Source organism: Paraburkholderia sp. Cpub6, assembly GCF_014201065.1.
GTDB classification, from domain to species: Bacteria; Pseudomonadota; Gammaproteobacteria; order Burkholderiales; family Burkholderiaceae; genus Paraburkholderia; species Paraburkholderia tuberum.
In genome coordinates, this window is the sequence record NZ_JACHDM010000010.1 from 1 (window position 1) to 115,343 (window position 115,343).

General features: G+C 56.9%; 89 protein-coding genes and 14 pseudogenes (1 of these 103 running past the window's edge). 58 read left to right on the forward strand and 45 right to left on the reverse strand.

All coding sequences use genetic code 11. The annotated features are described in order from the left end of the window. A pseudogene (locus tag HDG33_RS37430) lies at window positions 1-86 on the forward strand (IS5/IS1182 family transposase); the annotation flags it as partial. Window positions 87-362: 276 nt separating this feature from the next. Here the strand turns inward: HDG33_RS37430 and HDG33_RS18285 are convergent. From HDG33_RS18285 to HDG33_RS18300, 4 genes and pseudogenes are all read right to left on the reverse strand, one after another. Continuing rightward, window positions 363-1,466 (reverse strand): IS5 family transposase, encoded by a 1,104-nt coding sequence (locus HDG33_RS18285; protein WP_184032153.1) that lies wholly within the window; start codon window positions 1,464-1,466, stop codon window positions 363-365. An 89-nt stretch (window positions 1,467-1,555) separates the two neighbouring features. Continuing rightward, window positions 1,556-2,497: pseudogene (gene hpnI, locus HDG33_RS18290) on the reverse strand (bacteriohopanetetrol glucosamine biosynthesis glycosyltransferase HpnI); the annotation flags it as partial. A 43-nt stretch (window positions 2,498-2,540) separates the two neighbouring features. Beyond that, entirely contained in the window at window positions 2,541-3,962 is a 1,422-nt protein-coding gene (gene hpnJ, locus HDG33_RS18295) for a hopanoid biosynthesis associated radical SAM protein HpnJ (protein ID WP_184031886.1), read from the reverse strand. A 159-nt stretch (window positions 3,963-4,121) separates the two neighbouring features. Next, complete coding sequence (locus HDG33_RS18300) at window positions 4,122-4,427, reverse strand: carboxymuconolactone decarboxylase family protein (protein ID WP_184031888.1); 306 nt, start codon at window positions 4,425-4,427, stop codon at window positions 4,122-4,124. Window positions 4,428-4,946: 519 nt separating this feature from the next. On the opposite strand from HDG33_RS18300, the gene HDG33_RS18305 reads away from it, so the two are divergent. Beyond that, window positions 4,947-6,968, forward strand: coding sequence for an ATP-binding protein (locus HDG33_RS18305; RefSeq protein ID WP_184031890.1), 2,022 nt, complete (start codon window positions 4,947-4,949; stop codon window positions 6,966-6,968). Window positions 6,969-7,449: 481 nt separating this feature from the next. Here the strand turns inward: HDG33_RS18305 and HDG33_RS18310 are convergent, their stop codons facing one another. Then, window positions 7,450-8,145, reverse strand: a complete 696-nt coding sequence (locus HDG33_RS18310; protein ID WP_184031892.1) for a response regulator transcription factor — start codon at window positions 8,143-8,145, stop codon at window positions 7,450-7,452. Window positions 8,146-8,451: 306 nt separating this feature from the next. Here HDG33_RS18310 and HDG33_RS18315 point away from each other — a divergent pair, with 306 nt between their 5' ends. Beyond that, window positions 8,452-9,030, forward strand: coding sequence for a TetR/AcrR family transcriptional regulator (locus tag HDG33_RS18315; protein WP_184031894.1), 579 nt, complete (start codon window positions 8,452-8,454; stop codon window positions 9,028-9,030). Between the two features lie 711 nt (window positions 9,031-9,741). On the opposite strand, the gene HDG33_RS38265 is transcribed toward HDG33_RS18315, so the two are convergent. The 3 genes from HDG33_RS38265 to HDG33_RS18330 all read right to left on the reverse strand — a co-directional run bounded on the left by HDG33_RS38265 (window position 9,742) and on the right by HDG33_RS18330 (window position 12,680). After that, on the reverse strand, window positions 9,742-10,164 hold the full coding sequence (locus tag HDG33_RS38265) for a DUF3331 domain-containing protein (RefSeq protein ID WP_184031896.1): 423 nt from the start codon (window positions 10,162-10,164) through the stop codon (window positions 9,742-9,744). A 788-nt stretch (window positions 10,165-10,952) separates the two neighbouring features. Continuing rightward, window positions 10,953-11,501: a carboxymuconolactone decarboxylase family protein gene (locus HDG33_RS18325; RefSeq protein WP_184031898.1), complete on the reverse strand. Its 549-nt coding sequence runs from the start codon at window positions 11,499-11,501 to the stop codon at window positions 10,953-10,955. A gap of 213 nt (window positions 11,502-11,714) precedes the next feature. Beyond that, window positions 11,715-12,680 (reverse strand): LysR family transcriptional regulator, encoded by a 966-nt coding sequence (locus HDG33_RS18330; protein WP_184031900.1) that lies wholly within the window; start codon window positions 12,678-12,680, stop codon window positions 11,715-11,717. A 307-nt stretch (window positions 12,681-12,987) separates the two neighbouring features. Here HDG33_RS18330 and HDG33_RS38270 point away from each other — a divergent pair. The 4 genes and pseudogenes from HDG33_RS38270 to HDG33_RS18350 form a co-directional block, all read left to right on the forward strand. Further along, a pseudogene (locus tag HDG33_RS38270) lies at window positions 12,988-13,131 on the forward strand (carboxymuconolactone decarboxylase family protein); the annotation flags it as partial. 159 nt (window positions 13,132-13,290) lie between these two features. Then, a pseudogene (locus HDG33_RS18340) lies at window positions 13,291-14,471 on the forward strand (IS3 family transposase). A gap of 301 nt (window positions 14,472-14,772) precedes the next feature. Continuing rightward, window positions 14,773-15,363, forward strand: coding sequence for a TetR/AcrR family transcriptional regulator (locus HDG33_RS18345; protein ID WP_184031904.1), 591 nt, complete (start codon window positions 14,773-14,775; stop codon window positions 15,361-15,363). A gap of 364 nt (window positions 15,364-15,727) precedes the next feature. Further along, window positions 15,728-16,324 carry a carboxymuconolactone decarboxylase family protein gene (locus tag HDG33_RS18350; protein WP_184031906.1) on the forward strand — a complete coding sequence of 199 codons (597 nt, stop codon included), beginning with the start codon at window positions 15,728-15,730 and terminating at the stop codon, window positions 16,322-16,324. Window positions 16,325-16,403: 79 nt separating this feature from the next. Here HDG33_RS18350 and HDG33_RS18355 read toward each other — a convergent pair whose 3' ends face one another. From HDG33_RS18355 to HDG33_RS18365, 3 genes are all read right to left on the reverse strand, one after another. Beyond that, window positions 16,404-16,925 (reverse strand): cytochrome P460 family protein, encoded by a 522-nt coding sequence (locus tag HDG33_RS18355; protein WP_184031908.1) that lies wholly within the window; start codon window positions 16,923-16,925, stop codon window positions 16,404-16,406. A gap of 836 nt (window positions 16,926-17,761) precedes the next feature. Then, window positions 17,762-18,430, reverse strand: coding sequence for a response regulator transcription factor (locus HDG33_RS18360; protein WP_260330480.1), 669 nt, complete (start codon window positions 18,428-18,430; stop codon window positions 17,762-17,764). A gap of 20 nt (window positions 18,431-18,450) precedes the next feature. Further along, window positions 18,451-20,223: a sensor histidine kinase gene (locus HDG33_RS18365; RefSeq protein WP_184031910.1), complete on the reverse strand. Its 1,773-nt coding sequence runs from the start codon at window positions 20,221-20,223 to the stop codon at window positions 18,451-18,453. 1,119 nt (window positions 20,224-21,342) lie between these two features. Between HDG33_RS18365 and HDG33_RS18370 the strand changes: the two genes are divergently transcribed. After that, window positions 21,343-22,353, forward strand: a complete 1,011-nt coding sequence (locus HDG33_RS18370) for a VTT domain-containing protein (protein WP_184031912.1) — start codon at window positions 21,343-21,345, stop codon at window positions 22,351-22,353. 1,075 nt (window positions 22,354-23,428) lie between these two features. On the opposite strand, the gene HDG33_RS18375 is transcribed toward HDG33_RS18370, so the two are convergent. Both HDG33_RS18375 and HDG33_RS18380 read right to left on the reverse strand, forming a co-directional pair. After that, complete coding sequence (locus HDG33_RS18375) at window positions 23,429-23,878, reverse strand: hypothetical protein (RefSeq protein ID WP_184031914.1); 450 nt, start codon at window positions 23,876-23,878, stop codon at window positions 23,429-23,431. 264 nt (window positions 23,879-24,142) lie between these two features. After that, entirely contained in the window at window positions 24,143-24,775 is a 633-nt protein-coding gene (locus tag HDG33_RS18380; RefSeq protein ID WP_311548347.1) for a cytochrome b/b6 domain-containing protein, read from the reverse strand. A gap of 560 nt (window positions 24,776-25,335) precedes the next feature. Here HDG33_RS18380 and HDG33_RS18385 point away from each other — a divergent pair. The 3 genes and pseudogenes from HDG33_RS18385 to ccsB form a co-directional block, all read left to right on the forward strand. Beyond that, window positions 25,336-25,752 (forward strand): DUF3331 domain-containing protein, encoded by a 417-nt coding sequence (locus tag HDG33_RS18385; protein WP_184031918.1) that lies wholly within the window; start codon window positions 25,336-25,338, stop codon window positions 25,750-25,752. 1,604 nt (window positions 25,753-27,356) lie between these two features. Next, window positions 27,357-27,668: a high-potential iron-sulfur protein gene (locus HDG33_RS18390; RefSeq protein ID WP_184031920.1), complete on the forward strand. Its 312-nt coding sequence runs from the start codon at window positions 27,357-27,359 to the stop codon at window positions 27,666-27,668. A gap of 320 nt (window positions 27,669-27,988) precedes the next feature. Continuing rightward, window positions 27,989-29,074 (forward strand): annotated as a pseudogene (gene ccsB / locus HDG33_RS18395) (c-type cytochrome biogenesis protein CcsB); the annotation flags it as partial. Between the two features lie 1,287 nt (window positions 29,075-30,361). Here ccsB and HDG33_RS18400 read toward each other — a convergent pair. Then, on the reverse strand, window positions 30,362-31,264 hold the full coding sequence (locus HDG33_RS18400) for an aspartyl/asparaginyl beta-hydroxylase domain-containing protein (RefSeq protein WP_184032156.1): 903 nt from the start codon (window positions 31,262-31,264) through the stop codon (window positions 30,362-30,364). Window positions 31,265-31,900: 636 nt separating this feature from the next. Here HDG33_RS18400 and HDG33_RS18405 point away from each other — a divergent pair. The 13 genes from HDG33_RS18405 to ccmI all read left to right on the forward strand — a co-directional run bounded on the left by HDG33_RS18405 (window position 31,901) and on the right by ccmI (window position 42,213). Continuing rightward, window positions 31,901-32,479: a cytochrome P460 family protein gene (locus HDG33_RS18405; protein ID WP_184031922.1), complete on the forward strand. Its 579-nt coding sequence runs from the start codon at window positions 31,901-31,903 to the stop codon at window positions 32,477-32,479. A 185-nt stretch (window positions 32,480-32,664) separates the two neighbouring features. Next, window positions 32,665-33,582, forward strand: a complete 918-nt coding sequence (locus HDG33_RS18410) for an NADP-dependent oxidoreductase (RefSeq protein ID WP_184031924.1) — start codon at window positions 32,665-32,667, stop codon at window positions 33,580-33,582. Between the two features lie 63 nt (window positions 33,583-33,645). Further along, complete coding sequence (locus HDG33_RS18415; protein ID WP_184031926.1) at window positions 33,646-34,563, forward strand: NADP-dependent oxidoreductase; 918 nt, start codon at window positions 33,646-33,648, stop codon at window positions 34,561-34,563. Between the two features lie 491 nt (window positions 34,564-35,054). Then, window positions 35,055-35,606, forward strand: coding sequence for a peptide-methionine (S)-S-oxide reductase MsrA (msrA, locus tag HDG33_RS18420; RefSeq protein ID WP_184031928.1), 552 nt, complete (start codon window positions 35,055-35,057; stop codon window positions 35,604-35,606). A gap of 12 nt (window positions 35,607-35,618) precedes the next feature. Continuing rightward, on the forward strand, window positions 35,619-36,296 hold the full coding sequence (gene ccmA, locus HDG33_RS18425; RefSeq protein WP_184031930.1) for a cytochrome c biogenesis heme-transporting ATPase CcmA: 678 nt from the start codon (window positions 35,619-35,621) through the stop codon (window positions 36,294-36,296). Window positions 36,297-36,298: 2 nt separating this feature from the next. After that, window positions 36,299-36,964, forward strand: coding sequence for a heme exporter protein CcmB (ccmB, locus tag HDG33_RS18430; RefSeq protein WP_221311465.1), 666 nt, complete (start codon window positions 36,299-36,301; stop codon window positions 36,962-36,964). Window positions 36,965-37,011: 47 nt separating this feature from the next. Beyond that, window positions 37,012-37,767: a heme ABC transporter permease gene (locus tag HDG33_RS18435; protein WP_184031935.1), complete on the forward strand. Its 756-nt coding sequence runs from the start codon at window positions 37,012-37,014 to the stop codon at window positions 37,765-37,767. Next, entirely contained in the window at window positions 37,764-37,943 is a 180-nt protein-coding gene (gene ccmD, locus HDG33_RS18440) for a heme exporter protein CcmD (RefSeq protein ID WP_221311466.1), read from the forward strand. Before HDG33_RS18435 ends, ccmD begins: the two co-directional genes overlap by 4 nt. After that, a complete protein-coding gene (ccmE, locus tag HDG33_RS18445; RefSeq protein WP_184031937.1) occupies window positions 37,940-38,407 on the forward strand; it encodes a cytochrome c maturation protein CcmE in 468 nt (155 codons plus the stop codon). Before ccmD ends, ccmE begins: the two co-directional genes overlap by 4 nt. After that, window positions 38,404-40,374: a heme lyase CcmF/NrfE family subunit gene (locus tag HDG33_RS18450; protein ID WP_184031938.1), complete on the forward strand. Its 1,971-nt coding sequence runs from the start codon at window positions 38,404-38,406 to the stop codon at window positions 40,372-40,374. The genes ccmE and HDG33_RS18450 overlap by 4 nt, the downstream gene beginning before the upstream one ends. Then, complete coding sequence (locus tag HDG33_RS18455; RefSeq protein WP_184031940.1) at window positions 40,371-40,910, forward strand: DsbE family thiol:disulfide interchange protein; 540 nt, start codon at window positions 40,371-40,373, stop codon at window positions 40,908-40,910. The genes HDG33_RS18450 and HDG33_RS18455 overlap by 4 nt, the downstream gene beginning before the upstream one ends. Then, a complete protein-coding gene (locus HDG33_RS18460) occupies window positions 40,907-41,395 on the forward strand; it encodes a cytochrome c-type biogenesis protein (RefSeq protein WP_184031943.1) in 489 nt (162 codons plus the stop codon). The genes HDG33_RS18455 and HDG33_RS18460 overlap by 4 nt, the downstream gene beginning before the upstream one ends. Next, window positions 41,392-42,213, forward strand: a complete 822-nt coding sequence (gene ccmI / locus HDG33_RS18465; protein ID WP_184031945.1) for a c-type cytochrome biogenesis protein CcmI — start codon at window positions 41,392-41,394, stop codon at window positions 42,211-42,213. Before HDG33_RS18460 ends, ccmI begins: the two co-directional genes overlap by 4 nt. 74 nt (window positions 42,214-42,287) lie before the next feature. On the opposite strand, the gene HDG33_RS18470 is transcribed toward ccmI, so the two are convergent. Further along, window positions 42,288-43,448: an MFS transporter gene (locus tag HDG33_RS18470; protein ID WP_184031947.1), complete on the reverse strand. Its 1,161-nt coding sequence runs from the start codon at window positions 43,446-43,448 to the stop codon at window positions 42,288-42,290. A gap of 452 nt (window positions 43,449-43,900) precedes the next feature. On the opposite strand from HDG33_RS18470, the gene HDG33_RS18475 reads away from it, so the two are divergent. The 3 genes from HDG33_RS18475 to HDG33_RS18485 all read left to right on the forward strand — a co-directional run bounded on the left by HDG33_RS18475 (window position 43,901) and on the right by HDG33_RS18485 (window position 45,805). Beyond that, on the forward strand, window positions 43,901-44,203 hold the full coding sequence (locus tag HDG33_RS18475; protein ID WP_184031951.1) for a hypothetical protein: 303 nt from the start codon (window positions 43,901-43,903) through the stop codon (window positions 44,201-44,203). Between the two features lie 62 nt (window positions 44,204-44,265). Further along, entirely contained in the window at window positions 44,266-44,721 is a 456-nt protein-coding gene (locus tag HDG33_RS18480) for a hypothetical protein (RefSeq protein WP_260330485.1), read from the forward strand. Between the two features lie 133 nt (window positions 44,722-44,854). After that, window positions 44,855-45,805: a cyclopropane-fatty-acyl-phospholipid synthase family protein gene (locus HDG33_RS18485; protein WP_260330486.1), complete on the forward strand. Its 951-nt coding sequence runs from the start codon at window positions 44,855-44,857 to the stop codon at window positions 45,803-45,805. A gap of 458 nt (window positions 45,806-46,263) precedes the next feature. Here HDG33_RS18485 and HDG33_RS18490 read toward each other — a convergent pair whose 3' ends face one another. From HDG33_RS18490 to HDG33_RS18505, 4 genes are all read right to left on the reverse strand, one after another. Next, the gene (locus HDG33_RS18490; protein WP_184031957.1) at window positions 46,264-46,674 is read right to left on the reverse strand and encodes a RidA family protein; all 411 of its coding nucleotides are present in this window, start codon (window positions 46,672-46,674) and stop codon (window positions 46,264-46,266) included. Between the two features lie 1,422 nt (window positions 46,675-48,096). Further along, on the reverse strand, window positions 48,097-48,714 hold the full coding sequence (locus HDG33_RS18495; RefSeq protein ID WP_184031959.1) for an FMN-dependent NADH-azoreductase: 618 nt from the start codon (window positions 48,712-48,714) through the stop codon (window positions 48,097-48,099). Then, window positions 48,711-49,175 carry a GNAT family N-acetyltransferase gene (locus HDG33_RS18500; RefSeq protein WP_184031967.1) on the reverse strand — a complete coding sequence of 155 codons (465 nt, stop codon included), beginning with the start codon at window positions 49,173-49,175 and terminating at the stop codon, window positions 48,711-48,713. Before HDG33_RS18500 ends, HDG33_RS18495 begins: the two co-directional genes overlap by 4 nt. 512 nt (window positions 49,176-49,687) lie before the next feature. Beyond that, window positions 49,688-49,891, reverse strand: coding sequence for a cold-shock protein (locus tag HDG33_RS18505; RefSeq protein WP_184031974.1), 204 nt, complete (start codon window positions 49,889-49,891; stop codon window positions 49,688-49,690). 683 nt (window positions 49,892-50,574) lie between these two features. On the opposite strand from HDG33_RS18505, the gene HDG33_RS38275 reads away from it, so the two are divergent. After that, the gene (locus HDG33_RS38275; protein ID WP_184031976.1) at window positions 50,575-50,868 is read left to right on the forward strand and encodes a DUF2818 family protein; all 294 of its coding nucleotides are present in this window, start codon (window positions 50,575-50,577) and stop codon (window positions 50,866-50,868) included. A 97-nt stretch (window positions 50,869-50,965) separates the two neighbouring features. Here HDG33_RS38275 and HDG33_RS18515 read toward each other — a convergent pair whose 3' ends face one another. After that, the gene (locus HDG33_RS18515; RefSeq protein WP_184032158.1) at window positions 50,966-53,041 is read right to left on the reverse strand and encodes a cytochrome c biogenesis protein ResB; all 2,076 of its coding nucleotides are present in this window, start codon (window positions 53,039-53,041) and stop codon (window positions 50,966-50,968) included. 505 nt (window positions 53,042-53,546) lie between these two features. On the opposite strand from HDG33_RS18515, the gene HDG33_RS18520 reads away from it, so the two are divergent. The 8 genes from HDG33_RS18520 to HDG33_RS18555 all read left to right on the forward strand — a co-directional run bounded on the left by HDG33_RS18520 (window position 53,547) and on the right by HDG33_RS18555 (window position 61,385). Further along, window positions 53,547-54,182, forward strand: a complete 636-nt coding sequence (locus HDG33_RS18520; RefSeq protein ID WP_184031978.1) for a cytochrome P460 family protein — start codon at window positions 53,547-53,549, stop codon at window positions 54,180-54,182. Window positions 54,183-54,687: 505 nt separating this feature from the next. Next, window positions 54,688-54,846 carry a hypothetical protein gene (locus tag HDG33_RS18525; RefSeq protein WP_184031980.1) on the forward strand — a complete coding sequence of 53 codons (159 nt, stop codon included), beginning with the start codon at window positions 54,688-54,690 and terminating at the stop codon, window positions 54,844-54,846. Next, window positions 54,843-55,415: a cytochrome C oxidase subunit II gene (locus tag HDG33_RS18530; RefSeq protein ID WP_184031982.1), complete on the forward strand. Its 573-nt coding sequence runs from the start codon at window positions 54,843-54,845 to the stop codon at window positions 55,413-55,415. The genes HDG33_RS18525 and HDG33_RS18530 overlap by 4 nt, the downstream gene beginning before the upstream one ends. After that, window positions 55,405-57,030 carry a b(o/a)3-type cytochrome-c oxidase subunit 1 gene (locus HDG33_RS18535; protein ID WP_184031984.1) on the forward strand — a complete coding sequence of 542 codons (1,626 nt, stop codon included), beginning with the start codon at window positions 55,405-55,407 and terminating at the stop codon, window positions 57,028-57,030. The genes HDG33_RS18530 and HDG33_RS18535 overlap by 11 nt, the downstream gene beginning before the upstream one ends. A gap of 1 nt (window position 57,031) precedes the next feature. Then, entirely contained in the window at window positions 57,032-57,841 is an 810-nt protein-coding gene (locus HDG33_RS18540; protein WP_184031985.1) for a c-type cytochrome, read from the forward strand. A 139-nt stretch (window positions 57,842-57,980) separates the two neighbouring features. Beyond that, window positions 57,981-58,943, forward strand: coding sequence for an AraC family transcriptional regulator (locus tag HDG33_RS18545; RefSeq protein ID WP_184031986.1), 963 nt, complete (start codon window positions 57,981-57,983; stop codon window positions 58,941-58,943). Between the two features lie 411 nt (window positions 58,944-59,354). After that, on the forward strand, window positions 59,355-60,488 hold the full coding sequence (locus HDG33_RS18550) for a porin (protein ID WP_184031987.1): 1,134 nt from the start codon (window positions 59,355-59,357) through the stop codon (window positions 60,486-60,488). Between the two features lie 480 nt (window positions 60,489-60,968). Then, window positions 60,969-61,385: a cupin domain-containing protein gene (locus tag HDG33_RS18555; RefSeq protein ID WP_184031988.1), complete on the forward strand. Its 417-nt coding sequence runs from the start codon at window positions 60,969-60,971 to the stop codon at window positions 61,383-61,385. 1,073 nt (window positions 61,386-62,458) lie between these two features. On the opposite strand, the gene HDG33_RS18560 is transcribed toward HDG33_RS18555, so the two are convergent. Beyond that, a complete protein-coding gene (locus tag HDG33_RS18560) occupies window positions 62,459-64,063 on the reverse strand; it encodes an EAL domain-containing protein (RefSeq protein ID WP_184031999.1) in 1,605 nt (534 codons plus the stop codon). A 239-nt stretch (window positions 64,064-64,302) separates the two neighbouring features. Between HDG33_RS18560 and HDG33_RS18565 the strand changes: the two genes are divergently transcribed. Next, on the forward strand, window positions 64,303-64,839 hold the full coding sequence (locus HDG33_RS18565; protein ID WP_184032005.1) for a peroxiredoxin-like family protein: 537 nt from the start codon (window positions 64,303-64,305) through the stop codon (window positions 64,837-64,839). Window positions 64,840-65,161: 322 nt separating this feature from the next. Here the strand turns inward: HDG33_RS18565 and HDG33_RS18570 are convergent, their stop codons facing one another. Next, window positions 65,162-65,866 carry a glutathione binding-like protein gene (locus HDG33_RS18570; RefSeq protein ID WP_184032007.1) on the reverse strand — a complete coding sequence of 235 codons (705 nt, stop codon included), beginning with the start codon at window positions 65,864-65,866 and terminating at the stop codon, window positions 65,162-65,164. 191 nt (window positions 65,867-66,057) lie between these two features. Next, entirely contained in the window at window positions 66,058-67,482 is a 1,425-nt protein-coding gene (locus HDG33_RS18575) for a PLP-dependent aminotransferase family protein (RefSeq protein WP_184032009.1), read from the reverse strand. A 100-nt stretch (window positions 67,483-67,582) separates the two neighbouring features. Here HDG33_RS18575 and HDG33_RS18580 point away from each other — a divergent pair, with 100 nt between their 5' ends. From HDG33_RS18580 to HDG33_RS18590, 3 genes are all read left to right on the forward strand, one after another. Then, window positions 67,583-68,047, forward strand: a complete 465-nt coding sequence (locus tag HDG33_RS18580) for a pyridoxamine 5'-phosphate oxidase family protein (protein ID WP_184032011.1) — start codon at window positions 67,583-67,585, stop codon at window positions 68,045-68,047. Between the two features lie 109 nt (window positions 68,048-68,156). After that, a complete protein-coding gene (locus HDG33_RS18585) occupies window positions 68,157-68,504 on the forward strand; it encodes a hypothetical protein (protein WP_260330487.1) in 348 nt (115 codons plus the stop codon). A 286-nt stretch (window positions 68,505-68,790) separates the two neighbouring features. Next, entirely contained in the window at window positions 68,791-69,015 is a 225-nt protein-coding gene (locus tag HDG33_RS18590; protein ID WP_184032013.1) for a DUF2798 domain-containing protein, read from the forward strand. A gap of 961 nt (window positions 69,016-69,976) precedes the next feature. On the opposite strand, the gene HDG33_RS18595 is transcribed toward HDG33_RS18590, so the two are convergent. Further along, a complete protein-coding gene (locus tag HDG33_RS18595; protein WP_184032015.1) occupies window positions 69,977-71,002 on the reverse strand; it encodes a hypothetical protein in 1,026 nt (341 codons plus the stop codon). A gap of 238 nt (window positions 71,003-71,240) precedes the next feature. On the opposite strand from HDG33_RS18595, the pseudogene HDG33_RS38280 reads away from it, so the two are divergent. Beyond that, window positions 71,241-71,408: pseudogene (locus tag HDG33_RS38280) on the forward strand (GntR family transcriptional regulator); the annotation flags it as partial. Between the two features lie 96 nt (window positions 71,409-71,504). Then, window positions 71,505-72,647, forward strand: a complete 1,143-nt coding sequence (locus HDG33_RS18600) for a PLP-dependent aminotransferase family protein (RefSeq protein ID WP_311548341.1) — start codon at window positions 71,505-71,507, stop codon at window positions 72,645-72,647. Window positions 72,648-72,846: 199 nt separating this feature from the next. On the opposite strand, the gene HDG33_RS18605 is transcribed toward HDG33_RS18600, so the two are convergent. Continuing rightward, on the reverse strand, window positions 72,847-73,101 hold the full coding sequence (locus tag HDG33_RS18605) for a hypothetical protein (protein ID WP_184032019.1): 255 nt from the start codon (window positions 73,099-73,101) through the stop codon (window positions 72,847-72,849). 64 nt (window positions 73,102-73,165) lie between these two features. Between HDG33_RS18605 and HDG33_RS18610 the strand changes: the two genes are divergently transcribed. Both HDG33_RS18610 and HDG33_RS18615 read left to right on the forward strand, forming a co-directional pair. Next, window positions 73,166-74,068, forward strand: a complete 903-nt coding sequence (locus HDG33_RS18610; protein WP_184032021.1) for a DUF692 domain-containing protein — start codon at window positions 73,166-73,168, stop codon at window positions 74,066-74,068. Continuing rightward, window positions 74,052-74,819, forward strand: a complete 768-nt coding sequence (locus tag HDG33_RS18615; protein WP_184032029.1) for a DNA-binding domain-containing protein — start codon at window positions 74,052-74,054, stop codon at window positions 74,817-74,819. The genes HDG33_RS18610 and HDG33_RS18615 overlap by 17 nt, the downstream gene beginning before the upstream one ends. Window positions 74,820-75,088: 269 nt before the next feature. Here the strand turns inward: HDG33_RS18615 and HDG33_RS18620 are convergent, their stop codons facing one another. Then, window positions 75,089-75,391 (reverse strand): carboxymuconolactone decarboxylase family protein, encoded by a 303-nt coding sequence (locus tag HDG33_RS18620; RefSeq protein WP_260330488.1) that lies wholly within the window; start codon window positions 75,389-75,391, stop codon window positions 75,089-75,091. Window positions 75,392-76,391: 1,000 nt separating this feature from the next. Here HDG33_RS18620 and HDG33_RS18625 point away from each other — a divergent pair. The 4 genes from HDG33_RS18625 to HDG33_RS18640 all read left to right on the forward strand — a co-directional run bounded on the left by HDG33_RS18625 (window position 76,392) and on the right by HDG33_RS18640 (window position 82,700). Next, entirely contained in the window at window positions 76,392-77,396 is a 1,005-nt protein-coding gene (locus HDG33_RS18625; protein ID WP_184032043.1) for an ornithine cyclodeaminase family protein, read from the forward strand. 58 nt (window positions 77,397-77,454) lie between these two features. After that, window positions 77,455-79,143: a urocanate hydratase gene (hutU, locus tag HDG33_RS18630; protein ID WP_184032045.1), complete on the forward strand. Its 1,689-nt coding sequence runs from the start codon at window positions 77,455-77,457 to the stop codon at window positions 79,141-79,143. A 324-nt stretch (window positions 79,144-79,467) separates the two neighbouring features. Next, the gene (hutH, locus tag HDG33_RS18635) at window positions 79,468-81,111 is read left to right on the forward strand and encodes a histidine ammonia-lyase (protein ID WP_184032047.1); all 1,644 of its coding nucleotides are present in this window, start codon (window positions 79,468-79,470) and stop codon (window positions 81,109-81,111) included. Window positions 81,112-81,431: 320 nt separating this feature from the next. Continuing rightward, window positions 81,432-82,700, forward strand: coding sequence for an MFS transporter (locus HDG33_RS18640; RefSeq protein WP_311548342.1), 1,269 nt, complete (start codon window positions 81,432-81,434; stop codon window positions 82,698-82,700). A gap of 214 nt (window positions 82,701-82,914) precedes the next feature. Here HDG33_RS18640 and hutC read toward each other — a convergent pair whose 3' ends face one another. The 10 genes and pseudogenes from hutC to HDG33_RS18680 all read right to left on the reverse strand — a co-directional run bounded on the left by hutC (window position 82,915) and on the right by HDG33_RS18680 (window position 92,313). Then, window positions 82,915-83,631 carry a histidine utilization repressor gene (gene hutC, locus HDG33_RS18645; RefSeq protein WP_184032049.1) on the reverse strand — a complete coding sequence of 239 codons (717 nt, stop codon included), beginning with the start codon at window positions 83,629-83,631 and terminating at the stop codon, window positions 82,915-82,917. Between the two features lie 1,779 nt (window positions 83,632-85,410). Continuing rightward, window positions 85,411-86,645 (reverse strand): annotated as a pseudogene (locus HDG33_RS18650) (IS3 family transposase). 15 nt (window positions 86,646-86,660) lie between these two features. Next, the gene (locus HDG33_RS38285; RefSeq protein ID WP_409259038.1) at window positions 86,661-86,843 is read right to left on the reverse strand and encodes a DUF6953 family protein; all 183 of its coding nucleotides are present in this window, start codon (window positions 86,841-86,843) and stop codon (window positions 86,661-86,663) included. Continuing rightward, a complete protein-coding gene (locus HDG33_RS38290; protein ID WP_409259035.1) occupies window positions 86,830-86,958 on the reverse strand; it encodes a DUF6953 family protein in 129 nt (42 codons plus the stop codon). Before HDG33_RS38290 ends, HDG33_RS38285 begins: the two co-directional genes overlap by 14 nt. A gap of 280 nt (window positions 86,959-87,238) precedes the next feature. Then, complete coding sequence (locus HDG33_RS18655; protein WP_184032051.1) at window positions 87,239-87,607, reverse strand: hypothetical protein; 369 nt, start codon at window positions 87,605-87,607, stop codon at window positions 87,239-87,241. A 41-nt stretch (window positions 87,608-87,648) separates the two neighbouring features. Then, window positions 87,649-88,281, reverse strand: coding sequence for a LysE family translocator (locus HDG33_RS18660; RefSeq protein WP_184032053.1), 633 nt, complete (start codon window positions 88,279-88,281; stop codon window positions 87,649-87,651). A gap of 369 nt (window positions 88,282-88,650) precedes the next feature. Then, window positions 88,651-89,226: a methylated-DNA--[protein]-cysteine S-methyltransferase gene (locus tag HDG33_RS18665; protein ID WP_184032055.1), complete on the reverse strand. Its 576-nt coding sequence runs from the start codon at window positions 89,224-89,226 to the stop codon at window positions 88,651-88,653. A gap of 150 nt (window positions 89,227-89,376) precedes the next feature. Next, on the reverse strand, window positions 89,377-90,657 hold the full coding sequence (locus tag HDG33_RS18670) for an IS256 family transposase (protein ID WP_409259036.1): 1,281 nt from the start codon (window positions 90,655-90,657) through the stop codon (window positions 89,377-89,379). Between the two features lie 336 nt (window positions 90,658-90,993). Next, window positions 90,994-91,533 (reverse strand): carboxymuconolactone decarboxylase family protein, encoded by a 540-nt coding sequence (locus HDG33_RS18675; RefSeq protein ID WP_184032059.1) that lies wholly within the window; start codon window positions 91,531-91,533, stop codon window positions 90,994-90,996. A gap of 30 nt (window positions 91,534-91,563) precedes the next feature. Beyond that, window positions 91,564-92,313: a sulfite exporter TauE/SafE family protein gene (locus HDG33_RS18680; RefSeq protein WP_184032062.1), complete on the reverse strand. Its 750-nt coding sequence runs from the start codon at window positions 92,311-92,313 to the stop codon at window positions 91,564-91,566. Window positions 92,314-92,406: 93 nt separating this feature from the next. On the opposite strand from HDG33_RS18680, the gene HDG33_RS18685 reads away from it, so the two are divergent. The 3 genes and pseudogenes from HDG33_RS18685 to HDG33_RS37435 all read left to right on the forward strand — a co-directional run. After that, window positions 92,407-93,303, forward strand: coding sequence for a LysR family transcriptional regulator (locus HDG33_RS18685; protein WP_184032063.1), 897 nt, complete (start codon window positions 92,407-92,409; stop codon window positions 93,301-93,303). A gap of 144 nt (window positions 93,304-93,447) precedes the next feature. Beyond that, window positions 93,448-94,552 (forward strand): annotated as a pseudogene (locus HDG33_RS18690) (IS5 family transposase). 75 nt (window positions 94,553-94,627) lie between these two features. Continuing rightward, window positions 94,628-94,833 (forward strand): annotated as a pseudogene (locus HDG33_RS37435) (AraC family transcriptional regulator); the annotation flags it as partial. Window positions 94,834-95,092: 259 nt separating this feature from the next. Here HDG33_RS37435 and HDG33_RS18695 read toward each other — a convergent pair. Both HDG33_RS18695 and HDG33_RS18700 read right to left on the reverse strand, forming a co-directional pair. Further along, window positions 95,093-96,430, reverse strand: a complete 1,338-nt coding sequence (locus HDG33_RS18695; protein WP_184032064.1) for a polyhydroxyalkanoate depolymerase — start codon at window positions 96,428-96,430, stop codon at window positions 95,093-95,095. 189 nt (window positions 96,431-96,619) lie between these two features. After that, window positions 96,620-96,769 carry a hypothetical protein gene (locus HDG33_RS18700; protein ID WP_184032171.1) on the reverse strand — a complete coding sequence of 50 codons (150 nt, stop codon included), beginning with the start codon at window positions 96,767-96,769 and terminating at the stop codon, window positions 96,620-96,622. Between the two features lie 734 nt (window positions 96,770-97,503). Between HDG33_RS18700 and HDG33_RS37440 the strand changes: the two genes are divergently transcribed. After that, window positions 97,504-97,695 (forward strand): hypothetical protein, encoded by a 192-nt coding sequence (locus HDG33_RS37440; RefSeq protein WP_260330489.1) that lies wholly within the window; start codon window positions 97,504-97,506, stop codon window positions 97,693-97,695. A gap of 112 nt (window positions 97,696-97,807) precedes the next feature. Here the strand turns inward: HDG33_RS37440 and HDG33_RS18710 are convergent, their stop codons facing one another. Next, window positions 97,808-98,347, reverse strand: coding sequence for a hypothetical protein (locus HDG33_RS18710; protein ID WP_184032065.1), 540 nt, complete (start codon window positions 98,345-98,347; stop codon window positions 97,808-97,810). An 842-nt stretch (window positions 98,348-99,189) separates the two neighbouring features. Here HDG33_RS18710 and HDG33_RS18715 point away from each other — a divergent pair. Further along, a complete protein-coding gene (locus tag HDG33_RS18715) occupies window positions 99,190-99,864 on the forward strand; it encodes a response regulator transcription factor (protein ID WP_184032066.1) in 675 nt (224 codons plus the stop codon). Window positions 99,865-99,908: 44 nt separating this feature from the next. On the opposite strand, the gene HDG33_RS18720 is transcribed toward HDG33_RS18715, so the two are convergent. Next, window positions 99,909-100,280, reverse strand: coding sequence for a response regulator transcription factor (locus tag HDG33_RS18720; protein WP_184032067.1), 372 nt, complete (start codon window positions 100,278-100,280; stop codon window positions 99,909-99,911). Window positions 100,281-101,391: 1,111 nt separating this feature from the next. On the opposite strand from HDG33_RS18720, the gene HDG33_RS18725 reads away from it, so the two are divergent. Together HDG33_RS18725 and HDG33_RS18730 are read left to right on the forward strand one after the other, a co-directional pair. Beyond that, window positions 101,392-102,054, forward strand: coding sequence for a response regulator transcription factor (locus HDG33_RS18725; protein ID WP_184032068.1), 663 nt, complete (start codon window positions 101,392-101,394; stop codon window positions 102,052-102,054). 380 nt (window positions 102,055-102,434) lie between these two features. Beyond that, window positions 102,435-107,951: an AAA family ATPase gene (locus HDG33_RS18730; protein WP_184032069.1), complete on the forward strand. Its 5,517-nt coding sequence runs from the start codon at window positions 102,435-102,437 to the stop codon at window positions 107,949-107,951. A 103-nt stretch (window positions 107,952-108,054) separates the two neighbouring features. Here HDG33_RS18730 and HDG33_RS18735 read toward each other — a convergent pair. After that, window positions 108,055-108,497: pseudogene (locus tag HDG33_RS18735) on the reverse strand (IS6 family transposase); the annotation flags it as partial. A gap of 62 nt (window positions 108,498-108,559) precedes the next feature. Then, a pseudogene (locus tag HDG33_RS38075) lies at window positions 108,560-109,597 on the reverse strand (reverse transcriptase domain-containing protein); the annotation flags it as partial. 50 nt (window positions 109,598-109,647) lie between these two features. On the opposite strand from HDG33_RS38075, the pseudogene HDG33_RS38295 reads away from it, so the two are divergent. The 3 genes and pseudogenes from HDG33_RS38295 to HDG33_RS18750 form a co-directional block, all read left to right on the forward strand. Continuing rightward, window positions 109,648-109,875, forward strand: a pseudogene (locus HDG33_RS38295) (DUF5372 family protein); the annotation flags it as partial. A 43-nt stretch (window positions 109,876-109,918) separates the two neighbouring features. Next, window positions 109,919-110,083, forward strand: coding sequence for a hypothetical protein (locus tag HDG33_RS37455; protein ID WP_244144848.1), 165 nt, complete (start codon window positions 109,919-109,921; stop codon window positions 110,081-110,083). After that, window positions 110,076-112,295, forward strand: a complete 2,220-nt coding sequence (locus HDG33_RS18750) for a recombinase family protein (protein ID WP_184032070.1) — start codon at window positions 110,076-110,078, stop codon at window positions 112,293-112,295. Before HDG33_RS37455 ends, HDG33_RS18750 begins: the two co-directional genes overlap by 8 nt. Here HDG33_RS18750 and HDG33_RS18755 read toward each other — a convergent pair. The 3 genes and pseudogenes from HDG33_RS18755 to HDG33_RS18765 form a co-directional block, all read right to left on the reverse strand. Further along, window positions 112,271-112,840 (reverse strand): annotated as a pseudogene (locus tag HDG33_RS18755) (reverse transcriptase domain-containing protein); the annotation flags it as partial. The gene HDG33_RS18750 and the pseudogene HDG33_RS18755 overlap by 25 nt on opposite strands. A 664-nt stretch (window positions 112,841-113,504) precedes the next feature. Further along, window positions 113,505-113,786: pseudogene (locus HDG33_RS18760) on the reverse strand (IS6 family transposase); the annotation flags it as partial. Between the two features lie 109 nt (window positions 113,787-113,895). Continuing rightward, window positions 113,896-115,343: the 3' portion of a long-chain-fatty-acid--CoA ligase gene (locus tag HDG33_RS18765; RefSeq protein WP_311548343.1), read on the reverse strand. 220 nt of this gene lie beyond the right edge of the window; the window shows 1,448 of its 1,668 coding nt (coding positions 221-1,668); the start codon falls outside the window, past its right edge; it ends in the stop codon at window positions 113,896-113,898.

Below are 115,343 nucleotides of genomic sequence, written 5' to 3' on the forward strand. Positions count from 1 at the left end.
TGCCCGAAACCCTGGCAGGCCTGCACTTCGTCGTCTTCGCCATGCTTATGCTCGTTCATGCTGCACCGATTATGAAAAGTGCCTAACACGCTCTAAGCCAGAGGCGTGCCAGCAGGGCAATGGCGGCAAGCACCCATGACCAGCTTGCGGCGCCCGATAGTACGGTCGCCAGCGTGGCGAACGCGAACGGATGCATCAACGCGGAGCCTAGCAGGCTGTTGAAAAGCGTCTCGTCATAAAGACCGAAGCAATGTTCCGGAGTGTTTCGCGTGCGATTTTCAGCTGATATCCAGCTGTCAGTTTGTGCAGGCAACGCGCCCGCGCGGCGGTGCCATGCGCCTCAGTCCGTGCACCACGGCGGCTCATTGCACCGCTCCCGCAGACACCGCGTCCATTATTCGCGCCATGCGTGTGAGGTTGCTCGCAACCATCGTGAGCTTGAAGTGCTGGTCGACCCGTTTGATGCCGCGATACACCGTCTGCCGGATACGGCCGACCGTCTTGCCCCGGCCGAAATGCTCCTCGATACGCTTGCGGATGACCTGGCTCATTTGGTATCCCGCGTGCCGCGATGTACGGTCATCGATCGCGCTGCCACCGGGGCGAGCGTCATTGCGTGCGACATGCGGGGTCACGTTTCGCGCCCGGCAATCGTTTACGAAATCATGCGTGTCGTACGCCTTGTCGGCGCCGACTGTCTTTGCGTGAGTGCCCGGCACGCGGTCAAGCAGTCGCAGCGCATTGGCCCGTTCGGCAAAGCCATCTGCATGGCTTACCACGGCACCGACCACCAGCCCCGAGCGGTTCTCCATCAGAATATGCCCCTGATAACAAAGGATCGCCGGACTCTGCTTACTCTTCTTGAACAGGCGCGCATCCGCATCCGTGCTCGACTCATGCGTGTCGTTGCCGCGCCGCTCTCCCTTCCAGTCGGCTTCGGCATTGCGCCCGCCGCCGGCCGGCGGATCGTCCGAACCGTCCTTGCGGCGAAAACTCTTGTGACTCGCCCATGCCTGAATCAGTGTACCGTCGACCGAAAAATGCTCCCGGGACAGCAGGCCCTGCTTATCGGCGAGCCTCATGACTTCCGTGAAGAACGACTCCATGACTTCATGCTCGAGCAGCCGGTCGCGGTTCTTCGAGAAGACGGAGTGATTCCACACCGTGTCCTCGATGGCCAGTCCGACGAACCAGCGAAACAGCAGGTTGTACTGCATCTGCTCCATCAGCATGCGCTCGCTGCGCACCGAGTAGAACACCTGCAACAGCAGCGCACGCACCAGCTTCTCCGGTGCAATCGAGGCCCGACCGCTGTCCGCATAGATGACGTTGAACAGTCCGTTGAGCCGCTTGAGCGCCTGATTGACCAGCACACGGATCGGGCGCAACGGATGGTCGGCTGGAACAAAGTCCTCAAGCTTGACCGTCGTGAAGAGGGTTTCCTGCATCTCATCCATTCCGCGCATCGAATTCACTGCCAAAGATCATGAACACGATATCCATAACGCGTGGCCCCGAAACCCCGTTTACACGGGATCGAAGTTCAACAGCCTGCTAGATGGCCCGTCGGATCGATGGAGCGGATCGAGCGGCTCCAGCGCAATTCGTGCGAGAGCAGGCTTGTGACACTCGTTTCGACACAGGCATGAGAAACGGAAAACGGTGGAATCGCAACGCTCTCGCCGGTCATGCGCACAGCCCGGCCGATCGCGTGGTCCTCGGCGAGATGATGCGCAAACTGTTCGAAACCGCCGATCATGTCCAGCGTCCTGCGGTGCATTGCAATGGTCGGTCCCATACATGGTTTCGCGAGGCCCAGTGCCAGACCGGTTACCACGCCAGGAACAAACTGATAGTTAATCGCATTGACCGCCAGATGTGGCCAAAACCCTGGGGCTGATTTCCCGCTATAGATGCAGGTCACGAGGCCCACACCCGGCTTCTGCAATTCGCCTACCAAGCTACGCAAATAATCCGCGCTCACACTGACATCGCTGTCCGCAAAGATCATCACATCATGGGCCGCCTGCGGTAGCATGTTCACGATATTGCTGATCTTCCTGTTCGGCCCGTACAGGCGGGCGTCCGCTACCACAGTGATGTGTGCTTCAGGGTAAAGTGTGCGCAGCTCGTCGACCGCCTTCAGCGCCGGATCAGCCGCATCATGCACACCGAACAGATACTGCACTTCACCTGGATAATCCTGCTGGCAAAAGCTCGACAGGTTACTGAGCAGGTTCCACTCGTCACCGTGCAGTGGCTTGACGACCGTTACAGGCGGATAGCTGGAGGCATCTGAACTTGGGCGCGAAAAAAAACGCGAGATCAATGCGCTTGCCAGCAACGTATAACTGATGCCGCCTACGGCCGCCGAAACGCTGATACCTAGCAGCGCGATGAGCAGCAGATGGGCTGCACGCATCGGACCTTCGAAAGTGAGCAGCCCAATCACGAGCAGCAAACAGGACGGCAAGATGACCCACTTAAGGCGCTTCATGTCTGCGCCTTACGCGGGTTGCCCGAGGCGGAGCGCGCGGCGATCACGCTTGGTGGGCGCGCAGGAAGCGGAAGAATTCGACGCCTTCTCGCAGACGCCGTCTCATCATGTCCCAGCTCGTCAGCATTTCGCGCAGGATCTCCCAGATCTTCGACGGCCTGAAATAGAAGCGTTTATAGAAGGTCTCGAGCTGATGATAAATCTCCTCGCGCGACAGATGCGGATAGCCGATCGCGGCCAGCTGCACGCCCTCCTTGCTGACGAGGTTGATCACCTTGTTCTCTTCGAGCCAGCCGTTTTCGACCGCCTGGTTGTACAACGTCGTGCCCGGATAAGGCGCGGCGAGCGACGCCTGGATCGTGTGCGGATTGATTTCCTGCGCGTAGCTGATCGTCTTCTGGATGGTTTCCTGCGTTTCGCCGGGCAGACCGAGGATGAAGGTGCCGTGAATCTTGATGCCCAGCTTGCGGCAGTCGTCGCTGAAGCGGCGCGCGATGTCGGTGCGCAGGCCCTTCTTGATATTCAGCAGGATCTGGTCGTCGCCAGACTCGTAGCCGACCAGCAGCAGACGCAGGCCGTTTTCCTTCATGATCTTCAGCGTCGAATACGGCACGTTCGCCTTCGCGTTGCACGACCACGTGACACCGAGCTCGCCAAGACCACGCGCGATTTCCTCGACGCGCGGCTTGAAGTCGGTGAAGGTGTCGTCGTCGAACATGATCTCCTTGACTTCGGGTATGTTGTCGCGAATCCACTTCACTTCGGCCAGCACGTTCTCGACCGAGCGCGTGCGATAACGATGGCCGCCCACCGTCTGCGGCCACAGGCAGAACGTGCACTTCGAACGGCAGCCGCGGCCCGTGTAGATCGACACGTACGGATGCTTCAGATAGCCGATAAGGTATTTGTCGATCTTCAGGTCGCGCTTGTATACCGGCGCGACGAACGGCAGCTCATCCATGTTCTCGAGGATCGGGCGCGCTTCGTTATGCTCGATCGAGCCGTCGGGGGCGCGATAGCTGAGGCCCTTGATCTGCGCGAGCGGTTTGCCTTTGGCGACGTCCTGGCAGGTGAAATCGAATTCTTCACGGCAGACGAAGTCGATCGCGTCACTGGCGGTCAGCGAGTTGTGCGGATCGACGGCGACCTTTGCGCCGACCATGCCGATCAGCAGCGACGGCTTGCGCTTTTTCAGGTCTTGGGCAAACAGCGCGTCGGTCGGAAACGACGGCGTGCTCGTGTGGAGGACGACGAGGTCGTATTGCGCGGCGATCTCGAGGGTGGCTTCGACGCTCAGGCCGTCGGCGGGCGCGTCGAGCACGCGGCTGTCGGGAACCAGTGCGGCGGGTTGCGCGAGCCACGTCGGATACCAGAACGAGCGCACTTCACGCTTGGCCTGGTAGCGCGACCCCGCGCCACCGTCGAAGCCGTCGTATGACGGCGCCTGCAAAAATAGTGTTTTCATAGTAGTTCTGGCGGGCTCTGATGTGATGAACGCTCCTTGCCGTGGACATCACGACCCGTCCACTTTGGCATGAATCTCTCGCCGTTTAGTGGGAGTCGTCCATCACATCAGAGCCCAAAATCCTATGGCGTAAAAAGTGCGTTCGGATGGCAAACGCCTTTACTCCCGCATCAGGTGAGTTGCGTGGGTGATCGCGCCGCCTGCACGGATTGCGGCTGCCACGACCGCGGTCTCAGCCAACTGGGCGCTAGTCGCACCGGCGTCCCGCGCGGCAGTTGTATGAAGCTCAATACAGTACGGACACTGTGTGGTTAATGCGACAGCAATCGCAATCAATTGCTTCGTCTGAACGGACAGGGCGCCTTCCTCAAAGGCGGCTTTATCAAAAGCCCAGAACGCCGCCATTCCTGCGCATGCATGTTCTTCAAGCTTTTGAAGACGGTTCAGATTTGACATTTCCAACATGCTCATCTCCCAACGCAACGAAGCAGCGTCTGTTAAGACTCCTCGCTTTCGACGATTGATCACATATCGAGAAAACGCGATTGAGCACCGAGTCTGCCGGTGCTGTTCTCCTCAACGGAATCATATGACCATGTGCAGCTGCCTACAAACATACATCGGTATATCGAAAACGTATTTAACGTGCGCTTGTTGACATGTAGGCGCTGCCCCGTTGAAGCGGAAAAAGCTCTTCCAACTGAGCCGGTTCGATGACGTCGGAGACGCGATGGCACCTATCGACGATGTGACGGTCGGCGCGGTTCTGAGGGCGTAAGGGGAATGCAAGAAAGCGACGCGGGTTTCGCACCAAATCGTTTGGGTTCAAAAAATGGTGACAGAGAAAAGCTTCTACCATTTTAGAACGCATCGAATAAAATGGCTGTTCGTCTAGAGGAAAGCCCCCGCTTTGGTATGGACTCTGTCAAGCACATTATCTGCATTGTCTCGCCCCGTCACTGAGTGGGACGATCAACCGGTCGGTTGATTGACCTGCAGATCTATATTCCTTGGGTAACATACTATATGAACTACATTCAGACGTTCGAGGCCGGTGGCCTAGAGTCGGACTGGAGTGAAAATCTTATTGATGGCGCTGCGTTCGCGAGCACCGGCGCCTTGGCATTCTGGGTACATCGCCTTCAGAATTGCGTCCTTTTTCGTGATTGGGAGTGCGCGCTGCAAGCTGAACAAAAAGCGAAACGATTGCTCAGCACCAACCTCGCATACGTCGAGGCCGCAGACGTCTCTTATTACGGCGCGCTCTGTCGAGCGGCTGTATTCTCAAGAGCGACGGAAAAACGGGTGCGTGAAGCGCACCTCCGCGCGCTGGAAGAGCACAAAGAATACCTAGAGTTGCTGGCGCAGTCATATCCGGATAATTTCACCGATCGCGCGGCATTGGTGGCAGCGGAGATGGCGAGGGTACAGGGTCGGTTAACTGATGCGCAATCGTTATATGAAAAGGCGATCGAGCTTAGCCGCAAGCTAAAGTTCGTTCACACCGAGGCAGTTGCACTCGAAGCTGCGGCGAATTTTTATTCAGATCAGAAACTTTCGGTAGTCGCCGAGACATTGCTGGGATATGCCCGCTATGCCTACCGCCATTGGGGCGCGGAAGGAAAAGCGCAAGAGATCGAGTCCCGACTGACACGGACTATCCATCTTGAGCGGAAGAAACCCGCGAACGATACGTGGGGCGAGCACCTGGATACCAGAGCGATACTCACAGCATCTCATGCGCTTTCGAGTGAAATCAAACTCTCCAGAATCCTTGAGGTCCTTATCGGAAACGTGCTCGCGCATGCTGGAGCGGAGAGGTGCGCGTTAGCGCTTCACCGGAAAGGGGAATTCCGGATAGAAGCCGAAGCACGAACGTCTTTGGACGGTATCATATATGTCATCGAATCGCGTCAGGTCCAGGACGTTGAGCTCCCGCTAGGAATATTCATGTGCGTCGCAAGGACTCAACGAAGAGTGCTGCTCTGTGACGCGTCCCGTTGTGGTGATTTTGCAGAGGATCCTTACGTTAGCCAACGAGGGCTGCGGTCGGTGCTGTGCTTGCCGTTGCTGAAACAATCTGAGCTCGTCGGAATACTGTATGTCGAGAACAATCTCATCTCGGGCGCATTCAGCGAGGACAAGACGACACTGCTTGAAGTGTTTGCGTCACAAGCAGCAATCTCGCTCGAAAACGCACGACTCTGGGCAGAGACTCAGGAGAGCAACGCGCTGCGCGAAGCGGCAGAAGAGGAGCTCCGGAATTCGAGGGAGGAACTCGCGCGGGTGGCAAGCCTTACGACGATGGGGCAGCTGGTCGCGTCTGTTACACACGAAGTTAGTCAACCGCTAGTATCAATAGCAACGAGTGCCGGCGCGGCTTTGAGATTCATGAGACTCGACGAGCCTGACTTCTCGGAAGTGGAGGAGGCGTTGCAGAGGATTCAATCCGACAGTACTCGCGCGCGCGACGTGGTGCACAGTCTGCGAGCACTGGTGAAACGGTCAGCTCCCTCCTTTTCAGCGTTCGACATGCACGATGCAGTCGTCGAAGTTTTGTTGGTCACAAGGACTCAGCTTGAAAAGCACGCTATTCGAGTCGAGTCGAATACCGTTCCCGGCACGAGTCTCGTGTGGGGCGATAAGATCCAGATACAGCAGGTAGTCCTTAATCTGGTAGTCAATGCGATTGAGGCAATGCAGGAGATCACCGATCGCGAACGTCGCCTACTGCTGGGGAGTTCGACCGTCAAGGGGCTCGTGAGACTCGTAATCGAGGACACTGGAGTGGGCATCGAGGAGGGTTCCGCTGATTACATCTTTACGCCATTTGTCACAACGAAGTCGCATGGCATGGGCATGGGGCTGCCGATATGCCGGTCGATAGTGGAGGCGCATGAAGGGCGCCTTACCGTCGAACCGTCGACGCCTCGCGGAACGCGGTTCGAAGTATGGCTGCCCGCAGCTGGAGGGTGGGCTTCCGCCCAGCTTGCATCTGGTACTTGATTCAATACGTTTTCAAGCGTCCGCGCATCAACCGGCTTCTCAAGATAACAACTTGCACGATTCGAGATCGCGCCTTCCGAGCCGAGCAGCTCCGGAACGCCGTGATGAGTACGCGGGGATTGTGTGAACTTGCTGATTTAGCATCAACGGCATGTTGGTCCCCCAAGGGCGGCGTCTTGAAACCGGATGCGGCACATTCGCTTTGTTCGAGTACTCCAGATGAAGGCAAAACCTGCATTGACGCAAACGTCCCAGTTTTAGCGCTATTGACCCAACCAGAGTCACGATGGCGTTCAACGGATCCGTCATCGCCGGTGGTGGAAATCGGGATTTCGCGCAACGTCAACCTCGATCAACGGAGAACAGCCCAAAATGCCTGCCTGACATGCCAATTAGCGATTCATAAGATACCTTGGCAACTTAAAGCATCGCTGCGATGAAGGAAACGTACCTGTGCATCACAAGTCGCGAACCTTAGCAATCAGTCGCGTTTCCATAGAAACTGACGGTCTGGCTCGATGCCGAGAATCTCCCCTATGCGGACGAAGTCCGCCAGCGTTCGGCTCGCCATTTTTTTCATGGCATGAGCGCGGTGCGTTTTTATTGTGATTTCACTTAGATTCATTTCGGCCGCGATCTGTTTGTTCATGAGGCCAGCGACGACATAGCCCATCACCGCCCGTTCTTTGGCGTTCATTGACTCGTAACGATAGCGCAAGTCTGCCATCGAGCGTTCGTTTGACAGACGTTCGGCGTCGTGGCGCAATGCCGAGGCGACGGCGTCCAGAATATCCTGGTCCCGAAACGGTTTAGCCAAGAAGTCCAATGCGCCAGCCTTCATGGCTTGAACAGTCATCGGAATATCGCCGTGCCCGCTGATAAAAATGATGGAAGTGGATAGTCCCATTTTTACAAGCTGCTGTTGAAGCTCCAGCCCGCTCCCATGGGGGAGTCTCACGTCGAGGATGAGACAACTAGGTGACTCCGGTTTGGAAAATGACAGGAATTCAGCCGCAGACCCGAACGTCTCCGCGCGCAGACCTACGGAACGGAAAAGGGCGCTCAAAGACCGCCTCGTCGGCTCGTCATCGTCGACGACGTATACGATCGACTCGTGTTTGGACTCTGTTCTGCCTGCTGCAAGTGTTCGTTGAAGCGAGTGGGAACGGTCGAACATATTTCTCCCTTTGAATTACAGTTGACCGTACGCGGACCGTTGCCGGCGCCGGGATGGACTCTTCTGCGGTAATGGAGTATTACACGACATCGCATCGCTTGCTACCTTTGGGGCATAGCTAATCCCAATGGGATGAACCGTGGACGAATGGAAGTCTGACAATTGAGCCAGACCGTCGCACCTTTACCCTTGCGGCAGTGCGGTGGATTCGCTAACTCGGTGACCTGCTCACTGCAGCGGCACTTATAATGGGGCAATATCGACACCCGCATTGCCTTCTGCGGCAATCACTAGAGGATAGTTTGAATGGCGCGCCCCAGAGAATTCGATGAGGCAGCCGCGCTCGACGCGGCGGTGGAGTATTTTTGGCTCCATGGTTACCAGTCCACGTCGGTTCGTGAATTGGCATCCGCGATGGGGATTACGGCTGCCAGTCTCTACAACGCGTTCGGCGATAAGCGCGCCCTTTTTAAGATGGCGCTCGCACGGTACATTGAGACAGGTATCGAAGGTCGCGTCATTCGCGAACGTCAGTCTACCGTACACGCGGTAGATGAATTTTTCAAAGATATCGTCAACTATTCCATAAAAGACAAGAACCGAAAAGGCTGTCTACTGGTGAATTCAGCCCTCGAACTCGGCGACGAAGACACAGAAATGAGAGGAGTCGTGTCAGATGTTTTCGTTGAGATAGAGGCGTTTTTCAGGCGAGCGATAGCACGTGGGCAGGAGCTAGGTGAAGTGTCGACTGGAGTCCCCGCGGGTGACCTGGCCCGCCTCTTATTAGGCACTTTACTTGGGATCCGCGTGCTGGCCCGCGTTCGCCCCAACCGTGCTCTTCTAGAAGGGATTGCCCGTTCGGCGCTCCTCGTTTTGAAGCGGTGATGCGTTCTGTGCAGATGCTCTTTCATTAGCGTCCGAGCGTTGGGCGGCAGCAGGGACGCGTGCGCGGCTCCATCCGCCCAGCTGATTTCGCACCTTAACCGGAAAGGGCATCCTGCGCTTCGCCCCTAGTGCGATCTGGATCGCTTTCAGCGCACCGAGAACGGAAGCACTAATACGTGGGAAATCTGTACTCGCAGCTGCAAGTCTAATCAAAAAGGCGACGTATTCGGTCATTGCAAAAATACGAAGACCAGCCTCGCGCTGCCACGTCCGAAGATGAAAGATCGCTGGCTGATCACCCGGAAAAAGCACAGAATCACCGCGATAGGACCATAAACTTTACGCAATTCTCAGCATCAAATCAAAACGGTTATCGATACCCCAGTTGAGTGAGGCAGTGACCAGCTGTGTTTTGTTCGCGTGTTCAGCGATCAGCATGCTCGGCGGCACTACTGTGAATTTTGATGGATAGTGACTGTTTCAAAATCATAGGTCGAAAAGCGGATGAAGACCGGTTCCATAAAGTCCGAATCCATAAGCCATGCATTCGCAATCGTCAGGATCGACGGGATCTCGAAAATAATGGAGGTTTATATTGCCATCTAAAGTTCAGGTCAACCCTGTTGTTACTGCGTAACGCGAGAGTGCCGTTCTTCCGCAGCGATACATCCCTAACGAGACGGGGGCAAGCCTGCTTCCGATGTGCATCTTTCAACAATTTTCAAGAGATTCATGGGTGAGACGACTTTCAACTTCAGTCGCAAGCATCATCGCGGACGCGTTGAGTGGTCGTGGCTTCGAGAAGGGTTTGTATATGCTATCGCCCCTGTTGATTATGATGCCGCTGAGAGAACAAATTCCCGGTCTGGTCGCGCCAAAACGACGCCAGAGCTGGAAACTGTAACTGCATTGTGTCGGGTCATGCCACGATACTATCACGGTGGATTGTGATACCCGCTCAAGGATATTGACGGTCGCGTTGCGCAAATGCATGTCGTCCGACGACGAGGTTCCCGTTGGCGTTGTCAGGTTCGTCGATAGTATCCTTTCCAGCGATTGCGAACCTGATTGAGCGAGCGACCGCACGATGCTCTTCCATGGTGCGACTGTGGTCGTTGTAGCCGGTGCTTCCATGACTAGTCTCCGGGAACTTCAGGGTTTAGCGGCGGATAACGTGAGATGGCGGTGAAGTCCGAGCGCCCATCAGAGTAGTAGCGCCCTCGATCGCACAGGTGGGGTGATATGGATGTCTATCAACCGCAGATGTTTGTGTGACGGATGAGTGCGGCACCGATGGAAAAATGGTACGCGGCGCTAGTGCTCGAAACAAACATGCATCGGTATAGAAGTTCGACGCCAAAGGATGTCAAACGATTCGTCTGGACTGGAGACGGTTAACTGATGCGGGTCGGGTCGCTGATCTTTGTCCACCTGCAACTATAGGCGGCTTGGCTCTAGCGTGGTCTATCTCTGTGCTTGGAAAAGCAAGCTGTGCTGTCGCAAAAATGAACGTTCGATCGAAGACGCCCAAAGGCACCGCGCAATGATGCGTTCGCGGTCGTACGGCAAACGCGACGTTTTGTGAAATTAGTCCACCGTCATCTTCCGATGCGCGAGCGACGTCCGAAACCTTCGAGAAGAGACCAATCCGACGCAACGGAGTTAGGCGAACCGAGTCGACTACGAGCGAAGGAGCAGCTGCGTGGCAGGACTGAGGAGGTGACGACGGTCGCGCGCGACGCGTACACCGGTGTTCGTTCAAAAAGGTTCCGCAAGCTCCGCCCTGAAGCTTCGAAGCTTGCGCGAAAGCCGTGCCGGGTCAGACACGCCGCCCCGATCGGGAGGAGTTTAAGATCCGCCGGAGTGTCTTACATCAACCGACGCTATTGAGCTGATTGCAGACGAAGCATGCAGCCTATGCTCTAGGCTTCGTCGGCGATGGCTTCCAGCGCGGGGAAATCGATCTCGGTCTCGAAGACATTGCTTACGAAATTGGTATAGAGCAATTGCGAGACCCGCGCGATGATCTCAATAACCTCAGCATCCGTCCATCCTGCATCGCGGACCTGTTGCAGATCGCTTCCTTTCACCTTTCCGCGTGTCTCAGTGACCTTCTTCGCGAACTGCACAGCCACCTCGATCTTTGGATCACTGGATTTACCGTTACGGTTCATCTCGAGTTCGGTGACATCAAGCTTGCTGAATTGAGCCCCGATATAGGTGTGAGCACGGACCGTATAGTCACAACCATTCACTTCCGACACGGCGAGTGCGATACGATCGCGCATAGCAGCATCGAGGGTTCTCTCAAGCGGAATCTGCAAACCTTTGAACGCCGCTAAAGCGTGCGGGCTTTGGGCCATCACCGCAAAAATGTTCGGAACGAACCCAAAAAGCTTCTCGAAGCTGTCGAGGGTGGCCTGCGAATCGGCGGGGATTTGCGTGTCGGATGGGCTAATACTATCGGCCATGTATTCTCCATTCAAACGCGTTGTTTCGATTGGAGGGATCCTATCCTGCTCAACAAGCGTAGATAACCCACCAGGTATGATATGTTCTGTCTCGAGAACTGAGAGGGTGATAAGGATCGGTTGCTGTTCTTGATCCTTTCGAGCATAGATTGGCTAACCAGGCACCTTTGGCGGTATTTGCCGGTTTTAGTTAAGGTGTTTTATTGCGGTTCGTTATGCCCCAACGGAGTCCTGATCCTCGCGACGCGAGTTGTCGACCATAAGTCTGTCTTTGTCACCATTCAATGCGTTAGGCAGTCTCGGGACGCAAAATTCAATGAATCTTCGGATCTTGATGGGCTGCATTTTCTGCCCAGCGTGCACGACGCTGACGGGCATCGGTTCCGGCTCGAAATCCCTGAGGACAAGTGTTAGCAAACCAGCTTCGACCGCGTGGGCAATCTGATAGCAACGAACATGCGTTACGCCGACACCAGTGATGGCAGCATCGATTGCAGCTTCAGCGGTGTTTACGGAGAGGCGGGGGCGAATGCCGACTTGGCGATCCGGCCGCTGGCCTTGACTAGAAGCGAAGGTCCACGTTGCCCCCGATGCCAACGCCTCGAAGCTTACGCAGGAATGGTCTGCCAGATCTTCCGGCTTCTTGGGCTTGCCAGCGCCAGCGAAGTAGGCGGGACTTCCGCAGAACACTCGGCATACCGTACCGACGTGTATTGCTACGAGCGAGCTGTCCGGCAAATGACCGATACGCAGTGCAATGTCGATTTTGTCGTCAATCAAGTGCAGACTTCGATCCGATAGGATGAGCTTGATGCGAATCTCCGGGAAGGCAGCGAGGAAATTGTTAACGACCGGCAAGAGATGTAGGCGGCCGAAAACGATCGGCGCTGTGACGACCATGTCGCCGCAAGGGGTTGAATATTCACCCGACGCGCTCCGTTCCGCGTCGCCGACCTGATCGAGGATAGTCCGGCAGGCGTTTAGATATGCTTCGCCAGCCTCCGTTAGCGTCAGCTTCCGTGTGGAGCGAACAAGCAATCGTGCGTTCAGATGCTGTTCAAGTTCTGCGACTTTGCGGCTTACGGTCGGCAAGGGAATGCCGAGTTTGCGGGCCGCGGCAGAGAAGCTGCCCAAGTCCACCGCGGTAATAAAGAACGACATTGCCTCAAAGCGATCCATCTATCCTCTCATTTGATCAGACGAAACATATCACACATACAGGATTAACAACGAACGCGCGCGCTATTAGCATTCCTTTCAATTAGAAATGGGTAGCCAACAGGGGAAACAGATGCCCAGGGTCACGATTCCTGATCGCGATGACGCGCCAACGGAGTCGCAGGAAATGCCGAAAGCCGTCCAGACAGCCGTGCTTCGCGCCTGCGCTCTTCCGGGCTGCGTCCATTAGCGCTGACGCCGTCATAGGTGGACACAGCTCGGCGGGGCAATATCCAGCATTTGACGCGCGAACCGTCGCGCGCATCGCCTTGCGGTGTCGCAGGTTAACGAATGCAAATATTGCCTGTCCCTCCATACGTATCTTGACATGACCTTTGGGAAACTGAGCCCGGACGAAATGTTGCGCAACCGGGGGGTGATTCCACCGTCGCAAAGTCGACGGCGCTGCTGATGTTCATCCGGAAGTTGCTCGAGAGCATATTTTGTCTTCATTAACCTGATCAACAACGTGGTTGGCACGAAAATTGACCTTTCCCGAAGTGAGCTGCCCCTGAAAGTTCGCCTTCCAGCAGGTCGCGTATAAACTCGACCGAAAGGAAGGAAAGAAGAAATGTTCAAGGTACCGCACCAGGTGGACACGGCGGAGTTCAAGGAAGCCGCCGTGCAACGAGTCAAGGCCGGGCAAGGCATAAGCGCCGTGGCCCGCGAGCTAGGCATGTCGATGCAGACTTTGCGCAACTGGCTCAAGGCTTGCGAAGCAGGCAAGCTGAACGGCCCCGGGGCGAAGGTCGTCACGGCAGAACAGGTGGAACTCTCGCGCCTGCGAGCGGAAAACAAGCGCTTGCAGATGGAGCTGGAAATCGCAAAAAAAACGGCGGCGTTCTTCGCGAAGGACCTCCTGTGAAGTTCGCCTGGATTGACACGCAGTGCCGGCACTATCCGCTGGCGGCGCTGTGCGAGGTCCTTGGTGTGAGCGTGAACGGCTATCGTGCCTGGAAGCGCGGCGGCACGCCTGAGCGGCAGCGGCTGACCGATAAGCAACTGCTGACGTTGATTCGAACGATTCATACCAAGTTCAAAGGCGCTTACGGCTCGCCGCGCATGACCGAAGAGGTGCGTTCTCGCGGCTTTCCGGCTAGCAAAGCACGTGTGGAGCGGCTGATGAGCGCCAATGGCATTCGGGCCCGCCGCAAGCGCCGTTATCGCGTGACAACCGATTCTCGGCACAAGCTGCAGGTCGCACCGAATGTGTTGAACCGCAACTTCACGCCGGCCGTGCCCAATCAGGTGTTCACCTCGGACATCACGTACATCCGGACAGACGAGGGCTAGCTGTATCTAGCGGTCACGCTCGACCTGTTCAATCGGGAGGTCGTGGGTTGGTCCGTCAAGCCGCGCATGACGACGGAGCTCGTCACTGACGCGCTGACAATGGCGTGGTTCCGCCGCCGGCCCGCGCCCGGCGCGCTGCATCATTCCGATAGAGGCAGTCAATACGCCAGCCACGACTTCCAGCGCAAGCTGGCCTCGTACGGGATGCGCTGCTCGATGAGTCGCAAAGGCAGTTGCTGGGACAACGCGCCGACGGAAAGCTTCTTCAATAGCCTGAAGAACGAGCGGGTACACGGCACCCGTTATCGCACGCATCGCTATGCCGTTGCGGACTTGTTCGAATACATCGAAGTGGTTTATAACCGCAGTCGTCGTCATTCATCGCTCGGCTTCATGTCGCCAACTCAGTTCATGCAAGACTGGCTTGCGGCTCAGCGGACAAAGGATACGGCTGCATAACTCGGGGCCTCTGGAAGGCGAAAAACCGAGAAACGCGCACAAACGCAATTCGAAGGAGGTCAGCGCCACCCAATAACCGCAGGACGGGGTGTATCAAATTACGTTTGCGTTTGCGTCCGAAGCTGTATCAACTTGAGATTGCGTTTGACAATGAGGTTGCCAATGCTCAGGCAAAGCGGGTTCATGGTGGCACGGTCGGCACTGTTAGACGTGGACGTCGATGGACAATGGCCAGCGCGCGAACAGCCAGCCGGCTAATTACTCGGTACGATAAATCGAAGTTTGCGGTAAGGATTTTTAGATGCCTGGAAAGAGACGATTTAATGAGCAAGCGGTTTTCAACATTGCAATCGAGGTATTGGAGCGCCGAGGGTACAAGAAAGCCACTATGGTCGAGTTGGCTGAGGCGACGGGGGTGCAACGTGGCGCACTCTACCACGCTTACGGAAGCAAAGAAGAGTTCTTCCTTAGGGCATTCAACTACTTGGCCGGCGAGTTTTACGAGCAGGTTAACCATGCTCTTACGAAGCCTGATAGGCGCGCTTGCCTACAGTGCTTCTTTGAATTGATCACCCCTCTTAATAACACTTCGCGGTGTGTTGCTGTCGTCGCGACCCGGTTGACCACTGAATCAGGGGATTCGTCACGCAGACTACGGGATACGTTAGCGAACTTCTTTGCCAAGCTCGAGCATTTGTTATGCGAAGCTCTTAGCGTAGAGGGAGACGGTATGCAATTGTCCATGTCCGCAGACGACGCAGCAAAGCTTGTTATCGCCACTACGCGTGGGATTGCCGTGATGCGCAACATACACATGAGCCGTGTGACAGTTACAGAGGTTACCAGTGCGCTCCTTAATGCGGTGATCTCGTCTGATCCACCAGACTCGTGACGGCCGTCTTTGATGAGCATAAATCTCTCGATACGGGTTTGTCGCGCAGGGCGTAAGCGCGGTCCTGCCACGGGCATGGCATTTCGATCGTTGATGGTGGCGCCTTTCGTACTCTGGCTTCACGCCCTCAGCCACACCTCCATTTTCCCAACTCTCGGTAAATTAACCGCATCAACCGTGCGCGTGGTTAGGTCGTGCGCGCGGGCCGTCTCGAAGGCAGGGTTACCGGTTTGCGCTTCCAACGCACCCAGAAGTTCTCACGTTTTGAAATTGCACTTTTCAAAATTACTGGCTTATCAGAATTTTGAAGCAATATTATGATGGACTCGGTGCCGTACTTGCTCGGCGCAATCGGAGGAACAACATGTCCCGTATCGACATTCCTGGTCATCGAGAAACTGCTGCGTCCAGTTTACAACCCCTGTTTCATTTAGTTAGCAGGCGTTTTGGTTTCGTTCCAGATCTTTATCGAATCTTGTCCATCAGTCCACACTCGCTGATCGGGTTGATGGAGATGCAGGCAGCGCTCTCGCGAACATTGGATGTGCGTACGCGCGAAAACATCGCGATAGCTGTGTCTGAAGTTAACGGCTGTGACTATTGTGTTTGTGCTCATTCGTACATCGGACACTATTTCGCCAAACTCTTCCCGCAAGAGATGGCCTTGAACCGCGTCGGCCGATCGCTGAACCGCGAAGCAGAATCAGCGATAAGGTTCGCGCGGAAGGTTTCAGTATCGTGGGGAAAAGTGACGACGGAGGACTTAAACGACATACGCGCTGCAGGGTACTCTGATGCGCAGATTGTGGAAATCATCGCGCTATGCGCCCAAGTATTTTTGACCAACCTTCTAGCCAATGTATATGACATTCAGCCTGATTTCCCGGAGTTTTCGAGTGTAACAGCTGTTCATGGAGACTTGATCGGATCGGAGCGGTCAGCGTCCTCCTATGATAACTAGCGAGACGTTTACCTCTTCTGCTGGAATGCTAGAGCGCACACCCGGGCTCAGAACTGTCTCCCTCGTCGATTTCGCAGGTCTATATTGACGGTTTGTGTGATGAATCGGCGCGCTCGGCTTGGTTCAGGCGAAAAAACCCCCACCCTGGCTCCTCGCCGAATTGCAGACTGTCCTTGACCGCCACATTGGCACATTCCATGGCGGAGCAGTCAGAACACAGTCTGCAGCTTCGCTCCGCGAGCCCGGACCTCTTAATGGGGCGACTCTCGTCGGTTCTCTTGAAGGCTATGGTGCCTTCAGGAAGCGTGTTGCTGCAAAGGAAATGTTTATAGGCGACGGGATCAACGTACGCGTCCGGATAGCTCACTACTATGCACTGGTCGACAAGGTTACGAGCTGGTTCATCGGTCAACCGGAAATAGACCCACTGATGGAAGTTGGTTGGTAGGATGAGATCGCCGTAGATTGAATATTCCAGCGTCGCCATCGGTCTCGATGTGCGCTCTCTCGACGTAAGTAAAATTTGACGAAGGTAAGCGATCGCCGCTAATGCAACGCAGATAGCAAATATATCCATCATCTCGAACGGATCGTACATCATGCTCCTCACGCTCGCTACGTAACCCAATGCAGAGATTGAACGAAAATCCGGCGGCTTCGTCAATCATCTTCCAGGCTGACAACAGGATACCTCGGTATATCGCCAGACATCGGTAACCCACCGGTGACAAGTGTGCGAGTCAGCCGATAACACCGCGGCGCTCAGGTCAAGATAGTCCACCATGCCAATTTCGTGTCAAAAATAGCGATGGGGAAGTCGCTAGGTGTGTCGAATACGTTGTTTATGAAATTGGCAAATAGGAATTGCATGCTAAGCGCGATGATCTTGACAAGGTTTGCGTTTGTGAACCTAGCTTGTCGCACGATGTCGAGATCAGATTCCGCTACTTTACCGCGCGTTTCCGGTAGTCTTCGCAAAACGGAGCACAGCGTCCCTCTTCGAATCACTGAATGTGCCCATCGGGTTGAGCGAGATTTCCTCTGGGCTGAGATTGGCAGCGTTAGCTGCTCAAATGGTGTACGCAGATAGGCAGTATCGGCAGGAATTTACTTGCGACGCAACCAGTGCTATCCCGTCTCCTGTCTTGGAATCTAATGTCTTCTCGAGTGCTTCGTGGAGGACCGTCCAACCAGTTAGGGCGTCTGAGCTGAGAGACGTGATACAGAACTGGTTCGGAATAAATTCAAATTGCCTGTGGAACGCATCAGGCATCGGGTTGGAGGCGAGGGGCGGTTCGCAGCACCTCGAGATTGCGAAACGGGTCATTTAGTCGCTCCGGTTAAAAACCAGCGAGGACGACAAAATAGGATCGTAGGAAATCTTGAAATTTATACAGACGGGTCGGTGCTAATGCGATTTGTGACTCGAGAGATGACTTAGTGATCCACCTTTTTTGACAGGCGTGTTTCCATTTTGACGAGTTCAACGAGCGTGTTCGCTTTCATCTTACGCATGAGCTGCCCACGATGTACTTTTATCGTTATTTCGCTCAGATTCAGCTTTGCCGCGATCTGCTTGTTCATCAGACCACCTGTGACCATGGACAGGAGCTTTCGCTCATGAGCAGTCAAGGACTCGTATCGTTCACGCAACTCTCGACGGCCGCGTTCGCTTTCGCGGCGTGCGCGGTTATGAATCGTCGCTGAACAGACCGCGTCAAGCATGTCCTGATCACGAAAAGGCTTGCTGAGAAAGTTGTGGGCGCCCGACTTCATCGTTTTTACAGTCATCGCAATATCACCGTGCGCGGTCATAAAGACAATAGGTATGTAAACCTGGAGTTTCGCGAGGCGCTCTTGTGCCTCAAGTCCGCCGATCCCTGGCATCCGAATATCGAGGATGAGGCAGCTCGGCAAGGCGGCAGCCTTGTTCGCGTTCTTCGCCAATACCTCAATCATTTCCGTGGCCGCGGTAAAGAGCCTTACCTCTAGGCCTACGGTCGCCAACAGATCTGCGACAGATTCTCTGACCGAGATATCGTCATCGACAACATAGACCAAAGAAGACGATTCCATATCATGATTTTCAGATTCTGAAAAAGACATATTCGCTTATTGCTGTAGGATTAGTTCAGGACATCATTCACCGATGTAGCGTCTAAATATTGCAACGTAAACCGGAATACGGTTTCCTGTTCGCACCGATCGGCTTGAATTAGTCCTCCGTGGGCCTCTACGATAGAACGGCATACTTTGAGTCCCATGCCCATACCGCTAGGTTTAGTTGTAAAGAGTGCGTCGAAAAGCTCCTCGGCGGAGTGTTCGCCGAATCCACAGCCATTGTCCTGGACGGTCACCATCGCAAACGCGGAATCATGCGAGGTGGCGTTTACGATCAGAGACTTTTGCGTCCCGACGACGGGTAGCAAAGCGTCCATAGAATTACGTATCAGGTTCTCCAGAACCTGTTGGATCTGCGTGCGATCGCCAAGTACCGGTTTGGCTACAGCGATTTGTAGGCGTAGTCGGATATTCGCGCGATCGAGCTCCCCCTGCAGGAGAAACGCGACTTCCCTGATAGCATCACCGAGGTCCACAGGAACCTTAGTAATACCCGAATTGGATGCCGCGGCCCGTAACCCTCTGAACACGTCAGCAGCCCGACGGGCGTCTCGAGCCACTCGTCGAGCGGAATCGCGTGCCCGAGCTGTTTCGACGGGTGATTTCGACAGCCATCTTAGACAAGCCTCCGCGTTCGTAATAATTCCCGTGAGTGGCTGGTAAACCTCGTGGACGATTGATGCTGCCATCTCACCCATCGTGGAGAGGCGATGGGCACGCGCGAGTTCCGCGCGCGCCGCTTGGAGAGCATTCTCAGCGTTACGTCGTTCTGTGACGTCAACAGTTACTCCGAAGTACTGCAGATCTTCTGTGTCGTCAGTCTGTGGGTGACCTTCCACTTGGACGTATTTGATTTCCCCGAAGCCGACCATGATCCTGAATTCGAGTTTAAAGACGCGCCGGGCGGCAATGGCTTTCACGAGTGCTGTTCGCACCAGCGGGCGGTCGTCAGGATGGGTCAGATTTATTAGTTTCCCGCTGTGGATGTGTCGTTCACGCGGAATTTCATATATTCGGCAAAATTCTGAGGACGCTTCTAACATGTCCGTAACCGCGCGCCACCTCCAGGTGCCGGTTTGACTCATCCGTTGCATGTGCGCCAGCTCTTTCTTATTTGCACACAACGCAACTTCGACCTCTTCGATCGTTTTATTCTCGCGAGCGATGCATGCACGGAGCCGCAAATTCTCTCGTTTCATTGCAGCTTGCGCTGAAAGTATGTTTAGCTGATAAATGAGGGTCTGGTCTAACGGTCGGGTATCGCTGTGTGTATCCAGACAAAGCATCTCCTTGCTCTCCTCACCATTGAGCAGGAACATACACAACATGGGGCTATCCACGGCGTCGGTCTGTGAGTTCGCCGAGGCCCGCGCCTGCATGGAGGAGTTAGTCCCCAAGAAAACCGGCATATAGGGCAGCGAAGCCGTATCGAAGACCTTCCTCAACAGTCCCTCTGATTCGACGGATCGGCTACCGTGGCTGACAATAATTTCGTCATTGTTGTAGCGCCGTGCCTCACATTCGACGAGCATCTTCCCTCTGTCGTTCCTGATGAGCCGAACCCGGGATGCCTTTGCCATCGAAATGGCGCTTTTCAGAAAAGTTGCGACGACCTCCTCTTCGGTGGTATCACGTGCAAGTTGCTGAGTAGCCTGGACCATTGCCAGTAGCTGCGTGCGATGTCCATTACCGATCATGCCTGTTTCAACGCTCAGATTCTGTTTCCGTGTGACGAGAGTTGCCTGATTTCTGCCGTTTGCCTGCTTGGAGTGTTGCATGCAGTGCGTTATTTGCGAGCAGAATTCGATTGGTTTGCGCCTCCGTTGCTTCTTTGCCGTAACTGTCGATAGTCGCTATGTGGCGCGGTATGGACGTCTCTCAGAGGGATGGCCAGGCTACGCCGGGATGTGGTTGGTCGTTCTGTCGTATAGGTCTATCTATGACGCAATCTTTTGAATTGAGTCGGAAGAACCGAGCCTTAAGTTCAAGTGCTGCAGATCACTTTTCGACGGTCGCGCACGCGTATAGCAACCCGTTTGAACTGCTCGGTATGGAGATTTGCCATCCATCCACACTCCATACTGGGACCGTCCCTGTTGACAGTTTGGCAGTTTTCGACATGAGCTTTGGCACTTCCTCCCACCGCCTATCAGTTTCACGCCAGGGCAAGGTCACTGCTGATATTAGCAAGTTCCGAGTTCGTTGCGTTCGGCGCACACGTATGCACCGATATACGTTGGTATGTTTTAGTTGGACGTCTTTGCGGAAGGTGCGCATAAAACGTTTGATTCTAGTCCGGATTGCAAGATGTAATAAAAGTCAAGTTAGTCTAATTACATCGTTACGCTGTAACGATGTGGGAATCCCATTCAAGCTATAAGTGGCTCTTCCAGGAAGTTTAGAAGCTGCTGCGATATCTTATGCGACTATCGTCAATTGGGGAGCGCGCGACGTCAGCCGCAGGGGTTCTCCGTGGCCGCGTCGTACAGCCGGTGCTGCTCACGACAGAGCAACTTTGCGCGTCTGCGGCGAATTGCTGTACTGTATCTGCGAGTTCTTTCACGCGGAAGACGTCATGCTGGATGCGGGCTGGACCGCGACGGGCGAGGACCGAAGAGCCGGCTTTTTTTTGCCTCTGCCTTATGATACACACAGCTGGAGCAACCCGCGCGCGCTGGTCGTCCGGTTTTGTTGAGGACGTTGACCCGCTATCGTGACCGTCAGCGAACGACGCAGGCGCGGGAAGTTGAGTTGATTGCATCGCGGATGACCGCATATGGGTGCAATATATGAGGCACTTCTACAGGCAGACGGCCCGTAAGAGTAACGGGCAGCATCAGGCGTTCGAGCCGAAGCGGTGCTGGCGGGTGATGTGTCCTCTTCCGTGAGTCGAATTGATGCTTCGAGAACTGATCGCCGAGAACGGTTTGCCACTGGTTTTTCTGAACGTACTGCTTGAGTCGCTTGGGTTGCCAGTGCCGGCGATGCCGACACTTTTACTAACCGGCGTAATCACCTCGTTGGTAGGCCGCCATGAGAGCGTTTGGTCGATGAGGCTTTCCCTGTTCAATGTGGTTCTCGTTGCAACGAGTTCTGCTCTCGTGGGTGACTTGTTGTGGTATTGGATGGGACGACGTTATGGGAGCCGGGTCCTAGGATTCCTATGCAGCCTATCGATATCGCGGGACAGTTGTGTGAACAAGAGCGGCGAGCTCTTCGCAAAGTTCGGCGTACGGGTGCTTGTCGTAACCAAGTTTATTCCGGGCCTCTCTACGCTCGCGGTTCCTGTGGCCGGTGCAATCGGCGTATCGCTCAGCAGTTTTCTCTTTTACGATGCCGTCGGGGCTGCACTATGGGCAACCGTGGGGGTAGCTCTCGGCTCGCTGTTTGCTGATACCATAGAACCGATTCTTAGCGTCATCGATTGGTTGGGCTTTGGGACCGCGACTATTGCCTTGATCACTCTAATTATTTACGTAGGCATCCGATGGCGACACCGAGCGACCCTGCATCGGCGTTTGCGCATGCCGCGGGTCGACGCTGTGCAGCTTGTTGCGATGCTGGCACAAGAGCCTCCGCCTTTGGTCATAGATGCGCGACGGAGGCTGAGGCGACAGATCGATCCTGTGCGGATCCCAGGCGCGATAGTGGTAGATCACGATGTATCGGTGGCGCAGCTCGACGGATTGGACAGGAGCAGGAAATTTGTCGTCTACTGCGATTGTCCAAACGAAGTGAGTGCGGCATTAGTCGCGGAGCAGATGAAGACGGAAGGGTACAGCCATGTCTTTCCGCTCGCCGGAGGGCTCGAAGCCTGGCGCGCTGCCGGCTTCGCTCTTGAACCGCTCGTGCTTGACGAGGTGACGCGAGAAGCGGTGAACAAGATTCATCCCCGATCCGCATCATGAGAAGCCGGGGCGGTTCATATTCAGCGGCTGGAGTTTGTTATTGCGCCTGAGTCTTCCTTGCCGTCAAATGGGAAGGGCTCATGGCGGGGCACCGGCGTACATCGCAATGGTTCTGAAGAAGCGCGTTGCTCAGACCGGCAGCAGCGCAAGCTGCTGTTGCTCCTCACAATGATTTGAGGCGAACCGCCCTGGCAATCCGGGAAGTTGGGCAAAGCCCAGCCGTTTGCGGTTTGCTGACGTATCGGCCGGCCTACTGCAGGTACGATACAAGCGCGATCTAGTCTTTTTCAAGCACAGGCGGCCGTATTTCCTTCAGAGTTTCCCGCCAGAAGCGCACTATAGAGGTCGCGCTGCACGCGACTCTACCATCCCCAAATGCGTACTGCCGCTGGCTCAGCGGCTTCCTGGTAACGTGTCGGTGGTATGGTCGTACCGGCTCATTTTTAACCGGCGCACATGAATGATTTGGCGCTGCACACCGGCTCGTTCGGCCTTGAGGGTCAGCTCGCTCATGAATTGTCCAGGCGCGCGGACGCTGACGCTGCGTCCGTAGCAAGTTTGCAAGGCTTTCGGAGGAGACGCCATCGTCGCGCCATGTCCGTGCCCCGGTAAGCAGAAAGTTCGCGTCGCGCCCATGCGCCTGCTTGCGCACGTCCGCCTCATAGCGATACATCTCTGCAAGCCGTTGTTCCGCTTGCAACTGCCGAAGCGAGCGCACCCAGTTGCGGCAGTCGATTTCGGCGTGCGGACGCTCGACCTGGAGTGCGAACCGCTGAACTGCGCCGTGTCAGCCGTAACCGATGCGATGTTCTACGGACCGATATCGATGTCGCCGACCGATCCTTGGGGCACGAGGCGGCGCAGTATGCTCGCCTTGATGGGAGTATTCCCGTCCAGAACGAGCTGGACGAACCAGCGCAGCTTCTTGTGGAGTACCTTCACGCCAGCCGGCAGTATTTGGTCTTGAACTACAAGGCGGCTACGAGCCGCTCATCCTTTCGCAGGTCTGGCATCCTGACCCTGATGGATCAGCGGCGTTCAACCAGCAGGAAGCGAGCTTATGCATCCGGGCGCATCATGCCCGTGTTGCTTTTCCTGCAAGAGTGTGCAGCGTACTTCTCGCGCCTTTAAAGCGCGGGCGGCCGCGCTTGCCGAACAGGTACCGCTCGAGTGCCTTGAAGACCCGCGTCGCGATGACCTGAATTTGGTAAGAACCAAATCCGGTCCGCAAAGCCAGCTGCGCTCTCGTGCGCGACCGCGAGCGAGTGAAAGGCGTGTTCGGCGAAGCCGTGTGCTTACCGTACTGCCCCAAAGGCATCGTTACACGCGGAGCCTTTGGCATCCTGCGTGCGGCGACCCACCGCTCATCGGCACGAATTGCCTCAACAACCTGCAGGCCGGATATCAGCATGACATTGCGTATCCGCTTCCCATATACAAAGCGCGAGCGGAGGCCGGCCACTTCGGCTGGCGACGTGCCCGACGGCAACGTAACGATGAAAGTCGGGCGCTCCTTGCGCAGCATCTATTGATTTGGGCCTGGTCCGATAGGCATGCTGCAACGGTTTCACCAGTGCGTATAGCAACCGTTTTATTTCGACGCGGGAGCGGAGTCTGGACTGTCGAGGAGCGACCGGCTGAAGGAGCGGCTGCTATCCTAATATGAACATTACGCATGGCAGGACACCACGGCGCAGCGCTGTGCGACGCGGCGCACACCCGGTGCGCGTTTGCAAACGTTTCGCTAACTTCGCCCTGAAGGTCGGAGCCTGCGCAAATAATTTTCGAATCAAAGCTGGGAGATCAGCGTCGCAATGACCACGGAGCAAAGAAATAGCGAGAATGCTCGACTTGCGCGGATCATCCTTGGCTTGCGAAAACCGGGTGGTAGATACTGTATCCCCGTCGTCATCGGTCGAACCAGATCTTGTCGCTTCACGATCCGGTACAGGGCAATAACTGCTATGTGGATAGTGACACACGTCATCAAGATCGTGAACAGCAATCCGTGCACAGACACCAACATATTTGAGGTATCGCCGGAGAAGATGCCGAAAAGCGGTCCTACCTGGGCCACGTCGTTGTAGGCATATAGTCCCGTCAATACCTGCATCGACATTAGCAGGATGAGCAAAACTACCATCCATCCGCCGGCGGGTGTGTGTCCGACGTGCGTCGTCCCAGCGCAGGAAAAGAAGCGACGCGCATAGACCAACGCGCTCGAGGGGCGTACGAGAAACCTCCTGAACCGCGCGGTTTCGCTACCCCAAAAGCCCAACAGAATCCGGAAAATCAGTAGCGTAAGGGTTAATTGCCCCAGACGAACGTGCCACGTCATCCAGTTGTATCGGGATGTCACATACGCCCCGATGACGAGACCGACAATCGACCAGTGAAAGATTCTCACTGACAGATCCCACACCCGTACGGGAAGGTGTTCTGTTTCAGAGGAAAGTGACTCTGACGGCTTATCCAAAATCTACCCTTTTTGGGGCAATCAATCGAGGGAGTTTACGCTGCGAGTGTACGTCATGCGAGCCACCTTTCATAAGTATGTCATGCAGATATTTGGTATCGATGTCTTATACCGACGTATTGCACCGCATTTGCTGTGCGTAATACGATAACAATTGTATTGAGGAAGAAACGATGCCTGCCGTCACAATGCGGACACAAAGATACGGGAAGTTCACCGGATTTTATAGCGACAAGATATAAGGAGATTAAGACGGAATTGGCCGACAAATATACCGACGGATGCAGTGGCGATACGCAGTGAATATTGTAGCGTAGCTTCTCCATCGTTAACATTGCCTCTTAGTCGCGTCAAGGGCGGTAATCAACCATGGGCCGCCCAATTAGGGTCCCACGCCGGGCGCAAATACCACGGCCAAATTCGCCACTCCGAAGAGCACAGCGCACGCGTAATCGGGATAGAGAAAGTTCACTATTTGTGATATCGGCCAACGAAAAAGGTGTCAAATGACTCTAGAAGCTCGCGAAGACATTATCGAGAGAGCGTTGCTGTGCCTTTTAGCGCCGGCATCGGCTTCGGAAGTCGTGCTTGTAAAAGAAAAGAAAATTCGTCTAACGAAGACCCCGCTCTGTGAGAGGGCGAAGGAAAATGCGACGAGAGAACTGTTGCCGGCAAGGGTTTCTATAGTTGAACGGCTTTCATCCGTCACGCTTAGTGTTTGCTGGAGCGACTCGACTATGGGACATTTCGGCGAACAGATCTGGAGGATAGGTCTAGCACACGGACGATCATTCTGCGCACTGAGTGGTATGCCGATCAAGATCGGGGATTCAGTTTTTCGACCATGGGTGAGCGAGACACGGGTGCCCGCAAACAGTCATCGAATGATTCTTGCGTCGTGCGTGCGCGTACCGAGCTCATGACGATGATGGCGGGGCACTGATCAAACTGACAACGCGTCTTATTTTGGCAGTCGAAGAGAGAACTGCGTTAGTTGTGGCACACGATGGTCGGGTTTCCTTCGCCGCCGTTACACGTGCCAGTTGCGAGGCCGCGGCGCGGCCGTCCCAGGTCTTAGAACACCGGAGCGAACATGTCGGCCACTCGTTCGAGCAGAACAGAAAGACGACTCGAGAACGTAGCTAGTCGAATCAACCCTTTCCGAGGGGAAGAGGTGGGATTCATCGCTAGACTGCTACCCGTAATTGCACGAGCCGCGCAGTGCGCGCTTCCGCTCTCTGTTGCAGTATGGTCGATATTTGAATTGCCAGTCGAGCTCATACTCGCACAATCATCACCGGAGCGTTTCGCTTCCGCGACGGGGAGACTGATATGGGTCGCGTTAGCCATCGGTACTGTAGTCAAGATCCGGTTTGCCAGGGCTATATTCCTTTTCCTCTGTGCGGTCAGTTCGATAGTTATCGCGCAGGCGCTATCGATGGCATATGAATCGTCTTTGCTGGTGTTTAGTGTGCTGGTGGTGGATCTTTTGCTTAAGGTAATGGCACTTGGGATATCGCTGATCCTTCCTCTTGTTGCCCCACATTCACGCTAAGCTGTTCTGTAAGACCGTCGTCGTTTCCCCGAGCTCAGGCTCGAAGTCTTCTGCTGTGCGCTGAGCGAGTCGGACCACTGTTCATTCGTAAGGTTGGGGCATAAATCCATAAGAGGCGCATCACTTCCGTACTCAACCGGTCATGGAAGGCTGCTTGATTTCTAAAAATTCCGTTTGCTGGCGTCCATCTCCGCCAGGCGCTGCCCGTCCACGGCGGAATTTTCATCAACTGTTAGTCTTGGTTGGCGACCAGCTGATCGACCCGAAAGGATTTGCGGTGTGCGCAAGCGCTTTAGTCCGAGCATGAGTGCTGCTTATTTCTCAAGCCTCAGTACGCAGACTTTCCTTAGACGTTCCGCGCTTGTGATTCCGCTTCTATAGCCCGCGTTTCTGACCTTCGTTGAAGGGCATATTGCAGAAAAAAGCGCCTGCGAAGAAGGCTGGCAAATTTCCTTTCTAGTCCGACGACAGGGGTGACGTCAAGGTGAGCGGATCACCGACATAGCCTAACCGGTAATGCTTTGTTACGCGGTAACGGGAGACGTGTGAGTTCGGTTTGATTGCCGTTACTCAATTGAACGAAACAAACGCCGCCTAATAGCTTATGTATTGCAGTACGACCCGGAGGTTTGGCGTGGGGTACGTAGCCGCGCCTCGTATATGGCTTTCGTTAAGCGAATGCGGTTCATAGCCAAAGAAAGAGGGGCACTTCAGCCAGTTTCAGGACACGCGTGAGTAACCCCAGTATCGTATGCGGCAGTATATAAGTCCGATACCCACGGGACGTTGCGGCTTAATGCACATCGCCATACCATCAATTGCCAGTGTGACATGCTGTCCTGTCAGGGAGCCGATACGGTACGTCTCGGGGGGCAGTATCAATGAATAGATTGTCTAGGTTGTTCCAGATTTTCATCCAGGAAAGTCTCTCGAATAGCCAACATCGCCCAAGAAGCCAACGAGGAGGTTGAAATGAAGTCTTGTCGTCGTGAGTTCATCGTACGAAGCGCTGGATGGCTAGTGTCGAGCGCTTTCTTTCCGCTCGTCGCTCACGCAGCGGAAGAATTGTCCGAGACAGATCCGAGCGCAGTCGCACTCGGTTACCGAGCGGACGCGACCAAGGTGGACAAAGCCAAGTTTCCGAAGTACGCCGCCGGCCAGAACTGCGCGAACTGTCAATTCTACCAAGGCAGTGCATCTTCAAAGACTGCTGCCTGCCCGCTATTCACAGGCAAGACCGTCGAAGGGGCCGGCTGGTGTAGTGGGTACGCGCAGCGAGGATAACTCAGTTGGTTTCTGCCTGCGCGAATTGCAAGTTCTGCAACCAATTGTGTGATCGAATTTCCGTTCTCCGGCGGCGTCGAGTCAAGCTGAAGGGGCTCTTAGCCGCCTTGGACGTCGCCTGCCCGAAAGCCTGTCTCCGATATACACCACATCACGGATGAACGGCCTGTGAGGCATATTTTCCAAGATCGAGGTCGAAAATGGACATGACGTCAGGTGCTCCGCATCGCCCATCATTGCGCGACAAGAAGGTGGTGATCGCACCCTCTTCACGCGTTACGGTCTGGCAACCGAGGATTCCCGCGAAGACGTTGCTTCTTGATGTGCTGTTCGCAGTGACCTTGGTCGGCGGGGCAGCGTTCGCGCTGACCAAGTATCACTCGCACATGAGTTTTGACGACATACTGGTGCTGGTATGCGCGATTCCTGCCCTTATCACGCTGGGATGGCGTTGGAAGCCAGCGCGCATGCTACTAGTCGGTATCGCTGGCTTATCCCTGTTTGCGATTAACCTGTACGGCAACGTTCTCGGCCGAGCAGATCATGCCTTTTTCCTGAAGTACCTTCTATCGAGTCAATCCGCTATCCTTTGGATGAGCGCGCTATTTGCCCTGGCAACACTGTTCTACTGGATCGCCATGATAGCCCGCTCGCCGTCGGCGGGTGCGATTGCATCGAAGCTCACATGGAGCGCTGTTCTGATGGGTTTCGTCGGGATGATGGTGCGCTGGTACGAATCCTATCTGATCGGACCCGACATTGGGCATATCCCAATCTCGAACCTGTATGAGGTTTTCGTACTGTTCAACCTCATCACGGCGCTCTTCTATCTCTATTACGAGAGCCACTACAACACACATGCGCTCGGGGCCTTCGTGCTGGTCGTGGTTAGCGCCGCAGTCGTTTTTATGATGTGGTATTCGATATCACGGGATGCACAACAAATTCAGCCGCTTGTCCCGGCGCTCCAGAGCTGGTGGATGAAAATACACGTACCGGCGAACTTCATTGGGTACGGCACCTTTGCTCTATCCGCGATGGTTGCCGTTGCCTACCTGATGAAAGACAAGGGCATCCTGGATGATCGTCTCCCGGCGCTCGAAGTACTAGACGATGTGATGTATAAGTCAATTTCTGTCGGATTCGCTTTTTTTACCATCGCGACGATTCTAGGTGCGCTATGGGCGGCGGAAGCGTGGGGCGGTTATTGGAGTTGGGATCCGAAGGAGACCTGGGCGCTGATAGTATGGCTGAACTATGCGGCATGGTTGCATATGCGTCTGCTCAAGGGCCTTCGAGGCAGGCCTGCAGCATGGTGGGCGTTGACGGGGTTGGTAGTCACGACATTCGCGTTCATCGGCGTGAATATGTTTCTTTCGGGTCTGCATAGCTACGGCAAGCTCTGAAAGTGGTGTGCGCCTTCGTAGGAATTCGCGGTCTACGGGTCGCTGTGTGCGTGAAGAGGGTCATGCGCTGCCGTGCCGCCTTGAGCGGGCGGCACGCGCCGGCTGACTCCAGCATCCATGATGGATTTTTCAAGTTTGCAGCAGTTAATGCTCAATTCGCACGGGCAAAGGCGCTCAGGCCAAGCATTCTTCATTGTCTTCCTGCCCTGAAGGGCGGTTTCCCGATGGTGAATCGTGGCGCAACGCGATGTTCTTGACAGCCGGGCATTGCTAAGACTGGTTCTCGCGTGAGCCGCTATCGCACGTTGACAGGACTTTGAGTTCTATCGCGCTGCTAACCCGCGAAGGTCCGTAGACGGAAGCGCTTGCTGAAAAGGTACCGTTCGAGCGCCTGAAAGCACCGAATGCGTCTGATACCAAAAGGGACGCCAGTTCCCGTTCGGCCCTGTGCAACCGCCAGCTCAGTGCCGTGCCAACCGACACGGCCGCATCGAGTATTTCGGGTCGCAATCCAAGGGGACAGCCTCGCCACCAAGATATTCGGAGCGGTCGATGCGGTCAGATACGCATCGCGATGAGGGCCGTAGTGGGCATGCGTCCGCAGCGGGGGGCATCGCCCGCTGCGGACGAAGTTGACTGAAAGTCCTGCCACGCGGACGGCTATCCGTGTGCTGGTCGGGGTTGACCATCATGCAATCCCTCGATCTCCCTGCAAGGAAAGAAGGGGATTCACGTATGGCCGCCTGACGCGGCGTTCATGCAGCGTACAGAGGTGCGGTGCAGGAGCGATGGCTCTCCACCCGGCGATATCTGCGACGCCGGACTGGGAAAGGCACCACTCGGAAACGGCGGGAACACCATGCCGCTTAGCAGGACGACCGTTACTCCAGCGCTCCAGATCTGTATGTATGGATTTGAGCACGACTAAGTTGGGCATCAGCCTCTACACGCGCGAAACGCCATAGCTTGTGAAGGGGGCCTTGCACAGTAAGTGCGAGCGCCATTGGCGACGCCGCAGGCGCCCGACGCTAAGACCGGTAGCCAGAAAGGCCACTATCGGCGGCGTCCGCCATCTTGATCGGCAATGCGCTGGCTCCGCCATCGTAATATCAATGCAGCTGAGGACATCGCGGCAGGACGTCGCCAGCTCGCGGAGGAAATTCCAGTCCATACCACGCGATGGAAGGCTGCCGCAGTCCGAGGCTAGGGAGGAAATTAACGGTGTTTTCGGCACACCGGAGGAGAGGGATCTTCGGCGGCGGGTCTCGCCTTGTGGTCTACGCGCGATTAAAGGGTGTAAATAATGCCTGCAAAGATCGATCCGAACAGGAACCACTTAACTGCATAGTAGGTGGGTCGATGCCAAGCCTTCATCCACTTTCCCAATCGACGGATTGCGTAAACGTATTTGAATACACGGTTCAGAAAGCCGGTCCGGTCGCCGGTTTCGTTCGGAGAGGTGGCGGCGCGGAGCACCACGTTCGAGAAAGCCCTGTTGAACGCAGCAACCCAGCGGTAACGCATCGGACGTTCGATATCGCAGAAGAGGACGATGCGCGAGATTGTGGTTTCGTTCTTTGCGTAATGGATATAGGTCTCGTCGAACATGACCTCCTCACCGTCGCGCCAACAATATTTTTCCCCATCCACCTCAATAAAGCAACTGGGACTGGAGGCCGTGACGAGCCCGAGATGGTAACGGACGGAGCCGGCGTATGGGTCGCGATGCCTGACGAGGCTCGCGCCAGGCGGTAACTGAGCAAACATCGCTGCTCGTATGGACGGAATCTCCTGTAGCAAACGTGTCGTTACTGGACAAAGCGCCATTGCAGACGGATGAGGTTGGTCGTACCACTTCAGATAGAACCGGCGCCATCCGGTCTTGAAGAATGAGTTAAATCCGATGTCGCCGTAGTTTTCTGCAGCCGCAATTTTCTGTGCTGCGTCGACTGCCATGGCCTCATCCCGGATGGTCTTCCAGTTCGCTTTTAACGGCGCCAGTTCAGGAAAGCTGGACGCGTCGATATACGCGCCTCGTTTCAGCGTCGAGAATATGTAGAAGACGGCATTAATCGGCGCTAAAAACGTTGAATGGTCCGATAATTGGCGCCAGAACTTGAAGCGTACCCTGCCTCGCATTGCCACGTAGGAAGCGCTAGCAACAAACCAGAACAAGACCAATACGCGCACCATCTACTCCTAAATAATTCGCCAAGATTAAACTCGATTTGCAAAAGTTCGCTTCAGGCAACACGTGGTACGTGCGACCGTGTACCGAAGTTCTGACTTAATGCGGCGGTTCATGCCGGTCTGCTGCGCCGTCTTTGCGTCACCCGAAGTGAGAGCGACGGGAAATACCCCGGCGAAAACCAAGGGGCTCGATCTGTCGATGGATTGCACGGCCGCGTCTCGAAAGGCTGCCGTGCATTAACCGGCCGAAAAATATATCCGTTCCTTTTTTCGTTTCTCTCGATGACCAGCGGCCACATGCAAGCGCTTCGACGCAAATCACGAGCTTCCGTCATTTTAAATGACGTCAAAAGGGAAACGCTGCATCCTTCAGTATACGCGGTTGATACGTGAGCATCTTTGACGTGGTCGCGCGGCACTTTCAGAGGATCGTTGCTTTCGGTGATAAGTTTGCTGTGGGTCGCAGTCCGGTCCGTTATAAGCTCCCTTTTCGAAGTCATCGCGTGGTCCTGCGCCACGTGAGCGTGAACCCGGAGGCATACTCACGCATATTGCTTGCATACTCAAGCGCCGTTGCACCTCTAAGTCTTTCAGCAGGAAACTATGTGTGTTCATCAACACACGAGGAGCAGTGCCATGAGAATTGCCGGTGTCTTGTGCGTCGCCCTGGCAGGATTGTCTGTGACGGTCGCTGTTAGCGCCTACGGGCAGACGGAGACGCGCTTACCGTACAAAGGGGCGACCGCCGCTGTTGTCGACGGCAAGGGGAATATGCACGTGCCCGCCGATTACCGGACCACTTATCAGATGCTGGGCAGTTGGGCGGTCGCCGCAGACAGTGGCCCGGGCTCAAAGCAATTGCACGTGGTCTATGCATCACCGGGAACCATCGCGGCGTATCGCAAGGACGGACATTTTCCGGATGGCACTATTCTGGTGAAGGAAGTGTACAAGACGAATACGAAGCCAATGACGACCGGCACAGTAAGCAGTGCGGGCACCCTTTCAGGCTGGTTCGTGATGGTTAAAGATGACGTCGGTCGCTTTCCGGAAAACAAGCTTTGGGGCGACGGATGGGGTTGGTCCTGGTTTGATGCAACCGATCCGAAGAAGACTACATCCACGGACTATAAGAAAGACTGTCAGGGGTGTCACATACCGGCGCAAGCGTCAGACTGGATATATACGACGGGTTATCCGCCTCTCAGTCGCTAAGTCAGTGCACGGCCTCGGTGTTTGTCGAGCCGTTGCACTAGCTTGAGCACTTTGGGAAAGCGAGGATCACGGCGTGGTGCTGATTGTTCTTCGCTTTTTAAGGTTCCCGTGGCGCCTGATATGAGGCGTCGAACGGTTTTCGACCCGCTGCTACGTTTCGGCGAAAAACCTAGGAGATAAATCAGATGAAGGCAATCATTGTGACGGACCAGGCGGCCGGGACGGCCGACATGAAGCTCGCCGAGAGGCCGGAGCCAGAGGCAGGGATAAACGACGTGGTTGTTCAGGTCCATGCGTCGGGATTCACTTGGGATGAGTTGACGTGGCCCTCGACGTGGACCGATCGTCAAGGTCGCGACCGGACACCATCGATTCCCGGACAAGAGTTGGCAGGTGTAGTCACCGCCCTCGGCTACGGCACGAGGGGACTTTCGGTGGGACAGCGCGTGTTCGGCCTTACGGACTCGTATCGCAGCGGTACCTTGGCCGAGTATGTGGCGATCGAGGCGCGCAACCTCGCGCCGCTGCCAGGCGACGTCGACTTCACGGTGGGGGCAAGCGTCGCAATGCCGGGCCTGACCGCGTGGCAGGGACTATTCGACCACGGTCGCCTTCAGGCAGGACAAAGCATCCTTGTGCACGGAGCAGCCGGTGCAGTCGGTTCGATGGTAACCCAACTCGCACGCGAGGCAGGCGCCCATGTCATCGGCACAGGACGCGCTACACACCGTCAGACGGCGCTCGAATTCGGCGCGCAAGAATTTATCGATCTTGAGAACGACGACCTGAAAGATGTCGGTTCAGTAGATCTGGTGTTCGATGTGTTCGGTGGCGAAATCGGGAAGCAGTCGGCTCGTGTAACTCGAGCCGGAGGAACGCTGGTGACAATTGCGGGGCCGGCCGAGGCGCGACCTGTTGACGGCCTGGCGATCGACTTTGTTGTCGTATCTGATCGCACCCAACTTGGCGAAATCGTCCGGCGAGTGCGTGAGGGTCGGTTACGTCCGCATATCGGCAAAGTCTCTAACCTTGAGGGCGCCGTTGTTGCGCTTAACCCGACCGGAAAGGCCAACGGAAAAACGATCATCCGAATTCGTCCGTGAGCGATACGCGGCCGTCACTGCGACGGTTCCAGTAAAGAAGCATGCAACATGGAGAGAATGCACATGAAGGCGATTGTGGCAACGGATCAGACAGCAGGATTGGCAGGATTGAAACTTGTTGAGCGGCCGGAGCCGTCGGCAGGGATAAACGACGTTGTTATTCGGATTCATGCATCCGGGTTCGTCCCCACCGAAATGGCGTGGCCTTCGACGTGGACCGATCGCAGCGACCATGACCGAAAACCGTCGATCCCTGGCCATGAGCTGGCCGGAGTGGTCACCGCTCTCGGCTACGGGACGACGGGTCTGTCTGTGGGCCAGAGGGTGTTCGGCCTCGCCGACTGGTACCGTGACGGAACCTTGGCGGAGTATGTGGCGATTGAGGCGCGTAACCTGGCACCGCTGCCCGGGGATGTCGATTTCGCAGAGGGCGCTAGCCTGCCGATCTCAGGGCTGACCGCCTGGCAAGGGCTGTTTCAACATGGGCGGCTCCAGGCAGGCCAGCGCGTGCTCGCTCACGGTGCCGCCGGGGCGGTCGGCACCATGGTGACGCAACTCGCGCGAGAGGCCGGCGCGTATGTCATTGGCACAGGGCGCGCCGCAGACCGTCAGAAGGCGCTCGACTTTGGTTCGCAAGAGTTTGTCGACCTCGATAACGATACGCTTGAGGATGTCGGCGGAGTTGATCTTGTTTTTGATGTCATCGGTGGCGACATCGGGAAACGATCCGCAGGCCTGGTTCGAGCCGGAGGGACACTGGTGTCCGTTGTCGGGCCGTCCGAGGCGCGTCCTTATAACGGGCGTGCGATCGATTTTGTTGTCGAGTCCGATCGCGCCCAATTGAGCGAGATTGTCCAGCGGGTGCGGGACGGACGACTACGGACCAACATTGGCGAGGTCTCGACCCTCGACGATGCCGTCGCGGCCTTGAACCCGACCAAACGACGCGAAGGGAAGACGATTATCCGCATTCGGCAGTGAGAAGTCAGCAAAGCGCGGTACCCGATACACGTAACTATTTGCTTGCTCGCCTAGCGCGTTGCTGCGGTCAGTCCGGCCAAAATGCAGTACATGAGCGATACATGTAGCTTGACTACCAACGGTAACGCGTTCCGCGATCAGCAAGGGAACGGAGTCTCATGACTGCGGTGTCGAAAGTCGCAGGACGCGTTCGCGTTCGAACGACGGCATACTCGCTTTGTGTCGCCACGAAGACGGGAACGGAGGGCGCGATCTTCGGGAAATAACATTCCGCGCCACACGACGGTGTTGACTTGTAGCTCGGGATTGACAGGACCAAGTCGATCCAATCCATGGCTAAAGTTATGCTCGGGGTGTAGTCCCCGAGTATTCCCGGTAGAGAGCTGCTCTGCCAGTTTAGTGGCGCTCCACCGTTGGTTCGTCAAATAGCGATGGCACGTAGAGCGAGCGTGCGTCACAACGATATATCCATCGGATCAAGGAGGTTTAACATGCATCAGCGCGCTGTACTTGCTGGAGGATGCTTCTGGGGAATGCAAGATCTAATCCGCAAGCTTCCCGGTGTTGTTTCGACTCGCGTCGGGTATACCGGGGGCGACATTTTGAACGCGACCTACCGCAATCATGGCACTCATGCGGAAGGGATCGAGATAGTCTTCGATACAACGCAGACGAGCTACCGGCGCATTCTGGAGTACTTCTTTCAAATTCACGATCCGACGACACTGGACCGTCAAGGTAACGATGTGGGAACAAGCTACCGTTCGGCGATTTTCTATACGACCCACGAGCAGAAAAAGGTGGCGCTGGAGACCATTGCCGACGTGGAAGCATCGGGCCGGTGGCCGGGCATCGTTGTCACTGAGCTTGAGCCTGTCGGAGACTTCTGGGAAGCTGAGCCGGAGCATCAGGACTATCTTGAGAAGCAGCCCGGAGGGTATACCTGTCACTTTCCTCGTCAAAACTGGGTCCTTCCAAAGAGCGAGACAGTAGACGATTCCGCGACAATTCATGCTCTTGCTGGCGCGAATACCCGGTCTTAGGTGCAGTACGTCATGCAAGAACTTTGCGTCTGGCCAGATGGCAGTTTTCGCACTGGGTGCCGGGTGCTCAATGCGGTGCGTCTCGGTTGCGAACGAAACCAGCGTCGGTTGTTCAAAGACGTGAGCTTCGGCATCGCGGCCGGTGACATGTTGCGCATCATAGGTCCCAACGGCAGCGGAAAAAGCAGCCTTCTGCGTCTGTTATGCGGGTTGGCTCAGCCGGCTGAGGGGCATGTCGAGCTGTTCGGTCAAGCCCTTGCCCAGCAGCGCGGAGCCCTCGCTTCTCGGCTGCTATGGATTGGGCATGCCCTCGGTGTGAAGGCACTCTTGACCGTTGAGGAAAACTTGTCATGGCTAGGAGCATTGCACGGGCGCGATGCGATCGCCGCCGTAGGGCGGGCGATTGTCGCGGTTGGCCTGCGCGGCTTTGAGGACACGCATTGCCATGACCTGTCGGCGGGCCAGCAGCGCCGCGTCGCATTGGCGCGCCTGTACCTGCCCGGTGCGCCAATGCTGTGGCTACTGGACGAACCGTTCACCGCGCTGGATAGGGCGGGCACAGCGCAACTTGAAGCGCGCCTGGCAATGCATTGTGAGAGCGGCGGTGCGGTAGTGCTGACTACGCACCACGAACTGACCCAACGGGCGCGAGCTTACGCTGTCCTTGATCTTGGGCAGTACGCGACGTGACCATGGTCGTGATTTCCTTACTTAACCGCGAGTTGCGTCTGATAGGTCGCCAACCAGGGGACGTTGTTAACCCCTTAGCGTTTTTCTCCGTTGTCGTCGCGCTGTTTCCGCTAGCGCTGGGGGCGCAATCACAGTTTCTGCAAAAAGCCGCGCCAGGGTTAGTGTGGGTCGCGGCGCTGCTGGCCATGCTGCTTTCGCTAGACGGGCTGTTTCGTGCTGATTTCGAAGATGGCTCGCTGGAGCAATGGATGCTTTCATCGCACTCGATGCTCGTGCTGGTACTGGTCAAGGTAACCGCGCACTGGATTTGCAGCGGTCTGGCGATGGTGGTGGTGGCCCCTCTCCTTGCCTTGATGCTGGGCCTCCCGGCCCATTGCTTCGGCGCGCTGCTGCTTTCCCTGTTGCTGGGCACGCCTGTGCTTATCCTGCTCGGTGCAGTCGGCGCCGCGCTCACGGTTGGTTTGCGTCGAGGCGGGTTGTTACTGGGGCTGCTAATCCTGCCCCTGTACGTCCCGGTGCTGATCCTAGGTAGCGGTGCTCTGCAAGCCGCGTTGCAGGGCCTGCCTGTTGCGGGATACCTGCTGTGGTTGTCGTGCCTTACCGCGCTGGCGATGACTTTGGCGCCGTTTGCGATTGCCGCGGCGCTTTCCATCAGTGTCGCCGAATGACGCGCCATCCGTGGTGCCGGCCCGACGACCGCTCAAGAGCAACTCGAATGAACTGGACCTGGCTACACAAATGGGGCTCGCCAAAGCTGTTCTACTCCATGAGTGGCAGGTGTCTGCCATGGCTCGCATCTGCGAGCGCGCTTTTGCTCGTGATCGGACTGTCGTGGGGACTAGCATTTGCGCCCGCAGACTACCAGCAGGGCGACAGCGTTCGCATCATGTACATCCACGTGCCGGCCGCTCTGCTTGCTCAATCGATCTACGTCATGTTGGCGACTGCCGGGGTCATCGGGGCGATCTGGAAAATAAAGCTGGCGGACGTCGCGCTGCAGCAGGCTGCCCCCGTCGGTGCCTGGATGACATTCATCGCGCTGAGCACTGGGGCGATCTGGGGCAAGCCCACCTGGGGCACTTACTGGGTATGGGACGCACGCCTGACCTCCATGCTCATCCTGCTGTTCCTGTATCTAGGTGTCATCGCGTTGGGTCAGGCGATCACCAATCGCGATAGTGCCGCGCGCGCCTGCGCGGTGCTATCCGTGGTCGGCGTTGTCAACATTCCCATCATCAAGTATTCGGTCGAATGGTGGAACACCTTGCACCAGCCCGCCAGCTTCTCGCTTACATCTGCGCCGGCTATGCCGGCGCAGATGTGGCTGCCATTGTTATTAACCGTGCTGGGATTCTATTGCTTCTTCGGAGCAGTATTGTTCGCGCGTATGCGCCTGGAAGTGCTGCAGCGCGAGACCGGCAGCCGTTGGGCCGACGCTGAGGTCGCCCGGCTTCTGGAGAGTCGGACATGATCGCATTCGCGTCGTTCGCTGATTTTCTCGCCATGGGTGGACACGGCGCCTACGTCTGGAGCGGCTATGGTTTGTGCGTTGCTCTATTGGCATTGAACGTGATGCTGCCTTTGTTGGCACGCCGTCGGTACCTGAATAAACTCGCGCGCAGCCGACGCCGGGAGATTTCGCAATGACTCCTGCACGCAAAAAGCGACTGTATTGGATGCTGGCGCTGCTCTGTGGAGTAAGCGCGGCCGCGGCGTTGGCAATGGCGGCGTTGCGGCAAAACATCAATCTGTTTTACACCCCAACTCAGATCGCGGCTGGTGAGGCGCCGCGCGGCACTCGCATTCGCGCGGGCGGGCTGGTAGAGACGGGTTCGTTGAAACGCACGCCGGGTTCACTGGCGCTGCGATTTGTCGTGACGGACGGGGAGAGCAGCATCCTCGTGCGTTACGAGGGCATTCTGCCTGACCTTTTCCGCGAGGGCCAAGGCATTGTCGCCATGGGTCACATAGAGCCCGGCGGCGCACTGCACGCTGATGAAGTCCTTGCCAAGCATGATGAGAAATACATGCCACCTGAAGCGATGGGTGCGCTGAAGAAAATCGGTGCGAGACGCCAGCTTCCGCGCGGCAAACAGGAGTCGTATCGATGATCCCGGAACTCGGACTATTGGCCCTGATCCTGGCGCTGTGTCTCGCACTGGTTCAAGCAAGCGTCCCATTAGCTGGTGCCTGGCGGGGCGATCAACGCTGGATGGCGCTGGCGAAGCCGGCCGCGTGGGGACAGCTCACGTTCTTGATGTTCAGCTTCGCCTGCCTGGTGCACGCATTCCTAACGGACGATTTCTCGGTTGCGTATGTCACGGAAAACTCCAACAGTGCGCTGCCCTGGTATTTCAAGGTCAGCGGAGTCTGGGGTGCGCATGAAGGTTCGTTGCTCCTATGGGCTCTGATACTGGCCGGATGGACAACTGCGGTCTCGATCGGCGCGCGCCAACTACCGGACGCGATGCTGGCGCGAGTGCTGGCTGTGATGGGCATGATAAGCACTGGTTTTCTGCTGTTTCTGATCGGCACCTCCAACCCGTTTGCGCGCTTGCTACCCAATGTCCCAGTCGATGGCCGGGACCTGAATCCTGTGTTGCAGGACGTCGGTCTAATCGTCCATCCGCCCATACTGTACATGGGCTATGTTGGCTTCTCGGTCGCCTTCGCCTTCGCCATCGCTGCCTTGCTGGATGGCAAGCTCGACGCCGCGTGGGCACGCTGGTCTCGACCCTGGACAAACGTGGCGTGGGCGTTTCTCGGTGTGGGCATCGCCGTCGGGTCATGGTGGGCTTACTCTGAGCTCGGGTGGGGCGGTTGGTGGTTCTGGGATCCCGTCGAAAACGCGTCATTGATGCCCTGGCTGGTGGGCGCGGCCCTGATCCACTCCCTGGCAGCGACTGAGAAACGGGGCGTATTCAAGAGCTGGACTGTGCTACTGGCGATCGCCGCTTTCTCGCTCAGCTTGCTAGGCACCTTCCTGGTCCGGTCGGGCGTGTTGACCTCCGTGCACGCTTTCGCCACCGACCCGGCACGCGGCGTCTTCGTGCTCGCGTTTCTCCTGGGCGTGGTGGGTGGGTCGCTTGCGCTGTTTGCTCTTCGCGCGCCAGTGGTCAAGAGCCATGCAAGCTTCGGAATCTGGTCACGTGAGACGCTGCTGTTGGTCAACAATCTGCTGCTGTCGGTGGCGGCGGCCGCGATCCTGCTCGGCACGCTCTACCCGATGGTTCTCGACGCGCTCACCGGCACGAAGCTGTCGGTGGGGCCGCCTTACTTCAATGCCATGTTCGTGCCGCTGATGGCGCTGCTGATGGCGACGGCTGCGGTCGGCATGTTCACGCGCTGGAAAGCCACGCCAGTGCGCTGGCTCGCGCGAATGCTTACCCCTGTGCTGGCGGCTAGCCTGATGCTCGCGTTGGTCGCGGCTACCTTGCAGAGCCGGTCGCGTTGGGCGGTGGCTGCGAGCGGCTTCCTGGCTGCGTGGATCGTATTCGCGGGCGTTCGTGACGTGCTGGACAAAACGCGTAATAAAGGATTGCTCACGGGCCTGCCAACGCTCGGCCTTAGCTATTGGGCAATGCAACTGGCCCACCTGGGCTTCGCTGTGTGTGCTTTGGGCGCCGTGCTGACGAGCGTCTGCAGCGTTGACCGGGATTTGCGTATGACGTCAGGCAAAGCCATCGAAGTCGGGGGCTACGATTTCATATTCGAAGGCACCACGCGGATTCAGGGGCCGAATTATGTTGCCGATCGCGGCAGTGTACGGGTCCTTCAAGACGGGCGTGAGGTTGCAATTCTGCATCCAGAAAAACGCGTCTACCAGGTCCAACGGACTCCCATGACTGAGGCCGCTATCGAGGCGGGTTTCACCAGAGACCTGTTCGTAGCCTTGGGCGAACCGCTGGCCGACGGCGCCTGGGCGGTGCGGGTGCAGATCAAACCTTTCGTTCGCTGGATCTGGGTGGGTGCGCTCCTGATGGCGTTGGGCGGCACCCTCGCGGCGACAGACCGGCGCTATCGCGCCAGGTCGACCAGGTTGACTCCGGAGCGACGCATTCGCGGAGCGCGAACATGAAGCGGTTGCCGTTGCTCTTGCCGTTCACAGTGTTTCTGCTCATCGCGGGTCTTCTGTATCGCGGTCTGTTCCTCGATCCGACCAACGTGCCATCCGCGCTAATCGGAAAACATTTTCCCGTTTTCGCCCTGTCGGCTCTCGACCAGCCGTCGCGCACCCTGACACGCAAGGACATTGTAGGAAGACCGGCGTTGGTTAACATCTGGGCCTCATGGTGCTCATCATGCCGACAGGAGCAGCCGGTGTTAATAAGATTGGCCTCTCGAGGCGTAGTCATCTACGGTGTCAATTACAAAGACGACCGGTCTGCGGCGCTACGCTGGCTGGGTAAGTCGGACAATCCGTACTTGCTGGACATTGAGGATAGTGTCGGGTCCTTAGGTGTGGACCTCGGCGTTTACGGCGCCCCCGAGACGTTTGTCATCGACGCTCGAGGTGTCATCCGCGACAAGTATGTTGGAATCATCGACGAGGACGTTTGGCGGAAGAAACTTGCCCCGGTTTATTCCAAGCTGTTGCAGGAGGCCGGACCATGAAGCGTGTCTTCGCTGCGATCGCGCTAGCGCTCGGCATGCTCAGTGCCAGCTACGCCGCCATCGATCCCCGTGACTTTGCTAACGACAGCCAGCGCGAACGGTATCACGAACTGGCCGTCGAGCTGCGTTGCCCGAAGTGTCACAACCAGAGCATCGCGGAATCGGATTCACCGATCGCAAACGATTTGCGTGGTCAGATTCATCGCATGCTGCGCGAAGGCCGAAGCAACGATCAAATCATTGACTTCATGGTCGCGCGCTATGGGGATTTCGTGTTGTACGACCCACCGCTTTCCAGCCGCACGGTGCTGCTTTGGCTTGGCCCTGCAGGATTGTTATTAGCTGGAGGCGCGATCGTCGCGGTTATCGTCGCAAGCCGGCGTCGCTCACGCCACACAATAGCAAGTCCATTGTCGGACGGTGAACAGCGTCGCTTAGCGGGCCTGCTCGGAGCCGCGGACTCATCCATTGGACAAGATATATGATCGTTTTCTGGCTCTACGCAGGACTGTTGTTTGCAGCAGCGCTAGGCTTCGTCCTAGTGCCCCAGTTGGGCCTGTCGCGCAGGCGCGTTGATGCCGATCGCACCCATATGAATGTCGTCCTCTACCGCGAACGTCTGCACGAATTGCAAGAGCAGCACCACGTCGGCGCGCTCGACGCGGCCCAGCTCGATCTCGGGCGCGTCGAGGCTGCACGTGAACTGCTGGACGACACGCAGCGTGCGGAGGATGCGGTTGATTTCCCCCTAGGCCGAATTATTCCGCTTGCAGCAGCGCTATCAACGCCGCTGCTGGCGCTGGCGCTTTACCTGCACTGGGGCTCGCTTGACCAACTCAAGCTCGCACGTCAACGCTCCGTTGCACAAAACGTCGAGAAAATCGCTATGCGCGAGGAAGCAGTATCACTGGCTGCCACGTCGGACTCTGCCGATGGTTGGTCATCGTTGGGCCGCGCCTACATGGCACAAGGACGGATGTCCGAAGCGGCCCGGGCGTACGAGCGTGCAGCGGCGCTAGCAGGGCGGGCGCCGGAACTGCTGGGTCACTGGGCCGAGGCCGAATATTTCGCAGATGATCGTAAATGGACTGCCAAGTTGCAGGCACTCATCGACGAGGCCCTCGCCAGCAACCCGCGAGACGCGGTGAGCCTTAAGTTAGCAGGCATGGCCGCGTTTCAAGCCGGTCGATACAGTGACGCAGTTGGCTACTGGGAACGTCTTGCGGCCACACTGCATGAAGGAGACTTAAGCCGCATCTCGATTGCCAAGGACATTGCCCGCGCCCGCGATCTGGCGAAGTAGCGACGCTTCCAAAACGTCTTGGTCAGGTTCGTACGGACCGACGTCATTTCCTTGTTCCGCGCCGCATGCAAAAGTCAGGTATTGCGCGGCACTGGCGCCTTCATGTTGAAAGCGACCAGGAGCCAGCATAGGATGAAAAACGTGCACGCATAGAACACTGCGCTCGCGCCGAAGTGTTTGAGCAGCCACCCGCCCACCACGCCGCCGATTGCAAGACCGATTGACTGGGTGGTGTTGTAGACGCCCGTGGCTGCCCCTTTGCGGTTGCCCGGTGCGAGCTTCGACACTAGCGATGGCTGTACGGCTTCGAGGATATTGAAACCAAGGAAATACACGAACAATAGGATTGTCACGACCGCTATAGTATGCGTGAGCAAACCGAGCATAAACTGGCCAATGAGGACGAGTCCAATAGCTGAGACGACCACCGACTTCATCATATGTCGCTTTTCGGCGGCAATGATAGCGGGCACCATCAGGACAAACGAAAGGCCCATAGTCGGCAGATAGCTCTGCCAGTGCGACGCGACGGGGAGGCCCGAGTCCACGAGCAGGCGCGGGACGACCAGAAAGAGCGCGGTCTGAGTGGCATGAAGCACGAGCACGCCGAAGTTAAGACGCAGCAACTCTTTATTGCGCAGTACTTCTGCGAACGGCGCCCGCACATGCACAGGCATGGGCGCATCTGGCACGATCCATAGCACGACGGCTATCGCAAGAATCGAGAATGTGCCGACGAGCGCGAAGAGGCCGCCCATGCCTAGCCAGTGGAACACGATGGGCGCGCCGACGATCGCCACGGCAAATGACATGCCGATCGAGCCGCCCACCATGGCCATGGCCTTGGTGCGGTGTGCTTCGGAGGTGAGGTCGGCGATGAATGCTAGCACTGCGGAGGAAACCGCACCCATGCCCTGAATTATTCGACCCGCGATGATCCACGTGATGTCGTGCGCGAAGCTCGCAACGAAGCTGCCGATAGCAAAGATCACGAGGCCTGTGATGATCACGGGCTTTCGTCCCAACTTGTCGGATAGCCAGCCGTAGAAAATGTACAGCAGCGACTGTGTGACGCCGTAGGCGCCGAGAGCGATGCCTACGAGCAGAGCATTGTCGCCGCCAGCGATGCTTTTCGCGTATACCGAAAACACGGGCATGATCATGAACAGGCCCAGCATGCGCAGGGCAAAGATCGAGGCGAGCGAGAGCGTCGCGCGCAATTCCGGTGCGCTCATTTGCGATTGGAAAGTCGAAGATGTGGAGGAGGCGTGCATGTTGATCAATCAAAAAAGGCGCGATGGCGCTGGCTAGGGTGTTGCGCTCGTTGGAAAGCGGTCCATTCTCTCGATGAGCTTAAAGCGGAACGGCATTTGTAACGACGTGCGGGCTCACCGATTTTGGTTCACGGTGCATATCATCTTTCATCGCCCGTTTCTGCATTTTCGCGGACCATCAAGGAAGACGTGGCCGAGGGTGACTGTCGACTACTTACGAGTATGTCGTGCGATTGCCTCATGTGTCTTCTTGTATAGGTTCATACTGACCAAGCCACGCATTTTTTGTGGCTCCATTTGAAAGGTCTATAATTTCTGCTGTACTCTAAGACGTTCCCGAAGGAAATGAAAACATACTTAGGTATTGAAACAATATCCCCGTGATTGCGCTACTTGAACTTCGGGATTGCGCATTGGCAACCACGATTGTTGTGGCAAGCGTGCAAAGCAAACCTTCGTATATGCGGAGAGACGAACCGGTTCTCCAGTCTGCACTTAAGGCAAACGTCGAGCTTCGTGACCTGTTTTCGTGCTGCCTTGAGCCCCGCCTTCGGCTGTCTCATTTTGTGCGAAAAGGACGGGAATTCCTTCCGCAATACGTCGCCGTCCAGGCGCTCGAATGGAACTTGAGCACGGATTTCGCCACCCGTGTTCTGGCGAGCGTCGATGCGTTACGGACGGCTGACGACAGCGAGACGTTGTATATTCCCGCATGAAGCGGTGTAGTATTCGACCGCCACGCATTTTTGAACCATACTCTATTGATGTGATGACCAGAATGACTTCATTTGAAAGAACCGCGCAGGCTGCGCGGGTGCGCCGGAGTAAGGCAGCATTGTTACCTATAGCGCGTGCCGAAGCGGACCGTGTCAGTCTGCAGGTGCACGTCGCACTCGATGCCATGCGACGAAAAAGGGGCAATCTCGATGCCGCGCGTACGCTATGCCAAGTCATGCTTGTGACTGGCCTGCTCATCGAAGCGGGCTATGGCAATGCTACGTTCGAACAAATGAAGGAAGCCGAAAGCATTCTGTTCGCGGCATTCAATCGAGGTCGACATTCCGACTTATGGATGCTTGAGGAAGAAGAATTCCAGCATTTCGCTACCATTGTCACCACATACGATTATCAAATGCGTCGCGCGCCACTCGCGGCAATCATCGAATCCGGTCACCGTTTGGAGCGGTTTCGCGCCGGAGAATCGTTTGATCGGATGGGCTACAGGCGCGCTTGACCTTCTCCCGAGCCTGCAAGAGTAGCTCGGGAGAGATCTGGTTGGCTCATAGCGTCGATTGTTCAGTCGTCGCCGAGACGGGTGCATTTGACAACACTTGGGAATCGACGGTCTGTGGGCTATGATTGGTTTCGTGACTAACCACGTGAAACGTAGCCCAGTGATAGACTCCTCTCGATTAATTTCGCACAATGTTCAGGCGGATTTCGCGACCCAGCGAGTGGTTGAGGCAGTGAAAGCCCGGCTGCGCAGGGACGAAAATGTTCCCGTAGCGACTCTCGAGCATCAACTCGCTCTCGTTGACCAGTTGTCCAGGTTTGAATTTGGCAGGTTTCTGTTGGTCAACCGTGGGCTCGATGCATACTGGACACACAGACTTGTAACTCACGAGACAGACTCCTTGCGGCGTGGCGAGGTTTCCGAGCTCGAATACCTCATTTTTGAAAGGCTTCCGGCGGTACTTGCCACTCGCGAACGCTTCAAGATTTTTTGTCGGGAATTGCAGGCGAGGCTCAAACCGGGACTCGTGCTTGCGTCTATCCCTTGCGGATGGATGGGGGACTTGTTGCTGCTCGATTACAAGAGTTGTTCTGACGTGAGGTTGTTGGGCCTTGACCTCGACCAGAACGCGCTCGATGGAGCACTCAAATTAGCCAATGAACGCAGCCTCGCTCGACAGATAGAGCTACGCCGTGCCGACGCTTGGGAGATGGACCTGAACGCTGAAGTGGATATACTGACAAGCAATGGTCTAAATATATACGAACCCGATAACGAGCGCGTGGTCAGCCTATATCTCAAGTTCTTCGACGCACTTAGGCCCGGTGGTCAGCTTGTTACGAGTTTTTTGACGCCGCCGCCTGATCTGTCGGATGAATCGCCATGGGACATGAATGCGACCACACGCAGTGCGCTTGCGCTGCAACAATTACTATTTGTACAGATATTAGAGGTCAAATGGAGCTCGTTCCGCACTCATTCGGAAACACGAGTGCAACTCGAGCGCGTTGGTTTCAGGGACGTGACTTTTGTGAACGACCGAGCGTGCATGTTCCCTACCGTCATAGCTAGAAAACCATCTTGATATTCCCTGACCTTCGCCTACGGCTATCGCGAGGGAGCATTCCTTTTGCAAGGCGGCGACATTTCACCGTAAAAATGTCCTGCCACTTGGATGTCGCAATGACGGGCTTCATCGCTTGGCGGTGAGGACACTTCAGCGCGGCAGCGGATCCACTTCTGTGCTCAGACCGCGAAGGTCCAGCTTGCCGTGCTTCCGATCACGCTTCGCGAACTTAAGCTAGACTTTGGTTGTCTCCGCCGTGTCGTAGGTCGGTATCTGCTTTTTCGATGTGGATGTCGACGCGATGGCTCGATCCTAATCCAGTCCTTACGGGCCATCAAGGTCATCGCCAAGGGCCGGACAGCTTCGGCTGGCGGAGCCGATGCCCGTTCTCGGACGGAGAGTGTGAACTGCGCGTAAGGAAGATGGATCACGACTACACAATAAGCGGGCATCAGACGTGCTTCACGACTAGATATTCACTGCTTCGTCGAGAACTCCAAATCGTCTTTCGCGGCGATAATTTCGACTGCAACTAACCTGCTCGATGGATCAAGATGGGGCACTACCAAGAGTGTCGAAGCAGGTGTTGCACCTTTAAGGTATTTTTCTCGGATCGCTGAATATAGAGGTATATGTTCTTCGAGCTTTAGATACTGCGTCACTTTAACGATGTCGTGCACTGTCATTCCTGATTTCTCATGCGCGTCGACCGTGCTTCTCCATATACTCTCGCTTTGCTCTTCTATGCTTGTAGAGATCCACTTCGAGGCGAAAAAATTCGCGTCGCCTGACATCATCAGCCATCGGAGCTTGGGTCGGGTGGCGGGGTTGTTACCGCCTGCTTTCGTCTTCGATGGGGTGGGAGACCCAAGTGCAGAATAACGCATAGATTGCTCCATGGTTGAATGAAGTTGAAGGTTTTCGTCGGCTTGAACGTCGATAAGCTCACGGAAACGATATCAGTGCAAGCGCGTCGAGAATTTTCGATCTGTGGGCCACGTAATCGCTCTTTTGCGACGTAAAGCTAGCTATTGTGGCTGGGTCAGCCGCTTCGGATACGGCAAGCTCTCTTCGACGTGCTTGCCGTTCTCCATGTGCACAATAGCGGACGATACCAATATCGTCAGATTGAACAGTCCGATCTGGGTTGCAATGCGCGAAGCGAGCGACGTGACGCAGTCGGGAAGTCTGGTTTTCGCCAACCCACCGCGCGGGCACTTCTAGCTCGAAGGTTCGGCTATCGGTGCAGAGCCGCTTCCGTTTGGACCGGCCAGAAAGATATTTGACACCGGATCGAAGCACTATCGATAGAGCGACTCCCGTTGGTCCTCGCGAGTAGTGGCGGTCAATGCGATATTCCATAAGCGATGCCTTGCAACATATGAAAAGTGAATTCTTATGTCTGACCGAATCACTAGCAGTCCAGTAACAATGGTTCATGAAATGAAGTGTCAAGTTCTCCGCCCCCCCTATTCAATGTTCGTTGGCCATATGTTAAACCTGAACGAAGTATCGAAAGCGATACATCCGTATATGCATTTCGGAAGATCTCGCCGAGAGACGATGCGAGCTGCCGGGAGAGTTTGAGGCGGTAACGGTTGGTCTGCACAACCTGACCAGGACGTTCAGAAGCCGTTGCAACAGGACATATCTATAGGAGATATGTCATGGGAGCTGTTATCTATTGGTGAGACGGCGGTGGAGCCGGGCGTCGTACCCTTACATCGGCAACGGAGTATCACACGGCTTTATCGAAAGATGGCGCTTCATAGGAAGCTCCGGCCTTGAGGCAGAGATAGATCAAAAAGGTTTTGAAGCCGGACTAGCGAAGGTAGCGCGTCCAGTAACAACTGCCTTTCGTTGCGCCCCGATAAGGGCGGTAGAGTCGCCAGGAATGTCGGTCGGTATTGCTCGCCGCCGCTATCTAACAGCGTGAGTGTCGACGAGCGTATGGCGCAACAACCTAAATGAGAGACCGCTGTGTTCTCATCTTGATTGACGCGCCGCAACGAGCGCGCGATCGGCCTCCATCGGAAATCCGTGCGGTTCGGGGTCCGCCCCCTATGCTTTTTCGTCGACGGATGGCACGCAAATGGACGTATTTCTGGGGCCGGACGGGAAGCGCCGTCGTCGATGACTTGAATGATCGCCGCTCGCACGTTCGATGAAGTGACGTACTGGGCGCGGTACGTGAGCGCGTCCAAGGCGCACCGGAGCACGGCCCGGTTCTCTGCTTCCTATCTCAGGCGGCCGCTGAAGGCGGTGGCGGTGCAACCACGCCACCTCATGCGCACGACGCATACGCGGCGCTAGCTGACAATGGTATCGCCGGCGGCGAAGAGTGGGTGTCGTGCGAATTCTTCCCGCGCTCGCCGGAGGGCGTCCGTTACCGCCTCGTCGCCATGCGTGAGTCCTTGCAGCAACACGAAATGAGTGGTCTTCAATCCGATTGACCGGAGCGCGTAACGTAGATACGGGGTGAGGAAATCGCCTTGCCACGCCCGGTCGCCGCTATGAAAGCCACCGGAACCGACGATCACGAAGGAAGGCCGGTCGCGCATCAGACCGACCTTCCCCTCCGGCGTTACGGCGAAGGTGCGATGAACCCGAAGTACGTAGTCAATCCAGAGCTTCAGCGCGGCCGGAACCGTGAAGTTATGCATCGGTGTATTGATGATGAGCGCGTCCGTCATTTCGATCTCGCGAATGAGCTGCTCTGACACGTCGAACAGGCTTACATCAGGTTCACGTGATGTAATGGCTTTCGCATAGTCCTGCGTGATCGGCGGCAATGGTGTCGAAACAAGATCGCGCTTCACCAGCGCGCTATGCATATTCTTACCCAGCGAGCGAATCATCTCAACGGCGAGACTATAGCCGTGACTCATTTCGCCATGCGGGCTCGCGTTCACGAAAAGAATTTTCATTGTTCGCAACCCGATCCGCCGTGCGCAAGTGATTCAACGAAGTGCATACCTTTGGCGAGCAGGCCGTTGCGGAAGTAGAAACGTTGCGCGAGCGGCATGTGTAAGCCGGTGTCGAGCACGAAATGCGCGCAGCACGCTTGACGCGCAATCTCGCGGACCTTGTTGAGCAGATCCGCTCCTATACCACTGCGTTGCAGTCGAGAAGTTACGACAAGGTCGTCGAGATAGATGAAGTGCCCATACAGTGTATTTGTTTGCGCGCGATATCCGGCTAGACCGAGGATTGTCCCATCTACGCCGCACGCGGCGAGCAGACGATAGTTCTCTTTGTGCTGACAGCGCAATTGCTCACAGAAGGCTTTGGGGTCCGTCAGATGCGGCCGCAATTCCTTCATGACGTCGAAAGCGCGGATCCAATCATCGGGGGAATCAAGATGCTCGAACGTCGCGTTCGTGCCCATATCGTCTTCTCCTTGTTACATCGCGCGCATTGTATCCAATTAACGAAACGCACTGTAGGGACAAGAAACGATCGTCCGACCAGGTCATCTTGGATGGCTCGCGACCGGTCTGACGATCCCGATTGTTAGCGGCACTCTTGAAAACATCGTCGACCGTCCTCGTCGTTGCCGCTCGAAAGGGACAGTGGATACCTCGCTTGATGGACGCGCATGCGCAGCCGCGCTAGCTGGTGTCGATAGACCTTCGCGTCGCGCTTCGAGTAGCAGAATCGATGGCTGTGGTAGCCCACGTCCCAATCGACGGCGGCCCTCTGAGCGGCAAGCGATGCTCCTGTACCGGATGCGGTTTGTGTCATCATCGCCTCATCAATGCAGCAGTGAAGATGCTCGGAGCCAGGACGGCAGGCTTGCAGCAGTAGTTGCGTTGCGACCCCGGCTCGATCCTGACGGATCGTCGGAGCACGAACCGGGAAATTGGGCTGACGCAGAAGATCCGAATATGGGCTGGCAATTCACGATGCGCGGATATTAGCTGCCTGCTTGCCTTTCGGACCTACACTGATCTCGAAGTAAACTTTTTGGTTCTCCCGGAGTGACTTGTATCCGGTCGATCGAATCTCCGAGAAATGTGCAAAGAGATCTTCGCTCCCATCGTCGGGCTTGATGAAGCCAAAACCTTTTGCATCATTGAACCACTTCACAGTACCGGTAGCCATTTGCTTTTCCTTTTGAAATTGGTTATCGAGATAGTGCGTCTGAATATGGGATTGCTGCCGACCGACAAAACGGGTGCCGACTATCACAAGATCGCAGCCTATCGGCACATGTCGATCGAAACGGCGAAAGTCTTGCGCTCGCCTAGTATGGGGAGATCACCATACAATTCTATTGGGCGTTCAGGCAATACTCAACGCGCCTCTGGTATTCATGTATAGACTCGCGTATAAGGTTTCACACTTCAGCCCTGTCTCGATGCGTATGCCACCGCACAGATGGTCGACGTATAGGGCCGGGTCAACCAGGATCAGTTCGACTCCTACCCGGAAGCACGTTGCCGCGAGCAGTTGCCGGTATTTCGCGTGGAGCGGCCCTCGGAGCCCTGCTGACTAAACGGCTTACGTGTGCCGAAGCAGGTGCCCGGCATAGCGCCAAACTCGAGCCCAAGCTTGCAACAAACGCCGCCGCTGGCTCTTATGTCTGCTGCATCACGCAGGGACTGCCTGGATGTATTTAGGTATTAAACGTTTATACCTTTGGAACGTTGAATAGTGTTCTGATGTCGCGTTCAATTGTAAGCTAGTACGTTTGAGACCATTGAGCCCGTCATCGTAATCGGGATTAACAGATCTCGTCATGCAGTTTTCAATCCGACGTTACAAGTGATATGAGGTAGTTATTAATGTCAGTCTCCGGCTGGTTTATTCTAACCTTGGCTGTATCATTGGCCAATTTCCCTTTCACCACAGGCAGGTTCTTTGGCGTTATCACCCTTCGACATGGCAAGACAGCCTGGGTTTACATAGCGGAGTTTGCATTGACCTACATGATTTTGGCTTTAGCGGCGTATGCGTTGGAGGCACAGGAGGGCAGGGTGTTCGACCAAGGATGGCAATTCTATGTAATCACCGTATCCCTATTGATGGTGTTTTCGTTTCCGGGATTCGTCTTTCGGTTTCTGCTCTCACGGACATAGCTTCGCCGACAATATCATTGAGCGACGGTCGTTGACACGTCGTGTTCCAGCCGGACTTGTTGCCCGGCTGGTTGAAGATCTCAAGATCTCAGCTTGTCTAAACGCTCTTCGCGTCCAGTGCCATGTGTACCGCGTCGCGCGTGCTTGCGAACTCCCTCTCGAAGTCAAGCGTTCGTCGAGCGGTGGACATGGCCATCAAGACTTCTGCGCCACCTTCTTTTGAACTCTTGATCCAAAACCAGAGACGCCGCTCGCGCACATAGAACATCGAGAATATGCCGATAACTAGCAAAAGGCTACCGACATATACCAAGATCTTGCCGGGTGCCCGAGTTAACTGGAATGCCGACGCCTGAACCTGCGTGAACGAGTCAAGCTGGAGGAAAATCGGCGCCCCGTAGTAGAAGCTGTCTGACAGTGCTTCGACCGAAGCCCGAACAAAGGAAATATGTGACGGATCCTGTTTCATCTCAGGCTCGCCATGCTTAATGCGAGACAGCTGCCACAGATCCCACATAACACCGTTGAGCGTGCGTAGGAGGGTCATCGCCGCCCTTTCCTGTTGCGCCGCGGGCGTGGAGCGGTCGATCAAGCCGGCAATCGCCGCGAAGCCGCCCGCTGATGCCGCGACTGTCGTTGGGGTCACATTTCGCTCGAAGCCGGCGAAGTGGTCCAGCAGCCGAGATACGTCGGATGCAGCAACTTTCTGAGCTTCAGTATCGGCACCCGAATACGAACGCTGTGCGAATCGGGATACGGCCTGGCTCCGCATGCTCGGAGACTGCAAGGCGGCTCGAAGATTCATCCAGTCCCTTACTGAATTGTGATCGTCTGCGGGAATGCGGAGAAAGCGGAATGGTTCGTTGATCCCCAACCTTACGCCGGTCAGAAACATCTGCTGGCCGGAGACATTTACTGGAAGCAGAAAGGTTTGATATTCGCGGGCCTGCCCGTTAATATCGCGTACCTTGTACTGCATCGAGGGCCCTAGATCTCGTAACGTGGTAGATAGATTGCTTTTCGCGCCTGAACCGAGTCGTGCGTCAATCTCGCTCTTGAGCGAATGTTCTTTGAGAGCACCTGGCACACTATGGGCACCGTCCCTGTTATGAGTATCTTCGACGTTGATCGAACGAAAATCGGTGAGCTCCACCGTCTCTCCACTTTCTCCGGCGGTCGGAAGGTGAATACGCGTAATACCCCCGATTGTGCCCTGGAGCTGCTCAGTGAATTCGGCCGTGCCGGCCATCGGCCACACGGTCATCGCGACCTTGGACCCACCATCCTGAAAGCTCGATTGATAAATTGAAATGCCGTCGTAGGTGAACGGCTTGTTTACCTGGACGCGTGCCTGAACGCGCTGCCCAGTCTTATGATCCGTGACCACGATATCACTGGCAAAAAGTTTTGGCATGCCGGTTGAATAATAATCAACCACGAACCTTTTCAATTGAATTGAAAATGGCAGATCTTGGATCAATGAACCGTCCCGGCGACTAAGTACGACCGTGCTCGTCTCCCGGCCTTCGGGTACGAGAGAGAACCCGCGGAAAGTTGGGTTTGAAGGGGATAGTCGATGGTCCGGAGAAACTGCGTCTACATCCGTATCCAACTCGGTCGCAGTCTTTCCGGAGAACCACATCTGCAGCTGGATCGGCAGATTGCTGTCCAGCAGCCCACCCATGCAGATGACCACGATCGCCAAATGGGCCGAAATATAGCCTAGCTTTGTAAGGGCGCCACGTTTACCTGCAATCAGGATCGCTTCGGTATCGGTATTACGGGTGACTAGCTTATAGCCCAGCTGACGTCCGAGGCTCATCAAGAGTTCGGCAGTTTCAACGCCAGTTAGGACCGCTGCGCGGAACTCACTCTTGTGATGGAATGCGCGTAGGCTCCCTTCGCGGACGCGGTCCTTCCAGCTGCGCGCGTCCCGGACCATCTTCGGGGCGTTGTCAATTACACATAGTGAGACCGAGATCACAAGAAAGACCAGAATCAGCATGAACCACCAGGACCCGTAGACGTCGTAAAGATCTAGCCCGCGGAAGACGTCGGCCCAAAATGGACCGAACTGGTTCACATAATTGACGTACGCATCCTCCTGTGTGAGGACAGTACCGACGATGCTTGCAATCGCCAGTATCACCAGCAACGCTATGGCAAAGCGCATTGACCTGAGAAGATCGATGGCGTGCTTGAGCTCGTATGCATTTCCACGAACTCTCAAGCAAATCTGGCCTACGGCCGTCGGACGCTCGCTCAAGGGCACTCCAGATAATTGTGAGTAAGACGGTTGTAAAGGATCGGCATCGTTGTCACTCCGACTGTCTCCGGGCTGTGGACAATCAAAACAATCCTCAATTCCGATTTCTACACGAGTTTTTGGTGCGAACAAAGAGTGGCCGACTATACATGCGTATATCGAACGGTCAGGCCTTATCAACTCGTCTCGCGAGCTATGTTGCTTATTGGGAGAGCGGGCTGATGGACCGTCGCACTGCGCTGGCTCACGGCATCAACGTGGCGCACCCATAAGGGCATGAATCATATACCTGTGGATCGTTGAATGATGACCTTCAAGAGTATTTAATTCCGTAGCCAACACAGGCTACGGACTGGGACGTCGCAAAGCGTACTAGATTCCGGTTATCTCGTTCACGTATAGGAGAACCCGCATGTTGAAGCGACTCTCAGTCATTAGTGCAGTATTGATCGCGTGCGCATCGTTTAGCACCGGCGCTTGGGCTGACTCTGATGGGCAAGACCTTCCCACGGTAAAGCGGCAGCTGCCGCAATACACCTCGGATGGCCAGCTACTGCTTCCAAAGAATTTTCATCAATGGATCTACGTCGGAAGTCCGTTGACGCCGAACGCCCTTAACGGGGGGAAGGCAAACTTCCCTGAGTACCACAACGTCTACATTGAGCCGGGTTCGTACGCAATCTACAAAAAAACCGGCGAATTTCCTGAAGGGACCATTTTTGTCAAAGAACTTCAGCTGACCCAGCCGCAGCAGTTTCCTGACGGCTCAAGAAATGAGCCGTCAGGGCGAGGTCTGTTCCCTGGAAAGTTCAATGGCGCTGACGTCACGGTGAAAGATTCAAAGCGCTTCGCTGCGACAGACGGTTGGGGATACTTCAACTTCAATCACTTTGAGCCGAAGGCAAAGATGGCGAAAGTCAAGGCGAAAGAGGAATGTGCATACTGCCACATCGCTAGCGCGAAGAAGGATGATGTCTGGACACAGTTCTATCGACTGCTTGACGATGATGGGCACCTGAACCCGAACTACAAGCCAGAAGCTCAATAAGATCGCGCGCCTCGGTTATAGCCGCCAGGTAGAGCCATCGGCACATATGCTGACACCGCGCTGGTCATCGGGTGACCGTCTGTCTTGATCAGCGCGGAAAGGGAGGTGCGGGTGTGTGGTGCTCGTTGGCGATGTAATGTCTGCCTCTGCAAAGACTCGTTAGCGTTTGGTAACTCGGCTCCGCGTTATAGAAGTTGAAGCGCGGTGTACCGTTCTCCAAACAGTCTGCCGTCACTCGACGGATCGGCAATGGCACTGCACGATTGCAGTTCAACGCAAACCCGTGCCATTGTTGGAGCGACGAGGCCAGTGTAGGCCGTACATAAATCTGTCGCGGCTCCGCGTGTCGGTTCGGCGCACTTGGGACGGTGCGGAAGCACGGACTCACGCCCGGATTTCCGTACGTGTCCAATCCAGATTCCGTGTCGAGCAATGTCCCGGATCCGTTTAGAGCTTTGCATGCTGGACATCTTCAACCCTGTCCGAATTGCCATGGGAAAATTAGGTGAACCCGAACGAAGACGAGGATCAAGCCCTTGAACGCATCGTTCTCGATGGGCCGAAGGGCGCGATTGTTCTAGCAGGTACTGCGACATCAATCGTGATCCTCATATGGATGGTATTTTATGTACTTGTTTTCCTTCCGCGTGGCGTTATTCAATGAGCGACGATATTATTGAAAATCCGTCAGTCAGTATCGTTCATAAAATCGAACGGAGGTGGGCGATTCTGATGTCGGCAATCATGCTCATCCTGATGCTGACGGTCGTCTTCACGGGATTGCACTGGGCGATGATGCCGCCGTCCAGAGTAGAAACCATACGCATAGCATCCCTGGAAACCAATAGCGAGTTTTCAGAAAGTAACTTGGGAAGTGCCGCATCCAAAGACGGATCCGTTATCGTCCGGGTACTGGCGCAGCAGTATTCGTTCACGCCTCAATGTATCCTTCTTCCGGCTAACACGCCCGTCACCTTCCGGGCGACCAGCGCTGATGCGATCCATGGGATGCTGGTAACGGGGACTAACATCAATTCAATGATTGAACCAGGGTACATATCCACGTTTAAAACTGTGTTTACGCAGCCAGCCGAGCATTTGATGCCTTGTCACGAATACTGCGGGACGGGTCATCAGGCGATGTGGGCGCGCGTCAAAGTTATAGAGCGCGCCACCTTCTTCGAGATGCTTAAACGAAAAGGGGCGAACGGGAGGCTGAACTGTGTTAATTAACAAGCGGCTTGTGCTTCTTCATTTCTGGCTTGCTTTCGCGAGTTTCGCTGTTGCGTTGGCGTTGGGCGCCTGGCAGATGTACGTGAGAAGTCCGCTACATCCATGGATAAAAGATCCGGAAATTTACTATCGGTCCGTGTCGGCGCACGGCTCGACTATGGCATACGTCTTCCCGACTCTCGTCGCGATGGCCCTCGGATACGCCGTCATTGAGCTTTCGCTTAAGCGCGCCATTGTCGGAGTGAAGCTGGCGTGGGTAGGTTTTGGCGCCGTCGCCTTGGGTTTTATGCTGGCCGTTATCGCAATAGGAAGGGGTACGGCTTCAGTTCTCTATACGTTCTATCCGCCAATGATCGGCAGCTCGATCTACTATATAGGCGTCGTCCTTATCGTTGTAGGGTCATGGGTATGGGTTGCGCTGATGGGCGTCAACCTTGCGAGCTGGAAGCGCGATAATCCGGGCGTTCCCGTTCCGCTTCCTATGTTTGCCTGTGTCGCGAGCGCGTACCTCTGGGGATGGACGGCCGTCGGTGCCGCAATCGAAATAATTTTTCAGATTATTCCGGTTTCTTTGGGATGGAAACACAACATTGATGCGGGTCTCGCACGCGTTTTCTATTCATGGACGCTGCATGCAATTGTGTACTTCTGGCTAATGCCAGCCTACATTGCTTATTACACGATCGTTCCGCGTGCTATTGGCGGGAGACTATACAGCGATTTAATGGCGCGGGTGTCTTTCGTAATGTTTCTGGTTGTGTCTATGCCTATCGGCATACACCACCTGTTCGCTGATCCACAGGTGGGATCGGGCTTTAAATTCATGCACTCGGTCTTTACGGCATTGGTCGCCATTCCTACTTTGCTAACGGTGTTCACGATCTGTGCTTCGGTTGAGATCGCGGGGCGGCTGCGGGGCGGGAAGGGTGTCATAGGTTGGTTGAAGGCTCTTCCATGGGGCGATCCCATGATGCTCGCCATCACTTTTTCGTTTGTGATGCTGGGTTTTGGAGGAGCAGGTGGACTCATCAACATGAGTTACCAGTTAGATTCGACTATACATAACACTCAATGGGTGACTGGACACTTTCACCTCATCTTCGCCGGCGCAGTCGTGATCATGTACTTTGTGATCGCCTACGACCTGTGGCCGCAGATTACTGGTCGCGCGATCACAGACATGCGACTGATCCGTATCCAGCTATGGCTCTGGTTCATCGGAATCATGGTATTGACAATCCCCTGGCATTTGGTGGGCATCATGGGTATGCCACGAAGAATGGCATACTTCGACTACACGAATGGTGAAATTTCGTCTCAGGCGCTGCCGGTGATCGTATCGGTCATTGGCGGAGTCATCTGTCTGGTTGCTGGTCTTCTCTTTGTTTTCATTTTGGTTCGCGCCCACCGCTCGACGGTCGATCTTGTTGAGGACTACACCTTTAGTGTGCCGATTCATCGAACAGAGAGTGTGCCATCTGCGTTGAACGGTTTTCGACTTTGGCTCGCCTTGATGATCGGTCTCACATTGTTTAACTACGGATATCCGATTGCGTCGCTGATTGCCCGCCCAGACACCTCCGTGCCTGGAATTCCGATCGGCCAGGGGCATTGACATGGACGCGAAGCCAGTGTTCTCGCTGACGAACCGATGGCTGGTAGGCAGCGTATGCGGTACCCTCGCCGTCGCGGCCACCGCTGCTGCGATAGGGTTTGTCCTTCTGCCGTCGGTGCAGGGCGGCCCACAGTTTCGAGGCATATGGAATGCGATCTGTAGCGCGGCAGGAGTGTCCCGCCACTGGGCGCTGAACGAATCAATCGTCTATCCCGCTGACGGCTCGGTAAGTGCGGTTACTATAACGCCGCAGACACTTGCTCATGACGACCCCGACGCGGTCCGGCGCGGCGAGGTGCTCGCAGCACGATGCGCTGCCTGCCACAATGCATCTCAAGCCGTTGCGCCGCTTCTGGTCGGGCAAGACGCTGCATTCGTCTATAAGCAGCTTTCAGATTTTCAAAGTGGTGCGCGAACAAATGTAATAATGACCTCGATGGTCAAACGACTATCCGAGAGAGATATGCGTGACCTCGCACTCTACTTCGCTTCAGCAGGGCATTTGACGGGCGGCGTTGCGACGGTCGTAGTGCCGACGATCGTCGCACGTGGAAACCCTACAAAGAATGTCGTTTCCTGTGCTGTTTGTCACGGAGGCATTGATCACAAGGCCGGAGCACCATTTCTGCAGGGTCTTTCAGCATCCTACCTAGGCGCTCAACTAGATGCCTTCGCAGCAGGTCAACGACATAATGATTCCGGTGAGCAGATGCGAAATATCGCGCGGAATCTGACCGAAACGGAGATAAAGGACGCGGCGGCATACTATAGCGGGTTCACGGATGCGAAAGGACGAATATCCCTGCCCTGACACCGTCAGCACGGGCGCTGACGGTGTTATCGTGGTCAGGCGGGACCAGGTCAGTTCCCCGTGAATACCGGAGCAGCAGGTTCATAGTAGACTAGGGGCTGTTTTTTTTCGTAGTCTCGATTTCGTCTCGGACTCGCCCATGAATAACGCGCAGTTACGTGAGCTTCCTGTCCTGGAACGCTTTCTTGCCGCTCTGGACATCGGCCTGACGAATTTCACGCTCTGTGACATTCGCGATGGCTGGAGCGCTCGGTTCGAGGCCTGCGCAACGGCGAGTCTGCATTACTGCATGGACGGAAGCGGTGTTTTAATAACGCAACACGGTGAACGAGTATCGCTCAGCGCGCACAGTTTCGTACTTCTGCCGCCAGGTATCGGTTACAAAATCGAGAGCGGCAAATCGTGCGCAACGCGCGAAACGAATCGCTCGCGTGTCGGTGACTGGCCTTGGCAAGAGACCGTTCCGACTGTCCAAGTCGGTGGTGGCGACAATGGTATTTCCACCGCATGTGGCGAACTGCGTCTTGACACGACTTCGGGCAGTGACCCGTTCAAGACGTTGCGACATCCGCTCGTCGCCCAGTTCGACGGCAAGTCAGGATTGAGAGACCAGTTCGTTTTGCTGCTCGCGGAGTCCGCGCGTCCGGGGCTTGGCTCGCGTACCCTGGTCGAAGCGTTACTGAAGCAGTGTCTGATCCTCGTGCTTCGGCGACAGATAGACAGCGGCGGTGTGGACCTGCCCTGGGCAGCCGGCGTTGCTGACAGGCGTCTCGCCAGTGCGTTAGAAGAAATTCTCGAGCGATCGGCGTCGGCCTTGTCAGTCGAGCGTCTGGCACACATCGCCGGAATGAGCCGCTCAGCGTTCGCTGCACAATTCATAAAAGCGTTTGGGCAGTCGCCAATGGCCATGCTTAAAATCGTTCGCTTGAAGAAAGCCGCGGAATTGCTGGCTACCACCAACTATCCGGTAGCAGAAGTGGCGAGAATGGTAGGCCTTTCGAGTCGGAGTAACTTCTCACTGGCGTTTAATGCCTTGCACGGGTTGGACCCGAGCGCGTTCAGACGTCGTCTCACTTCTGTGCGCGAGCGCCGACCCGAGTAGGCTCTGTAGCCGGCGAGGAACAGTGATGCGGTGGCCAGGCTGGCATTTGCCGGTCGGCGATAGGGCGTTGTAACAGCTTTTGGCGCGTTTTCCGTCGACCAGGGCGAGTCATCCGCGTTTTCAACACCCGCTTGTCTACCACTCTTTTGCTAGGCGTGGGCTGAATGCACGGTGTTGCTGTTTCCTGCTCGTTCGAAGTACAGAATGTACGTTGCTCGTCCCGGAGACGGCATGGCAAAAAAAAAAGTTTTTCCGGGCAACGAAGAAGCGGATTGTTCGTGGACGACGCAAGAAGCCGGAGAAAGGGCTAGGTGAGTCGGAGTGACAGAAACGAAGCCCGCGAGGAACGGCTGACAAGCTGATTGACTGGCATGCGGAAAGCAGGTTGGAACCATACAGAGACGGTGTGAGATGAGAAACAACGTCATAGTCGCAATAGGATACTTGTGCCTGAGCACCGCGGCGAATGCACAAAGTAGCGTTACCCTATTTGGCGCATTAGATGAAGGCGTTAATTTCACCAACAACGTTGGAGGCCAAAAAGCGTGGCAGACATCCAGCGTCGATCTTATTACGAGTCGCTGGGGCATCAAAGGAAGAGAGGATCTCGGCGGCGGACTTCACGGAGTCGTCGACCTTGAAAGCGGGATCGTTCTCGACAACGGCACCGCATACTACGGCGGGCGGCTGTTTGGATATCAATCGTATTTGGGCCTTCAATCGGACGTCGTTGGGACACTTACAATGGGAAGACAGTTCGACACTGTGACTGATACGATCGGGCCAATGACAGCCAATGGGAATTGGGCCGGCTATCTCTTCTCCCATCCGGTAGACAATGACAACACAAATGCGTCATTCCATGCAAACAATTCAGTGAAGTACACGAGCCCTGTCATCTCTGGTGTTAGCGTGACCGCACTCTACGGTTTTAGCAACGCTCCGGGGGGATTCGCAAACAATCGTATGTACGGCGTTGGATTCAAATATGCGTATAAGTCGTTCACGGCCGCGGCTGTTTTTCAGGATCTCTCTTTGCCAGGGGGGAGCGCGGGCGGAACAGTATCCTCAGATGACTACGGCTTCGCCGCGAACAATCAAAAGATATATGGAGCTGGTGTGTCTTACGGGCTCGGCGCCGCCGCGGTTGGCGTCGTTTATACGCATGTACACTTGCAACAGCCTCAGTCGTCGATATATGTAGGCTCGCTGGGCACGGACCTCGCAAGCGTTACATTCGACAATCTGGAAGTCAACGTTAAGTACAACTTCACTACCAGTTTGTTCGTAGGTGCGATGTATACTTATTCGCGTGCCAATATCGGCCGAGATGAGTCGAGTCGTTCTCTTCATTGGAATCAAGTCGGTCTAATGGGCCAGTACTCCCTTTCAGGTCGTACAGCGCTATATGCGCAGGTCGTCTATCAAAAAGTCAATGGAACATCCGATTCTGTTTTAGACAATGCATATGTGACGGGGTCTGCGGGTGTATCCAGCAATTCTCATCAGGTAGTCGGGCGCGTGGGAATCATGCACGCTTTTTAATCGACGTTCTGTGCGATGAATGATGCTCCGATGCCCTTAACCAAGGTGATGAGCGGTATGCGGGGAGCTGTTTGTTGGTTGACGGCGCGGTGTCAGGTGCGCGGGCAATAGTATCAGTTTCGTGCGAAAGTAAGGGATCTTGAACTGATCGACGGGAAATTTTCAAGAATCGTCAGGTCGTGCGTGTGACTTTCAGATTGACCGAACGTTTTTCCGATTACCTTCTCATAACCGGCCCAAGTAGTGATTCGTGAAAGTCGCTGACGGTACTAAAGAGGGAAGCAGTTCGACACCTATCTAAATGCTAGCACCGCCAGGTCTACAGGAATAGCGAATCGGCAAATTTTGATCAGAGATTCGCAGTTCCTCTGTGATGATGGAGTTTTCTTGTAGTCTTCCTGGTAAGGAGGGGCGATCGCTAACCCTTTCCGGCAGACTCAGAAGAAACTGGAATTCAATTGTCCACAGGAGAGATTGTTGATGAAAATGCCATCTGTTATAGGCGCCGCCTTGGCAGCGGTCGCGTTTACCGTTGCGTTGCCAGGGGTGGCGCAGGGGACGGGCGAAGCGATCACGCCGAACTTTGATCACGCGATTCCAAACATTCCTGGCAGGTCTTTGACGGCCGTAGTCGTTGACTACGCCCCCGGCGGGGCATCGCCGCCATACAAGCACGCCAAGTCAGCCTTTATCTATGCTTATGTCGTATCGGGTTCTATCGAATCACAGGTGAACAACGGCCCGAAGCTGGTCTATCATGCAGGTGAGAGCTTCGTTGAGGAGCCTGGTGCGATTCACCGCGTTAGCCGAAATGCTAGCAACACAAGGCCCGCTAAGCTACTCGCGGTATTCGTCGTGGATACCGACGACAAGCCCCTGACGAGCCCCGCTGAGTAATCTCTCCCAGCGTAAGCGTGGCAGTTGTCGGCTGAGGGCGGGGAGGACGAGGACTTTCACGAGCGAACTGTGGCCTTCCGGTCCCCGACTCGGTGATGGCGCGATAGACCGTTGTTTGCAGCTGACGAGGCGCCGGATACGCTGATGATGGCAGCAGTTGAGTCAGCCAAAAGCACGATCTTTCCGCCCTTGCCAAGGGTGCCTTTCGCACTCCGGCCAGGCAAGCGGCGCCGGGTGGCGAGCCAACGCTCGCGCGCCACACCTCTGTACGTTGCATGAACACTGCGCGAGGCCGTCATACGCGAATCTCCGTCTTTTGGTTTGCGCTCGCCTTTGCCGCGCAAGCAGTCTGGTAGCTTTTCCAAGGAATTTGCTATCACCGTTTGAGTCACGCCGGGTATCGGTAAGATTTGGTAGTTACTTGAGGTGGACATACAGTTTCGATAACGTTACGCAGTAACGGACCGAGAGAACAGATGTTATAAAGAAATCGCGAATTTACGTTAGCAAATTCGAACGTACTGCGCACGTCGATCGCATTTGGCTGAGGGGTGTCGTTATCAACTAACGAAGAGAGAGAAACTAGCTATAGCGGACGAACGAATGGTTTTTATCGGTCGCCGTTATGTATAAGTGCAGTCAGGTGGTGTCGATGTTACGCAGTAACGATTGGTGCGGTCAAGCAATGGTGCGGTCGATGATATCTTTTCAGTGCCGCAAATCGAAAAGAATATTGTCCCTCATTTGCGATGGGACGATGCAGTTCGATCTATATGGTGTCCTTCTTCCGGCTTGCAGTCGTGAGGAATGCATGAGTGGTGTCGCGCGCTACGCTCGTTTAGATGTCACTGGTTAGAGTCGGGTTGGAACCGTTTGGTGAAAATTGGAAGACGACGGGAGCAGAAAGAGGCCGGCGCACGGCTTTGCCGGCCAAAAGGATTCCTGGAATTCCGAGGCCCTCTGGTCCAGGAATCTGAGAATACGCAGTATGCCATAATTTTATCAAGTAAGACTTAATACAAACGTATCGGAAAGTTTTCGCGTCGATCACTGCGTCTTAATTGGGTTCCACGTTAATGTTGCGCACTCGCAGCGGACGAAGAGATTGATGTTGCCAGGCTTTGTGCTGTTGCTGGCCGTTGATATAGATATCCTTGAGCGTAAGGAACTCCGACCGACTCCAGGCCGTCGTGTTGTGATTGGGTCTCCACACCTTCAGCGATGACCTTGACGCCGAAAGGTCGAGCGAGCGCAACGATTCCGGCTATCAGGTCGGCCCCGACGGTATCAACCTGACTGACGAACTTCCGGTCAATCTTGAGGTAGTCGAAGGGAAAGCGACCAAGCAAGTCGAGATTGTTGTACTGGGTCCCGAAATCGTCAATCGCGAATCTCACACCCTCGGCTCTCAGTGCGGAGAACGCGGCCGATGTTAGGGCGCTTTCTGAGAGCAAAAATCGCTCGGTGAGTTCGAGCACCAAGGTGGTATTCGGCGGCAAGCTCCTGACTGCGGCTACAACTTCTGCAACGAAACCCTTGCGCTGCAGATCACGCGGCGCAATATTGACAGCAATTCTCAAGGGGAAGGCCGGTGTCAGGGCGCTCATTTCCGCGAGTGCCGTTTGAAGAACGAAGCGAGTCACCTCTTCGAGCATGTCGCTAGACTCGACTTCTTCCATGAAGATCGCCGGACTGATTGGTCCCCACTTCGCGTGGTGCCAGCGAAGCAGGGCCTCGACGCCCACCACGCTGCGGTCAGACACGGCGACGATAGGTTGATAAACGACATGGAACTCCTTGCGTTTTAGTCCTTGCCGAACCGCCGCCAGCAGTAACCGACGTGGCGCAAAGGCGAGCAAATACATTGCCGCAATGAGACCGGCTACGAGTAAGCCTATGGCACCTGAAGCCACTGCGAAGGCCCAGCGCTGGCGTGTCATCAGGCTGGGCGACGATGCTACGAGGATCGTGAACGGCCAAGCGCGGGATGTAACACCCGTTGAGTAAGGGGCGTCAGCATCGATTGCTGTATGGAACCGCCCTTTTTCATCAAGCACTCCGTTTCCTGAAATTGCGAAGGCCGCACGCTCAGCTCCATATCTGACCCCGTGCACCAGAACGTCGCTGAGATATTCGCCCTCAATGATATATAGCACACCGCTGTTGCTCGTGGTCGAACTGAAAACGGCGAGAACTGGTACACCTGGTTGAAACGGCGTTTCCGCAAGAAGTGTGATGTCTTTTGCGCGACGTCGAGCCTGCACGTATGCCGACAGAGGGACATCTATTGGTCCCAATGCGGAAGAGCAGTACACCCTGCCATTCTCGACGAGTGCGACTGTGCGTACGTAGCGCAGATGCGTTTCCAGTTCTGCGAGCTTGCGCTCGACCTCGATGCAAGGCGACCCTGGAAGTGTTTTTACATTTGCCCGGCTGCTGGTGCTCGCGCCGTCAAGGACCTTGTCGACCGACGCAGCCAGGTCATTGCCGATCAGCCGCTCGTTTTCGCGGAGTGCGAGCGTTGCGAGATGTTCACCCACGCCGATGGCAATGAACATAAGGACGGCAGCACCGGCGACCATGGCGCCCAGCGTTGCTCTCGATGACAAACGCCGAAAAGAAGATGAGATCTTAGAGAGTTCGGCCTTTCTTGCAATCTTCTTATGGGGATCGGACATCTTTCGGGGACAAGGAGGGACACCTCTACATTGAGTAATGACGGCAGCGAACTGCAAGAACATACCTCAGATCGAGTCCGAGGCCAACCACGACGGCGCTGGTGCGCTAAAGAGTTGCAGTTAGCGCATAACGCTGGACTTTCTGTCATGTCTTTCGGATTTACCGTTCTAAGAAATGTGCGAGAGTAGAGCGCTCGCGTCAGTCGGCGCGAATCATTGTTTATGAAAGGAGTTGCGCGATGCTTTTTCCTCGTCAGACGGCACCTGAACTTGTCGTCGATACTTTGGAGCACGGCTCGTTCGATCTCGCCTTGGAAGTTCCAGAGCGAATGACGCTGATTTGTTTTTATCGGGGGCTTCATTGTCCCATCTGTGCAATGTATCTAAAAGAGCTGGAACGACTCACGCCAGAATTCGCTGAGCGAGGAATTACGACGATCGCCATCAGTTCCGATAGCGAACCTCGCGCGAGAGACATGCAGAAAAAGGTAGGAGCTAACAGCTTGCGCATCGGTTATGGATTGTCGCTATCGGAAGCTCGGAAGTGGGGACTTTATATTTCCACATCACGTGGCAAAACATCCATCGGGGTCGATGAGCCTGAGATGTTCTCGGAGCCTGGCTTGTTCCTGCTGCGTCCAGATCGGACCATTTACTATCTTTCCGTCCAGTCTATGCCGTTTGTGCGCCCCAATTTTAAGGAGCTACTCCAGGCTCTGGATTTTGCGATTCAGCATGATTACCCGGCGCGCGGCGAGTACACGGGTGACTTATGAGCTTTGAGGTCGGTTCGTGATAGTTCGAGCGCTCACCGTGAAGGGACAGGCGCTCACAGTGGACCGGATGCGCGGAGACAACGTCCTGCGTCCGGAAGGCAGCGTCAGCAACGGCGGGACCCCGGGATCCGTCAACGGGACCACTGTTCTCCGCGAACAAACGCGCGTCATCGAACTAGCGCTGACTATATGGTCTCAGGGACAGGTTCATGCTGCAGGGCGGCACCGAAACGCCAATTTAGGCGCTAACCACTCGCTGGGTGCTCGTAGGCGCCGTTCATTCTTCGTATGCCGCGATGGTCGCCGCGCGACGCGGTGTGTTCTATGAGCGGCTCGGGATATCGATAGCCTTTACGACGGCTGGGCGCGCGAGGAATGTCTGAAATGCACGCGTTACATGCGGGAAATCAGTGATACCGACCAGTTCACCAGCTTCGTAGAGGCCGACGAGATTTCGTACCCACGGAAAGGTGGCTATGTCAGCGATCGTGTACGCGTCACCCATGATCCAGGAGCGCTTGGCAAGGCGGCCATTGAGCACGTTTAGCAAGCGCCGCGATTCGGCAACGTATCGATCGCGTGGGCGTTTGTCCTCATAATCCTTCCCGGCAAACTTGTTAAAGAATCCGATTTGACCGAACATCGGGCCTATGCCGGCCATTTGAAACATCAGCCATTGAATCGTTTCGTAACGGCCTGCCGGGTCATCCGGGATGAACTGCCCTGCCTTATCGGCGAGATAGAGCAAGATGGCGCCTGATTCGAAGAGGGCGAGCGGCTTGCCATCGGGCCCTGCCGGATCGAGGATTGCCGGAATCTTGTTGTTGGGGTTGAGCGAAAGAAATTCGGGCGACATCTGATCGTTAGTATCGAAGCGCACCAGATGTGGTTCGTACGGTAGTCCCGTCTCCTCAAGCATCACCGAGACCTTGACACCGTTTGGCGTGGGTAGCGAATACAGTTGGATGCGATCAGGGTGTTGTGCGGGCCATTTGCGTGTTATGGGGAAGGCGGAAAGATCGTTCATCGGTGGACTCGCTCCAAGGAGCAGTGTTTATGGGAGGATGGACCGCCGCGTGTGCGGTCTCATTGGTCGGCGGCGTACCGCTCTTTGCGCGCCATCCTAACGATAGACAGCTACGCGGTTTGCATCTTGCACGGTGATGGCCCAGAAGCACAGAGTCAAAAATTGCTTTGTTTTATGGGTCATCAGAACACTCACATGAGTTTCAGTATGCGCCGTCCGAGTTTTTCGGCGGTGATCTCACAGTCGATGTTAGTGAATCCGAGTAGCAGGGCCGGTTCTACGTGTCTACCGATGCTCCAGTCGCTCAGCGCTTGCGCATACATACCGTGAGCGCGTATTCGTTCGGCGAGGGAACGATCAGAACGGCCACGCCGCATGCGAAGTACTAGGTGCATTCCTCCTGGCTGTGGATCAATACGCATGTGCGCGCCGAGGATTCGCTCCAGGCCGGTCGCCGCCGCTCGCCTGCGCTCGCCGTACAGCTTGCGCATGCGCTGGATGTGGCGGGAAAAATGACCTTCGGTCAAGAAGTCGGTGACTATGGCCTGCGTGAGTTGCGGACCGCCGCATGAAAAGATCTGGCTGACGCGCTCGAAACGTTCGATTTCTGCTTCGGGTACGACGAGGTATGCCAGTCGAATACCCGGAAACAGAACCTTGCTGAAGGTGCCCGCATAGAGCACGCGCCCGTGTCGATCAAGGCTTTTGAGAGCAGGTAGCGGACGGCCGACGTATCGGTATTCGCCGTCGTAATCGTCTTCTACAATCCACGCCTTGTTTTTTGACGCCCATTCGAGCAGTGACAGACGGCGCGGTAGAGACAACGACATGCAAAGGGGACTCTGATGTGCAGGCGTAACAATGGCCGCACGCGCACGTGATGCAGTGGCAATTCCATGCGCGACGTTCAGCCCTTCTTCATCGACCGGGATGGGGGTGGCTGAAATATTTGTGTGTTGCAACAACAACTTTGTAGGGGGGAAGCCAGGATCCTCGATCCATACATGATCGCCCGGTTCGAGGAGCGCATGGACGATCAACTCCAATGTGTTGCGATATCCAGATGTGATGAAAATTTGCGCGGGCGAGCATTCTATGCCACGTGCGAGTTGAAGGTACGTTGCGATCGCACCCCGCAACGCCGCCAGACCATGCGCGGCGGGATACACCAGATCGGAGATCTGTGCGGCCCGTACGCAGCGCGCGGCTAGGCGGCTCCAGAGCCGTCGAGGAAAGGCGTCTAGTGCCGGTAGTCCCATCTGCAGCGGCATAATTGAAGCCGGGCGCAAGTTCACCGTACAGGCGGCGTAAGCGGAGGGCGCCTCTGAAGCTGCTCGCGACAACACCGGCGGCTTCAGGCCAGACGCAACAAAGGTGCCCGCCTGGCCGCGAGGCTGGAAGTATCCCTCCGCTATTAAGGTCGAGTAGGCCGTCTCAATGGTTCCCCTGGACAAGCCCAACTCTGTGGCCAACGCGCGAGCCGACGGCACCCGGTCGCCCGGAGCAAGGCGGCCATCGGTGATTGCGTTGCGAAATCGTACATAGACTTGCCGGTAGAAGGGCTCCTTAGAAGCCGGGTCCAGTGGAGATAGAGTGCCTGTTTGTGTGCGAGTCATGGCCTGGTGAGCGCGCCGAGTCTTGGCTCTATGCGATATGCCATCGAATTCATAGTATAAGCCTTGGTGGCACTCCGCCGCTGGTACTTAGGAGCTTACGATGCCGATTCTTAACGCCGACATGCTCGACGTGATCCAGCGAACGATCCTTTCGTTCGTCGCGACGGTAAACGAAGATGGATCGCCAAATCTTTCGCCGAAAGCGTCGCTTATCGCACGCAATGACGCATTGTTTTTCGCGGATATTGCCTCGCCTCGAACCATCAAAAATGTCCGGCGTAATCCGGTAATCTCGATTAACGTAGTCGACGTCTTCGCCCGGCGTGGGTACCGTTTCAACGGGAGGGCAAGTGTCCTGGCTGCTGGGGATGTTGATCGAGAGTATGTCGCCGAGTGGGTTTGGCGGACGAACGGCTTGGATTATCCGGTTAATCATGTTGTCCGCGTCGACGTGCATGAGGCGCTACCGCTTCTTTCCCCTGCCTACCTCTTCGGAGAGAGAGCATCGGAAGAAACACTCCGTGAAGTGTATATGGCGAAATACGGTGTCCGGAAGCGGGATTAAAGCACTGTAGTAGGTGAGACCGTTGCGGACGACTATGAGGGACCGCCGGGGATAAGCCGGTCATCAGGTACGGCTGCTGACATCGAAGACCAAAAAGGAATCACCTTTGATGTTATTTGTATCCTCCTCAGACACTAGCGCCGAGCAACACTTACACTCTAAGGCGCAGGGAATTTGTTCGCCACATGACATGCAAAGAACATATCGCTACAAGGGTTTTGAAGTATCCGTAGACCTTGAACCCGTGTGGGAATCCACAGGCAGCGCCGTGCCGTCGCTGCCCATCGGCTTTGTCGCAAACGTGAGCATCGCGGGTAAGGGGATGCCGAACTCGCTCACGCTTCCGATTCGCGTGACAAACGACAACAAAAAGCTGTTCGGAACGGAAGCCGCTGCGCTCATGGCCGGGTTCAGCGCCGCCCAGCGATTGATTGACCAGACGTGCTTGTCGGACTGATTGTGGTTGACGCTGTCGTCAAGGGCCCCCGACCTCGGGCGACTGCTCCAAGGCCATTAACTACGAGGACTCTTGCTGCTCGTGTAGCCGACCATCTCAAGGCATGCGGGGGTGTGTGACTCTCTTGAGAGGCGGCACTACGGGCGTCGGCAACGGATGTGATGAGACGAATGAGCATTCTTTTGCTTCGGGGCAGACTGGTGAAAGGCATCGACTGAGCATACAGTGAAGACTCCTGATACGACGCGCAAACGTGCTACGTCGAAATATGCGAAAGGTGATCAGTATGCTGAAGATCTCGTCTCGTTATAGTCACTTCGTTTTTGGCGTTCTTCAATCGGGGCTGACTAGTGGCATTGCTGCCGCGATTGCGAGCATCTCGTTTCTCAAAGGCGGCATGTTTGTGCCGCATTGGCTGACGTCATGGGGTATTTCATGGCTGACAATGCTTCCTGTTGTCGTGACTGCGGCCCCGTTCATTCGCAGGCTTGCGGACCGAATCGCGAGTTAACTTGCTCCGGATCCCTGCTTTGAGCTGCCGCAATATGCCCGGTAATGAGGGATCTCATTTTTGCAAGACGGCGACGTCCCTCCGCGCGAATTGGCGTTGACCGCCTTGATGGCGCGCGGCGGCGTAATCGTCCCTTTGCTGCAGCACGTCTGGTACGGTCTCCGCACGGAGCTTGCGGCAGTAACGGTCGATTCTGTACAGATCTGATCAGGCCGTTCAAAGCGGTTCGCTGCACGAGTTTCTCCCGGGGGATATCTCGCGCGACTGTTATTGAATGCGAAACTGGAGCCGAGTCGGGCTTCGCGGTACGTACGCTGCGACGTTGGTATCGGCACCGACTGCTGATGTCGTCTTCCTAGACTACCGGCGGGCATCGGCGTCACGAGCGCAGCACACTGCAGTCCGTGGTCGGGGCCAGGTCTGCTGGAATCGGCCAACCAGGCTGAATAGCTGAAGGTAGAGCGTTCAATTAACTTGTGTCCACAGCGGGGATGAAGCCCGCTGTCGCGGCATAGAACGCTGCGCCAGGCCGCGATACGCGAATCTCCGTCTCATGCAGCGTACAAAGGTGTAGTGCGCGAGTGTTGACTCGCCACCCTCGCGCGGCTTGCCGTGCGGAAGTGCAGAAAAGTCGCCACTCGCAACGGTGGTAACAGCGTGTCTCTTATCAGGACCACCGTTACTCCTGCGCCCGGAATCTCTATGTCTATGGGCAGATTTGAGCACGATTAAGCTGCCGGAGTGCGATTGTCTCGACGCAATGATGTGGGCGAGCCGCAACTGACAGGAAGTCAGACCGAACTGCTCGCAAGACACCAATCAATTCTCACGAGCGGCAACCAGGTTTCTACGGTTTTCTCTGCGAAAGATTCCGGCGAGCCGCCGGCGGTCGCAACATCTCCGATTGGTTTTTCGCCGGATGAAGGGTTCGCTCTCGCAGGCCGGCCCCGCGAGAACAAGTTTAGATGCGAACGCCGAGCATCCCTGCCACGATGATTACAGTCCACACAGAGCTAGCGGCGATAAGGGTCCAGCAGATTCGATTTGCTTTTTGGATACTTACACCGTGCGCCAACATAACAGTCCGAAGTCCACAGGCGATATGCGAAAGTATAAATAACACGCCGAGTGAATAGTGAGGAATCAGGCGTTCCGACCACGCGTCGCGAATCAGACCTGTGGGTTCATCAGTTGCCCACGCATAGTCGGTATCTGTGCCGAAGTAACGGGCGAGGATGAATACAGAATTAATATGCGAGGCAATGAAAATGACAAGATACGCCCCGGTTGCCGTCTGGACTGCTGCGAGAAAGTCCTGCTTGAGGTTAAGCTTCGGCGCCAAGAGTACCAGTCCGCTTACGATTTGAAAGAAAAAAAGTGCGATCAGAATAGGTTCAAGCCACCCTGCCCGGTAAACGTGGCGCAACACAAGCATGACGGACTTATGGACGTCAGTGCCGAAGATGCCGACGGCGTGGTTACCCAGATGAGGAAACAGGTACACTGCGATGATTGCGACGGATGCTATGCCGTGAAGCACACGGACACGACTCGTGTTCACGGTCGGTCGCGAGAGGACGGTATCACTCCGCTCAGTGGAAAGTGTCAATAGGCTGCCGACAATCACGGCAGACCACAAACCGAGCCAGACCTTTCCGTCTGCGCCGTTTATTTTCATGAGGTATAGCAGAACGCCTAGGATTACATACAGCGGCGGTGAGGCGAATGTCAGGTGCGCAAGACGACGCAAAATGACCGCGTGCCTTCCACTTACGTCGAGCCGGGCGAGCGTCAACAGGCTGACAAACGCGCTAGCAGGCACCGCGTATACCAATGCTATAGCGAACAACGCCCCGACGGTACTGTGGTTGCCGGTCGATTCGTAGAATTTCGTGAGATACCACGGATAACCCAGCGCCAGCACGGTCGGTGCAAAGTGCCAATAGAGTGAGGAGGTCCGATCAGCTCGTGCAATCGTAGAGTTCATAGTCGTGATTCCGAATGTTTCACCGCGAGCAGGCGCGGAGATATGCCGCGTAGATGACGCTCAACGATTCTACGATTTGGCAGTTGTGGACGTGGGCCGATGTTGCCCACGTGAATTGGGCCGTAGAAAAACCTTCGTCTGGGAAAACGAACGGTCGACGGAAATGTGAAATTCAGAGGGAGGCCGCGTGGACGACCTTTTAATTAGGCTAGACGGAGTGGGTCCGATCCAGCAGCAAGTGTACGAAGGCATCTACTCTGCCCTGACAGACGGGCGACTGGAAGCGGGCCAGCGTCTGCCTGCATCCCGAACTTGGGCGATCCAGCTCGGGGTGTCTCGCAACACGATAAGAGAGGCTACCGCTGCATTGATAGCGGAAGGCTGGCTGGAGGCCCGCGTCGGTTCGGGTTTATACGTACGTACCGTTCCACAACACAGTAGTTCTCCGGTAATAAGTTCCGGGTCACGATTGCGTCTGGCTGAATGGTCCGAGCGTCTTCCAGTGAAGACATTCGTGCTGCAGGACAAGGACGTTGATGTAGATTTTCGGCCCGGAAAAGTTTCTGAAGAAGCTGAACAGATTTTCCGGCGCAGGCGCTTAGCTCGGTGGCCTTTAGATATGCAGCCGGGACGCCTTTCGGAATATGGTCCGCCAGAAGGCGATGTGCGCCTACGCGAGCGGATTGCGGCCTACTTGCGGCAATCTCGATCGGTTCGTTGTACCGGCGCTGATATCGTTATTACCACCGGCACTCACCAATCTCTTGATCTTCTGTCGAGACTATTGCTGGGGCCGGGAACGTCGTTTGGCGTGGAAGATCCCGGTTTTCCTGTGGTCTCGGAGATCGTGCGGCTATCCGGAAGCGAACCTTTCCCGCTTCAAGTGGACGAGGAGGGAGTCAAGGTCGATGAGATTCCCGGTGGAATAGTCGGACTTTACTGCACGCCCAATCACCAGTTTCCGTTGGGCGTTACCCTGACGCCGGCGCGGCGGAAAGCGCTGCTTGAACGCGCAGCCAAAGACGATTTTGTGATTCTCGAAGATGACTACGACTGCGAGTTTTATCACGGCAAAATGCCATCCCCGTGCCTTCAGTCGGCTGATAGGGAACAACGCGTCGTTTACCTGGGTTCGCTGTCAAAGACCTTGGCGCCGGCCTACCGGCTCGGCTTCATTGTCGCTCCTCCCTGGCTGCTCGATAGCCTTAGAAGGGCGAAATGGATAGTAGACAGGCAAACGTCGATGCTCGTTCAGAATTCCTTGTTGCAGTTCATGTTAAGTGGCGATTTCGCTGTCCATCTGGCCGGCATGCGTGTGGAGTACAAGAGGCGGCGCGCGATTCTGCTCGAGGCGATCCGAGCCCGTCTCTCCACATGGCTCACACCCTTGGACTCGACGTGTGGACTGCACATTTCCGCCCGAGTGAATCACGGTTACGACATCGACTCTCTGTGCCACGTAGCGGATGAAGAAGGTGTTGGCATATACAGGGGAGACACATTTTCCAGCGCCGGGCGTGCGTCCAATGTGCTGGTGTTCGGTTTTGGCGGAACACCAGTGCAAGACATCACCAAGGGTATCAGCCTGCTCACCGCGGGTTGGCAGAGCCAAATCGTTCGCTTCGCCTACTGTCGTAGCGAATGAACACCGTGACACAGTGTCGTGACACTTCCAAGGAAGACCATCGGCCGCCTGTCAGTCACCGGTCACTATTGCGCTGCTGGGACACTATTGCGCCCGCTTCCCGGGCCTTGGTCATTGAGGGACTTCACGTTGGGCGGGACCATGTTTATGTCCCAGTCGAATATTCGATTTTTGTACCTGTCGAGCGGTGGCCATTCTTCTAAACTGGCGAGTTGATAACAAATTCGTCGCCGACGTGGGCGAACTGCGGTCGAATCTCGACGATGAGGCGGCCAGCACTGACGGTTCCGGCTTCAGAGAAGGCGTGCTGGGCGGTAATCGGCTCGCCGGATGGTCGGGACAGCGGCTCAGTGCAATCAGTGGGTTCTCGATTGCAGGCAGTTCTCGCGACCCGATACACAGAGACGCAGCTGGCGGACATCTCGCCGGCGATCGCGTTGTCCATCTTCACCATACACTTAACCGTATCAGCAATACCGCCGGCGATTTTCTGTTGGTGAAGGAGGCGTTACGTAATCATGGAATCCGGACATTCACTGCTCGAGTCAACGCCCGTTTGCGCGTCCAGTGCAATACGCCCGACTCGTGACCTTGGCGTGGGCATAGGTCTTCGCCATGAGTATTATCCCGACTTCCTCGCCGCAAAGCAGTCGGTCGATTGGCTAGAGGTTCACACAGAAAACTACATGGGCGATGGTGGCTACGATCTGCATGTTCTAGAGCAGGTCAGGGGAGATTATCCGTTGAGTTTTCATGGCGTAGGGCTCAGTCTCGGGTCGGCGGGACCGCTAGACCCTGAGCACCTCAATCGGGTCGCATCACTGGTTAAGAGATTTCAGCCAGCATTGGTATCCGAGCATCTATGCTGGTCGACTGTATTGACTCGTCATTTGCACGACTTGCTTCCTTTGCCTTTTACGTTGGAGTCCCTTGATGTGGTGACACGGCACGTTGCCCAGATGCAGGACGTGCTGAAGCGGAACATCTTGATCGAAAACGTCTCGAGCCACGTTCGCTTTCGACAGGACGAGATGACGGAAAGTGACTTCCTCCGGGAACTCGTACGCCGTACAGGGTGCGCGATTCTCCTCGATATCAATAACCTCTATGTGAACCAGTGCAATCACGGTGAAAGTGCATTCGACGCGCTCGGGCGTATCCCACCGGCTGCTGTCGCGGAGATACATCTGGGAGGAAATCTGTCCACAGAGCACTATGTCGTGAATCACCCTGGCGACAGGATATCAACCGATGTATGGCAGCTTTACGGGTACGCGGTCGAGCTCTTCGGGGCTGTGCCAACGCTTATCGAATGGGATACCGACGTGCCTCCGATTCGTGTTCTTCTTGACGAAGCGTCGACAGCCAGAAAGGTTGCTGAAGCATTCGACAGGGGAGGAAGAGATGGACAAAACTCTTGAAGATGTACAGCTCGATTTTGCGACTGCCCTGCTGAACGTCAATGCCGAGCAGCGCTTGTTGCAGGTCCTCGTCGGCGACGAAGCGAAAAACAGGAAGAGGGTCGCACTCTATCGGGACAATCTGAGGCAGATGTGGCACAGGGTTCTTGCATCCGCTTATCCCGTGCTTCGCGAACTGTTGGGCGACGACTTCTTTTTATCGCTTTCACGCGAGTACGGCGCTGCGGATCCGGCCTGGTCCGGCGACCTCAACCGTTTCGGAAGCCGGATGGCGGAACTGCTCGAGGCCTGGCCTCCGACAGCCACCTATCGCTATCTGGCGGACGTTGCTCGTCTCGAGTGGCTTGTGCATCGAGCGTATTTTGCAGCCGACGCTGTAACGCTGACAGCGGACGGACAGGCGCGGTGCACGCGAGAGACACTGGAAAATTCTTCCCTCCGGCTTCATCCAGCCGTTGAGCTGTTGCATACTTCGACGAGCGCGGCGGATCTTTGGCTCTCGGCTCACGACTCTGGGCAGAACCTTGAGCCGCGCGACTACGAACGGCCACAGTGGATGGTTGTCGTCCGACCTCGCTGGATACCCGACGTGATGGTGATATCGCCGACTGCATTCGCGATGCTACATGATCTGCGCGACGGTGCCGCGATGGGCGATGCGCTCGACGCCGCGCTGGTGCGCGACAGCAATTTTGACTTCGAGCGAGACTGGCAAGCGTGGATCAATCACGGAATCGTTGTCACCGGTTGAACTCTCTCGCGCCGCCAGAGCAAGCCGCAGCCTCCCACTTCACTTGAATCCTAGGCGAGCGAATTCCGGTTATCGTTTCGCGGGTCAGCCTCGGACTCCCGTAGACACGGCAGCAGGTTCAAGTTGGTATCGGCGGGTGCCGTCCGTCTTTCTCACAACTCGGTGGAAGATGGACAAGGCACGTCGGCGAGCACTTCCGGCGCCTTTCAAGGTCAAGAGAGAATTGGTTCCGGCTGCCCGCCGCGTGGGTCCTAAGCGATGCATCACTCCTAGAACAAGTGCGAGGAGTGGGTCACTGCTCCGCCGGCACGGATTGCTGCCGCAACGAGAGCCGCTTCGGCAAGCTGCTCGCTGGTTGCTCCAGCGTTGCGAGCGTCTTTGGTATGCAGTTCGATGCAGTAAGGACATTGCGTTGTCAACGCGACCGCGACCGCGATGAGCTGCTTCTGCTGAACGCTAAGCGCCCCCTCAGCGAACGCCGCGTCATTAAACGCCCAGAAGGTTTTCGCGGCTGCAGGTGCGTTTTCATCCAGTTTCTTCAGGCGGCTGAGGTTCTTCATGTCGATCATCATTTTCTCCGAATTCAAAGGTTGGTGAGGGAATAATATCCAGTGCCCGGTTCTATTTGGTCTCGATTTGGTTCCGATTCGTCCAGCCGCATCAGCGCTGCTTGGGGCAATTCGAAGCGATGGGGCTTCAAAGCTCCAGGGCCTGCGACGCGCGATGCGGTGGATCGCAGGAAATGTCATGTGTGGACGAAGCTTGATGGGAGGGGCTTGCCGAGACTGCCACCCGAGTTGCATCGAGTCTGATCCAGGGTATGACTGCGAGCGCAATTAGGGCTGAACGCTGCTGCTGATGTTGACAGCAGCGATCCGTCTAGGTCGTCGCGAAGCGTGCTGCCGGATGACGCAACAGAATGCCGCGCTTGTTGAGCAAGCCGCAGCCTCTGCCACTTCACTTGAATCCCCGGCGAGCGAATTCCGGTCATCATGTCGCGGGTCAGCCTCAGACTCCCGTAGACGCGGCAGCAGGTTCAAGGCGGTATCGGTGGGTGCCGTCCGTCTTCCTCACAACTCGGTGGAAGATGGACAAGGCACGTCGGCGAGCACTTCCGGCGCCTTCCAAGGTCAAGAGAGAATTGGTTCCGGCTGCCCGCCGCGTACTGGTCGCAAGCGATGTGTCGCTACTCGTGCCGCCCGCTCTCCCCTCCGTCGACGCTTGCCTGGAAGAATTCTGCGGGTGTGGGCGAATCATCTCTCCCATCACCGATTAGCCTGGTTGGACACGCGTGTCAGGCCCTCAATGCCTTTCCAACTTCGCTGACGCGAATGCGTTGGCGTCGCGCCGCGGTCCGGGGCCAGGAATCGGGTATCCCGGCTGCAAAACATAAAGTATATACATATGCGAGGGTTGCTCTATCTGAAACGCCCATGAATAAGGAGCGCCGCACGAAGCGACGTAAATGTATAGACATGAAATGCCAACCTTGCTAGGCTTCGATATCGGCTGACTGCTGCTCGCGACGTATGAGCCTTACCAGTCCCATATCCACGATCGGAGAACAACTAAATGCAATCTATTTATCTCACGTATCTCAACGGCCCAGACATTGCTCATCTGGCGTTGACAGATCGGGAAATCCTGGACGCGGTCGAGAAGGGATTGGACGCACAGGGCCGGGGGCAAACCGTAATTGAGCCGCGCGTGCATCTGATTCCGGAAAACTCCGAAAAGGGGCATTTCAATGTGCTGCGCGGTGTGATCCATCCGTTGGGCCTAGCGGGCGTCAAGACGGTCGGAGACTTTGTTGACAACTATAAGCACGACCTTCCGTCAGAATTGGCTCTTCTTAATCTGTTCGATCCGCAAACCGGCGTTCCGAAAGCAATACTGGACGCGACCTCGATCACTGACATGCGCACCGGCGCGACAACTGCGCTCGGCGCGAAGTACCTTGCGCGCAAGGACAGCAAGGTGCTCGCGCACATCGGAGCACGCGGAACCTCTTACTGGAATGTGCGATTGCTCGATCACTTCTTCAATTTCGAGGAAATTCGCGTCCACTCGAAGCGTACAGAAAGCCGCTACGCGTTTGCAGCGAGGCTTTCGAACGATCTTCACAAGCCAGTACGTGTCGTCGATAACTGGGAAGCGTGTGTACGAGATGCGGATATCGTTGTCGAGGCATCTCGTCTACCGACCCCGGAGCCACTACTCAAGACCGAGTGGATCAAAAAGGGAGCCTTCGTGGTGCCGTACGGCACGATGAGTGCCGTCGAGTTCACGTTGACGGACATCATGGACAAGATGATTGTCGATGATTGGGGGCAATGCAGGAAAGGTCTACCGTTTGGTGCGCTGCGGGCGCACGTCGAGGCAGGCAAACTGAGTGAAAAGACACTGCACGCCGAACTTGGCCAGATCGTCGCGGGCGTGAAGCCGGGACGCGAAAGCGATGACGAAACCATTCTTTTCTGGCATCGGGGTCTTAGCCTGAGTGATATCGCACTCGGGCATGCCTTGCTGGAAAAAGCGAAGAAACTGGATATCGGTCAAACGCTGCGCTTCGCGTGATTCGATGATGAACATTCGGACCTGAACCGGTCCCTCCTGCACCTCGTTCGGAAATATCATGAACCATCCAAAGCACATCGACCCGCGTCTCGACCCGACCCGCACGATCCGCGCACCGCGCGGCACGGAGAAAATCTGCAAGACCTGGATTGCGGAAGCCGCGTACCGGATGATCCAGAACAACCTGGACCCCGAAGTGGCCGAGCATCCGCATGCGCTCGTCGTGTATGGCGGCATCGGCCGCGCGGCGCGCAACTGGGATTGCTTCGACCAGATCCTCGCGTCGCTGAAGGACCTCGAAGAGAACGAGACGCTGCTCGTTCAATCGGGCAAGCCCGTCGGCGTGTTCCGCACGCATGCCGACGCCCCGCGCGTGCTGCTCGCAAATTCGAATCTCGTGCCGCACTGGGCGAACTGGGATCACTTCCACGAGCTCGACCGCAAGGGCCTGATGATGTATGGCCAGATGACGGCGGGCAGCTGGATCTATATCGACAGCCAGGGCATCGTGCAGGGCACGTATGAGACGTTCTTCTCGGTCGCGAACCAGCACTTCGACGGCAATCCGAAGGGTCGCTGGATTCTGACGGGCGGCCTGGGCGGCATGGGCGGCGCGCAGCCGCTTGCGGCGACGATGGCGGGCTTCTCGATGATCGCCGTCGAATGCGACGAGACGCGCATCGACCTCCGCCTGAAGACCCGCTACGTCGATAAAAAAGCGAAGACGGTCGACGAAGCACTCGCGATGATGGATGAAGCGAAGACGACGGGCACGCCCGTTTCGGTGGGCCTGCTCGGCAATGCCGCCGATGTATACACGGAACTCGTGAAGCGCAACATCACGCCCGACTGCGTGACCGACCAGACGAGCGCGCACGACCCCATTCACGGCTACCTGCCGCAAGGCTGGACGATCGAAGACTGGCGCGAGCGTCAGAAGACGGACCCGCAGAGCATCGTGACGCCCGCGAAGCACTCGATGGCGGCGCAGGTGCAGGCGATGCTGACGCTGCAACAGCGCGGCGCGGCCACGCTCGACTACGGCAACAACATCCGTCAGATGGCGCTCGAAATGGGCGTGCAGAACGCGTTCGATTTCCCCGGCTTCGTGCCCGCGTATATCCGCCCGTTGTTCTGCGAAGGCAAGGGGCCGTTCCGCTGGGTCGCGCTGTCGGGTGATCCCGGGGACATCTACAAGACCGATACGAAGGTCAAGGAACTGATCCCCGACGATCCGCACCTGCACAACTGGCTCGACATGGCGCGCGAGCGCATCGCGTTTCAGGGCTTGCCAGCGCGTATCTGCTGGGTCGGCGTGAAGGATCGCTATCGTCTTGGCCAGGCGTTCAATGAAATGGTCAGGAAGGGCGAGCTGAAGGCGCCCATCGTGATCGGCCGCGATCACCTTGATACGGGATCGGTGGCGAGCCCGAACCGCGAAACGGAAGCGATGAAGGATGGCTCAGATGCGGTGAGCGACTGGCCGCTGCTCAACGCGCTGCTGAACACGGCAGGCGGCGCGTCGTGGGTGTCGCTGCATCATGGCGGCGGCGTCGGCATGGGCTTCTCGCAGCACGCGGGCGTCGTGATCGTCGCTGATGGCACGGATGCCGCGCACCAGCGCCTCGGCCGCGTGCTGTTCAACGATCCGGCCACCGGCGTGATGCGTCACGCGGACGCCGGCTACGAGCTCGCGCAGAAGACGGCCGGCGAAGCCGGCCTTAGGCTGCCGATGTTGGGCCGCTGACCATCAGCAAGCGCACGACCACCACCACGAGTTGCGCACAGGCGCTGTATGGCGTTGCCCTCGCGGAAGGGCGAAAAAATCCTCAGTTCGCGGTGTCGTCGGCGAACGTAGAAAAAGTAGAGAAAGTGTCGTTTCGAATACTGAACTTTCGAAGCGGTCTGCGAACCTTCACGAGATTCGACTGGTCCTGCTGGCGACTCAGTTCGTCGATGACGCTGTCAGAAATATCGATGCACATACGCTTGGCCGGTCTTATCGCAGCATCGCGAGGGTGTTTGTCGAAAATCCGTCTCGTCTCAAACCAAGAAACGTGAGAACAAGTAAATGCGAAGATCCTTTCGTTATGTGGTCGGCATCGCGGTGGTTCTCGCATCGCTTTCATGCCAAGCTGCCGTCACGTTCGACGGAATTAGCGTTACGCCCGAAGCAATTGCGCGCGTTGCTGATGGTGAGACTGTTGAAGTTCCCGCTTCCTCTCTTGCACGCGTCGCAAAGGGACACGATGTCGTGCTGGCTGCAGCTGCGGATGGTCAGCGCATCTACGGCCTGACCGTTGGTGTCGGCCTGAATAAGGATCGCCAGATGGTCGATGCCAAGGGCCGGCTGACACCTGAGGTCATCGACGCATCGACGCGCTTCAACGCCGCGTTGCTGCACGCGCACTCCGCAGGCGTCGGCGTCGACATGGATATTCGCGATGCCCGTGCTGCGATGGCGGTGCGTCTTAACCAGATGCTAGTCGGTGCTGCAGGCGTCCAACCAGCGGTGGTGGACATGTATGCGCAGCTGCTCAACCACGGCATTACGCCTGCGATACCGTCGAACGGTTCTATGGGTGAAGCGGACATTACGCTGCTGGCGCACGTCGGTCTGACGATGATGGGCGAGGGCGACGTTTACTACCGTGGCGCGAAGACTGATGCGTCACATGCACTCTCCGAAGAAGATATCCAGCCGATCAAGCCATGGGGAAAGGACGCGCTCGGCGTTCTCAGTTCAAACGCCTATACGACCGGCATGGCGAGTCTCGCACTTGTCGATCTAACGCAGTTGAACAAGATGGCCAAGCTGGTCTACGCAGTCGCTCTACAGGGTCTGAATGGCAACGTTTCGCCGTTTCTTGAGGATTCGCTATCGTTGCATCCGTTTCCGCAGGTAATGCGGACCGGTGCGGCGCTACGTTCAATCCTCGCTGGTAGCTCATTATGGCTACGGGACGATGCCCGAGCACTGCAGGATCCGCTCAGCTTCCGGGACGCACCGTACCTACTGGCTGAACTTGACCGCAGCTCTGAGGAAGCGCGCGATCAAATCATGATTCAACTGAACTCCTCGGACGACAATCCGGGCGTCTCGTTAGGCGTCAAGCCGACGTCGGATCTTTATCAGGCCAGGCGGAGCTACGTGAGCCGAGACGGTGTCACGGGTGCAGTTCTGCCAACTGCGAACTTCGAACCACTGCCGTTCGTACTGACGTTCGAAGAAATGGGCATTGCAATTGCGCACAATTCCCTCGCATCCGCACAGCAGATAATCAAGCTCAACGACCCTCGATTCACGCATCTGAGCCGCTTTCTGGGCACTGACAACACGCTGCATGCGTTCGGCGCGATGGAAAAGCCTCCGGTCGTGCTTGCCACGGCGAATAAAGAACTCGCGATGCCCGTCTCTCTCGACTATCTGCCGGTGGCGGGAGATATCGAAGACATTGCGACGAACGCACCGCAGGTGGTGCGCCGCGTACGTACCGAAATCGACAATCATTTTCAGTTGCTTGGCATCGAATTAGTGTCTGCTGCCCAAGCGGTTGACCTGCGGATGCAACAACCGGGTGGCTTCTCAGCATCGCCCCAGACTGAGATGTTCATCGGTGCGTTCCGACGCATAGTGAATTTTCGGGACACTGACAGGCCGTTTACGCCGGAATTTCAGAAGGCCGCCATCTTCCTGAAGCACTATCCCAACTGAATGCGATGCGCAGAAGAGGTAACCTCGCGCTAAGCCAGAAGGCTTTGCTCTTGAGGTCGGAGATGAACGGCCATTGTAGGCAGAGGAGCGCGAGACACGCAAAGCCCGGCGGCTGAAGGATGTCGGCCGAGAGCGCATCGACGAAGGCGGCCAGACATATCGGTGAGAAAGACGGACTACAATGGCGCCAAACATGATTGGGGCCGAGTCGTTCTGATGGCCAAATGCAACCTGCCAAAAACACACGATTCTGTCCGGTCAGTGTTGTAGTTATGTGGAGCTATGTTATGCATGGAATCGATGACTCTCGCAGAGCATGGGTGATCGTCGTCATGGTCTTCCTGTTCATGCTGGTCAACTTTGCCGATAAGGCCGTCATCGGCTTGTCTAGCACGTCGATCATGAAGGAGCTGGGCCTGACACACGCGCAGTTCGGCGCGCTGGGCAGTGCCTTTTTCATCCTGTTCTCGATTTCCGGCATAGCGGTCGGCTTTCTGTCGAACCGGGTCAGCACCAAGGTCATCATGCTCACAATGAGCATCGTCTGGGCTATCACGTTGTTACCGATGGCGGGCGCCGTGAATTTCAGCGTATTGCTCGCCAGCCGCGTGGTGCTTGGCGCGGCCGAAGGACCTGCATTCCCGATCGCGATCCACGCGGTCTACAAGTGGTTCGGGGATGCCAGACGCGCAGTGCCGAGCAGCGTGGTCGCATGTGGTGCGGCGTTTGGGACAGGCGTGGTCGCGCCACTGCTTACATGGATCATTGTGCATTTTGGCTGGCATGCTGCTTTCATGGTGCTGAGCGTGGCTGGCTTTTGCTGGGCCGTCGTGTGGTTTATGCTTGGGAAGGACGGTCCGCTGGACCGCGGTGCGACAGACGGCATGAGTTCGACGCTGAAAATTCCGTACATGCAGTTGCTGCTTAGCCGTACCGCACTAGGCGTGTTTATCGCTGGATTCGCCGCTTACTGGATCATCGCGCTGAATATCGTTTGGCTCGCGAACTATTTGATCCGGGGATTGCATTTGACGCCCTCATACGCAGCCTGGGTCGTGTTGCTTCCGTCGGTGACACAGATGGTCCTTGCACCATTCTGCGCGTTTATTTCTCAGGGCATGACGAAAGCTGGTTATTCCAGCCGCTATTCACGTGGGCTGTTTGGTTGTGCTTGTGTCATGACCGCTGGCGCGGCGATGGTGTGCCTGCCGCTGGTGCCGATGGGACCGTTGAAAGTGGCGCTAATCGCTGTGAGCTTTTCGATTGGTAGCGTCATTTTTACGCTCGGATCAACGTTGATCGGGGAAATCAGCCCGCCGTCGCAACGTGGTGCAATGCTCGGTATAACGAACTCGATTCACACTATCGCGGGCCTGATCGCACCTATTGCTATGGGCATTATTGTCGACGTTGGTGCCGACGCGGCCGAGGGCTTCCGGACGGGTTACATCGATGCCGGACTGCTGGTGGCTGCACTCGGTCTGATTGCCGCGTGCCTCATCCATCCAGCGGCTGATTTGCGCCGCTTCCAGTGCCTTCGCTCACAGCTAGATGAAGGGAATGCCGGACAGCGGAGTCAGGCTGTTTAACACCTTCACTATGTCACGAGCCTCGCTGTCCATTTCGGAGTGAACAGCGGGCGCTCCATGTGCTTCCCGTGATGCGCCCTGTCGGAGAGTTCGGGCCCCGTTTGCAGGAGAAGTTCAACTCAATTAGCGTCCGAATCGGCTTTTCGGCGCCTGGCGCGACAAAGGAGGGCGGGTGTATTGAGATCGGAGACCGATCTTGTCACGCTCGCAACGCTCAATATCTACCGTTAAGTTTGTATCTGCTAGCCGGATGCCAAAGAGTGACATCACTTGCAATTTGTCGTTGGGCTTCTGTCCTTCGTCGCAGTACCAGACATGGTTCGCCTATTGGCATCATCAGAGCCTGTCTGACCATCGCATTGGTCTTACGTGCCGTTATCCAGTATTCCGCCCCCTGTGCGGGCGCAACGCGCATCATGTACTCATTTGGCGTCTCGGACTCGAAATCTTGGTCCAGATAGTCCGGGAATATGAGGCTATTGACGTAACGGTCCTCGAATTGTATCGGCACGTCGTTCTCGAAATGCACGATGCGTGAATGGAATGCAGTACCGTTTTGTGGTAATTCAAGGGTTTGCAGGGCGGCGGCGTTGTGAGTCGCTTCAAGGAGCAGAACCTTGCTGCGATGCGCGTCGCCCCGTGAGCGAATCTCCTCGGCAATACCGCGGATCTCGATTAAGGTCGATTGATAGCGACGATCGGTGATAAAGGTCCCGCGACCACGTACGCGTGTCAGGACATTCTCACTCACGAGTTCGCGTAGTGCGCGATTTACGGTCATTCGCGACAACGCAAATTCGGCGGCCAAGGAGAGTTCTGTTGGAATCATGTCACCCAGGCGCCACTGCCCCGTTTCAATCATCTTCCGAACGTAGTCCTTCAGTTGCTGATAGGCTGGCGTCGCTGTCGTCCCATTCTTTTCCGCATTCATACGTGGATGTCTTCGGGGACCAAATTGCTAATTGTATCGGCATTCAGGCAGCGTTTCGAGTCTCGGACAGGAATAGAATCGAATTTGTGGCAGTGACCGCCGCGTTATCGGTGGCGAGACATCCGGAAATCACGGAGCTGCGTTCAGAGAGAATCCTTGCCATCCGGCTGGATCGCGTCATCAATGCAGCTTCGGACATGCTTTCGGGTGGACGCGGCTGTCTTCCAGAAGGAATACTGACCGGTCCTTGCCGGGCCGTGCGCGGTGGCCCTTGGAACCTGTGCGCCTCTTGCAGCAACGGACCTGAGGCTGTTTTGGGAGATCTCTACTAGGTCCAACGTAGATAGGCGAACCGAGACGGCGTAACAGGCGGCTCGCTGCCGAATTCCAACTTTAAACCGTTACGATCCGTTCCGCGCAGACCAACGCAGTGCAACAATCTTGGGGGCGTGGGAGAAGCCGCTCATCAAGGTCGACGTGGCGACGAGGGGCAGCGTTCACGCGCGACGCGCTCATCGCCCTCGTGCTACCTGTAAGGAAAAGTATAGATTCTCCTGAGAACGTGGGCGTCGCTAGCTCGAGGTTCGAGCCAAAAATACGTTTCCAGCGCTGTCAGGGCGATCACGCAGGTGACCGTGCCGTTCGGAAGCACCACGCTAAACGTCACGCCGCGACGATTCGCAAGCTCACTTCAGGTTGGTTGTCAACGGTTTCCATCGCCGTTAGCAGCACGTCAGTAAAGTGGGACGTCGAATGAATTTTCACACCCAATGGGATTTGAGTAGCTGAACAGACGACTCGGGACCGAAAGGTCCGCCGACGCGACTCGTCTTTCCGGCGCCAGAACGCTTTTTGAGATTCCCGATTTGAACCTGTCGCGCGGGGGTATCCCAAAAAAGAATGCCCGCACGAAGCGGGCTAAATCCATATCGGGAGGTGATACGGAGGAGACGGTTTGAGTATAGGTCCAATTGGGGGAAACCCGCACAAGTGGGGCATCGGAACGTTGCTGCGGTGCAACGCAATGGACTGCCACGGACCAAGTTCCGGTCATCAGCGATTGCTTCCTCTCGCGCGCGCCGGCCAGCCGAACAGGCACGATTGTCGGCGCAAAGCGCTGGACATTTGCCCGGTTTCTGCGGCGAACGAGCTCGCGAGAGCATCGCCTTCCACTCGGCAAAATTTCGCGCGAGGGCTAAAATTGATCGTTACAAATATCAAAAGACTTTTCGAAGTCGAGAATTCACACCGATATATTCGAGATTTCGGCGGGAAAGCTGTTCGTCTCAGAGGCGCCCGGCGTAGCGCCGGGCCGGGGCGTCTCACGACGCCGTGTTTCCCAGCGCGCTGCGCTGAACCGCTGGAGTTGAAGCAGTGCGGTTGGTCGGCGCTACGACACGCACTTGCCGCTAAAGCAGTTCGCGAATAGGCGTTGAGCCGGCGGCGACCACATGATCGAGACGATTGATGGCGGGTCGTCTATATCCGACGTACACCGCAGTTCCGAAATGCGATCGATTCTTTCGGTACATGTGACGGTGAGCATCGCACAACACGAGTGGCAGACAGTTGCCGTGCGAGGGCATGAGATTGTTGTAAGCTCCTGTCTCTAACATTTCTTTCGCTTATCTAGACGGCTATACGAGGCTTTGCGTCGGGGAATCTGTTCGATGTGGTATGAATCCAGCCCTTGGGCGGTGGGGCCGAGTTCTCCCGACTCAGCCGCATGCCTCACGCCCCGTTGGACTTGCCCCTGCATGACCGGACACGCGGTCACGCTTAGGTTGGAGAATTTGTTTGCTGGCGAAACTCGCGTGGCGAGCGGTATTTCAGGGCGCTGTGTGGATGTGACTCGTTGTAGTGGTCGAACGCGATGGCCAAGTTTTGCAGCGCCGTTCTCGCGTCAGGTTTGGGCATCCACGAAACGTAATCGCGCTTCGTCGTCTTGACGAAGTTCTCGGCCATCCCATTGCTCTGCGGACTTCTCACCGGTGTCGTGACCGGCTTCAGACCGATTTTTCGCGAGAACGTCAGCGTGTCATCGGCAATGTAGCAGGAACCGTTGTCGCTCAGCCACTCGATTTCGCTCTCAGCCGCCGAGGCACCGGCAAAGCGGCTTTCGACCGCCTGAAGCATCACATCCCGCACCATGTCGCCCGTGTAACCGCCCGTGGTCGCAGCCCAGCTCATCGCTTCCCGGTCGCAGCAGTCCAGAGCAAAGACGACGCGCAACGGCGCACCATCATCGCAGCGGAATTCGAAACCGTCCGCGCACCAACGCACGTTGCTTCTGTCCACGGCGACCTTGCCGTCGTGCCGACGCGCAGACGGAGCGTAACGAGGCCGACGTTCGAGCAGCGAGCCGTGGCCGCGCATGACGCGGTACACCCGCTTTGCATCGACACGCGGTTGGCACAGCGCGTCCCGGCTTCGCCGCAGCAGCGCCCATGCACGCGGTAGCCATACGTCGGCAGGTCGGCGACGAGCTCTCGAAGCTCAGCGACAAGCGACACGTCATCCAGAGCGGGCTTCTTGCGCCGGTCGTCCCATTCGGCGGGGCGCCTCAACTTGACCGCGAGATTCGAGCGCGACACACCCAAGACTTCACAAACCGTCTTCAACGGTCGTCCCCCGGCAGCAATGGTGAGCGCGCAATCAATTTTTTTGCTCGACCATACTCCACTGCTTCACGGAGGATTTCCACCTCCATTGTTTTCTTTCCCAGCAATCTCCGGAGTTCGCGAATCTGCTTCATCGCTTCAGCCAGGTCCGATGCCGGTACAACCTGTTCGCCGGCACTGACCGCCGACAGGCTTGCATCCTGATAGAGCTTGCGCCAGGCAAAGACCCGGTTGGCATTCACCTGATGGCGACGCGCAACGCCCGAAACAGTAGCCGCCAGGCCCGAACGTCTCGCGCACTATTGCGAACTTTTCTTCGACAGAGCGCCGGCGGCGCTGCTCCGGCTGGGTTAGAACTTCGACGGGTTCCACGTTGTGACTGGGCTTAAACATAGGCGGAAGACTACCTCATAATTTAAGCGTTACCCAGTGTCCGGTTTTCGCGGGGGCCGGCCCACACGGTTCCTCTTCAGCAGCCCGATATCGCCAGTAGCGATCCGGTTTAACCCATACAACCGTGGTGTCGGGGAGCTTCCGAAACCGAGCGAGCACCTGCTTACCGACCACTAGATCGCCGTCAGTATTTTTCAGTCGCGAGGTCTTCCCGCGCCACCTTTACGAGGTTATCCACCACGTCGTCCTGGTAGATGCACCCGTCTCGCTCCAACACGCCCAACATCCATCGCGCAACGTCCGACGCAGTCATCTTACGATTTGCTCCCAGAATCGCCGCTCGATCTCACGCCGATGCGACGGCGCACCTGGCGAGCGCATCGCTCCTCGCCCTGTCAACTTATGCATCCGACCCGCTGATCGTCCCATAAACACCTCCTCGATCAAAGGTGTTGCGATGACCGGTTGAATCCGCCTATCGCATGATAGTGGTTTTGCTGGTCTCGTCCCGTAGAGAGACTGGTTTCCGTGAGAGTCATGACGAATGTACGTGTCCCATTATAAAAGGGCTCTTCACGCGAACCTTCAATCGCTTAGCCTGCGCGAGCAGTCTTGGTTGCAAGATAGATGCAGTGCCGGTAGATGCGTTCTAGATTTTCCTGGCTCACCCACGGGTAGCGTTCGACGAATAACTCGTCAAAGCGGCCTTGTACCGAAGGAAGATCCGTCGTCGCGCAAAGATGCAATGCTGTCTCCTGTCCGAAGCGAACGGCCTCCGTACAGACTTGATTCAGCATCTCGAGCTGCTGCTTATCCAGAGACGGTTGACTAGCCTTCAGCCGCTCCCGAATCGAGCTCAGCCAGTTGTCGAAATCAAGCGCCAGATCCAGCGCGCTGTTCAGGAGAATGGTCTTGGCTTCGATTCGGCCTCGTCGGCGCCAAGGGGCGTTGAAGATTTTCATGAATTTTCCTTCGCAAATGGCGCTGCCCGCGCGCCATCCCGCTACCGGCGCGCTTCCATCGCCATCCGAACGGCTAGGCCCGTCAACACAGTCCCCATCATCCAGCGTTGCATCGCCAACCATCTGGGCCGGCGCGCGAGAAAGCCAGCGATAGAACCCGCAGTCATCACGACTACCGCGTTCACGCTGATACTCACCGCAATTTGCAAGGAACCAAGTGTTAGTGACTGCCCCAGCACGCTACCGTGCCGCGGATCGATGAACTGCGGCAGCAGCGAAAGATAAAGCACGGCAATTTTCGGGTTCAACAGATTCGTGACGAAGCCCATCGTGAACAGCTTGCTCGGGCTGTCGACCGGCAGGTCGCGTACCCGGAACGGCGAATCTCCGCCGGGCTTCACCGCCTGCAACGCAAGCCACAGCAGATAAAGCGCGCCACCGAGGCGCAATGCGTCGTATGCAAACGGCACTGAGAGCAGCAGCGCGGTGATGCCAAGTGCTGCACACAACATGTAGACGACAAAGCCCAGTGCGACGCCGCCTAGCGAGATCAGCCCCGCGACGCGCCCCTGGCAGATCGAACGTGAGACTAGGTAAATCATGTTCGGACCCGGCGTAAGCACAATGCCGAGTGCGACGAAGCCGAAGCCCAAAAGAGAAGAGTGTTCAGGCATTGCATGTCTCCATGACAAGATCGGGGTAATGCTTAAGCGCGCGGCAGTCCGCTGCTCTGGCCGAAGGGAAGCGACGTCGAAGCACGGTTCGCGTTCCCTGAGAGTGACCCATCTCGCAGCGCCAGATGCGTTAGCCCGGTGATTGCTTCACGACAATCGCCGTCGTGTTTGGCTGCGTCATTACGACGCTCGTCAATTGCACAGTGGGTTGAAGAACCATCGGAGGTCCTCGGCCCGTAGTGCCAGTTGTTCCAGAGCCGTGAAATAATCAAGAGACTTAAACTGCCCGAAACCGGCAAATGCAACATGTACCGTGTGCGTGCCCTGCTTGGTACTAGGCCTGCCATGACCCGTGCGCGGAGGTTGCCGTTACAGCGCGTCGAACAACGACCGCTGATGCGATGACGCGGCACGCGTCCAATACGCTCGGGTCATAGCCGGTTGAGCGTACTCTGCGGACCGTACACTGGTCGCTTCAATGCGCAGCAGCCGCTCTTTCGCAGCGAGACCGCCTGCGAAACCTGTCAGCGTGCCAGAAGAGCCGATCACGCGATGGCAGGGCGCAATGATCGAGATCGGATTTCGGCCGTTGGCGGCGCCTACTGCGCGCACCGCATTCGGGTTGCCGATTTGTTCGGCAATTTCTAGGTAACTGCGGGTTTCGCCGTACGGAATGGTGAGCAGCGCAGCCCATACCCGCTTCTGGAAATCTGTGCCTTCGAATTGGAGATCGATATCGAAGTGGGTCCGCTGACCAGAGAAATATTCGTCGAGTTGCCGCGCGGTTTCCACCAGCACCGGGTGGGCGTCGTTTTCGCGGAGTGTGCCGAGCTTTACGCGGTTCGGCCTGTCATTTTCCCAGAGTATCGCGACCAGTTTGTCGCGGCGCGCGACCAGTTGCAGTCGTCTCACTGGTGAATCAACGAACTTGTACTCATATTCCATTGCTTGTTGCTCCGATGAGTGCGCTGCCTTGCCGGCTACAGAACTCGCGAGTGCTGACGAATACACTTCCGGTATCGCGTCGCTTTCGGTTAACAGCTACGTGTCCGGGAGCAATCGTCAATAGTGGTGTACGCGGGCGGGACGGCATGATCAGGCGGCCAGCGCTTGAGGAGCCGGTGTGCTATCAATCACCGGGATTCCGTCTTTGAAGGGAACACCCTTCAGAAGCTGATCAATTTTCTCGGCACCGCGAATCTTCCTCCAGCTCTGCTCGGCCGCTTCAATCAGCTTGAACGCCATCGCGAGGAAGGTCGAGCGCGACAGACAGTTGCGCGTGCGGCTCGTGCGATGGCGTACCGTCGCAAACGTCGATTCGATTGGATTCGTGGTCCGCACATGCTGCCAGTGCTCCGCAGGGACGTCGTAGAACGCGAGCAGTGCGTCTCGATCCTTCGTGAGCTTCTCGACAGCCTTCGGGTACTTCGCCGCGTACACGTCGACGAACTGATTGAACGCAACAATCGCATCGGCACGCGTCGCGGCATTCCAGATCTCTGCGAGCGCCACCTTGGCCTTGCCGTGCTGCGACTTGGGCATCGCGTTGAGGATATTTCCAACCTTATGGAACCAGCAGCGCTGATGTCGCGTCTGCGGGAACACCTCGTCGAGTGCCGCCCATAGTCCCATTGCGCCGTCACCAACCGCGAGCAGTGGCGGCGCCTGCAGGCCGCGCGCTTTCAGATCAAGCAGCAGTTCAATCCACGATTGTTTCGACTCGCGGTAACCGTCGCTGAGCGCAACGCGCTCCTTCTCGCCGTCCGGCTTCACGCCGATGATCACCAGCAGGCATTGACCGTCGGAATCCTCCGTTCGCGCCTGCGTGTGGATGCCATCGGCCCACCAGTAGACCCAGCGTGAGCTCGACAGGTCCCGCTTGTTCCATTGCTCAAACTCGTCTGCCCATGCGGCCTTCAGGCGGCTCACAACGCTCGCTGACAGCCCTTTGGCCTGTTCGCCCAGTAGCTCCGACAGGGCGTCGCCCATGTCGCCCGTCGACACACCGCGCAGGTATAGCCACGGCAGCGACGACGACACGCGCGGCGACTTGCGCACGTAGGGCGGCACGACCGATGAATTGAACTTGATGCCCGAGCCCGAGCGGTCGCGCACCTTCGGCACCCTGACCGGTACTGGGCCCACCGCCGTGACGATTTCGCGCTCTGGCAGGTAGCCGTTGCGCACGACCGCGCGCCGGCCATCCATCGTCTTCACATTCGAATATTGCTCAAGCATCGCCGCCAGTTCCGCCTCGATTGCCTGCTGGATGATCCGCCGCGCCCCTTGCTGGATCAGATCGTCCAGGCCGGGGGCGCCCTCAATTTGCGTTTCTGCTGTTTGACTGTTGCTCGTTCCCTGCGTATGTTTCGCCATGGTGGTGGAGTTCGATTGAGGAAGTGTTACCGTGGAAAGCAACATTCTCCTTCAATCGCCACCGCCTTCTCCTGCCTCCTCCCTACGCCGCGTACACCACTTTCAACGATAGCTCCGTGTCCGGCTCGCTATCGTTACCACATCCACCTTCCTGTCATGATGATATAAAAAACCGTTGACAGCAAATCCAGGCCGAGCTGCTCGGCAGGACTGGACCATCGAATTCGAAGGCTTGTGTAGTCGCGAGTCGATATCTCTTGTATCGGTAGGCATAACCTCCTCGAGGAGTCGAGCGATACCTGGATGTGCGATGTCATGCGCGTCCGGCAAGGTGGTTTACTTGATTGCCGGAAAGTCGACGTCGGTATCGTTGATGCGATTGAAGGTATTGGTGAAGATACCGAGCGCGATGGTCAGCGAGATCTCCGCCAATTGAGTGTCGGTGTAGCCGGCCGCACGGATAGCATTAAACTCATCGTCGCTGATCGTGCCGCTCGTGGCGTGCAGATGAGATACGAAACGCACCAGGGCATCACGTTTGGCGTCACCCGTGGGCTGCCCCGTGCGAATGGCGCGCAACGCATCGACCGGCAGACCCACGAGTTTGCCCACGAAGCTGTGCGCAGCTACACAAACGTCGCAACCGGTCTTCTCGCTGATTAGTAATTTGATGACTTCGTGCTCTTGCCGGCTCAGGTTGCCCGAGTTCAACGTGCCTTGGGTGTCGAGCACTGCAGCCAGGGACGCTGGCACAAGATAGCCCAAGGTCGCGTAGGTGTTCGGGATACGACCACCGGAAATCTTTCTGACCCGCGCATAGATATCGGCGGTGGCGCCGGTGGCGGACATGACGTCGGGAATTACGATACGGCTCATGGTGGGAACCCTTTATCAGGTAGTCAGGACTCAGGAAAACGGATGAAGAATCAGCTCGAGGCCCAGGCCCACGAGGAAAAGGAGAAAGCAGAGGCGGAAGGTTTTCGGGCTGATCTTCTGCCGCACTATCGAGCCCAGCCACATCCCGACGAGTGCCGGAAGGACCGCCAGCAGCGACAGGCCGAGCTGGTCAAGCCGGAACGCTCCATGGAAGAAGAGCCCTCCCGCGAGAGCCAGCGTGGAGACGGTGAACGAAAGGCCAAGAGCCTGAACAAGTTCATTTTTATGTAGACCTAGTGACTGAACGTAAGGCACGGCAGGAAGAGTGAAGACACCGGTGGCGCCAGTCAACAACCCGGTGATAATACCGATGACGGGCGATAGCCAGGGCTCGCGCCGTTGAGGGATCGAGAGCGTCGGCACGAACAACGCATAGGCCGCATAGGCGATCAGGGCAAGTCCCAGCGCACGTCCCGACCAGATGGGATTGACGACTACCAGCAGACCCGCTCCAAGAAGCGTACCGATCACGATGCAGAGCATCATTGCCCACAGCCGCCGCATGAGGCGGAGCAGGTCTGGCCCATCCAGCATCTGCCAAACGTTGGTCACGAACGACGGAATGATCAAGATCGCCGCCGCTGTAAGCGGTGACATGGTCGCCGCGAGCACGCCCATGGCGACTGTGGGCAAGCCCATTCCGGTAACGCCTTTCACAACACCGGCTCCCATAAACGTGGCAAGGAGCAGAGAGATCAATTCGATATTCAGAGTATTCATGCCGCTATTACGCCTGTAACCGGGAACTGGCACAATGCGGTTTTTCCGATGCACCCTTCGGATTGTCCGAAGGCAGCCTACCAAGGTGACTGCATGAAATTCGATCTCGCGGATCTGCGTCTGTTCCTCTCCGTGGTCGACGCCGGCAGCATTACAGCCGGGGCCAAACAAGCAAACCTCGCATTGGCGTCGGCAAGCGAGCGTGTCAGTAATATCGAGTCGGACGCTGGCGTTGTTCTGCTTGAAAGAAGCCGCAGGGGGGTAGTGGCGACTGAAGCAGGAGAGGCGCTTGCGCACCATGCGCGTTTGATTCTCCGACAACACAGTCTGTTGCAGGGGGAGCTACGCGACTTTGGTGCCGGCGCACGAGGTACGTTGCTGCTGTACGCAAATACGGCAGCGCTGACTGGCCTCTTGCCGGAGAGGCTTGCCCCATGGCTTGCGCAGCGTCCGCGTCTGAACCTCGATCTGAGAGAGCGTACGAGTGCCGAGATCGTGAAGATGATCGGTGCAGGATTGGCCGAAGCGGGTGTGGTATCAGACGCAGTCAACCCAACAGACCTCACAATTCAGCCTGTCGCTAGTGACCATCTCGTCCTGATTGTTCCTGTGACGCACAGACTCGCGGAGTCGAAGGAAGTTTGCTTTGCTGACGTTACGGGTGAGCAGTTTGTTGGCCTGGAGGCCGGGAGCGCGCTTCAGGATTGCATCGACGAAGCGGCCGCCGATCTACGCAAAACGTTAGCACTCCGTATCCGCATGAAAAACTTCGAGGGCTCGTGCCAGATGGTGTCGCAGGGAGTTGGGGTGGCGATTATTCCATTAACGGCCGCAAGGCGCTTCCGACGTAGATACCCATTCAAATCTCTCGCAATTGGAGATAATTGGGCACGCAGACAGCTCTGTCTGTGCTTTCAGCAATGGCACACGCTGTCGGTGCCGATGCAAAGCCTGCTGGCGCATCTCGGCGGCGGAGCGCAGACCCTGTAGCCGCGCGGCCGGCTGCGGGTGACTGTCATCTGAATTTCCTGGTCGGCAACGCCTAGCTGGCCGTTGAACTTCGATCCCGTGTAAACGGGGTTCCGGGGCCACGCGTTATGGATATTGTGTTCATGATCTTGGGCAGTGAATTCGATGCGCGGAATGGATGAGATGCAGGAAACCCTCTTCACGACGGTCAAGCTTGAGGACTTCGTTCCAGCTGACCATCCCTTGCGCCCCATCCGGTTGCTGGTCAATCAGGCGCTGAAGCGACTCAGCGGACTGTTCAGCGTCATCTATGCGGACAGTGGTCGGGCCTCGATTGCACCGGAGAAGCTGGTGCGTGCGCTGCTGTTGCAGGTGTTCTACTCGGTGCGCAGCGAGCGCATGCTGATGGAGCAGATGCAGTACAACCTGCTGTTTCGCTGGTTCGTCGGACTGGCCATCGAGGACAGGGTGTGGAACCACTCCGTCTTCTCGAAGAACCGCGACCGGCTGCTCGAACACGAAGTCGTGGAATCGTTCTCTACTGAAGTCATGGCTGTGGCGGACAAGCAGGGCCTGCTGTCCCGGGAGCATTTCTCGGTGGGCGGCACGCTGATCCAGGCATGGGCGAGTTACAAGAGTTTTCGCCGCAAGGACGGATCGGACGATCCGCCGCCAGGTGGCGGGCGCAACGCTGAGGCCGACTGGAAGAGCGAGCGGCGCAGCAATGAGACGCATGAGTCGAGCACTGATGCGAATTCGCGCCTGTACAAGAAGAGCAAGCAGAGTCCGGCCATCCTCTGTTACCAGGGGCATATCCTGATGGAGAACCGCTCGGAGCTGGTGGTCGGCGCTGTTGTCAGCCATGCAGATGGCTTCGCCGAGCGGGCCAATGCGCTGCGACTGCTCGACTGCGTACCGGGTACTCACGCGAAAACAGTCGGTGCCGACAAGGCGTACGACACGCATGACTTCGTGAGCGATTGCCGGGCGCGTAACGTGACCCCGCATGTCGCACGCAATGATGCCCGCGTGGGCGGTAGCGCCATCGATGAGCGTACATCGCGTCACGCGGGATATCGGATGAGCCAGGTGATCCGCAAAGCGTATCGAGGAACATTTCGGCTGGGGCAAGACGGTTGGCCGGATCCGGCAGACGGTGTATCGAGGCATCAAGCGGGTCGACCAGCACTTCAAGCTGACGATGGTCGCGAGCAACCTCACGCGCATGGCACGAATAATGGACGAGGGGCTCACGGGAGCGGAGCAATGAGCCGCCGGGGCGCGTGGCCTGAAGAGCGTGGCATTGCCGCGCAGGCGAATTACCTGCCCGAACGGCCCGGCGAAGGATAGCGGAGGCGAGCATCTGGACATGTTGTGCGGGCGATTTTTTATCGGACCGCCCCATGATCGGCTGATTCGCGGTTATCTACCCACGACCCTAATGGTACGTGCCATGGACGGTCTGTTGAAGCGGGCATCGGGTCTGCTTCGAACCACCCGGCTAGTCTTGTCAGCATGATGCGCATAAGTCGCGCTGGCGACATACCAGGAGCATCGCCTTCCACCCGGCAAAATTTCGCGCCCGAAGGCTAAAATTGATCGCTAAAAATATCAAAAAAAAACTTTTCGAAGTCGAGAGTTTACACCGATATATTCGATATTTCTCGGCGGCAAAACTGTTCGTCCCACTGATTGAATCGGCGGCAGACCGCGGATCTTCGTACGTCGACCGAGCCATTTCCGTCCTCGACCATACCGGTTACTCGCATCGTGCTTAGCATTCCGACCGAAAAACTGCTTCGCGGAACAATTAACCGACTGACGCTACGGTCGCGCTGGAACCGCTCGTATTACTTTCGCCGTCGTCGATCTCTTCGCGCCGAACGTTGCGGACTCTGTTTGGCACCCGATCGTGTTCCGCGATGAACTCGCGCAGTTGCGGATAGATGATGTTGCGCCAGCGGCGGCCCGAGAAAATACCGTAGTGCCCGCATTTCTCGACGGTGAAGTGACGACGGTTGTTTTCCGAAACTCCCGTGCACAGTTCGTGCGCGGCGCGCGTCTGGCCGCTGCCGGAAATGTCGTCGAGTTCGCCTTCGATCGTGAAGAGCGCCGTCTTCTTGATGTCCTGCGGGCGCACCGGCTCGCCGTCCACTTCCCAAGTGCCTTCAGGGAGGCTGAATTCCTGGAACACGACGCGGATGGTCTGCAGATAGTACTCGGCGTCCATGTCAAGCACGGCGTTGTATTCGTCGTAGAAGCGGCGGTGCGCTTCCGCGCCTTCTTCGTCGCCGCGCAACAGCCTTTGATAGAAGTCCCAGTGCGAGGCGGCGTGGCGTTCCGGATTCATCGCCACGAAGCCCGTGTGCTGCAGAAAGCCCGGATACACCTTGCGGCCGAAGCCCGGATAGTTCGGCGGCACGTTGTAGATGACGTTGTTCTCGAACCATTCTATCGAATGCTGCGTGGCCAGCGAGTTGACGGCCGTCGGGCTCTTACGCGCGTCGATCGGGCCGCCCATCATCGTCATCGTGCGCGGCGTGTCTTCACCGCGGCTCGCCATCAGCGAGATGGCGGCGAGCACGGGTACCGTCGGCTGGCATACCGAGATCACGTGCAGATTCTTCGCGCCGATGTGGTGGATGAATTCCTGGATGTACGCGATGTAATCGTCCAGATCGAACGGGCCGTCCTCGATTGGTATCATGCGCGCGTCGATCCAGTCCGTGATGTACACCTTGTGGTCCTGCAACAGCGTGCGCACGGTGTCGCGCAGCAGCGTCGAATGGTGGCCCGACAGCGGCGCGCACACCAGCACGACTGGCTCCTCCTTCAGTTGCGTGAGGGCTTCGCTGTCGTCCGAGTAGCGCTTGAAGCGCAGCAGGCGGCAGAACGGCTTTTCGATGATCGTCTGCTCGACGATGGGAATGTTGCGCCCGTCCTTGACGATCTGGTGCAGATTGAACTCGGGCTTCTCGTAATCCTTGCCGAGACGGTACAGCAGCTCGTAGTCAGCCGACAGACGCGTGGCGCCCGGCACATAGGCGAGCGGACTGGCCGGGTTCGCAAACGATTTCGAGGCGGCCTGAGCCCAAGCGGTGAGCGGGCTCAGAAGTGCTCGCTGGAATACATGGAATTGATAGAGCATGTTTTCCTATGGGTTAATTGACTAAAAGGGGAAGACTCCCTCGTCGTGCAGTATTCGGACGGTTGAACTAGGCGCATGCGACGCCGAACCCGAGGTCTCGCAAGCCGCGATTCTTTATGTCCGCGACGGATGGGGTTGGAATCGTCGCTCCTGGAAGATCTTGTCGTTCGGGTTACCAGCCCGCGTTGTTCAATAAACCAATCCAGCACGACTGACGGAATGGAACGCGCCATAACGGAGGATTGCAATCGCCTCAGCGTCTGACTGCGAAGCGGCCTGTGCGTAGGCAACTGACCATCGGCCGCAGACATCGCGATAACGGATCAAATAGGTGTACATGGCAATCTCCGGTGGCATCACGATCAACGGGGCCTTAGCGGTCAACCGGACGATGGGCGGCCGAGGATTCTGGTCAGCGTTCTTCTTATGTACCGCGTACAAGACAGCGGTCGCTATAGCTGACATTGGATCGTCTCGACGCAGTTGGACCGATCTCTTGCAATAACGGTAGTCGAACGGCCAACAAAAACCAATTGTACGAACGGTCACTGCAGTACCCTGTGGGCATAACACGCACACACTTTTGGATACTTCGAAGGCGTCTAGGCGCGAGTTTGAGTTCTTGCAACGATCTAGTGGGGGAGCCGTCGCAGTAAGGCCTGGCAGCATACGCAGGTATGAGACAGCGATTCCTAAGGTTGATAAATGGCGCGGCGACGAGATACCATGAGTGCCTCACACTTGCCCTGAGACGAGAACGCACGCGTGGGCCGTATTTTTTTTGCAACTGCCTTTGACTTCGCGCCCGCTGCGACGTCCTAGGAGGTTGACCTACTGTCTACCGCAGAAGGCGCAAAAGGCGCATGCTGTGAATGGCCATCGCATGAGGCAGTGCGGGGCCAATTGCAGTCATCGACGGTCGGCTGCTTCCATGACACGCAGCGAGATAAGATGCGAAAAATAGCCGTAGATGGGCTTATCCGATACTTAATTCTTGTCAGTCCTATGCGCATCTTGCCAGCTGTGGCAAGTTGGTCCGACGTTGATATCGGCTTAGACGCCACGGAGACTTTGTGGCGATCAAACGTACGGACAACGTTGGCATCGTCTTGGCCGACATCGATACGGCTATTGAGTTCTTCAGTGAACTTGGTCGTGAGATCGAAGGACGCGCTCCGACCGAAGGTGATTGGGCAGATGATGTCACGGGATTGCCCACCGCCTGTGTATTTTCAGGCGGTAGTGGCTTGAGACGCCATTTCTAAAGGCCGTAGACCTCCACCACTTGCCCAATCCGGCATTCACTGATCCAAAGGTGACTTTTCGCGCGAACCGCCAGAAAATGCACAGAATGTACGAATAGCCATACATAGAAGCTTAATGACCAAAATAAACCGACTTCATACCGTCATTTGGGTCAGTACGAACTGAGGAACGAACCGCATGTCCCACCGACTGGATGGAATGACCTAGCGCACGAAGAGGATGATGTGAACCCGACGCCGATGTCCCATCAGCAATGCCACCCTCGGATGCGGCGGAGTTTTGCACGAGCGAATCGGACTTCGAACTCGCTCGGGTCTCGGTCGTAGCGTTGCTGCCGTACGTTTCCCTAGCGTCAACTACTGCCAGACTGGATGCAAGAGTCTCGGCGCTTTGACCACGTTGTGACGCGGGAGCGCCATCGGCCGGGCGATAGAATGGTGCAGGGCCATAGCCACTGGCGAAGACAGGTGCCGCGAAAGAAAACGACGCTGCAAACAATATCGAAGCAATGGTTTTGTTACGCATGTGTGACTCCGTAATACGGTTGGGGTTGAAAGCGGTCACTTGACCTATGCCGGCATCAATTGTGATGCTCAGGAAACCATATCGATGATTGGAATAGCGATATGGCTTATGGTGCGACATGTTCATCAAATAGTTTGCAGCCTCACTTTATACATGTTCATCAAGTTGTTTGCAGCCTCACTTTATGCCTGCCGCGCGCTGTTTTCGAGACTGTCGTTGCTCAATTGAATGCGCAAAAGGATCAATATAGCGAGGCAATTCGCCATCAGTCGCACCGAGGGATTGCGCGACACGAGCCGTTTCTGAGAGATTCAGGTGCTTTCGGTACCGACGAGCCAGTCGTGGATCCCTTGCCTGACCGAAAGGGAACGACAACGAGATGCAGTCACGCCCCGGTTCGGGACGGGTGCTGGGTGCGCGTGCAGGCGCAAGTCGCGGAACGGACGACTGCAAACAACGCAGTGCATGCGGACGCAATCCCGAACGTCCACGTGGCGCTCGGTGTCAGCCTGGAAACGTTGGACGGGCGGGCAGTAATGCGTGGGCGGAACAACGTCGGCAGTGAGATCGGCGCACGTGGAACTAAACGCTCCGCCTTTCGGGCAGGCGTGTGCTGCAAACTTCAACCTCTCCGGCGGTCGCATTTGCGACGACGAGACTTATGGCGTCGAGGTTATCCCTATGGAAACAGGGTATGAACGTCTTGGGAATTCAGGTCACCTAGAATAGCTACTATGGTCGTATGGCGGGGGTGCGAAACTGTCGGACGAAAAACATGACGTGTCCGGTTTTCAATTTCTGGGCCAGCGGCGCTGTATCGGCGCGACGGGGGCTCGTACCCCGACATGAATGAACGTGCCGTAAAGGACGGGTTGTCGAAACCGTATCGCTGCAGCTCGCAGCGTCGTCGATCACATTGTCGGATACGATGGCCTGCGAGCACTGTCGATCGGGAGAGAGGAGGTGAGATGAGTTGGGGTTCGCATTCGACTTCGACCCGCAGCCCTCACGAACACGAGGAGCCGGTGGTCTATGTGGTCGACGACGATGAGTCGATGCGTCTTGCGCTTGGTAACTTGTTGCGATCAGTCGGGCTACGTGTGGAGGCCTTTGAATCGTCACGGGACTTTCTCGCATTCCCGAAGTACGACGCGCCTAGTTGCCTGATTCTTGATGTCAGGCTGCGTGGCGAAAGTGGTCTCGCCTTCCAGGAACATATTGCGAAGAGCGAGGTGCACATGCCGATCGTATTCATGACCGGGCATGGAGACATTCCGATGACAGTCCAGGCGATGAAAGCGGGTGCAGTCGATTTTCTCGCGAAGCCGTTTCGCGACCAAGACATGCTGGATGCCGTCGCCAATGCGTTGGAGATCGATACTGAGCGGCTTAACGCCGAGCAATCGATCGCCGCGCTCCGTGTTGCGTATGACTCGCTGACACTGCGAGAACGAGAAGTTATGTCTTTCGTCGTGGCCGGCCTGATGAACAAACAGATTGCCGCCGAAATGAATCTCAGTGTAATCACTGTGAAGATTCATCGTGGGCACGTCATGAAAAAGATGGGGGCCCGCTCCGTTGCGGATCTCGTCAGAAAATGGGAATCACTGGGCGTCAAGGCCCGGTCGCTGAAATCGTCTTGAGAGCGGCGAGATCGGGAGTGCCATTCCGACCCCCTGTCGACAGCCTATGGCACGTCCAGCGCAACGCTGAGCCAATGCGCGATGGCGTCGGGATCAATCGGCTTCTCAAGTACAGCCAGCGCGCCTTTTGTCAAGGCATTAGCTTTCAGCTCGGCCGACGGGAATGCCGTAATGAAGATGGTCGGCGGGGCATACCCGAGCGCAATGATGCGGTCGTGCATCTCCACTCCTGACATGCCGGGCATCATGACGTCGGAGATGAGGCATGACGTCGAGGCGAGCTGGCCTGATAGCAGGAATTCCTCCGCCGATGCGAACAGGCGGGTATGTCTGCCGAACGAGCGCACAAGATTCCCCGTCGCGAGGCGGGCCGCCTCATCGTCGTCAACAATCGAAACTACCTGAGCAGAACACAAGATTAGCCTCGATCTACAGGAAAGGGAGCCCACGCAGCAAGAAAGCCACTACATGTATCCGTCCGCATCTACGACACCCAGCGTAATTGTCACATCAGCGGCCGGAAATAATACACAGGTATTAGTGCTCAGCATTTGCATCGCTCAATCCAGTTTATCTTGTTTCTAGCTGGCCACCGCATGCAGGTCCACTGATGCTGCGAACACATACCTAGGTATGCGTCGCGGCGTCCGTCCCATCCGACCGTATGAGTAGATCATTACATATCCGGACCAGAACGCATGCATGCGTCTCTCGCGCGCCAGCGAGTGTTTGCCATCCTCATGCTACGGAGCCAGTTCCACGATAACGTGCTGACGGATGGGGGGCCCCGCATGAAAGCCCCCCATTCCCATACGCCAGGACGACCCGCCTCGGCGAACGTCCGAATCAGACTTCGCCGGATATACCTAGGTATCGACGTTCGACGCCTATGTAGGTGCAATACGACCCTTCCGTACAATGGTCTTTGGACGTCCGAGCGCATACTCTTGTGTCATGCCGTGCAATCGCGCGTGCGTTCGCAACGCAGCGTGATGTGACGGCTGGTTTCGAGGGGTACGCTATGTCCGATGTACTGCACAACTGGATCGTAGTGGGCGCAAATGCATATGACGAGTAGACATTCGTACCGGGGCTCAACCGAAAAGTTGATCGTCGAACGTGGAGCTGAAGCGCATTTGCTTGCTATAGCTGCTGTAACGTGAACCCTAAATGGTTCAATCATAGACGTGCCGATAGCCGGAGCAGTCAATGGCACTTGGTAAATCCGCAATGTGGCTTTGACGTCGGATCGTTAGACGTCTTGAGGCCCGGTCTATCAGTTTTCAGGAGGAACTATGCGGAGCATCTTGTTCGTGCCGACGCGAGGGAAGTAGGCTTAGTTAGAGCAAGGATCAAGAATATATCGGTGAGCATGTCTTCGCGCCTGCAGCGCGCCCTCGAGATTGAAATGAACACTCCCGTGAAGGACGGGTTTCAGCGGAACGATATTATTCCAATGTGCAGTATCTCGGACTGCATTGTCAGGTGCGGCGTCCAGCGCATCATCAGTCGGAAGGAGGAGGTGAGATGAATCCGGGTTCACATTTGACTTCGGTCCGAGGCATACAACATTACAAGGAGTCAGTCGTCTACGTGGTCGACGACGAGGAGTCGATGCGCTTCGCGCTACGTAATTTGTTCCGGTCGGTCGCGCTACGTGTAGAGACGTTCGAATCGTCCGTGGATTTCCTCGACTTCCCAAAGTACGCCGCGCCCAGTTGTTTGATTCTTGATGTTCGATTGCGCGGCGAAAATGGCCTTGCCTTACAGGAGCATGTTGCTAGGAGCGGTTTGCGCATGCCAATCGTGTTCATGACCGGTCATGGTGACATCCCGATGACCGTGCAGGCGATGAAAGCGGGGGCAGTCGATTTTTTTTCAAAGCCATTCCGCGACCAGGAGATGCTGGATGTCGTCTCCAATGCGTTGGCGCGCGACGGCGAACGCCTTGCCGCGGAACAATCGGTTGCGGCGCTGCGCGTCGCTTACGACTCCCTCACACCGCGCGAACGGGAGGTTATGGGGTTCGTCGTGGCGGGGCTAATGAACAAGCAGATTGCCTCCAAGGTAAATCTCTGTGAAATCACCGTGAAGAAGCATCGGTCTCAGCTGATGCGAAAGATGGGGGCGCGAACCCTCGCGGATCTCGTCAGAAAATCGGTATCGCTGGGCGTTAATGCCCAGTCGTAAAACTTGTCCCGGAGCGGCGAGGTCGAGAGCCCGTTCCTGCTCTTGTCGATGCTTTGCCTCCCCGGGGCGGTGCGCCCGGCAGCCGTGATGACCGACGAGCGATGGCGTCGGGACGGACCGACCTGTCTCGTCGTTGGGAATGGCGTAGTGAAGATGGTCGCGACATACTGTCTCAGTGATGCGCCGCGGCGTCGGGCGGCTGTCAGTGTAGTCAGGACGTCGGTCCCTGCATGTTACTCGGAGTACTATCTATTGCGCAGCGTTCACTGAAGTGTATGCTGATCTAATCCTAGCCGCCGAAATGTAGGGTCGCAACCCGCGTGGCGCGGCGGCCTGAAGCCCACGCGTTAGATGACGGCCTACATTTGACTCCGTTGCCGATGGGTAACAACCTCCAGGTATTGTGGGATGACGGCGATCGCGTCGTCTGTCGGGCGCTGCGCGTGGGGGTAGGTGGCAGCCAGAACGTCCTGCTGGTGCGACCCGCCGGGGAGCATCCTTTACCTGCCGCCTTTGACCGCCTCGTTCACGCGTTTAGCCTGAGAGACGAACTTGATGGCGCGTGGGCGGCGCGGCCGCTGGACCTGGTGCGCGAAAGCGGCCAGACTCTGCTGGTGCTAGAGGACCCGGGCGGTGAACCGCTCGCACGTCTGCTTGGCGCTCCGATGGAGATGGGAGATTTTTTGCCGTTCGCTGTCGGCATCGCCGCAGCGCTAGGCAAGCTTCACCAGCGCGGCCTTGTCCATAAGGATCTCAAGCCCGCGCATATCCTCGTACATTGCACCGACGGACAGGTCCGACTCACCGGGTTCGGTCTTGCCTCCCGGTTGCCGCGCGAGCGGCAGGCGCCGGAACCGCCCGAGACGATCGCCGGCACGCTCGCTTATATGGCACCCGAGCAGACCGGCCGGATGAACCGCTCGATCGATTCGCGCAGCGACCTCTATGCGCTCGGCGTCACGCTTTACCAGATGCTGACTGGCGTGCTGCCGTTTACGGCCGCTGATGCCATGGAATGGGTGCACTGCCATATCGCCAGAAAGCCGGTGCCGCCGTATGAACTGGTCCAGACCGTCCCTGCTGCGGTCTCAGACATCGTCATGAAGCTGCTTGCCAAGACGGCCGAAGAGCGTTACCAGACGGCCGTCGGTGTTGAGCAGGATCTGCAACGTTGCCTCGCTGACTGGCAGCATCGGCACCGCATCGATGCTTTCGCGCTCGGCGAACACGACACGCCTGACCGGTTGATGATCCCGGAGAAGCTGTACGGGCGGGAGCGCGAGGTCGACACCCTGGTCGCCACGTTCGAGCGGATTGTTGGGAGCGGTCCGCCTGAGCTGGTGCTGGTCTCCGGCTACTCCGGCATCGGCAAATCCTCGGTCGTCAATGAACTGCATAAGGTGCTGGTGCCGCCGCGGGGGCTCTTCGCGTCCGGCAAGTTCGACCAGTACAAGCGCGACATCCCGTATTCTACGCTGGTCCAGGCATTTCAAGGCCTGGTGCGCCCGCTGCTCGGCAAGCCCGACACGGAGCTGGCGAGCTGGCGAGACGCTCTGCTAGTGGCGCTCGAGCATAATGCGCGGCTCATGACTGACCTCATCCCCGAACTGAAGCTGATCATCGGTGAGCCGCCACCCGTCCCAGAACTTGAGCCGCAACAGGCGCAACGCCGTTTCATGCTCGTGTTCCGGCGTTTCATCGGTGTTTTTGCGCGACCGGAACATCCTCTCGCGCTCTTTCTCGACGACCTGCAGTGGCTCGACACCGCGACACTCGACCTGCTCGAGGATCTGTTGGGAGACCCGGATTTACGGCACCTGATGCTGGTCGGCGCCTACCGTGACAACGAGGTCGATGCCACACATCCGCTGATGGGCAAGCTCCAGGCCATCAGGAACGCGGGCGTCAAGATCAATGAGATCGCGCTGGCGCCGCTCGCCCGTGAGCATATCAGTCAGTTAATCGCGGAAGCGCTTCACTGCGCGCCGGCGCGGATCGTATCCCTGGCGCAACTGGTCCATGAGAAGACGGGTGGCAATCCGTTCTTTGTCATCCAGTTTCTGCACGCGCTTGTCGAAGAAGATTTGCTCACCTTTGATCATGATGCGGGGCAGTGGTGCTGGGATCCGGGTCGCATCCATGCCAAGGGCTATACCGACAATGTCGTGGACCTGATGGTCGGCAAGCTGAGCCGGCTGCCGGCAGGGACGCTGCACGCGTTGCAGCAGCTTGCCGTTCTCGGGAACGTCGCCGGGATCGGGACCCTGTCGACGGTTCTCGGCGTCCCGGAGGCACAGGTGCACGCGGCGTTGTGGGAGGCGATGCGTCAGGAACTGGTCGAGCGGCTGGAGGGCGCCTACAGGTTTGTTCACGACCGGGTTCATGAAGCCGCCTATTCGCTGATCCCCGAAGCCTTGCGGACCTCGGCCCATCTGCGGATTGGGCGGCTGCTCGCCAAAGGGACGCCCCCGGATAAGCAGGAGGAGGTGATCTTCGAGCTCGTCGGTCAGCTCAATCGCGCGTCGGTGCTGATCACCGAACAAGAGGAGCGGGAGCAGCTGGCCGGGTTCAACCTGCTCGCTGGCCAGCGCGCCAAGGCGTCGACAGCCTATGTCTCGGCGCTCACCTATCTCGTCACCGGCGCCGAACTATTGAACGACGATTGCTGGGAGCGTCGGCATGAGCTGATCTTTGCGCTGGAACTGAACAGGGCCGAATGCGAATTCCTGACCGGCCAGTTACGGGTCGCAGACGAGCGCTTGGCGGCGCTATCGAATCGGGTCACGACCACGGTCGAAAGAGCCAGCGTCGCGTGCCTGCACACAGATGTCTGTACGACTCTCGATCAGAGCGACCGCGCGGTCGCCGTGTGCCTCGCCTACCTCCGGCATGTCGGCATCGAGTGGTCACCTCATCCGGACGACGAGGAGGTGCGATGGGAATATGAGCGCATCGCGACAGCGCTTGGGGACCGGACCATCGAGGAACTCATCGATTTACCGATGATGGAGGACGCGTCCTCGCTCGCGACCGTCGAGGTGCTGGGCAAGCTTTTCGCGCCTGCCTTGTTTATGGATGCGAACCTGGCTTCCCTGACGGCCTGCAAGGGGGTGAGTCTGAGCCTCGAGCGTGGCAACTGTGATGCTTCATGTATGCTCTATGCCAATGTCGGCAGATTCACCGGACCGCGTTTCGATGACTACGACGGCGGATTTCGATTCGGCCAGCTCGGCTGCCACCTCGTCGAACGACGTGGGCTAAGACGGTTCGAGGCGAGCACGTATCTTTGCTTCGCGAATTATGTCATGCGCTGGCTGAAACCAGTACGTGCTTGTCGCGATCTGCTGCGCAGTGCGTTCGAAGCGGCGAACAAGATTGGAGACATCGCGTATGGGTCCTACGCGTGCTGCAACCTCAACTCGGACCTGCTCTTCGCCGGCGAGCCGCTGCAAGAGGTGCAAGGCGAAGCCGAACACGGCCTTTCGTACGCCGGGAAGGTCCGGTTCGGTCTCGTCATTGACATTATCACCACACAACTCGCGCTGATCCGGATGCTTCGCGGCCTGACACCGACGTTCGGCTGCCTTGACGACGGGCAGTTCGATGAACTTGGCACTGAAACCCATCTGTCCAGCAACCCGTCCCTGGCAATAGCTGAGTGGTGGTATTGGACCCGGAAATTACAGGCGCGCTATCTCGCCGGCGACCATACGGCAGCCATGGGTGCTGCATCGAAGGCGCAACGGCTGCTCTCGACCAAATCCTCGTTAGTTGAGGAAGTCGAATATCACTTTTACGGCGCGCTGGCCCGGGTCGCCTGGTGCGAGTGCGCGCCGGCCGACGAGCGGCCACAACACCAGGACGCGCTCGCGGCACATTACCGGCAGCTTCAGATCTGGGCGCGATACTGCCCCGAGAATTTCGCGGACCGCGCCGCGCTGGTCGGTGCCGAGATCGCCCGGATCGAAGGTCGCGTAGCGGATGCCATGGAGTTGTACGAACAGGCCATCCGCTCGGCGCAGGACAGCGGCTTTGTCCACGGTGAGGCACTCGCCAACGAACTCGCGTCCCGCTTTTACGCGGCGCGCGGTTTCGGGAAGATTGCCCGTGTGTATCTGCGGGAGGCCCATTATGGCTATCTGCGTTGGGGCGCCGACGGGAAGGTGCGGCAACTCGAGGAGAAGTATCCATATCTGAGGGCGGAAGAGTGTGCGCCCGGGCCGACGACGACGATTTCAACGCCGGTCGAACACCTCGACCTTGCGACGGTGATCAAGGTGTCGCAGGCTGCCTCGGGCGAGATCGTCCTGGACAAGCTGATCGAAATGGTGATGCGCACAGCGATTGAACAGGCGGGTGCCGAACGGGGCGTGTTGATTCTCTCCGACGGCGGCGAAGAGCGGATAGCGGCGGAAGCAACAACCACTGGTGACGCGCCGCGGTTGGAGTTGCGAAATGTACCGGTCAGCAGCGAAATCCTTCCAGAATCGATCCTCTATCATGTTCTGCGCACCGGGGAGAACGTCTTTGTGGACGATGCCGCGGCTGAGTCCCCGTTCGCCGCAGATCCCTATATCCGTCAGCATCGCTCCCGTTCAATTCTCTGCTTCCCGTTGATGAATCAGGCGAAGCTCACCGGCGCGCTCTACCTCGAAAACAGTCTGACTGCCCGCGTGTTCAGCCCGGCCCGCATCGCCGTGCTGACGCTGTTGGCCTCGCAGGCTGCGATCTCGCTGGAGAACGCCCGTTTGTACCGCAATCTGGCCGAACGCGAAGCGAAGATCCGGCGCCTCGTCGACGCTAACATCATCGGGATCATCGTCTGGAATGTCGGTGGCCAGATTCTGGAGGCCAATGACGCTTTTCTTCGGATAGTAGGATACGAGCGTGAAGATCTGGTGTCAGGTCGGGTGCACTGGGGGGACCTGACGCCGCCAGAGTGGCGTGAGCGCGACGAACGGGCCCTGGCAGAGATCGGGGCGACGGGGCGCGCGCAGCCGTTCCAGAAGGAATACATCAGGAAGGACGGCAGCCGCGTGCCCGTCATGCTTGGTGCGACCGCATTCGAAGCAAGCCGGCAGCAAGGTGTCGCTTTCGTGCTCGATCTGAGTGAGCGCATGCAGGCAGAAGAAAAGGCCAGGGAGAGCGAGCGGCGCTATCGCGAGGTGCAGACGGAACTGGCTCACGCGAACCGTGTCGCGACCATGGGGCAGCTCACGGCTTCGATTGCACACGAAGTCAACCAGCCGATTGCCGCGACGGTGACCAATGCCCAGGCTGCGCTGCGTTGGCTGAATGCCCAGCCTCCGAACATTGACGAGGTAGGGCAGACGCTCAGGCAGATTGTCAAGGATGTGGGTCGAGCGGGGGACGTGCTAGGTCGGATCCGTAATCTGGTCAGGAAGGCGCCACCGCGCAGAGAGCCGGTGGACATCAACGAGGCCGTCCGCGAGATGATTGAACTCACGCGCGGCGAAGCCGCGAAGAGCGGCGCCTCCGTACAGACGCGACTCTCGGAGGGCTTGCCATTCATCGAAGCAGACCGCGTTGAACTACAGCAGGTGCTACTCAATCTGATCATGAACGCGCTAGAGGCGATGAGCGGCGTCAGCGATGGAGAGCGACAACTGGTTGTCAGTACAGAAGTCGAATCGAACTGTGTGCTCGTGACTGTGCGCGATTCTGGGCCTGGTTTTGGTCTTGGCGGCCCTGACGAGGCTTTTGCACCCTTCTACACCACGAAGTCCACCGGGTTGGGGATGGGGCTGTCGATCTGCCGTTCGATCATCGAAGGGCATCGGGGACGGTTATGGGCAAGCTCAAACGTGCCACGCGGCGCGGTGGTTCAATTCGCCATGCCAGCCCATCAAACGGCTCTGTCAAGCTCGAGTCGGTAGGTGGTACGCCAAAACGGGGCGCAGTTCGACCATCGGGGACCTAACGCGGATGTGTCGCGATAAGAGAAGTGAGACGCGTGCAATCCGGTATGAACAGGAATGCTTACATGATCAGCGAATAGAACTGCTCGGCCGCAGTTTTGATATCGCGCTCGTCCCGCACCTGTCCTTTGCGAATCATATGCATCAGCTCGATTCCGGACAGGATGATGCGCGCGCACCGGAAACTCTTGAACCCCGTCATCGGCTTGACGATGCGTGTGACGGCACGATGGTCCTGCTCGACGACATTGTTCAGGTACTTGTTCTGGCGGACCTTGATCGGCGTCCCCCGTTCGGTGTTGAGCGCTTCCAGCGCGGCCAGATTGGCGCCGCTCTTGTCCACGGTGATCGTTTCAGGCTCACCGTTGTGCGCTATCGCCTTCTCGAGGTAGCGGCGGGCAGCGGCCTTGTCCCGATGGGCGCGCAACAGGAAATCCACCGTGGCGCCCTCCTTGCGACAGCCCGGTACAAGTATTTCCAGTGGCCTCTGACCTTGAGTGGAGTAAGAAACAGGGCGTAGTCGAACTATTTCCCTGTTTCTCCTCCCCGAACCGGACTTGCACCTCTCAGCGCATCCGGCTCTCCATTGAGGTGTCGCTCATAGCAAAGGCAACATCAGCGTAGCGCGACTCGATGGTGCGGCGTGTCTCATCGCGCAATATGTACGGATTTTCAATGGGGGTTCGCCAAGTGAATCGCCCCTTGCGGCTGGTGACGAGGCGCCGAAGCGCCACTTCACCGTACCGACCCCGACTATCCAGGCCTTGCAGCACCCATGTCGTGGCCCTCCCCGGTTCAGGGGCCCGGATATGATCGCGCATTAGCGACCGGAAGCCACGCCGGTACTTGTGCGCAAGCCAATATCCTAGCTTCCAGAAGACGGTTCGGTCCAACCTGCTAAACAGGGTCGCCGTGTAGTCGGTGTACTGGTAGAAGGTTGCCCATCCCATCAGTTGCCGATTCAGGCTTTCCACCATATCCATCCGGTTCATGCTGTAATTGCTTGACAGCTGTTTGACCAGCCGCTCGGCAAAGCCCCGATACTTCTCCCACGGAATTGTCGTCACCGGTCGCATGCTGCCGCGTGGTCCGCGCTTGCGAATGATTCGATGGCCGAGGAAGACGAAACCGTCATTCACATGCGTGATATGGGTCTTCTCCATATTCAGCGTGAGCTTCAGCTTGCCTTCCAGGAACTCCCGACACGCTTCGCGTATTGCTTCGGCGTGCGCGCGGGTTCCTTTTACGACCACCACAAAGTCATCCGCATAACGACAGTAGGATACTGCTGGTTTCCACTGTCGATTTTCCCGCACAGCAATGGGCCGCTGTTTGAGAACAGCGAAGTTCCACGCCCACCGGTCCTTGCGTACCTTCTTGTTCAGGAAGTTCGTTTCCATCCACGCATCAAACTCATGCAACATGATGTTGGACAGCAGAGGCGAGATAACTCCGCCTTGAGGAACACCTTCACTAGCGGCACGGAATAGACCATGATCAACGCAGCCCGCCTTGATGAACTTCCAGAGCAGGGCAAGAAAGCGCTGATCGGCGATGCGCTTGCGGATCCCCTTCAGTAGCAGGCGGTGATGAACGGTGTCGAAGGAAGCCACGACAGACTACCCCATCCCACGACGTTCCTGAATCGGTCGTCATCACACGAGCAGGCCATCCATTCGAAGGCCAGCGCCTACAGGTCATCAGCCGACGGCAACGCGCCGGCCGATTACACCTTCTGCTGATCCTTCCCGACGAGTCCCGCGGACTTATTCCCATCGACTGGACCGACTTCCCAGCGTCCACAGCCGACGGCGTCACCATCGCCGCAGCTTCGCGAGCCGACGCCATCGGCTCACTCGCCGATCTTCTCCGCGCTCGCGCGATCATTGACGCTTTACTGCGCCAGACGGAACAGGAGAGCGACGATGCAACTGAACCTGCCCCTAGCGGACCTGCCGTCGGACGACGGCAGCCTATGGGAACAACTGGACCAAACGGCGCGCGACGCGGTGATCGACGCACTCGCTCGCGCAATCGCCAGGGTCGTGACGCAAAGCCGTCAGGGCCAGCGGGAGAACGATGATGAGTGAGGCCACCAGCAAGATTAGTCCCAGTCATTTGCAGCGCACCGCGTTCGTCTACATTCGCCAGTCCAGCGCCAACCAGGTTGAGAACAACCGTGAATCGACGCAACGCCAGTACGCGCTCGCCCAGCGAGCCACCGCCCTCGGCTGGCCCGAGCAGCACGTCTGCGTAGTTGACGACGACCTGGGGCTTTCGGGGGCCACTACGGCAAGCCGCGGCGGCTTCGCACGCATGACTGCCGAAGTCGCACTCGGGCACGCCGGCATCATTCTCGGGCTCGAAGTGTCACGCCTGGCGCGCAACAATTCTGACTGGTACCGGTTGCTCGACCTTTGCACCATGACCGATACGCTTATCGGCGACGCCGACGGCGTGTATAACCCGGCGCTTTTCAACGATCGCCTGCTTCTCGGCCTGAAGGGCACGATGAGCGAGGCCGAACTGCATACCCTGCGTGCGCGTCTCGATGGTGGCATCCGGAACAAGGCTGCGCGGGGCGAGCTGCGCCGAGGTCTGCCTACTGGAATGGTTTGGGGCGAGGCTGAAGGCGAGGTGCGACTGCATCCGGACGAAGCCGTTATCAGCGTGCTGCGTGCGGTGTTTGCCCGCTTTAGCGAGTTCGGCACAGCTCGCCGTGTCTGGCTATGGTTTCGCGCAGAGAACCTATCGTTCCCGCTGCAGCTCAACTACAGCACCCCTGAAGCGATCCGCTGGGTCGCACCTACCTACATCGCGATCTACAACGTGCTCACCAATCCGGTTTATGCTGGTGCCTACTGCTACGGCAAGAGCCGCAAAGAACGCTATGTCGACGAGCACGGTGTGCTCAAGACACGGATACGACACCTGCCTCAGTCGCAGTGGTCCGTGCTCATCCGCGATCACCATGAAGGTTACATCGATTGGGCAACCTACGAGACCAATCAAATGCGTCTGGCTACCAATACCAAGCCCCGCCCCCACGAAGCCGGCGGCGCCGTGAGAGAAGGTACCGCCTTGCTGCAAGGTCTGGCAACCTGTGGCCACTGCAGCCGCAAACTTGGAACTCACTATCGTGGAACCAACCAGACGCCTGGTTACCACTGCTCGAACAAAGGGATCGAGAATAGTCGCGGCGTCTACTGCCTTAACGTCGGCGGCCTGCAAATCGACGCGGCAGTTACTCAGGCCTTTCTCCATGCGGTTGAACCCGCAGGCCTTGAGGCTGCCGTACGCGCGGCTGAACGTCTCGAAGCTGATCATGATGCCGCGCTCGCGCAGTGGCGCCTGAGCGTTGAACGGGCGCAGTATGAAGCACAGCGTGCCGAGCGGCGATACCGTGCCGTGGATCCCGAGAACCGCCTCGTCGCACGCGGGCTCGAAACGCAATGGGAGAAGCAGTTGTACGAACTCGAGCAGGCACAGCAGGAGCTTGCCCGTCGTGAACAACTTCGTCCGCGAACATTGAGTGCTCAGGAACGACACAACCTGCTCTCGCTCGGCCAGGATCTCCAGCGGTTATGGGAGGCACCGAGCCTCGCCGTGCGCGACAGGAAGCAGTTGCTGCGCACGCTACTCGAGGAGGTTTCGATTACCGTCAATCGCGAACAATATCAGGCTCATCTGAAGCTGCGCTGGCGCGGTGGCAAGCTCACCGAATGCGATGTTGCACTACCTCGCTCGCGTCCTGCCACCATTCGCACCGACGAAGATACCCTGGCATTGGTACGTCGACTCGCGCAGCACTATCCCGATGCGACCATCGCAGGCATCCTCAACGCGCAAGGCCGTCTGAGCGCACAGGGCCTTCGTTTCAACCAGAACCTTGTTGGCAACCTGCGCCGTCACTGGAAGATTCCCTGCTTCGAACCACCGGCTGAACGGCCTGAAGGAGAACTGCTCAGCATTCGCCAGGCCGCCCGGGTACTGTGCACCGCACCGTCGACACTCCACCGCTGGGTCAACGCCGGCTTCATCGCTGGCGAGCATCCCACGACCGGCGCACCTTGGCGCATTCGCATCACGGAAGCGTTGCGTGGTCTCTTTGTTGATAGTACTCCTGATGGATACGTCGCCATGCAAGTCGCAACGCGACGACTTGGCGTTTCCCGTCAAACGGTGTTGCAGCGTGTAAAGCGCGGCGAACTCGACGCGGTACTGGTCCGTCGTGGACGAGCCAAAGGCTTACGTATCAAGGTCGTCAACGATCAGCCGGACTTCTTCGAACGCACTTCATGAACCAAGGGGCATTGCCATGAGAGATCCAAGTAGCTGGCGAGGTCGCCCTCGATGACCCAACGTCCCGCAGCACTCTGCTCATCTCCAGCCGTTAACTGAAGTCTCACCATGCGCACAGCGTGGTGTACGCTGCGGGCCGGTCTGAAGCCATGTGAAGCCGGGTGGAAATCACTCTCCCAGATCGGCTCCATCGCCATCAGCATGGCCCGTTGAACAATTCGATCCCGCAGACTCGGGATGCCGAGTGGCCTGAGCTTGCCGTTCGCTTTCGGGATGTACACGCGGCGCGCCGGTAGCGGACTATACGAGCCCGCCAACAGTTCGTCGCGTATCGTCGCCAGTTCATGCTGGAGATTCTCCTCCATCATGCGCTTGCTGACACCGTCCACACCCGGCGTGCGAGCTCCGCTGGAGGCCAGCGTAATGCGAGCCGCTTCACTCAGCCAAATCCTGTCGGCAATCAGTCTCAGAAGTCGATCGAACTTGCGTTCTTTGTCCTCCGTCGACCATGTCGCCAGTTTGCTTTGCATTTCACTGATTATCAAAGGTCTTCACCTCACTATGGTCAGTTAATCAACCCAGCAAACCACTTCAACTGCCTCCCTTCGCCATGTAACCGGCTTTCCCGGCCTCGGACTACTACAGAGGCTCCGCCAGCCTGCATATCATCGGGGGCACACTCCCTTGTCATTTATGCAAGCCTTCCCCAGTTCACATGCTGGACTCAACGCATGGGCGAGGTTGCCTATCGCAGTCTTTATCCTTGCTTGCCGCAAGTCGTCGCAGACACCACGGTCTAGCTGCGCGCTCTCCGTGGTTCCAGTTGGCCGGCATACATCTCCAGCCAGCGTTCGCGGCATCAGTCCATACGTGTGACCGGCGCCGATCCGCGTCCTGCCTCTTAAGCGGTGTAGGCAGGGGTGACGATTCAACCCTCAGATGCGTTTCAATAGGTTCGTGTCCCTCAACCGTCCCATGCTCAGCCTAGAAGCTCATCTTGGCGTAACCGCTTCGCCGCAAGCTCCGTTTCCCACGGACTTCGTCACCTTGCCAGTGTCAGCAAGTCACCGCCGCTTCGGCTCACTTTCTCTCGCAGCAGAGAAAGGGCATGTCCCGGTACTGCGACTTCAACTCCACCGGGTCCTGCATTCCAAACATGCTCAAGCAACTTCACCCCCATGTGGGCGGGCTACGTTGGCTGGGCGTACTGTAGGTCTCGTCCATGCGCCAGCTCTTGCCCACCGCGCGCTTGTTTCGTCGGAATGCCTTATCGAACAACGGCACGAGTTTGATGACCCAGCGGTGCACGCTCGAGTGATCCACCTCGGCTCCACGCTCGGCCATCATCTCCTCGAGATTACGCAGGCTCAACGAGTAAGCCACGTACCACCGAACACACCGCAGGATCACGTCCAAGGGATAGTGCAGTCGCTTCAGAACTTTGCCAATGCCTGCCGGCAGCGCCTTCCGTGCTGTCTTTGTTTTTGCCATCATGCTTCGTCGTGCGTTGCGGTTCGACAGATTCTACGGGATCGCGTTAGCGCGACAGAACCGACCCGCTTTCGGGTCCTCAGCGGCCATCCTGTCGCGGGGCGCAACTCTAAAGACACTGTTGCTGCAAATCCCTCCATTGAACTTTGCCGCTACCGGACCGCGGAAGGCTACCGATGAATTCGATGATTTGTGGGACTTTGTAAGCCGCCATTCGTGTTCGCGCCCATTCGATGATTTCCTGGGCGCTCGCGTTGACTCCAGCTCTCAGCACGACAAATGCTTTGACCGTTTCGCCAGTGCGCGGGTCGCGCGCCGCGACAACGCACGCCTCCTGTATCGCCGGATGCTCGAAAAGCACAGTTTCAACCTCGGCGGGTGACACCTTGTACCCGGAGACATTAACGAGCCGCTTCAGCCGGTCGATCATAAAGAAGTAGCCGTCTGCGTCGACGAAGCCTAGGTCTCCGGTTCGGAGATACCGTCGCCCATCAATTTCAACCAAGGTGTCACGGGTGGCCTCCGGACGCTTCCAGTAGCCTTCAAAGACCTGAGGTCCGTGAATGAGAATCTCGCCAGCCACACCCACGGCAACGGGCACAAGCGTTTGTGGATCGACGACCATTGATTCAGTGTCATGGATCGGTATGCCAAGACATTGCCGCTTGCAGTGCTCGGGCGGATTGATGTGGGTCGCTGATATCGTCTCGGACAGTCCATAGCCCTCCATGTAGGGGACGCCCAGACAGCGCTGTATCCGATCCGCCAGGGCCTTGGGCATCGCCGATCCGCCGCCCGAAAGGCATGCGAGCGAACGCAGATCGAAGCGCTCGAGATCGGGCTGACTCATGAAGTCGACCATCATTGTCGAGATCGCGATCCACATGGTTACGCTGTGCCTCTCAATCAATTGAGCAGCACAGCGGGGATCCCAGCGTGTCATCACAACCAACGTCGCGCCCGCGAGGAGCGCCACATTCATACATTGCTGCATTCCTGTCGCATGAAACATCGGCATTGAGCAAAGCACGACCGATTCCGGCAACAACTGGCACCATTGCGCCGAAGCGGCAACAACATGCATCGCGTTACGGTGCGCGTGCATGCAGCCCTTCGGGGCCGCAGTCGTGCCTGACGTGTAGAGAATGATCGCGAGGTCGTCAGACGATCCCTGATAAGGCGCTACCGGCTTGTCGGCACCAAGAGCGTCGTGCCAGCTTGTCGTGCTGAAAGCGCTCGCCGCAGTCCAGGCTTCGTGACGGACTGGGATATCGATGTTTTGAGTCAGTACCGGCGGCAGTGGCAGGTCGGTTACCGTGGTCAGGTAGTCCGCATAGTGCGCTACCACCGCATGGTTGACTATCTTGCCAAACAGCGGGGCAGCGACCGCATGCAGGTCGTCGCCAAGGATCATGACGGACGCTTCGCTGTCTTCGACAATATGTTGAAGTTCTGAAATGAGACTCATCGTATTGACCGGGACTACGACCGCCTCTGCACGGAGAATCGCGTAGAAAGCCACCACGAATTGTGGGCTGTTTTGCATGAAGAGCGCGA

Excerpts from the sequence above, each read along its gene's own strand:
- HDG33_RS18410 (WP_184031924.1), top strand. The coding sequence starts at position 32,665 with ATGAAGGCAATCATTGTGACGGACCAGGCGGCCGGGACGGCCGACATG.
- HDG33_RS18505 (WP_184031974.1), bottom strand. The coding sequence starts at position 49,891 with ATGGCTACCGGTACTGTGAAGTGGTTCAATGATGCAAAAGGTTTTGGC.
- HDG33_RS18500 (WP_184031967.1), bottom strand. The coding sequence starts at position 49,175 with ATGGGCACGAACGCGACGTTCGAGCATCTTGATTCCCCCGATGATTGG.
- HDG33_RS18360 (WP_260330480.1), bottom strand. The coding sequence starts at position 18,430 with ATGTCTTTTTCAGAATCTGAAAATCATGATATGGAATCGTCTTCTTTG.
- HDG33_RS18365 (WP_184031910.1), bottom strand. The coding sequence starts at position 20,223 with ATGCAACACTCCAAGCAGGCAAACGGCAGAAATCAGGCAACTCTCGTC.
- HDG33_RS18415 (WP_184031926.1), top strand. The coding sequence starts at position 33,646 with ATGAAGGCGATTGTGGCAACGGATCAGACAGCAGGATTGGCAGGATTG.
- HDG33_RS18375 (WP_184031914.1), bottom strand. The coding sequence starts at position 23,878 with ATGCTGCGCAAGGAGCGCCCGACTTTCATCGTTACGTTGCCGTCGGGC.
- ccmI (WP_184031945.1), top strand. The coding sequence starts at position 41,392 with ATGATCGTTTTCTGGCTCTACGCAGGACTGTTGTTTGCAGCAGCGCTA.
- hpnJ (WP_184031886.1), bottom strand. The coding sequence starts at position 3,962 with ATGAAAACACTATTTTTGCAGGCGCCGTCATACGACGGCTTCGACGGT.
- ccmD (WP_221311466.1), top strand. The coding sequence starts at position 37,764 with ATGATCGCATTCGCGTCGTTCGCTGATTTTCTCGCCATGGGTGGACAC.
- HDG33_RS18660 (WP_184032053.1), bottom strand. The coding sequence starts at position 88,281 with ATGCCTGAACACTCTTCTCTTTTGGGCTTCGGCTTCGTCGCACTCGGC.
- HDG33_RS18345 (WP_184031904.1), top strand. The coding sequence starts at position 14,773 with ATGCCTGGAAAGAGACGATTTAATGAGCAAGCGGTTTTCAACATTGCA.
- HDG33_RS18460 (WP_184031943.1), top strand. The coding sequence starts at position 40,907 with ATGAAGCGTGTCTTCGCTGCGATCGCGCTAGCGCTCGGCATGCTCAGT.
- HDG33_RS18665 (WP_184032055.1), bottom strand. The coding sequence starts at position 89,226 with ATGGAATATGAGTACAAGTTCGTTGATTCACCAGTGAGACGACTGCAA.
- HDG33_RS18490 (WP_184031957.1), bottom strand. The coding sequence starts at position 46,674 with ATGCGTTATTCTGCACTTGGGTCTCCCACCCCATCGAAGACGAAAGCA.
- HDG33_RS18405 (WP_184031922.1), top strand. The coding sequence starts at position 31,901 with ATGAGAATTGCCGGTGTCTTGTGCGTCGCCCTGGCAGGATTGTCTGTG.
- hutH (WP_184032047.1), top strand. The coding sequence starts at position 79,468 with ATGCGAAGATCCTTTCGTTATGTGGTCGGCATCGCGGTGGTTCTCGCA.
- HDG33_RS18725 (WP_184032068.1), top strand. The coding sequence starts at position 101,392 with ATGAATCCGGGTTCACATTTGACTTCGGTCCGAGGCATACAACATTAC.
- HDG33_RS18615 (WP_184032029.1), top strand. The coding sequence starts at position 74,052 with ATGGACAAAACTCTTGAAGATGTACAGCTCGATTTTGCGACTGCCCTG.
- HDG33_RS18310 (WP_184031892.1), bottom strand. The coding sequence starts at position 8,145 with ATGTTCGACCGTTCCCACTCGCTTCAACGAACACTTGCAGCAGGCAGA.
- HDG33_RS18455 (WP_184031940.1), top strand. The coding sequence starts at position 40,371 with ATGAAGCGGTTGCCGTTGCTCTTGCCGTTCACAGTGTTTCTGCTCATC.
- HDG33_RS18590 (WP_184032013.1), top strand. The coding sequence starts at position 68,791 with ATGCTGAAGATCTCGTCTCGTTATAGTCACTTCGTTTTTGGCGTTCTT.
- HDG33_RS18355 (WP_184031908.1), bottom strand. The coding sequence starts at position 16,925 with ATGATGTACGATCCGTTCGAGATGATGGATATATTTGCTATCTGCGTT.
- HDG33_RS18555 (WP_184031988.1), top strand. The coding sequence starts at position 60,969 with ATGAAAATGCCATCTGTTATAGGCGCCGCCTTGGCAGCGGTCGCGTTT.
- HDG33_RS18545 (WP_184031986.1), top strand. The coding sequence starts at position 57,981 with ATGAATAACGCGCAGTTACGTGAGCTTCCTGTCCTGGAACGCTTTCTT.
- HDG33_RS18325 (WP_184031898.1), bottom strand. The coding sequence starts at position 11,501 with ATGGCCGATAGTATTAGCCCATCCGACACGCAAATCCCCGCCGATTCG.
- HDG33_RS18750 (WP_184032070.1), top strand. The coding sequence starts at position 110,076 with ATGAGTGAGGCCACCAGCAAGATTAGTCCCAGTCATTTGCAGCGCACC.
- HDG33_RS18670 (WP_409259036.1), bottom strand. The coding sequence starts at position 90,657 with ATGGCGAAACATACGCAGGGAACGAGCAACAGTCAAACAGCAGAAACG.
- HDG33_RS18330 (WP_184031900.1), bottom strand. The coding sequence starts at position 12,680 with ATGGATCGCTTTGAGGCAATGTCGTTCTTTATTACCGCGGTGGACTTG.
- HDG33_RS18620 (WP_260330488.1), bottom strand. The coding sequence starts at position 75,391 with ATGATGATCGACATGAAGAACCTCAGCCGCCTGAAGAAACTGGATGAA.
- HDG33_RS18700 (WP_184032171.1), bottom strand. The coding sequence starts at position 96,769 with ATGTACACCTATTTGATCCGTTATCGCGATGTCTGCGGCCGATGGTCA.
- HDG33_RS18370 (WP_184031912.1), top strand. The coding sequence starts at position 21,343 with ATGCTTCGAGAACTGATCGCCGAGAACGGTTTGCCACTGGTTTTTCTG.
- HDG33_RS18710 (WP_184032065.1), bottom strand. The coding sequence starts at position 98,347 with ATGAACATGTCGCACCATAAGCCATATCGCTATTCCAATCATCGATAT.
- HDG33_RS18655 (WP_184032051.1), bottom strand. The coding sequence starts at position 87,607 with ATGAAAATCTTCAACGCCCCTTGGCGCCGACGAGGCCGAATCGAAGCC.
- HDG33_RS18730 (WP_184032069.1), top strand. The coding sequence starts at position 102,435 with ATGGGTAACAACCTCCAGGTATTGTGGGATGACGGCGATCGCGTCGTC.
- HDG33_RS18470 (WP_184031947.1), bottom strand. The coding sequence starts at position 43,448 with ATGAGCGCACCGGAATTGCGCGCGACGCTCTCGCTCGCCTCGATCTTT.
- HDG33_RS18680 (WP_184032062.1), bottom strand. The coding sequence starts at position 92,313 with ATGAATACTCTGAATATCGAATTGATCTCTCTGCTCCTTGCCACGTTT.
- msrA (WP_184031928.1), top strand. The coding sequence starts at position 35,055 with ATGCATCAGCGCGCTGTACTTGCTGGAGGATGCTTCTGGGGAATGCAA.
- HDG33_RS18595 (WP_184032015.1), bottom strand. The coding sequence starts at position 71,002 with ATGAACTCTACGATTGCACGAGCTGATCGGACCTCCTCACTCTATTGG.
- HDG33_RS38265 (WP_184031896.1), bottom strand. The coding sequence starts at position 10,164 with ATGGAAGCACCGGCTACAACGACCACAGTCGCACCATGGAAGAGCATC.
- HDG33_RS18560 (WP_184031999.1), bottom strand. The coding sequence starts at position 64,063 with ATGTCCGATCCCCATAAGAAGATTGCAAGAAAGGCCGAACTCTCTAAG.
- HDG33_RS38275 (WP_184031976.1), top strand. The coding sequence starts at position 50,575 with ATGTCAGTCTCCGGCTGGTTTATTCTAACCTTGGCTGTATCATTGGCC.
- HDG33_RS18695 (WP_184032064.1), bottom strand. The coding sequence starts at position 96,430 with ATGCTCTATCAATTCCATGTATTCCAGCGAGCACTTCTGAGCCCGCTC.
- ccmB (WP_221311465.1), top strand. The coding sequence starts at position 36,299 with ATGGTCGTGATTTCCTTACTTAACCGCGAGTTGCGTCTGATAGGTCGC.
- HDG33_RS18385 (WP_184031918.1), top strand. The coding sequence starts at position 25,336 with ATGACTCTAGAAGCTCGCGAAGACATTATCGAGAGAGCGTTGCTGTGC.
- HDG33_RS18715 (WP_184032066.1), top strand. The coding sequence starts at position 99,190 with ATGAGTTGGGGTTCGCATTCGACTTCGACCCGCAGCCCTCACGAACAC.
- HDG33_RS18675 (WP_184032059.1), bottom strand. The coding sequence starts at position 91,533 with ATGAGCCGTATCGTAATTCCCGACGTCATGTCCGCCACCGGCGCCACC.
- HDG33_RS37455 (WP_244144848.1), top strand. The coding sequence starts at position 109,919 with ATGCAACTGAACCTGCCCCTAGCGGACCTGCCGTCGGACGACGGCAGC.
- HDG33_RS18350 (WP_184031906.1), top strand. The coding sequence starts at position 15,728 with ATGTCCCGTATCGACATTCCTGGTCATCGAGAAACTGCTGCGTCCAGT.
- HDG33_RS18435 (WP_184031935.1), top strand. The coding sequence starts at position 37,012 with ATGAACTGGACCTGGCTACACAAATGGGGCTCGCCAAAGCTGTTCTAC.
- HDG33_RS18450 (WP_184031938.1), top strand. The coding sequence starts at position 38,404 with ATGATCCCGGAACTCGGACTATTGGCCCTGATCCTGGCGCTGTGTCTC.
- ccmE (WP_184031937.1), top strand. The coding sequence starts at position 37,940 with ATGACTCCTGCACGCAAAAAGCGACTGTATTGGATGCTGGCGCTGCTC.
- HDG33_RS18570 (WP_184032007.1), bottom strand. The coding sequence starts at position 65,866 with ATGAACGATCTTTCCGCCTTCCCCATAACACGCAAATGGCCCGCACAA.
- HDG33_RS18575 (WP_184032009.1), bottom strand. The coding sequence starts at position 67,482 with ATGACTCGCACACAAACAGGCACTCTATCTCCACTGGACCCGGCTTCT.
- hutU (WP_184032045.1), top strand. The coding sequence starts at position 77,455 with ATGAACCATCCAAAGCACATCGACCCGCGTCTCGACCCGACCCGCACG.
- HDG33_RS18530 (WP_184031982.1), top strand. The coding sequence starts at position 54,843 with ATGAGCGACGATATTATTGAAAATCCGTCAGTCAGTATCGTTCATAAA.
- HDG33_RS18515 (WP_184032158.1), bottom strand. The coding sequence starts at position 53,041 with ATGCGCTTTGCCATAGCGTTGCTGGTGATACTGGCGATTGCAAGCATC.
- HDG33_RS18480 (WP_260330485.1), top strand. The coding sequence starts at position 44,266 with ATGACTTCATTTGAAAGAACCGCGCAGGCTGCGCGGGTGCGCCGGAGT.
- HDG33_RS18315 (WP_184031894.1), top strand. The coding sequence starts at position 8,452 with ATGGCGCGCCCCAGAGAATTCGATGAGGCAGCCGCGCTCGACGCGGCG.
- HDG33_RS18685 (WP_184032063.1), top strand. The coding sequence starts at position 92,407 with ATGAAATTCGATCTCGCGGATCTGCGTCTGTTCCTCTCCGTGGTCGAC.
- ccmA (WP_184031930.1), top strand. The coding sequence starts at position 35,619 with ATGCAAGAACTTTGCGTCTGGCCAGATGGCAGTTTTCGCACTGGGTGC.
- HDG33_RS18565 (WP_184032005.1), top strand. The coding sequence starts at position 64,303 with ATGCTTTTTCCTCGTCAGACGGCACCTGAACTTGTCGTCGATACTTTG.
- HDG33_RS18390 (WP_184031920.1), top strand. The coding sequence starts at position 27,357 with ATGAAGTCTTGTCGTCGTGAGTTCATCGTACGAAGCGCTGGATGGCTA.
- HDG33_RS18580 (WP_184032011.1), top strand. The coding sequence starts at position 67,583 with ATGCCGATTCTTAACGCCGACATGCTCGACGTGATCCAGCGAACGATC.
- HDG33_RS18605 (WP_184032019.1), bottom strand. The coding sequence starts at position 73,101 with ATGGTGAAGATGGACAACGCGATCGCCGGCGAGATGTCCGCCAGCTGC.
- HDG33_RS18285 (WP_184032153.1), bottom strand. The coding sequence starts at position 1,466 with ATGCGCGGAATGGATGAGATGCAGGAAACCCTCTTCACGACGGTCAAG.
- HDG33_RS18520 (WP_184031978.1), top strand. The coding sequence starts at position 53,547 with ATGTTGAAGCGACTCTCAGTCATTAGTGCAGTATTGATCGCGTGCGCA.
- hutC (WP_184032049.1), bottom strand. The coding sequence starts at position 83,631 with ATGAATGCGGAAAAGAATGGGACGACAGCGACGCCAGCCTATCAGCAA.
- HDG33_RS18550 (WP_184031987.1), top strand. The coding sequence starts at position 59,355 with ATGAGAAACAACGTCATAGTCGCAATAGGATACTTGTGCCTGAGCACC.
- HDG33_RS18625 (WP_184032043.1), top strand. The coding sequence starts at position 76,392 with ATGCAATCTATTTATCTCACGTATCTCAACGGCCCAGACATTGCTCAT.
- HDG33_RS38290 (WP_409259035.1), bottom strand. The coding sequence starts at position 86,958 with ATGACTGCGTCGGACGTTGCGCGATGGATGTTGGGCGTGTTGGAGCGA.
- HDG33_RS18540 (WP_184031985.1), top strand. The coding sequence starts at position 57,032 with ATGGACGCGAAGCCAGTGTTCTCGCTGACGAACCGATGGCTGGTAGGC.
- HDG33_RS18495 (WP_184031959.1), bottom strand. The coding sequence starts at position 48,714 with ATGAAAATTCTTTTCGTGAACGCGAGCCCGCATGGCGAAATGAGTCAC.
- HDG33_RS18610 (WP_184032021.1), top strand. The coding sequence starts at position 73,166 with ATGGAATCCGGACATTCACTGCTCGAGTCAACGCCCGTTTGCGCGTCC.
- HDG33_RS18585 (WP_260330487.1), top strand. The coding sequence starts at position 68,157 with ATGTTATTTGTATCCTCCTCAGACACTAGCGCCGAGCAACACTTACAC.
- HDG33_RS18300 (WP_184031888.1), bottom strand. The coding sequence starts at position 4,427 with ATGTTGGAAATGTCAAATCTGAACCGTCTTCAAAAGCTTGAAGAACAT.